Raw genomic sequence first — 115343 nt, forward strand, 5'->3', positions numbered from 1 at the left:
AATTACAGAAATCTTTGAGAAATTTAATTATGTTGCTTGTCCGCATACGGCGATTGCTTATTTAGCTACTAAAGCTTACGCTGAAGAAAATCCTACAGATGAAAGTGCAAAAGTGTTTTTGTCTACAGCTCATGCTTGTAAGTTCCCAGAAGTTTTTTCGGCAGAAATGACAGCTAAAATTGAATTACCTGAACAAGTGAAATCGCTTAAAAACAACCCAGAGGTATATGACGAATTGGGTAAGGATTTTGAAGGATTTAAAGAGTATTTGTTAAAGAAATAAAGAAAATTTTTCATTCCTAGCCTGCGAAGAATTTAGTTATTGAATTAGATTCTTCGCTAGCTCTAAATGACAAAACTAAAATACGGCTTGCGCTATTCTTTTAGTTGGTTCTGGATTGCTCATGGTATAGAAATGCAATACAGGGGCTCCAATGTTAACCAATTCTTTGCATTGAGCAATCATAAATTCGATACCTACTTCTTTGACCTCAGCCTCACTTTTGCAAGCATGAATAGCTTCACTCAAATCTTCAGGTAAATCGATATGGAATACTTTTGGTAAACTGATTAATTGTTTAGAGGACGTGATTGGTTTTAAACCAGGGATAATGGGTACATTAATTCCATTTTCTCTACATTTCTTTACAAAATCAACGTATTTAGAATTATCAAAAAACATTTGAGTAACGATAAACTCGGCACCCATATCTACTTTCTTTTTTAAATATTTGAAATCAGTTTTAAGGTTGGGCGCTTCAAAATGTTTCTCAGGATATCCAGCAACGCCGACACAAAAATCTGTTTTAAAAGCATCATGATCTTCGTGTAAATAGCGACCACTATTCATGTTCATTACTTGCTCCAAAAGGTCTGTTGCATACGAATGACCACCAGGAGTTGGAATAAAGCTTGAATCTGCATGACGGGCATCTCCACGTAAAACCAATACATTATCGATCCCTAAAAACTGCAAATCTATTAATGCATTTTCAGTTTCTTCTTTAGTAAAACCACCGCAAATTAAATGTGGAACAGCATCTACTTTATATTTATTGATAATTGCTGCGCAAATAGCAACTGTACCAGGTCTTTTTCTGTACGATATTTTCTCTAATAAACCAGTTTCATGTTGTTTATAAATATAATCCTCTCTATGATAAGTTACATCAATAAAAGGTGGATTAAACTCCATTAATGGATCAATAGCATTGTAAATAGCCTGAATACTTTTACCTTTTACTGGTGGCAAAAGTTCAAATGAGAATAAGGTTTTACCCTTTGCGTTTTTTATATGGTCTGTAATCTTCATAGTGGTTGATTAGTTGTTTGGTCGTTGGTTTTTTGGATAGTTGAGCTAATGTATCCTAGTATGCCAAATTCGGGCTTAACCATCTTTCAGTTTCTTCTAAATCCATTGCTTTTCTATTTGAGTAATCTTCTACTTGGTCTTTGGTAATTTTTCCTAATCCGAAATAGCGAGCATCAGGATGAGAGAAATAAAACCCACTAACAGCTGCAGTTGGGTACATTGCATAACTTTCTGTAATCTTTAAACCAATCTTTTCTTCTGCATCTAGTAGCGCAAATAAGGTCCCTTTTTCGGTGTGCTCTGGACAAGCTGGATATCCTGGTGCTGGACGAATACCTTCATATTGTTCCTTAATTAACTGTTCATTGGTAAATGCTTCATCTTTTGCATAACCCCAATAATCCTTGCGTACCAATTCATGCAGTTTTTCTGCAAAAGCCTCTGCTAGTCTATCAGCCAATGCTTTGACCATGATGCTATTGTAATCATCATAGTTCTTCTCAAATTCAGCTACCAATTCATCGCAGCCTATACCTGTGGTAACGGCAAAGCCACCAAAATAATCTTGTACTCCACTATCTTTATCGGCAATGAAGTCTGATAAAGCATAGTAAGGCTGTCCGTCTACTTTTTCAGCTTGTTGGCGTAAAGTATGAATTCTTACTTTTTCAGCTTTGCCATTTTTCAGCTTTTCATCTGCTTTAAGGTTACTGCTTTCTACAGCCAGCTCTATATCATCGCCTATGGCATGAGCAGGCCAAAAACCAAATACTGCTTTGGCGGTTAACAGCTTCTCATTCACAATTTTATTTAAAAGTACTTGGGCGTCATCAAACAATTTTTTTGCCTCATTGCCAACAAATTTGTCATCGAAAATTTTCGGATAGCTACCGCGAAGTTCCCAAGTATGGAAAAATGGTGTCCAATCAATATAGGGAACAAGCTCTGCTAAAGGATAATCGTCCAATATCTTAGTACCAGTAAAACTTGGTGCAGGCGCAACCTTTTTAAGGTCTAATTTAAATTTATTAGCCCTTGCCTCTTCTATAGTTTTAAATCTTTTATCAGAACGTTTATTTAAATGTGCTTCACGAGCTTTATCGTATTCAGCTCTTATGCCAGCAACATATTCATCTTTTGTTTCTGGATTCATCAACGTACTACACACTGTAACACTTCTCGATGCATCTAAAACGTGAATTGCTGGTCCAGAATAATTCGGAGCAACTTTTACAGCCGCGTGAATACGTGAAGTTGTAGCCCCACCAATAATTAATGGAATAGTAAATCCTTCACGTTCCATTTCTTTGGCAAAGTGAACCATTTCATCTAAGGATGGCGTGATCAAACCACTTAAACCAATAATATCGGCATTAATCTCTTTGGCTTTTTTAATGATGTCTTGCGCAGGAACCATTACACCCATATCTACAATTTCGAAGTTATTACAGGCTAAAACTACACCTACAATATTTTTTCCAATATCGTGTACATCGCCTTTTACGGTTGCCATTAACACTTTTCCGGCAGATGAATTTTGATCTTGATCTGGATTATCTAATTTTTCTTGCTCAATAAAAGGTAGGAGATAAGCAACGGCTTTTTTCATTACCCTTGCCGATTTTACTACCTGTGGTAAGAACATTTTTCCAGCACCAAATAAATCTCCAACAATATTCATCCCATCCATTAACGGACCTTCAATTACCTGAATTGGACGAGGATATTTTTGTCGAGCTTCCTCTACATCGTCATCTAAATATTCTACAATTCCTTTAACTAGCGAATGAGATAATCGTTCTTCAACTGTTCCTTTGCGCCATTCTTCATCGCGAACTATTTCTTTTCCTTTACTTTTAATGGTATCGGCGTATTCTACCAAACGTTCAGTTGCATCATCTCTACGGTTCAATAGTACATCTTCTACACGTTCTAATAATTCTGGCGGAATTTCTTGATACACTTCTAGCATACCTGCATTCACAATTCCCATATCTAAACCAGCCTGAATAGCATGGTATAAAAATGCAGAGTGCATCGCTTCACGAACTGTATTATTTCCTCTAAATGAGAATGAAATATTAGAAACGCCACCACTTACTTTAGCGTAAGGTAAGTTTTGTTTAATCCATCGTGTGGCATTAATAAAATCGACAGCGTAATTGTTGTGTTCTTCTAATCCTGTTGCTACGGTTAAAATATTAGGGTCGAAAATAATATCTTGAGGGGGAAAGCCAAGTTCATTTACCAAAATATCATAACTTCTTTTGCAAATTTCAATTCTACGGTCATAATTATCGGCCTGACCTTTTTCGTCAAAAGCCATAACTACAACTGCAGCACCGTATTTCATAATTTTACGAGCGCTTTCTCTAAACTTTTCTTCTCCTTCTTTTAAGGATATAGAGTTTACAATTCCTTTTCCTTGCAAACATTTTAAGCCATTTTCTATGACCGACCATTTAGATGAATCGACCATGATAGGTAGTTTAGCAATATCAGGTTCTGATGCAATTAAATTCAGGAATTTGGTCATTGCCGCTTCCGAATCAATCATACCCTCATCCATATTTACATCGATGATTTGCGCACCGCCCTCTACCTGTTGTAGCGCAACAGCAAGAGCAGCTTCGTAATCGCCACCTAAAATTAATTTAGAAAACTTTGGAGATCCTGTGATATTGGTTCTTTCACCAATATTTACAAATATGCTTTCGGGAGTGATGGTAACGGGTTCTAATCCGCTTAAGCGCAGGTAAGGCTCAACGGTAGGAATTTTTCTTGGACTTGCTTTTTTTGCTTTTTCGGCAATACAGCCGATGTGTTCTGGGGTAGTGCCACAACAACCACCCACAATATTTACAAAGCCAGAGGCGATAAAATCATCCACCAGGTGTGCAGTTTCATGAGGTAACTCATCGTAAGCGCCGAACTCATTCGGTAAGCCTGCATTTGGATAAGCAGAAATATAACAACCTGCTTTTTCTGATAATTCTTCAATGTGCGGACGCATTTCTTTAGCTCCCAATGCACAATTAAACCCGATACTTAATGGATTTGCATGAATCACAGAGTTTAAAAAAGCTTCGGCTGTTTGTCCAGATAATGTTCTTCCAGAAGCATCGGTAATCGTTCCAGAAATCATGATTTCTAGTTTTCTGCCAATTACTTCTTCATATTTTTTAATCGCAACAATTGCTGCTTTACAATTTAGGGTGTCAAAAATGGTTTCTATTAATAATACATCAGATCCACCATCTACTAAACCACGAACTTGTTCATAATAAGCGGCTTCTAATTCATCGAAATAAATAGCTCTAAAACCTGGATCATTTACATCTGGCGACATAGATAACGTTCTGTTTGTTGGGCCAACTGCACCAGCTACAAAACATTTCCTGTCGGGATTTGCTGCCATAAATTCGGTTACTGCTTCTTTAGCAACTTTAGCTCCTTCAAAACTTAACTCGTACGACAACTCTTCCATTTGATAATCGGCCATGGAAATACGTTGTGTACTAAAGGTGTTGGTTTCTATAATATCAGCGCCAGCTTTTAAATATTCTAAGTGAATTTCCTTAATAATATCAGGACGTGTAATATTGAGCAAATCGTTATTGCCTTTTACATCGCATGGATGATTCTTAAATCGCTCTCCTCTGAAATCTTCTTCAGTTAATGTATAGCGTTGAATCATGGTACCCATTGCACCATCTATAATTAAAATACGTTTCTCTAATTCTTCTCTAATATCCATACTAGTATTTAGTAGTTACTATATAGGATCAAGACATTTGACACACCATAAAACTACATTTAGACCTAATCATATTATTTAGCACTTATCATCTAAATACTAAGTACTATAAGCTAGGTACTTTAAAAAAATGCTTCTAAAAAGTCTGGATTCTCTTTTCTCCTTAAACTTATCTTCTCTCGCCACTGCTGAGATTAGAAATTAGCACCTTGTTGGCACAGGTTGCTAAGACTTCGTTGGGTCTAGTCCCTCCGTCTTTCTTAATAAGCAATACAAAGGTGCAACAAAGCATTATCAATTCCAAAAAATTGGCTGCTAATGCCAAATAAAATTACAAAGGCCACGCAAATCTGCGCAGCCTTCGATATAATATTCTGAAAATGTTTTGTTTTTACTTTCTGCTTCCGAAAATGCGGAGTAATGAAAGAAATAAATTAAGGAAAGTAATGTAAAGAGACAAAGCGCCAATGAGTGCAAGTTTTTTAGAATCCTCTATAGTTGCGTCATCTGCATTATCAAGACCTTCGCCTATTCTTTTAATAGCCTGAACTTGAAAAGCAGTTAGTGCCGTAAAAATAGCCACTCCAACAAATCCTAAGAAATAGTATAATGATTCGCTCCCAATGAACATATTTATAACGCTGATTATAATTAATCCAATAATTCCAGCACTTAAGATTGGACCAAATTTACTTAGGTCAACATTGGTTGTGTAACCCATAATAGCCATGACAGCAAATATTGAAGCTGCTGCAGCAAAACAGATATATATTGATGTTAAAACATATATAGCAAGTATAAAACTTAAGAAAAAGCCAGTCAACACTGAATAAAGAATAAATATGCCTGCCAATGTACCATAGGAAAATCTACGCATACCTGCATTCATTAACATTATTAATCCAAAAGGCGCAAATATTGCAATTAATCCTAATATGTTAGGGCCAAGTTTTCCAGTTTCGGGATTTTGTGTTGTTAGAATACTGATTACTGAAGGATTGTATGAAATGTAAAAAGCTGTTAGTGTAGAAATTGATAACGCCACAAACATCCACAAGAAAACATTTGCAAAGAATTTTTTAGAAACAGAGCGTTCTTGTACAAAAACACTGTCATTTTGATATTGATAATTTTGTTCTGCCATTTTGATTGATAAATAATTCTAGGTTAAAAATAAGCGTTTAATTTAATCTTTTTGTCAAGAGTTCTTCAACTTTTTTAAAGAACTGTCGCGGTTTTAGTTTTCGCCAATGCAAATCATCTAGTTCTCCACCAAAGTTGATGTAATAATCGATGCTATTATCGCGAAACTCGCGAATAACGTGTTCGTTGAAATTAACTCCTGCAATCCAACCATCTTCCACATCTTGAAACCACTCTTCGTAATAACTATCATCAGATGCATGGAAATTCAATACGTTTTCTCCTACTAGGATAAACTTATTAATCCCTTCATCAATCATCAGTTCTAAGATTTCTCTTTTAAGCATCATGATATCGTTGTTAATGGCATCATTCCATTCACCCATCAACTCTATGATTGCATATTGCTTATCATAATCTACAAACAATACTTTAATGTAAAGGGTATTTGAACCAAACGTATCCCATTGGGGATGAATTAGAAAATTATAGAGTTGTTTGTCGTAGTAAAATTCAGAATACTCGGTATCGAAAAATGGCGAACGCTCATCTTCTGCAGCAATATAATCATCTCTCCAAAGATAAAAAGGTTCAATTTCGTGCATGAGTGGGTTGCGAGTTGTGGGTTGCGTGTTACGGGGCTGGGCGTTTAAAAGTTAAGTTGAAAAATTGTGGCTACTCAACTTGTAACCTGCAACTCGCAACTTTTAACCTTTACTGGCTTCAACAGCTTTGCGCACACTTCCATATTTTTGTAGTAAATCTGCTGCTTGGTCATGGTCAATATGTAGCTCATCCATTACCATTTGCGTGCCGCGATCTACCAATTTATGATTAGTTAATTGCATATCTACCATTTTATTCCCTTTCACGCGGCCCATTCTAATCATAACTGTAGTGCTTAACATATTCAACACTAATTTCTGAGCAGTTCCAGATTTCATTCGGGTTGAACCAGTTAAGAATTCTGGACCTACCACTACTTCTACTGGAAAATCAGATTCAGCAACAATTGGCCCACCTTCATTACAAACAATGCATCCAGTTAAAACGCCATGTTTACGAGCAGTATTTAAACCCCCAATCACATATGGAGTAGTTCCAGAAGCAGCTAAGCCAACTAAACAATCTTTCTCATTAATTTGGTATTCCTGTAAATCTTCCCAAGCTTGTGTTATGTTGTCTTCTGCAAATTCAACTGCTTTACGTATTGCTGTATCGCCACCTGCAATAATACCAACAACCGTATCGAAAGAAACGCCAAATGTAGGAGGACATTCAGAAGCATCAACTACACCTAAACGACCGCTTGTGCCTGCACCAATGTAAAACAATCTTCCGCCTTTAATCATTCTTTCGGCAATGGCCGATGCTAATTTTTCGATTTGTGGTAAAGCATGCTCAACAGCCAACGGTACAGTCTTGTCTTCGTTATTAATGCCTGTCAAAATTTCTAGAACAGACATTTTATCTATATCATGGTAGTTAGATTCTTGCTCGGTAACTCTATTCATGGATTTCATTAAAAGTTAAAGTTCGTTAATTTATCAATTAACAGGAAATATTATGCATAAAACCCTGCAATTTTAGAGAGAAGATTATTCCCTTGCAAATATTTGCTTCAAAAAAATCAAAAAACTAAAATGTTTTACCCTTGTTATTTAATAACAGGCTTATTCTCATCTGTTTGTAATTTGATTTTTTTATTTGCAATGAGGCGCCCATGTTTTTGATATTCATATAGTTATGAGCTTGATAAAATCACTGGGGTTTCATAACTTTGTAGTATCCCATCCCTAATGAAAAAAAGTACGAGATTTAACCTTCTTCTTGCCTTAACCTATTCCATAACTTTAATAGGTGGAATGTATTTGGGTTTTAAATTTTTAAAAGATCAAGGATTTAAAATCGAGAAAAGTACTCGCTATGCTGATAACAATCAAAAAGTAGAAGATATTATCCATATCATTAATAAGAACTACGTTGATGATGTGAATGCAGATAGCCTTCATCATTTGCCAATAGACAGTTTATTGCATCAATTAGATCCGCATAGCATGTATTTGCCAGCGACTAAAGCATTTGAATTGGCAGAAAATTTAGAAGGTAATTTTGAAGGGATAGGTGTAGAATATTATATCCTTAACGATACATTGCTGGTTACTAATGTGTTAAAAGATGGCCCTGCTTTTTTAGCTGGTGTTAAGCAAGGTGATAAAATATTAAAAGTAGACAGTGCCAATGTAAGTGGGAGAGGATTGCCTCGTTCTGAAATGATTGGCAAAATTAGAGGTAGAAAAGGTACGCCAGTACAACTTACCTTGTTACATTATGGAGCTGTTTCGCCTGCAGTTTTAACTATAAAAAGAGGCAGGGTAGAAGTGAGCAGTATTGACGCCGCCTACATGCTGAATACAGAAACAGCTTACATTCGAATTAGTAAGTTTGGGGCAAACACCGATGAAGATTTTGTAAACGCTGTAAAATCCCTTAAAACCAAAGGGATGAAAAAGCTAGTGCTTGATCTCCGAGATAATGGAGGCGGCTATCTGAATGCGGCGACAGGCTTAGCTAATCAGTTTTTGCCTGAGAATAAATTAATCGTGTATACGCAAGGGAAACACGAACCACGTACAGATTATTTTGCAACTGGGGGTGGTGAATTTGAGCAAGGAAAACTAGCTGTATTGATTAACGAGAATTCGGCCTCTGCTAGTGAGATCTTTGCAGGAGCAATACAAGATTTAGATAGAGGTATTATTATAGGAAGACGTTCTTTTGGGAAAGGATTGGTGCAAGAGCAGTTTGCATTTGAAGACGGTTCTGCTTTAAACTTAACCATTGCAAGATATTATACACCACTTGGTAGAAGCATACAGAAATCCTACAAGAAGGGTTATGCAGCCTATCAACATGAGTTGGAAGATCGTTTAAATGATGGTGAATTGACAGCTAAAAATGTAAAAGCAAAAGACAGTTTGCAAAAGACTGCTGCATTTGTCACACAAAGTGGGAAAAAGGTTTTTGGCGGTGGTGGCATTCAGCCAGATGTGTACGTGAAGCTAGATACTACGGGTTACACAAAGTTATATGCTACGCTGATTAATAAAAAGATATTAATTGATTTTGTATTCGATGTATTGGCTGATCGATATACACCAACTTATTTATCACAAACGTTAAATACGTTTAGCATTAACGATACCGATTATAAAGATTTATTGAAATACATTCAGTCTAAAAATGTTGCAATTGATGCGAAACAACTCATGGTATCAAAATCTATTATTTATAACGATTTAAAAGTGATGTTGTGTAAATATCATTTAGGCGATGCGGGATATTATAAAGCACATAATTTAACCGATAATGTGGTTAAACAAGCATTAGCCAGTTTGCAATAACCGATTGTTCATCCTTTCTATTGAGCACAGTGAGGCTAATAATCTGTTGTTGATCAAATGACTAATGAACCAATGACTGATGAACTAGGTAACTTCTATCTCAAAAAGATTTAAGCTAATACCTTCATAATGTTTAGGTAAGCCGCTATTCGGAGCAATTTTAATCATACCTACATGATTAAAACCACAACCTGTGTAATAAGTCAATAGTTTTTCATTATCTGCCCAAGTATCCATACGAATAAACTGAATAGCATTGTTTTTTGCATGTGCTTTGGCCCAATCAATAATTACATTTACAAATCCATACCCTCTAAAATCAGGATGCGTAACGATGCGATGAATGTAAATAGCAGAATCTGCATTTCTTTCCTCCCAAATTTGAGGATCGCTAAAGGTAACCGCAAAAATGCAGGCAATTTGTCCATCAACAAGAATTTTGTATTGCCTATTTTCTTCAATTTCTTGAGTAATCAAATCTATGCTAAAGCCTTGCCAATGGTGATGAAAAACCTTTTTTTGGTGCGCAATAGCCATATCATAAAACTCAAAAATGTTATCGATATCAGCTAATGTACTTGATAAAACTTGTATTGATTTTTGCATGTATGAGATCAAATTAATGGAACAATTGTGAGGCTGAAATTATCGATTTCTTGCCATTCAAAGGTTGAATACTTACAGTTAAATTGTTGCCCCCACCGCTATCATAGTACCATAAACCAACTTTATGATATCCTTTTTTAAGCGCAATCGTTCCACTGGGTTGAGGTTTGCCTTTAGCGGCATCATTTTCCGCAACTTCTTCATCCGCTACCCAAAGTTTACTTCCATCGTCAGAATCTAGATAAAAAGTATAAAGATCATCTTTATCTACATACACATATCCCGTAAAACGGAAAGCAAACTTATCTTTTCTTTCTTTTTTGTCAATGGATAAAGTAGGAGCAATTCCTTTAGTTTTAATCGCTGTTTTGGTTACCTTTTCCATATTAATTTTACCTTCTGGTTCAAGGTATTCATAACTTATTCCTTGTCTTGCAGCTATTTTGGCAGGAGCTTTCCATTGATAAACAGCCACTTCTTTAACACTTACATTACTTTCTAAAGCCCCATCTTGCAGTGCGATAGCTTTAATCGTACTTTTTGAAGTCACCTTAAAAGGTTTGCTATACTTTATAGATTTGATACTTGGCTCGCTTCCATCCACTGTATAATAAACCGCAGTTGCATTGCTTTTTAGTTGGACTGTAGTTTGCAAAGTCTTGTTGTTTTGAACCACATCAATTTCTGGTTTATACGCAAATTGACCAAATCCTGCAATTTTTAGTACATACGCATAAGGCACTTTAAATACATTTGGATCGTACTCAGGTAAATCAATTTCCGTTGCATTATTTTGCACATGCCAAGCTACTTTTGTGGTACTACCTAACAAACTCAGTGAAGCAGTTTTAGGCAACATGATATTTTTTAGCGTGATTTTTTTGTTGGAAGGATATTTTGGCAAAATAGCATACAACGTATTTGTGGTAGGATTATACGTGTAAAAAACCTCCTTCACTGCAAAGCCAGGGTCTGGATCAACTGTGATTTTCGTCATGTAATCGTTCGTGGTTTTCCAGTCTCCTTCAACTTTTTTAGATTCATAATGCTGATTTCCTTCACTCCATTGAAATGCATTCTTCCATCTAACGGTATTGTAAATTGCCTCTCCATTAAGCGTTAACCAGTCGCCCATTTGCAACAAACGCTCTTGCATAATTGGTGGTATTTTGCCATGTTCATCTGGACCTATATCCAACAAAAAATTACCTCCGCGACTTACTTTATCTACTAAGGAAATAATAAGCGATTGCGTTGTATTGTAATCCCAAGCATCTTCTGCACGATTGTATCCATAAGAATAGCCCATTCCTCTGCTTTCTTCCCAAGCATGATCTTCAAAATCTAAATCAGGTTGATATTCTGGAGTGTACACCTGTCCGTGATTAAACCGAACTCCGCTGCCCCACCTATCATACGTTACTACAGAATTTTTAACTGGACTTGAGTTATATAACCATGCTAAAAATTCTTGCGAACGCCAAGTTTCCGCAGGCAAATCCCAATCGCCATCCGTCCAAAAAACATCAGGTTTATAGGTATTAATTAAATCTAACATTTGTGGATACATATGGTTATCCACGTAGCTTTTCTTATCCTTTTTATACAAGGGATTAAACCATTCGTACAACGAATAATACATGCCAGGCTTTACGCTGGTTTTACGCAAGGCAGTAAATAACTCCCCTAATAAATCTCTATGTGGCCCTGTGGTAACTGAATTCCATGGAAATCCCCAGGTCTTATCAGTTTCTTTGCTAGGCCAAATGGCATATCCATCGTGATGTTTAGAGGTCAATACGACATATTTTGCGCCTGATTTTTCAATGAGTTTAGCCCACTCATCTGGGTTATATAATTCAGCTTTAAAATCTTTGGCCAAATCATAATAGCTACGATCACCAAAACGCTTTTTTTGATAGGCAATACGAGCCGTATCATTACCATTTAATCCATTTTGATACCATTCTGCATAATTACCTTTTGTACTCCATCCTGGAACCGAGTATACTCCCCAATGAATAAATATGCCAAATTTTGCTTGTCCAAACCATGTGGGAATAGGTCTGGTATCTAAACTTTCCCAATTCGCTTGGTAATTTTGTGCATTAATTGAAGTTGATAAACTGAGTACTAATGCTAGAATAAGTAGGGGTTTTAAAAGCATATCACATCTATTTGTGGTCATTACAAATAAACAACATTAAGACTAATAAAGAAAATTATATCATTCAGCGATGAGGTCATCCTCTTAGATTCTCCAGATGTTCTTTTCTCCCTCCGCTGAAAATCACAAGCATTGTTGCCTAGTGTCACTTAGTTTAGAATTTAAAGAGGCTTTACACTAAAATATGGTATATTTAAAAACCATCCCATTTACAACGATTTTCCGTTACAAGCCCCACTAATTTCTTAATGCTTTCCGCGACACTACCGCGACCTTATGGCGACCTTACCGCGACTTATGTCCTAGAAGAGTTCTTGTTTAGCTCTGCATTAGTTTAGGTTATCTGTTAGTTTTGGTGTACGCAGTTCTTTAAAATTGGCCATTTTCTAGAACAAGACTCGGACTAATCACAAGCAAGTGTGAGTGAAGTAAATTTATGTGCTGATTTTAAAATAGCTAATGAGATAATTTAGTAAAGCAAAAAAGGCTGCTAACGCATAGTTAAGCAGCCTTTTTTTAATTTAATAATCGTAGCCCGTAGGGGAATCGAACCCCTGTTTCCAGAATGAAAATCTGGCGTCCTCACCCCTAGACGAACGGGCCGTTAAATAAGAAGTGTCATTTCAACTTCTTTGGTAGCGGGGACCAGACTCGAACTGATGACCTTCGGGTTATGAGCCCGACGAGCTACCAACTGCTCCACCCCGCACGCTATACAATTTGAGGTTTTCGTTAAATCCTTAACTCTTCCCCCGAATTGGAATGCAAAGATATAATTCGTTTCTTTGCATTACAAATTTATTTTAAAAAATATTTTTATGTCGCATAAAGCAGGTTTTGTAAGCATCATCGGTAAGCCCAATGTGGGTAAATCAACTCTCATGAATGCCCTAGTGGGTGAAAAACTTTCTATCATTACGCCTAAAGCGCAAACCACACGTCATCGTATTTTAGGAATTGTGAACGAAGATGAGTTTCAAATTGTATTTTCAGATACACCTGGCATCATAAAACCGCTTTACGGACTACAAGATTCGATGATGAGTGCAGTGAACGGAGCATTAAGTGATGCAGACTTAATTCTCTTTGTTACAGATATTCATGAGAAGCATGATGAAAATGATGTTTTAGAAAAAATTACGAATACGACCATCCCTTTGGTTGTGCTTTTAAATAAAATAGATAATGCTACGCAAGAGCAAGTAGATGAGAAGTTTGCCTATTGGCAGGAGAAATTAAATCCTAAACATATCTTCGCAATTTCTGCGCTGCATCAATATAATTTGGAAGGCATTTTGCCAATGATTTTGGATCATATTCCAGAACATCCAGCATATTATGATAAAGAAGAACTAACAGATCGTAGTCAGCGATTTTTTGTTTCGGAAATTATTCGTGAAAAAATATTCTTTAATTACAAAAAGGAAATTCCTTATAGTACAGAAGTAATTGTAACTGCATTTAAAGAAGAAGAAAGTAAAGGCGGCCCTATGGTTCGTATTACTGCAGAAATTATTGTAGAAAGAGATTCACAAAAGAACATACTGATCGGTACAGGCGGCGCAATGCTTAAAAAAGTTGGTATGGAAGCTAGAAAAGACATCGAGAAATTTTTAGATAGCAAAGTATTTTTAGAAACCTTTGTTAAAGTTTTGCCAGACTGGAGAAGCAAAAAGAATTACTTAAAAAGCTTTGGATACGATAGTTAGTTTTTTGGCTATTTGGCTGATCAGTTGTCTGGGAAAAAGAAACCTAAGATTGATACTTAACTAAACAACCTTTCTCTAAGTCGATAAAAAATCGTACTTTTGCACTCCCTTAGAAATTTAATTTCTTTGAAACTTAGAACGTTAGCAGAAAAATGGCTTTTCAACTGGCGGTTAAAACATCAACCTTAACCCAACCAACGAACTAACCAACTTACTAACAAACCATAATAAAATGAGTAACATTATCGCAATTGTCGGAAGACCAAACGTAGGCAAATCTACCCTTTTTAACCGCTTAACAGAAAGTCGCAAAGCTATTGTAGATGATTTTAGTGGTGTAACTCGTGATAGACATTACGGTAAAGCCGAATGGACCAATAGAGAATTTACGGTTATTGATACTGGCGGTTATGTTGCCAATTCTGAAGATGTTTTTGAAGCTGCAATCCGCGAGCAAGTAGTGATCGCTATTGAAGAAGCTACAGTGTTGGTATTCATGGTGGATGTAACTACAGGGATTACTGATTTAGATGATGAAATTGCACAATTACTTCGTCGTAGTAAAAAACCCGTATTTGTTGTAGTAAACAAAGTTGATAACCATCAACTAGAAAATGATGCAACAGTATTTTATGGTTTTGGTTTAGGCGAAATCTACACGATTTCTTCTATGACAGGTTCTGGAACTGGAGAATTATTAGATCAAGTAATTACTCACTTTGAAGATGTTGTTGAGGAAGAAAATGCATTGCCTAAAATTACCATCGTAGGTCGCCCGAACGTTGGTAAATCTTCATTAATTAATGCGTTAATTGGTAAAGATCGTAATATTGTAACCCCAATTGCAGGTACTACTCGTGATTCAATTCATATTCACTATAATCAATTTGGTCATGAGTTTATGTTTATTGATACCGCTGGTTTGCGTAAAAAGACCAAGGTAAAAGAGAACATCGAATTTTATTCGGTAATGCGTACAATTAAGGCGCTAGAGGAAGCTGATGTGGTCATGTTAATGATTGATGCAGAAGATGGTTTAGAGTCTCAAGATGTAAACATTTTCCACTTAGCGGAGAAAAACAAAAAAGGTATTGTGATTTTAGTTAACAAATGGGATTTAATTGAGAAAAACAATAAAACCATTAAAGAGTTCGAAGATCAAATTCGCACAAAATTGCAACCGTTTACTGATGTGCCAATTGTGTTTATCTCGGTATTAAACAAGCAACGTATTTTCAAAACAATTGAAACAGCTTTAGAAGTTCATAAAAACCGTAGCAAGAAAATTCCTACCTCAAAATTGAACGATGTGATGTTGCCAATTATCGAAAACTATCCACCGCCTGCATTAAAAGGAAAATACATTAAAGTAAAATACGTGACGCAAATCAATGCTACCTCACCTATGTTTGCCTTTTTCTGTAATTTGCCACAGTACATTAAAGAGCCTTATAAGCGTTTTATAGAAAATAAATTACGTGAGAATTTCGATTTTTCAGGAGTTCCAATACAAATTTATTTTAGACAGAAATAAGGGAGTCAGAAAAGTCCGAAGACAAATCGTATTAAAACATATCGCTAAGAAGTTATGAACGACTTCTGATATTGTAGTGGGCTTTTCCCTGTGATACTTTTAAAGTATTGATGAAAGCTGGCGAAGTTATAAAAGCCACTATCGTAACACACTTCTTTTACATTCACCTTGCCATCCATTAAGAGTTTACAGGCATGGCTTACTCTAATCTCATTAATAAACCTTGAATAGGTTTTCTTACTTCGTGATTTAAAGTATTTACAAAAAGAATTTGGACTAATTTTAGCTACTTCGGCTATGGTTTTTAAATCAATTTTCTCCTTGAAGTTAGAGATGGTGTAATTATAAATAGAATGCATTCGATCTTTTTCTAATTCTTGAAAATGATACTTAAAGCCCATAGAAACTAAATGTTTTACCTCTTTAGTTGCTGCAATAGAAAGCAAGGCTTCCATTAGGTTTATAATTTTCCGACTACCATTTGTTTCAATTACATTGGTAATTAACTTGGCAACTTCCTTTCTAGCAGCACCTATAATTTGTACCCCTAATTGTGATTGCTTCAACAGGTCTTTTAATTCTTTATTCTCTGGAATATCTAAAAAGTCTGCTCCCCAAAAATTTTCATTGAAGTGAATTACCCTTACATCCACATCGTGGTCATCTTCTGTTATACTATCAAAACGCCAATAATGCGGCACATTACTACCTACTAAAATTACATCTCCAGAATTAAAGCTTTCAATGCTATCTCCAATAAATTGTATTCCACTTCCTTTAGCAAAATAAATCAGCTCAACCTCTGGATGATAATGCCAATGGCTATTAATGTCTGGAACAACGTCTTTTCTAGCACTAAAAGAATGAATTAAATCTGTCGATACTTTTAAAAGTTGAGGTTTCATAGTCTCGTTTAGTAAGTAATAATTCAGCGTAATTGTTAAATTTTAACTAAAAATAATTAAAATTACATCATATCGCTTACTATTAGTGAAAATTAAGACTCAAGACATGACTTTGGTTTTTAATATCTTTGCCTATAGAATGTAGTGCAAAATGAAACATATCCTAGATAATCCTATTTATAATTCTTTAAAAACTGCTCATCATAGTTTTGCTAATGGAACAGAAAATGTAAGATATTATGCTAGTGATGTTGCCCCATTTGCGGGATTAAAAGATAATTCTGACGAAGACTTTAAATTGTTGTACGAGAATAGCGCTACGGAAAGTACGTTTGTTGTTTTTACGCCAGTAGCCTATGCTATTCCTAGTCAATGGAAATTGCTCCATCAAATTAACATGTTTCAAATGGTTTATGATTCTAAACAACTTCCAACAGGAGATGATTTGGACTTTGCAGATTTGAATGCATCCCATGTTAAAGATATGTTAGCGCTTGTTAAGCTAACCGAACCTGGGCCATTTCGTTCGCGGACAATAGAACTTGGAAATTATACAGGAGTACTAAATAACGATGAATTAGTGGCAATGGCTGGTCATCGCTTTAATCCAACACCTTATGTAGAAATTAGCGCAGTGTGTACACACCCAGATCATTCAGGTAAAGGATATGCTTTCAGACTTATTAGAGAACAAATCAAAAGAATACTAGAGAAATCAGAAATCCCTTTTCTACATGTTAGAAATGATAATGATGGTGCAGTGAAGTTGTATCAAAAGTTAGGGTTTCATATTCGGACTGAAATGATCGCTTATGTTGTTCAAAAAGTAGTGAAATAGTAAGCTATTTATTCCTAAAAGTCTTAAAAATTATCATCCCATTAGAAAAATGGAGCTTAAAAAAGGAAGTACTTTTTATTAGAGGATAGATCTTATTGCTAATTATTAGTTGATATTTCCTTCAATTACACAGGTTTTTACTCTTAAATTGTTTATTTCTGTTCTATTTTAAGCGATTTATATTTTTTTTCAAATTTATTTAATGTGCTTGAAGCGTATTAGCTAAAAACCCTTCAAGTGCGTCACAGCAATGTTACGGTGCGATTTTATAGTATTTGTATTGTGATTTAAGCGTATCAAAATATTTATAACTACCTAATTATTAGTTATTTATGTTATTTTTTATTTTGCTATTCTATAATTTTTAAAATAGATTTACGGTTACAAACTATTCTAACCAAATGTAACATGAGAAAAAAAATTACCCTACTTATTAGTATGGTCCTTTTCACCTATGTATTCTGTTTCGCACAGGATGTCACGATTAAAGGTAGTATAAAGGACAAAAATGGAGCTCCGCTACCAGGAGTTTCAGTAACAGTTAAAAACTCAAAATCTGGAGTTTCTTCAAATGGCGATGGAGAATATTCAATTTCCGCCCCTGGCAATTCTACCTTAGTATTTTCGATGATTGGCTATAAAATGCAAGAGGTTGCCGTGAATAATCGGACACAACTAAACATCGAATTACTTGAATCTGTAAATGAACTTTCAGATGTTGTTGTGGTGGGTTACGGAACGGCACTTAAGAAAGATGTAACAGGAGCAATCTCTAGCGTAAAAGCCACGCAATTAGAAAACGAAAATCCACAAAGTGTTGCCGATATTCTTAAAGGAAACATTGCTGGTTTATCAGTTGGGATGAATACCAGTGCTAAAGGTGGTGGTGATTTATTAGTGAGAGGAAAAACAACCTTAACAGCTAGTACATCACCATTAATTGTTTTAGATGGAGTGATTTACATCGGACAACTTTCAGATATCAATCCTAATGATATTGAAACAATAGATGTATTAAAAGATGCGAGTTCGCTTGCCGTTTATGGATCTAAAGCTGCAACTGGTGTGGTAGCAATTACAACAAAAAAAGGTAAATCAAGTGCGCCAACAATTAACTTCAATACAAATTTCGGTATTGCTACACTCTCAAAAGATCAACCAGTTTATGATGGACCAGGTTTTTTAGCTTGGCGTGGTGATGTTTTAAGAAGTGCAGGAACAAGCCCTGCTTATATTTATAATGATCCAGATAACTTGCCTGCAGGTGTTACGTTAACGCAATGGCTTAATGGACAAACTACTACCAATCCAAAGGATCTTTGGCTAACTAGATTAGGTTTACTTACCAACGAGAAGAATAATTACTTTGCTGGTAATACTATAGATTGGTATGATTTATTATTCCGTACTGGTCAACGCCAAGATCATACGCTAAGCATTGCTGGTAGAAAAGACGAAGTTAATTATTACATGTCTTTAGGCTATTTAAAAAATGAAAATCTAATTGAAGGCGGCCAATTTAGTACCGTTAGAACTAGAGTAAATTTAGATGCAAGAGCGGCTAAATTTTTAAATGTTGGTATTAATTTTCAATATGCAGATCGTGATGAAGGTTCAATAGAAGCAGATTGGAGTCAGTTAACAAGTTTATCACCTTATGGCGATTATTACAATGCAGATGGTTCATTAAGAAGAATTCCAACTGATGACAATGGATTGAATGCAAGAAATCCTTTCTTAAACCCAACGTATAACAGCAGAATGGTAAGATTAAATACTTTATTTGGAAGTATTTATGCGAAAGCAACTTTACCTTTTGGAATTACTTATCAATTGAATTTTAGTCCTGGTATTGATATGTATCGCACATTTAATGCATCTTCTTCATTAAATCCAAACGTTACTACACCAGGAGGTTCTGCCACAAGAGCACAAGAAACAAGATACAATTGGCAAGTAGATAATTTGTTGAAATGGAATAAAACGATTGGCAAAATCCACAATTTTGATGCTACTTTCTTAGTAAATGGTGAGAAATATCAATCATGGTATACCTTATCAGGAAATGAAGGCTTTATTCCAAGCGATATTCTTGGGTACCATAACTTAGGTAGCGGTATTAAAGCAAGTGTTAGTAGCGATGATCAAGCATATAAAGGAGACGCTTTAATGGGCAGAATCAATTACTCATTAATGAGCCGCTACAATCTTTCTTACACCATACGACGTGATGGTTTCTCTGGATTTGGTGCTAATAATAAAAGAGCAACTTTCCAGTCTGCAGCTGTTGCTTGGACATTTACTGAAGAAAGTTTCCTAAAAGATCTCAAATGGCTTAATTATGGAAAGCTGAGAGTTTCTTACGGTGAAAATGGAAATAGGGTTGTAGATCAATATTCTAGTTTATCTGCTGAAGATCTTGTGAAGTATCAATATGTAAACTCAAGTGGAGTACCGTCAGAAGTAAATGGTTTAGTTGGTGGTGCTAGAATTGGAAACCCAGAGTTGAGATGGGAAAAAACGAAATCATTAAATATTGGTTTAGATTTCGGAATAATAAATAATAGAATTAATGGCGCATTAGAGTTTTATGATAAAAAAACATCAGATTTACTAATTAGCCAAACCTTATCCAGCGTATCGGGAGCTTCTAATGTAATTTCTAATATTGGTGCAGTTAACAATAAAGGTTTTGAGCTTTCTATTAGTAGTAAAAATATCACCTCTGGTAATATTTTATGGAACTCTAACGTGATCTTCTCATTAAATAGAAATAAAATCATTCGCCTAGCCACACCAAATAATGATCCAGGGAATGGCTGGTTTATTGGAAAAGACATCGACGTAATATGGGATTATAAAATTTTGGGAGTATGGCAAACTGATGAAGTTGCTGAAGCTAACAAATTTAACAAAGGGATAAAACCAGGCGATTACAAATTACAAGATGTTGATGGCAACTATGTTTATAATGACTTAGATAAACAGTTTTTGGGATATCGTAATCCTCGTTTTACTTGGGCGTTTAGAAATGAGCTTAATATTTATAAAAGCTTCGATCTTTCGTTCCAATTGATCTCAAATTGGGGGCAAAAAGGACAAGATAACCAAGGTCTTAATCAGCCAGGTAGTGTTGGTTTTGGTAGAACTAGTTCTTATGTTGTTCCTTACTGGACTGTTGATAATCCAACTAATGAGTATGCTCGTTTAAGTTCTGGCTTAAGTGGAACCAGTTTTAACGTGTACAGAAAGAGTTCATTTATTAGATTAAATACGGTGGCACTTTCTTATACATTGCCAACAAGTTTAATCAGTAAGGTGAAATTACAAAGTGCAAAAGTATATTTCAACATTAATAATGCAGCACTTTACGCACCAGATTGGAATACATGGGATCCGCAAAATAATGGTCCAACACCAAGATATTATACACTAGGACTAAATATTTCATTATAGAACTTATAGACATGAAAATTTTAAATAAAAAATTAATTACAGCACTGGTCATGTTTATGATTATGGCTAATAGTTGCAAGAAGGCTGATCTTGACTCAGAGTTTCTATCGAAATTTGAACCAGAGGTAGCTTTAAGTAATGTTGCTGGTATGAAGGCTGCATTAGCAGGATTAGGGTTAAATGTTAGACAGGAGTTTTTTGGAGATATGGCTCCAATAGTTACAGAGTCTATCTTTTCTGATGTTGCAGTAGATGGTACAACTGATAAAAGTACTCAAGCTCAGGATATGAATACGAGAGTAACACCTGATGCAGAGTTAAATAACCCAGATTTCAATAGAATTGGTTTTTATTGGATTGAAGGGTTTAAAGGCGTTAGATATGCCAATACAATTATCAATAACATTGATAAAGTTACCTTTAAAAACGATGCTGAAAAAAACGCAATCTTAGGATCAGCATTATTTTACCGTGCGTATTATTACTATAGATTAGTTCATCAATTTGGAGATGTACCTCTAATTTTGAAAGATTTAACAGAACCGAAACTCGATTATTACTCTACAAAGCGTGAAGTTATCCTTAAAAAGATGAAGAGTGATTTATTGTTTGCTGAGCTTTGGGTATTAGATAATGTTGATAGAGGAGAAGTAACAAAAGGTGCAGTAAGTCATTTATTAACAAAGGTGAATTTAGCGTTGGGCGATTTTGATGATGCAATTACATCTGCAAATAATGTTATTAATGGTGGGAAATATGCATTAATGAGAAATCGTTTTGGAAGTACTGCAGGAGATGCAACAAAGAACGTGGTTTGGGATTTACATAGAATGGATAATAAAGCAATTGCAGCGAATAAAGAAACTATCTTTTTAGCAATTGATAGAGAAACACTAGCTGGTGCAACTGCTTTTGGTTCTCAGGTAATGCGTAATTGCGTGCCAGCATGGCATTTTGCAAATTTAAGAACTCCGTCAGGGCTAAACCCAGCTATTGTAGATGGTGTTACGGTAGAAATTCCTTTAACGTTAATGTATGGTAGAGGAATTGGTAGATACCGCGGAACGCCATATAGTACCAAATATATCTGGACAGACAATACGGATTATCGCCATGCGCCAGGCATGTGGGTAAACATGACTGATCTAGTGTATAACAATCCAGCGTTAAAAAACTCTTCTAATGCAACAGAAAAAGCATTATATGGCAAGCCATTAGTTGATGCAACACCTGCAAATATTAACAATATGTTTTTAAATAAAGGTTTAGATACCATTCGTCACTTTTTTGGTTGGCCACACTATAAAACGTTTATCAATTCGACAAATGCTTTGGCAGTTGATAAATATTGGTCGCCACCTAGAGGAACAAATACAGATTGGTATATCTTCAGATTAGCAGAAACGTATTTGCTAAGAGCTGAAGCTTACTATTGGAAAGGTCAATTAGGTTTAGCAATGGATGATATCAATCAAGTAAGATCAAGGGCAAATGCAGCATTGCTTACCGATGCAACAAAGATAACCATCGGAACAATATTAGACGAGAGAGCGAGAGAATTGTATTATGAAGAGCCACGTAAAACGGAATTAACACGTATAGCATATATTTTCGCAACTACTGGTAAAGTTGCTTATAATGGAAAAACGTACAACTTGGCAAGTTTCTCAGACAATAACTTTTTCTATGATCGAATAATGGAAAAAAATGATTTTTATAAAAACCAGGTGCCAACAGTTTCTGGTGTAAATTTCAAAATTTCTCCTTACCACGTATTATGGCCAGTTCCAGGAAGCGCACAACGCTTTAATACAAATGGTCGTATTAATCAGAATAAAGGATATACTGGTTACGAGAATAATGTCCCACCATTGGACAAAATACCATAAGTAATTATAATTGGTAGTTTATAATCTGAAGAGGCAGTACTTGAAAAAGGCTGTCTCTTTTTATTGAGATGATTTATTGTTAATGTCTAATCTTTTTTTTAAATCCAATTTAGGGATTTTAACAATTAAGAAAAGTGCAACAGATGTGATCACAATTTGCAAAATAACCAAACTAATTGCAAACGTATTGAACTGTGGAGATGTCTCTAAATTAAATAAACGATGGATGTTTTTGGCTATTAAGATAATTAAAAGATATTTTGCCCAGGTAAAACGCCTTTTTATTAAAAAAACTGAAAAGTACCTTAAGCATAAAAAAATACCTGAAATAAGAATATCTCCCCAATCCTCAAGCCCACGTATAAATACAATTACAAGTCCAATTATAAAGCTGCATAAAACAAGATTGGAAGAAATTGTATAGTTCTTACTAAATTTATTCATCTGAGATCATCAATACCGATACCCTCAAATATCGATAATTCTTTTTTTACGCCCTAATATTTTAAGTAATTTCTCTGTTTAAATACATTTAATTCTCACATTATGAGCAATTAACAAAAGCTTCACCTCAATTATTAAATAATTTGACATATTTGATTCGTATTAATAATTCGGTTATGGAAGATATCAAGCTAGATTTAAATGATAAAGGCCGCGGAGCTTTTTTTATCATGGATGGGGAAGAGCAGTTAGCTGAAATGGCATTGGCTATTTCTGATGGAGATTTAATTGTATACCACACTGAGGTAGCCCCAAAGGCAGAAGGTAAAGGATTAGCAAAAAGCTTACTGAATGCAATGGTAAGTTATGCTCGCAAACATGAACTTAAAGTAGTTCCATTATGTCCTTATGTTCATGCTCAATTCAAAAGGCATCCCGAAGAATTCGAAGATATTTGGAAGAAATCCAAAGAAGATGTATAGCCAAACCATTTTAATTCAAAAGAATTAAAAATAAACTTCATAAATGAATGAATATTCATTTATATTTGTGCCATGAGAACTAGAGACGAAGACAAAGTCAGTTTAGTTAAAAAAATGGCCATTAAAAGTATTGTAAAAGAAGGCTTTGAAGGTTTTAGTATGAATAAGCTTGCTAAAGCCTGTGGAATTTCTGTAGCAACGCTTTATATATACTACAAAGACAAAGACGATTTAATTATCAGTATTGCAAAGGAAGAAGGAGATGCCATGGGCGATGCGATGATTAAAAACTTTAACCCGACAGTTTCTTTTGAAGAAGGAATGCGAGTACAATGGCAAAATCGTTACGCCTATATGCTTGAACATCCATTCTCTGTTGCATTTTTTGAGCAATTGCGAACTTCTACTTATCAAAGTCGTTTTTTGGATAATTTCATGAAGAAATTCAAAGAAGTTATAGGGCAGTTTATGGATAATGTAGTTAAAAACGGCGAAATTAATCCAATGCCATTAGAAGTATTTTGGTCTGTTGCCTACGCACCGCTTTACTCTTTAGTACGCTTTGATAATGAAGGGCAAAGCGTTGGTGGAAAGCCTTTTAAAATGACAGATGAGGTGTTGTGGCAAACTTTTGATCTAGTTATCAAAGCATTAAAAAATTAATTCCTTATGGAAAATTTTGATCATATCTTATTATTTAAAACCGACATTAAAAGCGAAGAATGCAAAGCAAAATTGCAATCTATTTTAAATGCTTATGATGGTATTGAGCAGTGGAATGTTGCGTTAGATGATCAAGATTGTGTGTTAAGGATAGTATCATACACCTTAAATCACCAACAAATTATAGAACTTATTACTAATCATGGTCACTATTGCTGTGAATTAACTTAATCCAATGAAACAAGAAATTATTCCTTTCACAGGCTATCAAAAAGTAGTGATTTTCCTCTTAGCTGTTACACAATTTACGGTAATATTAGATTTTATGGTGATGTCGCCATTGGGTGATATTTTAATGAAATCAATGTCATTGCAACCAAAAGCATTTGGTTTTGCTGTTTCTGCTTACGCCTTTAGTGCAGGTATTTCTGGTTTGCTTACTGCAGGTTTTGCCGATCGTTTTGATCGAAAAAAACTGCTAATGTTCTTTTATTTTGGCTTTATTGCTGGCACATTTTTTTGTGGTTTAGCGCATACTTATGCTGAGCTGGTTGCTGCCAGAATTATCACAGGATTATTTGGAGGTGTAATTGGTTCCATTTCTATGGCAATTATCACGGATTTATTTAGCTTACAACAACGTGGACGAGTAATGGGTTTTGTGCAGATGGGCTTCGGCGCAAGTCAAGTTTTAGGTGTGCCAATAGGACTTTATCTAGCAACTTTTTGGGGCTGGGAAGCACCTTTTTTAATGGTAGCTTCGTTAGCAGTTCTAATTGCTATCCTTATTTTATTTCAATTAAAACCAATTACAGCTCATTTAGCCATTCAAAAAGACAAATCTGCACTATTGCATTTATGGCATACCATTAAAAAACGTAAGCATCGTATTGGCTTTACTTCTACTGCATTATTATCTATAGGCGGTTTTATGATGATGCCATTTGGTAGTGCTTTTGCCATTAATAACTTAAAGATTTCTAATGATCAGTTGGTTATGTTATTTACCATTTCTGGTTTAAGCTCATTAGTAATTATGCCAATTGTTGGTCGCTTGAGTGATAAGATTAGTAAGTTTAAAATATTTGCTATTGCTACCGTTTGGATGATGGGAATGTGTGTGCTCTATACAAACCTTTCTGTTACACCATTTTGGATAGTGGTTATTTTTAATATTTTAATGATGATGGGGGTGATGAGTAGAATGATTCCTTCATCGGCTTTAACAAGTGCAATACCAGAAATGGAAGATCGGGGTGCTTTTATGAGCATCAATGCATCTTTACAGCAAATAGCTGGCGGTGTTGCTGCAGCAGTTGCCGGAATGATCGTAGTACAAAGAACTACGTCAAGTCCATTAGAAAACTATAATATTGTAGGTTATGTAATTGTAGTAATTTCTATCATCAGTATTTTCTTGCTGTCTAGAGTAAGTAAAATGGTAACAGAAAAAACGGTTAAATCTAATCCTACAGTTGCAGAAGAGTTGTTATAGTTAGTAATCATTTCGATTATAACAGTAGCTTACAATCATTAACAAAAAAGCAATTTAAACAGCCACTACAAATCCACTACTCAAACCGAAAATTAATTGGTTTTAAGTGAGTAGGCAAACCTTTGCGTAAAATTATCAGCTTACAGATAGCTTAGCTATTGGTTTGTGCTTTTAAAATGAGGAAATTGCAATTCGTTTATCGAACCAAATTCTAGATACAAATGAACAAATCCAAACAAATCATTTTATTAGCTGCTTTAACTTTTACTACTGTGTCATCTTTTGCACAGCAAAAAGCAAAAACTTCTTTTTCAACCAAAAAGGTAATTGTGTATTCAACTGTAAAAGGTTCTGATAAACCAATGGAAGAAACAGGAACGCTAACTTTTAAAACCTTAAAACAACCTGTAGAAACACAAACATTGGTTTTTGTAGACCCTACTAAAACTTTTCAAACCTTTATAGGAATTGGAGGAGCGATTACTGATGCTTCTGCAGAAGTTTTTGCGAAACTACCAAAGGCAGCGCAACAAGAATTTTTAACCGCCTATTACGATAAAAAGAAAGGGATAGGTTACACCATTGCTCGTACCAATATAAACAGTTGCGATTTTTCTAGCGATAGCTATACCTATGTTGCAGAGCATGATAAAGCATTAAAAACGTTTAACATTGAACATGATCGTAAGTTTAAAATTCCATTAATAAAACAAGCTACAGCAGCAGCTGGGGGAAAGATTAATTTATTTGTAAGTCCTTGGAGCCCTCCAGCGTGGATGAAAACTAATAACAGCATGTTAAAAGGTGGTTCTCTATTACCAGCTTATAACCAATCTTGGGCTAATTATTACGTGAAATTTATTCAAGCTTACGAAAAAGAAGGTATGCCTATTTGGGGTTTAACCGTTCAAAATGAACCAATGGCAACTCAAAGATGGGAATCGTGTTTATACACAGCAGAAGAAGAAAGAGATTTTATCAAAAACTTTTTAGGACCAACCTTGCAAAAAAATAACATGGCAAGTAAAAAGCTAATTGGTTGGGATCATAATCGTGATTTAATTTATCAAAGAGCTTCAACGTTGTTAAATGACCCACAAACTGCTAAATACTTATGGGGAATTGGTTTCCATTGGTATGAAACTTGGACAGGAAGCACTCAAAATTTCGAAAATTTAAAGAGAGTGCACGAGGCTTTCCCTACAAAGCAATTAATTTTTACAGAAGGATGTGTAGAGAAATTTAGTTTAGATAGAATTAACGATTGGTCGTTAGGTGAGCGTTATGGATTTTCTATGATTAACGATTTTAATGCAGGTACAGCAGCATGGACAGATTGGAATGTCCTTTTAGATGAAAATGGAGGACCTAATCATGTAGGTAACTTCTGTTTTGCACCAATTCATGCAAATGTTCAAACAGGGAAATTAATGTATACCAATTCGTATTACTACATTGGTCATTTTTCTAAATTTATTAAGCCAGGGGCGAAAAGAATTATTAGTTCCCCAAGTCGTTCAATGCTAATAAGCACAGCATTCCAAAATCCTGATGGCTCTGTTGTTGTGGTTGTAATGAATAACACAGACCAGAAATTGCCTTATCAATTATGGATACAAGGAAATGCAGCAGAAACAGAAAGTTTACCGCATTCAATAAGTACATTAATTATTAAGTAAATTGTGTAGTAAGCAACTACGGTCAGCGTAGTTGCTTACTCTTTCAGAAAGACTGGTAGATCGGGAAACAGCATAAGCAACTCCCCCAGTAGAAATTTGATATCCAGTAGAAACTGTATAAACTAATTTTTCAGCAATTAAGCCCGTACTGTTTTCTAGAATATACGTTCCGTTAGAATTGCTATTTAGCAAAGGAGTAACTATAGTACTACTAAATTTTATAACAGTGTTTTTTTGGTTAATGTCTTCAATCCAAAACTTTGTCACTAATTTCTGTTTGTAAATTTTAACAGAGTCAGTCCAAGTGTAGCCTTTTTTATAGGTGCTATTAACGTTTATATCTGCTAATAGACCTAATAAAGTTCCTTTTTCAAATGTTTCCATTTGTAGTCCTGCAAATGAAACCAATGTATCTGTGGCTAATTCACTTTTATATTCTGTTGAAGATAAAATAACTCCATATTTATCAATGGCAACATCAACAGGTTTATTAAGCATAAAGTTTAATGCTTTTTCAATTCTAGAAGTACTATCTCCTTTACCTTCCGAATTGTAATGGAATTGCTTACCTAAAGCATCAATTAGATTATCCATTTTTTTAATGGTTACGTTTAAATCATAACCTTTATCACTGGCGTTTACTACTTTATATGATTTAGTAAGAGAAGAAGTGGTATTTACAGTTAATGTTTGATTTCCGCGTTGAACTACTGCTTTTGAGTTTGATAGAATCTCTTTTTGAAATTCATTACCTACTTTAAGTGTAAAAACACGATGCTTCTCTTGTGCCTGTACAGTAAAAGACATCAAAAGAAATGAAAAGAGTAGTGCAATTCTTAAAATTGACTTATGATCATTATTCATAGAGCTAGCGTTAATAGTTGCCTTAAGGATTAATTAATCTTAATTCCGGAAGCGGTGGAATTGGTGGAACTGGCGGTAAAATTGGAAGTGATGGTAATGTAATAACAGTCGCAGTAACAGGGGCAGCAGCTGCTGCTGCGGTTGCTGCAGGAGTTGGAGCCGGTGGAGCCGCAGGCGTTGCTGGAATAGCAGGGACAACTGCATTTGCTGCTGGTGTATTTACTGGAATTCCTGGCAAAGCTGGCATTGTTGGCGTCGCTGGCACAGTAATAGGTGCGGCAGTTGGCGTTGCAGTAGGTGTAGAATTCGGTATTGAAGGTGCCGGCAATGGCACTTTCCAATCTGAGTTGTTATTTACACCATTTTGCGCATTTGCATTTTTTACACTAAAGGCTGCTACAATTAACAGCAAAATAAAAATTAGCTTTTTCATTAGTTTATGTGTTTATATTGTTTTTTTATTTAAAGAAATTGGATAAGATAATGTTCCTAGGATAGACGGTTTGTCGCCTGAATATTTGGTTAAATTATAAACTCCTAAGCCAAGTGTAAGTGCAGAATTTTTAATCGGTCTAATCCCTGTAGAGAAACCTAAATTTAACCCTGACCATTCAGCATTGATATTTATTTGTCTAAGTACTTCAAAAGAAACGTTTGCAAAAACTCCAGTGCCATATTTACCTTTACCTGATGCTATATCATAAGGACTCTTGTATAAAAAACGTCCTGTTCCAAAGCCAATAGTATAGCCTAAAGCAGAATAACCAGCGGTTTTAGAGCGCACTGTTTGCACAGCATGGCTAAAAGCAATATAATACGTACCGTCTGGAGAATCTGATACAGAAGAATTGGCAAAGAGTTGAACTCCACCTACAGAAATACTACTTGCCTTAAATATTTGTCTGTTTACAACTAAGTTAACTGAAAGGTCACGTAATTCGGTCACCCTTGTAATGTTTACACTAGCTGAAACATTGACACTTTTTGAAGGATTACCAAATGTAACACCCACTGCAGATATTAAGTCTGCTTTCTTGCTATATGCCGAAGGATGTACACCGCCTATTACACCAAATAAATAGGTGCCAGTGCTACCCCAAGCTGAAGGTGTCATAAGACTTTGTACTCCATTGTTTGGAAGCATAGTTTGACCAATTAATAATGGACCTTTTTCTTTAATTAAAGAATCCATCTTCTTTTTTAGTTCGATTTCAAAACTATTTTGGGCATATGTAACTTTAGGGGAAAGCATATAAACTAGCGCAAAAAGAAAACCGATTTTAAATAGGTAATTTATTCTAATTGCCTTATTCATGAATTTTGAGCATTACTGTAGTGATTTGAGCATTTAATTTACAAAGTAAATAAAAGTTATAACAAATAATGATTTTTTAACAACAAAAATTATTTAAGTGTTTAGATGACAAATATTTGAACAAGTAAATTCTCTTTTAAATTGACTTTCTTATTAAATAATATTCTCTTTTTGATTCTTATATTAATCCTTATTTAATTTTCGTTGTCATAGCATTGTAATTGCCATTGATATGAAAAAAAATATTCACAGTTTTTATGTATGCAGCATAGCATTTATTAGTGCCTTGGTGCTTTCTTCTTTTGTAAGAGTTTCACAGCAAAAAGAACAAATTTTCTTGCCGTATAAAAAAGCAGGCTTAACAGAGCAACAAGCAGCAGCACATTTGCTAAGTCGTTTTACCTACGGAGCAAAAGAAGGTGATGTAGAATTGGTAACAAAAATGGGTTTAGAAAAATGGCTGAAGCAACAGTTAGATGGAAATCTAGAAGACACAGCTTTAAACCGAATGCTTGATAAGTTTGATGCTATAAATTTAACCAATACAGAAGTAGAAAATGTTTTTCCACGAAATGCCCAAGTAGTTAGGTTTGCTGTTAGAGATGGATATATTCATAAAGATTCGGTAAACAAAGCCAATAGTAAAGAATACAGAGCAACATTGGCTAACTATATGAAAGAAAAGGGTATTAAACCTCAACAAGAATTATATAGACAGTTTATCAACCAAAAAATACTAAGGGCGGCTTATACACATAATCAATTAAAAGAATTAATGACCGATTTCTGGTTCAACCATTTTAATGTGGCCTTAAGCAAAAACCAATGTGCATCGTATATACCAGCTTACGAACGCGATGTGATACGCCCTAATGTTTTTGGAGATTTTGAAAACTTAGTGTTAAGCACAGCTAAATCTCCAGCAATGCTCACATATCTAGATAATTTTAGTAGTACGGGAACTAATATTCCTGTAAATGAATATGGAGAAGATATGATGATGGGTGGCCAACAAAAACGTAAAGGACAATTTGCGGCAAAAGTGGCTAAAGCTAAAATCCCTCAAAACAAAAATAAAAAAGCGGGCTTAAATGAAAACTATGCCCGTGAAGTAATGGAATTACATACGCTAGGTGTTGATGGTGGTTATACACAAAGTGATGTTACCCAAGCGGCTAGAATATTAACTGGTTGGACAATAGCACCAATGGGAGAAAATGGCTACGGCGCACCAATGAAAAAAATAATAGAAAATGTTGGTGATGATAACCTTAAAAAAAGAGGCTTTGTACACGAAGGAGATTTCCTTTTTGTAATAACTCGTCACGATAATGGAGAAAAAACAGTTTTGGGAAAAAAATTCCCTGCAGGTGGTGGTTATGAAGAAGGTGTAGCTTTATTACAAATGCTGGCTCACCATACCTCTACAGCTAAGTTCATTTCTAAAAAAATTGCAACTCGTTTTGTAAGTGATAATCCACCGCAAAGCTTAATCGATAAAATGGCAAAAACATTTTTAAGTAGTAATGGCAATATAAAAAGTGTATTGATCACCATGGTTAGTGCGCCAGAATTTTGGTCGACAAATGCACTAAGAGAAAAAACAAAATCTCCATTTGAACTTGCCATAAGCGCAGTGAGAAGCTTAGATGCAAAAATAAATCAGCCTTACCAATTATATACTTGGATTAACAAAATGGGTCAGCAAATGTATTATTACCAAGCACCAACTGGTTTTCCAGATAGAGGTCAATATTGGATAAATACAGGTTCATTATTAAATCGAATGAATTTTGGTTTGGCACTAGCTTCACAACGTATTCCTGGTGTAACCTTTAATCTGGCAGCAATGAATAATAACCACGAGCCAGAAAGTGCAGAAGCTGCATTAGTAATTTATAGTAAAAAGATGATGCCAGAACGCAAGTTAGATGAAACGATTGCACGCTTAAAACCTATGTTAAACGATCCAAATTTAGAAGGTAATGTGGCAAAGGCGGCATCGCAAACTGCACCACCTCAACAAATGAATACAATGGCAAATGAAGATGCCAATATGATGGAGCAAAGTACTGATAAAGGAAAATTAAAAGGGAAAAATGCGCTATTCAACGCCTCGCCTGCACAAAAAGCGGGTACAAATACAATGCTTGCTCAAGTTGTAGGAGTTATTATCGGATCACCAGAATTTCAACGTAAATAAATTTATCATGACATCAAGAAGAGGATTTATCAAAGCTGGGGGCTTAGCCTTATTTGGAATAAGCTTAGGAGGTATACCAGGATTTTTAGCTGATGCTGTTGCGGGAACTGTTGCACCAGGGTTATTTAAAAAGAAAAAAATAATGGTTTGCATCTTTCAAAGAGGTGCAATGGATGGTTTAATGGCAGTAACACCTTTTACCGATCAATATTTAAAAGCAGTTCGGCCAAACCTATTTATGTCTGCAGCGCAAGGCGGAAAAGAAAAATCATTAATTGATTTAGATGGTAAATTTGGTTTACATCCATCAATGAGTGCTTTTGAACCTATGTTTCGCGAAAAAAGATTGGGAATTGTACATGGTATTGGGTCGCCAAATAATACGCGTTCTCACTTTGATGCTCAAGATTTCATGGAGTCTGGAACACCATTTAATAAAGGTACAGCAAGTGGTTGGTTAAATCGTGCGGTAGGTTTATTAGGTCATGAAGCAGCAACTCCTCTTCAAGCGGTAAGTTTAACCTCCTCTTTACCAAGATCATTTTATGGTGATAATCCAGCAGTTGCCATTAGTAATTTAGCTGATTTCAATATTCAATTGAGAGGAAACCAAGCTGGTGCGAATATGGCTTCTAAAAGCTTCGAAGATTTGTACGATCAAACTTCATCTGGCTTACTAAAAAATACAGGTAAGGAAAGTTTCGATGCAATTAAATTATTGCAAAAAACAAATGTTAAAGATTACAAACCAGAATATAACGCCGTTTATCCAGCTACTGCATTAGGTAATTCATTAAAACAAATTGCCCAATTAATTAAAATGGATGTAGGTATGGAAGTTGCTTTTGCAGAATCAGGCGGTTGGGATACACACTTTAACCAAGGTACAGATACTGGAATTTTTGCTCGTAATGTAAACGATTTAAGCAATAGTATCATGGCTTTTTGGACAGATATGGGAAAATATCAAGATGAGGTTACCGTAATGACAATGACAGAATTTGGACGTACGGTTGCTCAAAATGGAACAGGTGGGACAGATCATGGTCGTGGTTCATGTAATTTCATTCTAGGAAATAGTGTGAACGGAGGTATGGTTCATGGATTAATGAATCCATTAGCTAAAGAAAACTTAGAAGATGGTAGAGACTTAGCAGTAACAACTGATTTTAGGGCTGTATTTAGTGAAGTAGCCGATAAACACTTAGGTATTCATAACGATAAAGTGCTATTCCCAGATTGGTCTGGAAAACAGATTGGTGTGATGAGAGGAGTATAATAAGCTTAATATAATCGCAGATGGCTCGTGTTTCACGAGCCTTTTTTTTGTCATTCCAAGGTACGAAGTAACCGAACGTAGATAGTTAACGAACACCAAAAACAATAATATAAATCTGAGTAATCTTAAAGCTTTAGCAAATTGTTTTTAACAACTTTTGGTAACTTTTGGTAAATTTTGGTGTTTTTGACAACTTTTGACAACTTTTGGAAGGATTTATAGAGCTTCGCAAAATTCATATATGCCTTAATATAGGTAAAAAAGCAGTTTCCACTAATTTATCATCAGCAATAATCCCAATTGTACCGCATACAATGGTCATTGTACCGCATACAATGACGTATGTTTAGTATACAATGGTCAATGTATCTCATACAATGACTAAAATATAGCATACAATGGCGTATGTTTGGCATACAATGGTCAATGTATCGCATACAATGACTAACATATAGCGTACAATTGGCTTTGTATCGAATGCAATTGACTTTGTATTGCATGCAATGTTTAACACTTTACTAACCGTACATCCTGTAACTTATTTGATGATTGTTGCTTAAAACTCTAGCAATTCTTATCTTTCAATCAGGAAATAAACTAACAAAACTTATAAGAATGAAAACAACCCAAAAATCACGATTGCTATTATTTGTTGCGACCATGTTAAGCAGTAGCTTGGCTTTTGCACAAACAAAAGACGCATTTGTAGCAAACGTTACTAAAGAAGCAACTGAAAACTCACAATTAGAAAAATTAGCTCACGAACTTTTTGACGTTGTAGGCCCGAGATTGGTTGGGACACCACAAATGAAACAAGCAGGGGATTGGGCTGTAAAAAAATATACGGACTGGGGAATTTCTGCTAAAACTGAAAAATGGGGCGAGTGGCGTGGCTGGGAAAGAGGAATTACTCACATTGATTTAACAAGTCCAAGATTAAGAACATTAGAAGGGACTCAATTAGCGTGGAGCCCATCAACAGTTAAAGGAAAACCAATTAATGCCGAAGCAATTGTATTGCCATTAGTAACAGATTCAATGGCTTTTGTAAACTGGTTGCCAAAAGTAAAAGGCAAATTGGTATTAATTTCTCAAGCTCAAATTTCTGGTAGACCAGATAAAAACTTTGAAGATTTCTCAACAAAAGATGGTTTAGCAAAATTCAAAAAAGATAAAGAAGAATCAGCAAAAGCATGGAGAGATAGATTAGCTAAAACTGGCTTAAACGCTAAAAATTTAGCGTTAGCAATAGAGAAAGCAGGTGCTGCTGGTATTATCATTAATAACTGGAGTGCAGGTTGGGGAGTAGATAAAGTATTCGGAGCAAACACAACTAAAATACCAACGGTAGATTTATCTGTAGAGGATTATGGCTTAGTGTTTCGTTTAGCAGAAAGCGGCAATAAACCAATGCTTAGAATAGAATCTGAATCTAAAGAATTAGGTGTAGTACCAACTTTTAATACCATAGCAGAAATAAAAGGCACAGAAAAACCAAATGAGTATGTAATGCTATCTGCCCACTTTGATTCATGGGATGCTTCTAGCGGTGCAACAGATAACGGAACTGGAACTATCATGATGATGGAAGCGATGCGTTTATTGAAAAAATTCTATCCAAATCCTAAAAGAACAATTTTAGTTGGACATTGGAGTAGCGAGGAGCAAGGCTTAAATGGTTCAAGAGCTTTTGTAGAAGATCATCCAGAAATTGTAAATAACTTACAAGCATTATTTAATCAAGATAACGGAACTGGAAGAGTAGTAAATATTTCTGGTCAAGGTTTTGCAAAAGCAAAAGACTTTTTACCAAGATGGTTGGCTGCAGTTCCTGATACTATTAAAAATCAAATCAAAACAAGTTTCCCAGGTTCACCAAGTGGTGGCGGTTCTGATAACGCATCATTTGTTGCAGCTGGCGCATTGGGAATTTCTTTAGGAGCGTTACCTTGGGATTATTTCAGCTATACGTGGCATACCAATCGCGATACTTATGATAAAGTTGTATTTGATGAGGTTAGAAGTAATGCAATTTTAGCTGCAATTTTAGTGTACATGGCTAGCGAAGATCCAGAAAAAACATCTACAGAGAAAGCTCCTATGCCAGTTAACCAACGTACTGGACAACCAGGAACTTGGCCTGCACCAGTTAAGGCTAACCGTAAAGGCGGTTTAAACTAAACATAATTTAATTTTTGTCATTCCGAGGAAACGAGGAATTTATCTAATAGATTCTTCCTTCGTCAGAATGACAAATTTGTTTTAGCAGTATTCATTATCAATCAGGCCCATGCTTAAAAAATATCTACTCCTTGTTTCATTAACTTTAATCTGCTTTCAGCTTTGCATAGCTCAAAAAAATGATGACTTAAAAAATCAACCACAAAAACCTATTCGAGAATTTAGAGCGGCTTGGATTGCAACAGTAGCGAATATCAATTGGCCTAGTAAACCAGGCTTAACTACTGCCGAACAGCAAAAAGAAGCCCTCGTATTGTTAGATTTATTGAAGAGTTTGAATTTCAATGCCGCTATTTTACAAATCAGACCTCAGGCAGATGCCTTATACAAAAGCGACTTAGAACCTTGGTCTTATTTTTTAACAGGCGAACAAGGTAAGGCCCCAGAGCCTTATTACGATCCGTTGCAATTTTGGGTGGAAGCAGCACATGATCGCGGATTAGAATTGCATGTGTGGTTAAATCCTTATCGTGCTCATCATTTATCTGGTGGTGAAGAAAGTGCAACTTCAGTTGTAAAATCAAAACCAGAGTTAGTGGTTAAATTAAAAGATGGACAATATTGGATGGATCCATCTAAAAAAGAAGTACAAGATCATTCGGCTGCGGTGGTAAGAGATATTGTAAAACGATACGATATAGATGGCGTTCACATTGATGATTATTTTTATCCGTATGATTCATACAATGGAGGTGCAGATTTTCCTGATGACCAAAGCTGGGCTGCTTATCAACAAAGTGGAGGTAAATTATCAAGAAGCGATTGGAGAAGAGAAAGTGTAAATACGTTTATAGAACGTATTTACAAAGAAATTAAAGGCGAAAAGAAATACGTTAAGTTTGGCATTAGTCCATTTGGTATTTGGCGACCAGGTTATCCTGAATCTATTGAAGGACTTGACCAATATGATAAACTATATGCAGATGCCAAATTATGGTTAAATAAAGGCTGGCTAGATTATTTCAGTCCACAATTGTATTGGAAAGTAAATGATATTGCACATAGTTTGCCTGTTTTATTAGGTTGGTGGCAATCTGAAAACACAAAAGGCAGACATTTATGGCCAGGTTTAAACGTTGGTTTAGGTGGTGATGATAAAAATGTAGATGAAGTTATTAATCAAATAATGATTACCAGAGGGATGGTGCCAGCAAGTAAGGGTGCGTTACATTGGAGCATTGCAGGTTTAGTAAAACATGAGAAACTAAGACAAGGATTAATAGATGGTCCGTATAAAAAAGAAGCCATTGTGCCAGCTAGTGAATGGCTAGATAAAAAAGCACCTGAAATGCCTATTGTGACGGTTACTCCCAAAGATTCATTATGGCAAATTAGATGGAATCATCCTGAAAAGAGTGACGTATTTAGATGGGTAGTGTATTATAAATATGGCGACAAATGGAACTATCGCATTATGAATAGAAACGATAAAAGTTTGGATGTACTAGTCGCCATCAGTAGAACACCAACAAGTAAAGATAAATTAATGCTCACCGCATTTGGCGTAACAGCTATTGATAGAACCGGAAATGAAAGTGAGTTTCATGAATATACAATAGGACAAGGGTTTTAAAATGAAAAAACATTCGAGAGAACAAATTGAAGCAACAGCGAATTCAATTATGGAACATTTCATTCCAAAAGATGCAACGGAACAAAAGTTGAGTTTTCATTTTACTATACCACCTGCTTCTAATTATAAAGTAACTTATGAGAAAGACGGCAAAGGGAATTGGAACTTTACAGCGTATGAGGTAGATGAGGGGAAATAAGGGTTGTAAAGCGGTCGTCTTTGCGAGGTACGAAGCAATCCTACAACGTCAGAAAGAGATATATGATCTATCGCTTTAAGATTGCTTCGTACCTCGCAATGACGTGTTGTTACTCTTATTTGTGATGTAACCAATTAAGCAGTTATTCCTTCTTTTTTAAGGATATACTCGAAAATCCCTTCAATAGGTTTTTGTAATATTTTACCAACTTTAATAGCGTTCTCTGCAAAAACAGCTCTCAATTCATCTTGGTAATAAAAAGCAATAGAACCCACAAAATTACACTCTAATGTTTTGTACGCTTTGTAATCTTTAACATTAGTATCTATAAATTCCTGAAAGCCATCTTTTAATATTTGCTGAATAAAAGAATGCTCTTTATGATCTGCCATAAATCGACTGAAAGCTGCTAAATAAGAATTAGGGAATGGCTTTTGGTAAATATTCGTGATTACACTTTCTTTATCTACATTAAAAGTTTTTGCAAAAGCCTTGCTTAACTCTTCGGGCATTCTTTTATAGAGGTAAGAAACTAATACTTTTCTGCCAAAATAAGTTCCAGAACCTTCATCACCTAATACATACCCTAAACCATGATTACCAGCATGTACGCTCGTGCCATCGTAATAAGATATATTAGAGCCCGTACCTAAAATGCAGGTTAATCCTTTTTTGTCACCACAGGTAGCATAAGCAGAACCAATCAAATCATGATCTACACTAATAAATGCATTTGGAAAAAAGGTTGATAATCCGTTAGAAATGATTTCATGTTTATCGGGAGATGAACAACCAGCACCAAAAAAATATACTTCCTTCATCATGTTTGCATAAGCAGAAATATCTTTGTTCTTAGCTAGGATTTTAACTACATCTTGTGCATTCACAAAATATGGATTTATTCCCTGTGTACTAAACTTAATGGTATGGTTTGGGCTATAGGCCATCCAGTCTGTTTTGGACGAACCGCTATCTGCAACTAAAATCATGCACTAAAAATAGCAATTTATTGAATATTTAAAGTGCCGCTTAGCTCTTTTAGTGCAATTTCTGCCAATTTAGCCTGATATTGTATTTCTAAATACCTGCTATTTGCATCTAAAGCATTTCTTTGAGCTTCTCTCAATTCCAATGGAGCAATACTTCCTAAACGATATTTTTCTAAGGTGATATCTAAATTCTGTCTGGCAATATCAACATTTCCTCGCTCTAGCTTCACCAATTCTAAATACGTATTGTAATTCTGATAAGCTGAAGTTAGTTGAGCAATAATATCTTGTTTAGTTTTAGTTAACGTCAATTCCGATGAACTAATTTCAATCTTCGCATTGCGCTCATTTTGACGTTGCAAAAAGCCGTTAAATATGTTTATGCTTGCCGTTAAGCCATACGTTAATCCATTGGCTCTAAGACTGGTATTAAACCCTGTTGGCGTGGTACTACGATTAAATTCATAACCACTATTTAAACTTACTTGAGGATATCTTCCTGCTTTAACTTGCTTTAAATTGAGCTCGGCAATTTTTTTATTGATGAACGCATTTTGTAAATCCGGATTTAATTGTTCCGTTTGATTAACTAATTCAGTGTAGTTTAAACTTTTATCGATGTCTATCTGATCATTAACCGAAAACCTAATATTTACATCTCTAGCTAGTAATTGATTTAAAGTTACCATGTACGTCACCAACAGATTTTTTTGCTGTAAATAAGTGGAGGTATCTGTATTGTAATCAACTTTTGCAGAAAGTACATCTAATTTAGAACCACGACCAAGCTCTAATTTATTGTTTGCTATTTTTAAACGGAGATTAGAAACATCCATTGCACTATCTGATGCCATTACTAATTGCTGCTGTTTTGCTAAATTATAATAACCTGTAATGACATTAGAAATGGTAGTTAAAAGTTGCGCTTTAAGATTAATTTGCCCTTGTTGCTCTAATGCTTTTAATCTATCGTAATTCGCAAACATTCTAAAACCATCAAAAACAGTCCAATCTAACCCAACACCATAAGACATATTCGTGCTACGAGCACCATCTGTTCTTCTTTGTGTACCAGTAGACTGAGTTTGAACTGTGTTTTGTCTACTTCCACCAGTACTAAAACTACCCACTGCAACGGGCAATATGCCCGCATTACCTAAATTCACATTGTTTTTAGCAATGGCAACATCGTTGTTTACTAATTTAATATCGTAGTTGTTTTGCAATGCAATGGTAATTGCATCTTGAAGGCTTAATTTTTCTTGGGCAAACAACTGTTGATTAGCGCTTGCAACCCATATGGCAATAAAAAATATAAAGTGCTTCATCTTCATCTTAGTCGTTTAATTTTTTTGCTGCAGCTTCATCAGCCAATGCTGATTTTAATGAATCTGTTAAATCTTTATTCTCTTTATGTTCTTTAGACCAATAAGAATAGATCGCTGGAATTACAAATAATGTTAAAACCAACGAGAACAATGTTCCACCTACAATTACAATACCCATACTCATACGACTTTTTGCCGCAGCACCCAAGGCCATCGCAATAGGTAATGCTCCAATAGCAATGGCTAAACTTGTCATTAAAATTGGTCTTAATCGAGAAACAGCTCCTTCTCTAATGGCATCGTGTACAGATTTGCCTTGTTCTTTTAACTGATTGGCAAACTCTACAATTAAAATACCGTTTTTAGTTACCAAACCGATGAGCATAATGGTACCAATCTGACTAAAGATATTCCAACTCTGACCACATAACCAAAGGGATAAAAAGGCACCCGCAACTGCCATTGGTACAGTTAAAATAATAATAATCGGATCTTTAAAACTTTCAAATTGTGCCGAGAGAATTAAATAAACCAAAACTAAAGCTAAACCAAAAGCAAACATTGTGTTGGATGAACTTTCTTGAAAATCTCTTGATTCTCCACTTAAATCTGTAGTAAATGATTCATCCAATACTTTTGCCGCGATATCATCCATAGCTTTAATACCATCGCCAATACTCTTTCCTGGTGCTAAACCAGCAGATACAGTTGCTGATATTAAGCGGTTATTTCTATACAATTGCGGCGGACTACTTTCTTCTTTCGCAGTTACCAAATTATCTAACTGAATCAGTTGTCCTTTGTCATTTCTTACATATACCGAGCTTAAATCTAAAGGATCTTTACGGTCACTTATATCAAACTGTCCAATTACTTGGTATTGTTTTCCATTCATAAAGAAATAAGAAAAACGCTGACCACTTAACCCCAGTTGAAGTGTTTGCGCAATGTCTACAATAGAAACGCCTAAATTTTTTGCCTTCGCTCTATCAATGGTTAAATTAATTTCTGGTTTATTAAATTTCAAGTTCACATCAGAAGTAGAAAATGTAGGGTCTTTAGAAACTTCATCCATAAACAAAGGCACTTTCTCACGTAATTTCTCGAAGTTCTGTGCTTGTAAAATATAACTGATTGGTAAGCCACCACGTCTGCCCACAGAAATAGTAGGTTGTTGGTTTACCGTTACCTTACCTTCTGAGTATTTTTTGGTGATTTTAGTTAGCTTATCAGCAATTTCTTTCTGACTCCTTGTTCTTTCCGAAGGATCAACTAAGCCCATTCTCATAAAACCAGAGTTGGTAGCACCAGCCCCACCAAAACCTGGAGATGTAATGGTAATGTTTACTTTTTTCTCTGGAATAGAATCCATTACCATTTGGTTCAGCTTAGAAATAAATTTATCGGTGTAAGCAAATGAAGAACCTTCTGGTGTAGAGACGTTTACATTGATAGCACTTCTATCATCGTATGGTGCAGTTTCTTTAGGGAGTAAATTCCAAAAAAGAACAATTAAACCCGTACATACTACAATAATTGGAATGGCTAACCATCTTCTATCTAAAAACGCATTTAAATTAGATTTATAACTCTCATTCAGTTTTACAAAATAAGGTTCAGTAATGGTGTAAAATTTAGATGGTGTATGCCCGCCTTTTTTCATTAGGTAAGCGTTTAACATTGGAGTTAACGTTAACGATACAAATGCCGAGATTAATACCGCGGCACCAATTACCACCCCAAACTCCCTAAACAGTCGCCCCACAAAACCTTGTAAGAAAATTACGGGTAAAAATACCGCAGCCAATGTTATCGAAATGGAGATAACTGCAAAGAAAATCTCATTAGAACCTTTAATTGCAGCTTCAATAGGCGAGTAGCCTTCTTCTATCTTTTTAAAGATATTTTCTGTTACTACAATACCATCATCTACCACCAAACCTGTAGCCAATACAATAGCAAGTAAACTCAGTACATTTATCGAATACCCAAAAATGTACATGATAAAGAAGGTAGCTATCAAGGATACTGGAATATCAATTAAAGGCCTAAAAGCAATTGCCCAATCTCTAAAGAATAGGTAGATAATTAAAATTACAAGTACTAACGATATTAAAATAGTTTCGGCAACTTCAGTAACAGATTTTTTAATAAAAATAGTACTGTCTTGCGAAACGTTTAATTTAATATCGCTTGGCATATCTGCCTTTAGTTTATCGTAACGGTTATAAAACTCTTTGCTAATATCTAAATAGTTTGCCCCAGGTTGAGGGATAATGGCAACAGCAACCATTGGTTTTCCCGATTCGCGAAGTACGGTTTCTTCGTTCTCAGAACCTAGTTCTACTAAAGCAATATCTTGCAGTTTAACTACATTATTGCTATCGCTCTTAATAATTAAGTTATTAAATTCTTCGGCAGTAGTTAACTTACCTAAAGTTTTTACAGTTAGTTCGGTTGTTGCACCTGTTAATTTTCCTGAAGGTAATTCAACATTTTCTTTATCAAGCGCAGCTACAATATCTTGTGAGGTTAAACCATATGAAGCTAACCGATTTGGATCTATACGCACACGCATGGCATATTTACGTTGCCCTTGAATTTGCACACTACTTACACCCGGTATAGTTTGAATTCTATCGGCAATTACATTTTCTGCAAAATCACTTAAATCAGTTACACTTCTCTTGTCACTTTGTATGGTCATAGAGAGAATATTGTCTGAATTTGCATCGGCTTTGCTCACTACAGGTAAACCATCAATATCTTTTGGTAAGCTACGTGCAGCTTGAGAAACTTTATCGCGAACATCGTTTGCTGCTTCTTCAATGTTTTTACCTAAATCAAATTCTATGGTAATATTACTTGTTCCTTGGTTACTTGAAGACGAAATATTTCTGATCCCATCAATAGAGTTGATTGATTTTTCTAGAGGCTCTGTAATTTGAGATTCGATAATATCTGAATTGGCACCAGGATAGGAGGTACGTACCGAAACAACCGTTGGATCAATAGATGGGTATTCACGAACCCCTAAAAAGTTGTAACCAATTACCCCAAACAGGAGAATTAGTAAGTTCATTACAATAGCAAGAACGGGTCGCTTTATACTTGTGGTTGATATACTCATTTTTTAATTGTTGTAATGTTTTAAAGTTTTAATGTTAAAATGTTTTGGGACCTTACTTGAATCCAGAACTTTCAATATTTCAACGTTCTAACTTTTAACCTTTTGGCTTTGCACCTTTTTCTTTGCTTCCTGCTATTTTAACTTTAACTGCTGCATCTGGTTTTAAAGACATAGCACCAGTAGTCAGCACGGTATCGCCAACGTTTAAACCAGAAGTAATTACAATGTTATCTGCAGTACGTGTACCAGCTTCTACGTTAACTTGCTTTGCTTTTCCATCTTTGCTGATGTACACCATTTTTCCATTTAAAACTGGAATAATAGCTTGTGTTGGAACTAAAATTACATTTTCTTGTGTAGCTAAAGCGAGTTTAACCTTTGCAAATGAACCGGGTAATAGTTCATTATTCGGATTTGGCGCTAAAGCTTTAATTTGTAACGTACGTGTTTGCTGATTGATGCCAGGTTCTATGGCAAATACTTTTCCAGAAAAACGTTTGTTAGATCCGTCTGTAGTAAACGTAATTTCTGAGTTTAATTTAATCTGACCAATGTATTTTTCTGGTACCGAGAAATTAATCTTAACAGGATTTGTACTTAACAAATTGGCAATTACGGTAGATGGAGTTAAATATTCGCCAACAGAGATAGAACGTAATCCTACTTTTCCGCTAAAAGGAGCTACAATAGTAGTTTTAGCTAATTGTGCTCGTACTATTTGGGCTTGTGCTTTTAATGACCTTAAGTTCGCAAGAGCTATATCGTATTCTTCCTGACTTATAGCGCCTTTTTGCAGCAATTGTTTTGCTCTGTTTTCGCTTGTAGCCGATAAGTTTTGTTTTGTTAATGCATCTTGTAACTGCGCCTGAATATCTTTATCGTTAATTTTTAATAAAGTAGCACCTTTGCTTACATTGCTTCCTTCTTTAAAATAAATACCTGTTACCAAACCAGAAACCTCACTCCGTAACACAACAGATTCATTGGCTTCTATGGTACCTGTAATTTCTAAATCGTTGGTAAAAGAACTTGCTTTAGCTACAATACCATCAACTGATAAAGAACCACCTGCTCCACCGGGACCACCTTTTGCGCCTTTTCCACCTTTTGGTGCACCGCCACCATCAATTTTTTTATTTTCAGAAATTCTATAGTAAACTAGGTAAGCTAACCCTAAGGCGAGAATAGTGTAAATGATATATCTAATCTTCATATGTGTTTTATGATTTGGATAACGCACAAAAATATTTAATTGTTTCCTTTATCGAACGATGTACTAAGTATGTTACAGCTTATTAACTAATTTAGCTTCGTAAAAAAGCAAGAAGTTATATTTTTGCGTTAAAAGATTTCAACTATGTTTATAAAAAAATCAATTTTCGGATTAATTGTATTCCTATCCATAACTATGGCGGCAAAATCACAAGTTAAAACAGCCTTTCAGGTAAGCTTCACAGAACCACAAGCACACTATGCAGAAGTAGAGATGAACATGACTGGCTTAACTGCTAAAAGTTATGTAGATGTAAAAATGCCAGTATGGACTCCGGGTTCTTATTTGGTGCGTGAATTTGCTAAAAGTGTAGAAGGTTTTGGAGCTACAGTTGCTGGTAAAGCTGTTAAAGCAGAAAAGGTAAATAAAAATACCTGGAGAGTGTACAATGCTAAAGCAAACGCTGTAAAAATTAACTACCGTGTTTATGCTTTCGAAATTTCTGTTCGTACCGCATTTATCGATGCTTCTCATGCATTCTTATCGTCGGCAAATATTTTTATGTACCCTGCCGGGATGATAAAAACACCAAGTACGGTGAAGATTATTCCATTTAAAGGATGGGATAAAGTAAGTACAGGCTTAGAGCCAGTAGCTGGACAACAATTCACTTATACTGCTCCTGATTTTGATATTTTATACGATAGTCCATTGGAAGTAGGTAATCAAGAGGTATTTGAGTTTACAGCTGCGGGTGTTAAACATGAAGTAGCCATGTATGGTGGTGGCAACTACGATAAAGAACGTTTAAAAGTTGACATGGCTAAAATAGTTGAACAAGAAACAGCTGTTTTTGGCGAAAACCCTAACAAACATTATACATTCATTGTACATAACTATGCACAAGGTGGTGGTGGTTTAGAACATTTAAACTCTACTGTTTTAGGCGCAAGCAGAAATGCATACGCTAGTGAAAGAGGATACCAAGGTTTCTTAGGTTTAGTTGCACATGAATACTTTCATTTGTGGAATGTGAAAAGATTGCGCCCAATTGCTTTAGGCCCATTTGATTACGATAACGAAAATTATACGACAAACCTTTGGATTGCAGAAGGCTTCACTTCTTATTATCCAAATAAAGTGATGTTAAGAGCTGGACTTATTACTCCAGAGGGTTTCATAAATGCTAATTTAGGTGGTATTGGTACAGTAATGAATACACCAGGCGCTAAAGTTAATTCAGCTGCAGAATCTAGTTTTGATGCATGGATTAACCCAGCGTATCGTCCATCAGAAAATGCGAATAACACTTTTATCTCTTATTATTCAAAAGGCCAAGTAATTGGTAATTTAATGGATTTAGAAATTATCAATGCTACTAAAGGGGCTAAAAGTTTAGATGATGTAATGAAAGCAATGTATATACAATGCAAAACTTTAAAACGTGGCTATACTGATGCAGAATTTAAAGCAATGGTAGAGAAAGTAAGCGGAATCAGTTTTACTAATTTCTGGAATAAATATGTAACCGGTACAGTAGATGTTGAATTTGCTAAGTATTTCGGTTACGCAGGTATTGATGTAGTAAATGAAAATGAAGGCAAAAGTGTACCTTATTTAGGTGCTAATGCAGGTAGAGCTTCAATGGGATCTGGTAAAGTTATTGTTGGTAGTGTAGCTCGTGGATCTGGTGCTTGGAACGGTGGTTTAAACGTAAACGATGAAGTTGTTTCGGTTGACGGTGTTCCTGCTGAGATGAGTTTAGAAAGAATGAGCCAAATAACCAGCAAAAAAGTTGGCGATGTAGTGAAGATTAGCATTGTTAGAGATGGTCTTAAAAAAGATTTGGATATCACATTAACAGCAAACCCAGCAGTAAGATTAAAAGCAACTGTTAAAGAAGATGCAACACCATTACAATTGGCTGTTCGCAAAAAATGGATGGGTAATTAAGTATAAACTACTTTCATTAAGATTCCCATCCGATAGCTATCGGATCAAGTTGGGAATGACGAACACAAAAAAATCCCGTTAGGTTTGCCTAACGGGATTTTTTATAACTATATATTGTTATTTGAATATGTATCTAAAGCCAATTTGAAATCTTGCGGCATTAAAATCATTTCCACCATCAAAGAATTGCCATGCTGGTCTCCAATCTAAAGATACACCAAGTGGTGCACCACTAATTTTATAATCTAAACCAGCATTAGGTCTAATTAAAAAGTTAGTATTATTGTTTCCAATCGCAACACCAGGTCCAACACCTAAATCCCATCTTAATCCTGGAGCGCCAGAAATATCACCATGGTATAAATATAGTGCTTGAATAAAAGTTACATGATTTGCAAATAGAACATCTCCTTCAATTGCTCCGTTCGCATTAAAGAAGTGTTTAATATGCGGTCCAACAAGTGTAGATCCATCACCAAAGTCGATGGCTAAACCACCTGCAGTTTTGTAATCTTGAGCTTTGGCATTAGATATGCCTAGTGTAAAAAGTGCTGCACCCGCAATAAAAGTAAAAAGTAGCTTTTTCATAATTTAAAGATTAAGTATTTAAATAGTTTTCATCAACATAACAAGATTTGTGCCGTTTGTATTTAATTAATGAAGATTATTTGATTTTTAAATTACTTAGAAGTTATAACTGAGCTACAATAGCGATTAGCACTAGCAATCTTCAGTATACTTATAGTTTATTGTAGGGTATAAATTGTCTATTGTTAATGAACATTTACATTTTGTTCATTAACATTGGCTCTTTGTTGATGAACACTAATGTATTGCTGATGAACAATTGCATTTTGTTGATGAACAATTACTCATTGCTAATGAACATTTGCTTTTTGTTGTTGAGCAATTACCTTTTGTTGATGAACAATTGCTTTTTGTTGTTGAACAATGCTTCAATGTTAATGAACATTTAGCTTTTGTTGATGTACAATTATCTTTTGTTGATGTACAATGCTTCAAAGTTAATGAACAATGCTTCAATGTTAATCTACAATTTAACTTATTAGTAAGTTGTATTCAAAGCTTGATGTATTTCTGCAAAAAGTAATCCGCTACCACCACCATAATGTTTAACAAGAGGTAATTCAGGTTTGTGCTTAACTAAATAATTTTTTAATTCAAGCTCTTGTTCTTCCACAATACCGCCACCAATAAGTACTAGCTTAAAATCTTGTTGTAAACACATCGCTAGCGCATCCTCAAAAGAGAAAGCAATAGTAGCTTGCCATAGTCCATCTTTATCAATTAATCTAGCAATGGTTTCCATAATTGGTTTATTGGTGCCTATGATTAATATTTTTACTTTTTCCATCTTTTTATACTGACAGCTACTATTGAATTAATAACCACTAAACCATTTAATTAAAACTCCATTGGAACTTCCATTAACAAAAATTCTGCATCGGCTGTTGCTTTTAGTTCTACAGAATTTGTATCCCAAATACCCATCCCATCTCTTGTATCTAATGCTTCACCGTTTACTTCTACTTTTCCTTTCAAAACAAAAACATACAAGCCATTTCCTTCTTTATGAAATGAATAGGTTTTTGCAGTGCTTGCTGTGAAATTTGCTAAATTAAACCAAGCATCTTGATAAATCCATACACCTGCATCATCTTTATTTGGCGACAAAACTTGTACAAACTCATTTTGAAGGTTTGTATTATTTAATACAATTTGATCATATCGTGGAGTTACATTTCTTTTGTTAGGGAATAACCAAATCTGTAAAAATTTAGCAGGTTTTGTTGCATCAGCATTGTATTCAGAATGATAAATTCCTGTTCCAGCACTCATTACTTGTATTTCTCCAGCTTTAATGGTCGCTGTATTTCCCATGCTATCTTTATGTTGTAATTCTCCCTCCAATGGGATAGAAATAATCTCCATATTATCATGGGGATGTTCTCCAAAACCCATGCCTCCAGTTACAATATCATCATTCAGAACTCTTAGTGCACCAAAATTAATTCGCTCTGGGTTGTAATATCCAGCAAAGCTGAAACTTTGATAACTTTTTAACCAACCATGATCTGCCACCCCTCGGGTGTTAGCTTTGTGTATTACTGTTTGTGCCATATCTGTTATAAATTAGTAATACAAAGATAAGCTCACTTATAAATTTGGTTCTTGATGTAGGATAAGAAATGTTTGCTACATATTGCTTGAACAATAATCCATGTAATAAATAAATAAAAAGTCGATAAAATGTAAACAGTCGATTAAAAATTAGAACTGCAAATGGAAAAACATAACTTAGTGAAATGGTAAACCGAGCAACATACCAAGCAGCTAAATTAGTGGCTTCGAAAATAGAAGTACATTTTGCAAAACATTTAGCTGAAGCTAATGCTAAAGGCGAACAAGATTTAGCACCACAACCACCTGCACGAGTTATCGAAGCAATATTAGATGCTGCTTTTTGGTCGAGCTTGCGTAAAGAAGAAGGACACTCTCCTAAAATATCGATTGCTTTTTTACCACCAGAACAAGCTGGTAAACCTTTGCTTTTTAACCACAAATTACCATTAAATCCAAATGTATTAACCAAATTAGCACCAGGTGTAGAACGAGGTGGTATTCACATTGGCGTTTGGCACGATGGATATAATTTACATATTTGGGGTACTACCTTAAATATTCCTAATTACTGTTTTGTAGTCGATGTTTCAGAACCAGCATTATTGGTTATTAAACACCGTAGAATTTATGGCTTCGGTAAATACACCAACGTAGCGGTGTTAAAAGGCGATCAAATAAAAATTGTAGAGGATAAAAGTGCAGGTAGTCCAGACTGCCCTTCCATATTATTATCATTATTAGATTTAACAGCACATTCGTATTGGAATGATTCTGCAAATATTTTAATTCAATTAGCAGTTTCTATGCGAGCGCATGGAAGAGGTGGAGCATTGTTGGTTGTCCCACAAGGTACAAAGGATTGGGAAAGTTCGGTTATTCAACCAATTAGTTATGCATTAAACCCTTCATTTAAAGGATTGGCTGATTTAGTGCATAAAGATAGACCTGATGCGAGTGAAATATTTTGGCAAAGTGCCTTAAAAAGAGAAGTAGATCATTTAGCCGGATTGACTGCAATTGATGGTGTAACTATTATTACAGATGAATACCAATTGCTTGCTTTTGGTGCTAAAACGGGCAGAGCGAATAGTAGTGCTCATATTCAAGAATTATCTTTCTCTGAACCAATTGCAGGTGGCGAAGCTGTAGTTGTTCATCCTGCAAAAATTGGTGGAACTCGACATCTTTCTGCTGCTCAATTTGTGTTCGACCAAAGAAATGCACAAGCTTTAGTAGCTTCACAAGACGGACATTTTACCGTGTACAGCTGGTCGCCAACTTTAAATATGGTGCAAGCACATCGAATTGATACCTTATTGCTATAAATCTTTTTAATTAAGATAAAATAACAGCAGCAGCAATTGCGATTAGGTAGGAAATACAAATAGCTAAACGATCGGCTTTAACTCTATCCCTTATCGTTAAAGGGCTAGTTACTTTTACAACTTTATGTCTGGCATAAAGAATAGTTGGTAGGGGTAATTTAATAATCATGGGATGATGTTTTTATAGGTTATTTTTTTTATTACAAAACTTAAGCCAATGATTACTAAGTTGTTTGATTTTTTGAAAATCTAGCTATACGATTGGTATTCGCACTTTTTAAATTTCATTTTTTCCCTCCTTACATCACATGTATGTTTTCTTAAACAGGTCATTTTATACAGTGTTCTTTTTTCTATATAGCAATTAAACTGTATTCATTATCGTGTGATTGTTGACTAAAACAAGTGTACATTTAATACTGATTTTTATTAAAATCTATCTATTTTATTGAACAATGTAGTTTTTATAAAAAGTAAATTGAAAATTATTATGCTGATTATCAATAAATTAAAGTGTTTTATAAAATATTTATAGTACTATGTATTGCATAATACTATATGAAACATATATCTTTGTTTTATGATAGCAGAAAATACGCAAACACAAATGCGAAAAGGCATAATTGAATATTGTGTGCTTTTAATTATATCGAGAGGAGAGATTTACGCTTCAGATATTATCGCCGAATTAAAGCAGGCAAAACTACTCGTAGTTGAAGGAACATTATATCCTTTACTTACCCGCTTAAAAAACAACGGATTGTTGAGTTACAACTGGGTTGAATCTACATCTGGTCCACCACGTAAATATTATGTGCTTACCGAAGATGGCAAACAGATTTTAAAACAATTGGACACCACATGGGAAGAATTGGCTTATGCCATAACTACCTCTCAGCATGGTGCAACTAAACCAACAGACGCTCAAAATTAAACACAGCAAACATGAAAAAGACACTTATTATAAATATTGGTAACTCTATCATTCACATTGAAGAGGATGCCTACGAGATATTAACTACTTACCTTAACGAGATTAAACAACATTTTGCTAAAAATGCTGATGATTTTGAAATTGTAACGGATATAGAAAACCGAATTGCTGAAATGTTTTCGGAAATTTTGCAAGCTGCACAAAAGCAAGTAATTGAATTAGCAGATGTTCAGAGTGTAATTGCACAAATGGGTCGTGTTCAAGATTTTCAAACAGAAGACGAAGAAGAAGCTCCGCAAGGAAATACGTATACCAACTATACCAGTAGTAAAAAACTATACCGCAAACTATACCGCGATACAGATGAAGGCGTAATCGCAGGCGTTTGTGCAGGTTTAGGTCATTACTTAAACATCGAAGCACGTTGGGTAAGATTAATCGCTTTCTTGTCTATCTTTTTGGGTGGATCTGGAATATTAGCCTATTTCATTTTATGGTTTGCAATGCCAAGAGCAGTTTCTAGATCAGAAAAAATGTCGATGAAAGGTGAAGCAACTAATTTATACGGTTATCAAAGAAGTTTTGACGAAGAGCTTGCTGCCTTTAAAGAAAACATGAAATCTGCAAATGCACACCTCGGACCAATGGTTAAACGTTCAGGAAATTTTATTACTGAAATGATAGAGGTTTTAGGCAGATTTTTAAATGGTACTGGTAAAGTAATTATGAAAATTATTGCAGGCTCATTTATTATTTGCGGTTTTGGAATGATGATCTCCTTAATTATCTGCTTAGCTGCATTTTTAGGTTTCTGGGATTCGAATGCTTATGATTATTTCCCTTTATCAATTATTAACCAAGGTTTTAGAAGTGAAATTGTATTAGGTGCTTTTGTTACCTTGTTTATTCCGGTATTGGCCTTGGTTTTATTTGCGATAAGAGTAGCTTTTAATAGAATGGCCATCCATAAAACAGTTTCTTTTGCTTTATTAATTATCTGGTTAATCGGCGTTTCATCTACTGTTTATTATGTTGCTAAAATTTCATCGGAGTTTCAAGAACATGCAGAATTGGTACAAACTACAGAGTTAAAAACTTATCCAACTTATGTAGTTGATGTAGATAAAAGCATGGTGTTAAGTAAAGACGATAGTGTAGCGTATAGAATTAGTGAAATGGATTTTGGCAAACGTATCATTGTTGATGATTCTGATGATCATCCTTTTAGAGTTCCACGTAATGTACGTATAGAAATCGTTAAAAGTGATAATGCTAAAACTACCATGGTTCAAACTTACGAATCGCAAGGAAAAACCTTTCAAGTTGCCTTGCAAAATGCGCAAAACATTAACTACAAATACACACAAAAGGATTCATTGCTAACACTTAGTCCGAGATTAGAGTTAAAGAGAGAAAGTATTTGGAGAAATCAAGAAGTACACATTACATTAAAAGTACCAGTTGGAACACATTTATTCTTAAACGATAATATATATAACTACTTACAATTTTACTATTACTCTTGCAATACAGATGATCAAAAAGATAGTGAATACAGAGAATGGGTAATGACTGAAGAAGGTTTGAAATGTAAAAGTGAACTAGATCATCCACAAGACGAAATTCATCCTTAACTAATTTGTTTACATGAGTGATTGGAGCGCATTCTCCTTTCACTCAGACAAACAAAAGAACAGAGAAATCATGAAAAATTTACTAGTGCTATTCACATGCCTTTTGGTGTGCGGGGCTTCTTTTGCCCAAAAATTAAATAAGATTTCTGGTAAGATAACCAACGAGAAGTCTGAAAATGTACCTTATGCCATTGTTAAATTAGTGCACTTGCCTGATAGTAGTTTAGTTAAAAGTGCGTCGGTAGATTTGGATGGTGGTTTTGCTTTTGAAGAAATTAAAGCAGGGGAGTATTTACTTTCTATTAATATGGTTGGTTATAAATCGTTAACAACACCAAAATTTATGGTTAACCAAGATGTAGCACTTGCAGTAATTAAAATAGAAAGTGCTACTAAACAATTAAAGGAAGTTACCATACAAGGTAAAAAACCATATATCGAACGTAAAATAGATAAAACCGTACTAAATGTAGAGGGAAGTATTGTTTCATCGGGTAATAGTGCGCTAGAACTTTTAGAAAAAGCACCAGGCGTTACAGTTGATCGACAAAACGATGAAATTAAACTAAATAATAAATCGGGTATTACAGTAATGATTGATGGAAAGACTAACTTTTTATCGGGTGCAGATGTAACTACGTTGCTAAGTAATATGAGCAGCGATCAAATTGCAACGATAGAATTAATTACTAATCCATCTTCAAAATACGACGCTGCGGGTGCTGCGGGGATTATAAATATCAAGCTGAAACGTAATAAAGCTTTTGGTACAAATGGAAGTTTATCATTAAATACTGGTCAAGGTTTTCAGCCGAATTTCCCAAAAGATATGTATCGTGTTGGTTTAAGTTTAACACTTAATCATCGCGTAAATAAGTGGAATGTATATGGAACTGGAGCATTTAATAGAAAGGTTGGCTTTAACAACATCAACGTTTTACGAAATACTTTCACGAAAAACTTAGCAAGTTCTTTTAACCAGAATTTTGAAAGAAATACGACAGGAGTTGCATACATGGGTAAATTGGGCGCAGATTATTACGTATCCGACAAAACGGTTATTGGTGTAATGGTTGATGCAAATACCATAAACTCTGATTTAAATAATGTAAGTCAAACACACATTAGTGAAATGCAAAGCAGCATTGCAACTTCTAATACAGTAGATCAGTTGGCACTTTCAGATTCTCCAGTTGGAAATTTAACGGCGAATTTCAACATCAAACATGATTTTGATAAAGAAGGAACTAATTTAGCTTTTGATGTAGATTACTCTGGATTTAGCAATAAAAAGAACGATAAGTTTAATGCACAATATTTAGACAATACTGGGACTTTAACTAAAACCACTGCATTAAGAAACTTTACTGATGCACAAATAAATGTAGTAGCAGCTAAATCAGATTTTACATGGGCTGTAAATAAAACGGTAAAAGTAGAAGCAGGTTTAAAAAGCAGTTATGTCGTTACACATAATGATTTAATTTCTGAAAACTATTTAGCTGGAACTTGGCAAAATGATGCTGGAAAATCTAATAGTTTCATTTACAAAGAAAACATAAATGCAGCATACACTAATTTTGCGAAGGAATGGAAAAAATGGCAAATTCAATTAGGATTAAGAGCGGAATACACACATTCTAATGGTAATTCGGTAACGAGTAATAAAGTAGTGGATAGAAATTATTTATCACTATTTCCGACCTTCTTTGTAAATCAAACCTTAAATAAAGACAACAGCATTAATTATTCTTTTAGTAGAAGGGTTGATAGACCAAATTATCAGCAATTAAATCCTTTTGTGTTTTACATGGACCCTTATGCTTTGGATGAAGGAAATCCATATTTAAAACCTCAATTTACCTATAACTATGAAGTAGGATATACGTATAAAGAAATTTCATTTTCTTTGAATTATGCAGATACAAAAGATATGATTACTCAAATTAGTCAGCAAAATGAAGAGACAAGGATTATCAATGTAATTCGTAAAAATTTAGGAAGGGCCCAAACCTATTCTGCTAATTTATATTTTCCAATTAAGGTGGCTAAATTTTGGAGAATGCAAAATAACATAAGTATGTTTTTCTTAAAGTTTGATGATGGAAATTTAGAAGGGGCAGCATACACTGCCAATAAAATAGCCTATAATTTTAATACAAATCACTCCTTTACCTTACCTCAAGATTTTTCGTTAGAACTTAATTTTTGGTTAAATACACCAAGTTTAAGAGGGGTGGAGCAAACTACAATTACACAATACGCTTTAAATGCTGGTATTCAAAAAAGCTTAATGAATAAGAAACTTAAAATTAGGTTGAGCATGGATGATATCTTTTTAACCAATCATTGGGAAGGGAAATTGCAGTATCAAAATGTAAACTTAAATGTCGTTAATCGATATTTAAGTAGACGAGGAGCATTTACAATTAATTATGCTTTTGGAAATCAAAATGTAAAATCAGCCAGGAATAGAAATACTGCAACTGATGATATTAAAGGTAGAGCAGGAAGTAATTAATAACTTAAAAATAATAACATGAAAAATAAACACTATTTATTCGCAATTATATGCTGCCTAGTATTTGGATGTAATTTAAATCAGTCCAACCAATCTATCAGCGTTAAAAAAACAGAAGGAGCGTATAATTTCGAAGCTTCTTATCCCGAAAGGAAAACAGCAAAAGTAATTGCATATATAGAAAGTACATTAAAAGAAGATGACCTTTTTTCAACTGTAAAAAGCAAGCACAACTCGGAAGTTGTTTTGAAAGATAACACTCGATTTTATTTAAAAGCTGAGCCAGGTTTTATCATTATTGATGTTAAGAAGCAAAAAAATTCGTTGACTTCTTATCAAAAAATGGAAAAACTATGCATGGGCATTAAAGATGTAATTAGCGAAAACTAAAAAAAGCTGATGTTTTCATCAGCCTTAAGGTAAAATTTAGGTGCGGCGGAAACGCTGCACTTTTATATTATAATTATTTATTTAACAGTGTAACGATAAACTGTTCTGCCTACATTTCCATTTTTATCAATACCTTCTACAACGGCACGATAAGATCCTTTGCCATCAGCATTAAAAAACTCAAAACTTACATTGCCTTTATCGTCAGTAATTAATTTAGGATTCCAGTAAATGGTTGTACGTAAATCACTGTTTGGATATATAACTGATGGAAGGTATTTTGGTGAATAAAACTCACGCTCTTTGCTATATCCCATTGGACTAAACGTAATGATGTTTGTTTTTGGTAACATGTCCATCAATTCTTGTTTACTTATTTTTTTGCCAACAGGTGCCTTTTTAGTATTAATTACCAATACACCTTTCGTTCCGTACGCTCTATCAACAGTACCTAAATCATCTTTTAGGAAAACCTCAACAGATTCTACTTCGGCAGGATTTACATTGTTAACGTCTCTAGTATCTACTGGATTTCCATTGATGAAAACTTGAACTGGAGTTCTGCCGCCTTGATTGTAATCTCTTGAAACATAGAAATTCTCAATGTCAAAAGTCATTCCTGTAGCCATCGTTTTTAAGCAGTTTAAAAATTGACCACAACCAGTTGAAAGACGATCACCAGTAATTAAATGATCTGGTACCATACTTAAACCGGACAATGTACTGTGGTCTGCATGACTTGGTTTTTTAACAGCTGCGCCTTTAATTTCAACAGTTTTAAGTGTGCGCAAGTATCTGTATTGCTTTTGACTATTGCTTAAATAAGCAGAAAGTACGGTGTCAATGTTAGTTACTTCATCGGCATTATTAATATTTTTTGCAGCACCAGCTGTAGGAGTTCCATCAAGCATAATCATTAAATTTGCTGCATTCGGATTGTATTTAGCACTAACCACTACTTGAGAAGAATCTGGGAAAGTTAAATTCTGAAAATTAAATACGCCCATATTACTGGTGACTGTTTCTGAAGAAATTGGTTTTCCGGTAACCATTAAACGCATGGCACCTTTTCTTATTGGCATACCCGTACGGTCTCTTAATGTACCTGTAATGTTAATTCCCTGCTCTGGCAAATAGGTAACAACAGGATAACGTCCAGCTAAAATATCTTTATAAGCAAATCTGCGATATCCTTGAGTGAGCATTAATTTATCTAGATCACCAAGTTTTTTATCGTCAGTTTTAGTGAAGTAATAATTAGGTTTTTCAATATATCCTTTTAAGTCTGATGTAAGTAACAACGAGCTTAAAATTGTGGTTTCACTGTTTTCATCTACAGGTACTTTTTGTTCATCGATAACCGATACAGAAAAATCTCCTGCAGTTGGCAAACCAGCACTTTTGGCATCTAATGTCATTTTTACTTTTTGACGAGGCTTGTAGACGGGTAAATCTGTTTTAACAGTTAAATTCATTGCATCTGGATGCAAAACAAAAGTTAATCGCTCACTTAAAGGTTCATTATTTGCGTTAAACAAAGTAATTTGAACTACTCCGGATGGAAAATTCTTTTTAGGAATTTTAGTCATAATGACTTGATTTTTTAAACTGGCTTTAGCAGCATAATAAATCACATTAGCATTTTGTGCAACAACAAAAAGAGATTTATCTGTATTCGCTTCATAAAAGGATGTGTTAGCTAATATTTTAAGATTAATAAATTCTGCATTAGAATTGACTATTTGTAATGTAATACCAGAAGCAATTGCTTTAGGCAAATCAAAAGTTTTTATGGTGCCATCCTTAAATGTAACCTTAGCCTTATAGTTTTTGCCATTTTCTGGAGTAACGTAAAACGAACCCATGCCTGCGTAAGAAGATGTAAAAGCAGTTACTTCGTTGTTTTGATCATCAATAATAACACCTTTTGCATCAATGCCTAAACCTGAAACTTTAATTGCCTTAAAACCTATTTGATTAGGTATGCCACTAATCAATTGCCCTCCTTCGGGAAAAAACTGAAAATCTACATTGCTTACGGTTTGTTTTAGGTTAAAGCTCGCACTTGCAACCTCTTTATCTGCAATGTTGATATCAGTTATTAAAGTTCCTTTTGTAATAAGCTCTTCAGCTTTGCTATTTACCGTGACTGTTAAAATACCATTTTGATCTGTTGTCCCTTTTCCTTTTAACACCACATCGTAATTAGAAATAACTTTCCAGTTTACTGTTTTATTGGCATAGGGTTTCTTGGCAATATCTTTAAATTGAATTTTAGCTGTAGTTTTTAAATTCTTATCGTTTTGCTCGTTACTATATGAAATATTAGTGATTAACTTTTTGTCTATTGCCTCGCCAAGTGGAATGGTTTTAGTAAAGAAATAATCATTGCTAAAGTTGAGCATCCATAATGTATACGCTCTTACATAATAATTACCCTGTTTGTAGTTTTGCATATTAAGCGGAATATTGCCATAAGCAACTCCATTTTTAAGAGGTAATTTTACAGTTTGCATTAAAAAATCTTGAGCATTCCAAACTTCTACGTACACTATTTTACTTAAGGGCGAAGGCAAGTTTTGATCAATAGTTGCATAGGCCTTAAACCACATCGTATCGGCAACAGCATAATAAGGCTTGTCAAAATGTAGGTAAACTTTTTCTACTGGTTGTTCGTCAGCTAATCTTTTAGTTTTTGTAATGATGTTATTCAATGCAATGCTATCCTGTTGTGCAAAAGCAGCTGAATTCAGAATAAATATAAAAGCGACTAACGTAAAGAGAATTTTTGGAAATTTCATCTAATTGGATTAAGCTTTGGAATGTTTGCTAATATATTGATTATTGATTGATGGATACGCATTGTAACTAATCTTTAACATATTTTTACAATTCAAAAGTGCATAAAAAAACGGATGCCTTTTTGCAAAGCATCCGTGTATAGCTAATGTGTTTTTTACTTGAATTCGATAATGAATTCTGATTTTGGTTGACGTACTTTTTTTAATCCTACTAACCAATCGCCAGTTTCATCACGATATCCTAAAGGCATAATTGCAACACTTTTTAGTCCTTTTTCTGTCAATCCTAAAATTTTATCGTATTCGGCATTGTCGAATCCTTCCATTGGTGTAGCATCTACTTTTTGAATAGCTGCTTCGGCTAATGCCATCCCAAAACCTATATATGCCTGACGAGCTGCGTGATTAAAATTCACATCTTCACTTCTAGGTACATAACTATTAATCAACATTTTTTGATAATCTGTTGTGCTTTCTGGTGGAGTGCCACGTTCGTTATGTGTATGTGTAAACACACCATTAATTCTATCTTCTGTATAGGTATCCCAAGCAGCAAAAACCAAAAGATGAGAAGAGTCTATAATTTGAGATTGATTAAATGAATGTGGTAAAAGTGTTTGTTTTAAATCTGGATTAGAAATTACGATAACTTTATAAGGTTGTAAGCCAGAAGAAGTTGGTGCTAAACGAGCAGCTTCTAAAATCAAATCTACTTTTTCTTGCGGAACAGCTTTGCCGTTCATTTTTTTAGTGGCATAACGCCAATTTAGTGCTTCTATTAAACTCATTTTATATATCAATTTTATGGTACAAAAGTGATTAATATAAACCGATCTCCTCTTGATGTATGATAAGTAAATTGTCATTTTGGGTGTAATGACAATCGGGTGTTAAAAGAAAAGCTGAACATTTGCCCAGCTTTTCATTGATGTTCTTAAAATTAATTTTTCAGCTTTGCTCTAAATAATTTTTCTAGCTTTTCCATTTTAGGTAAAATCACCAATCGGCAATAAGGAAGCTCGCCATTTTTAATAAAATAATCTTGATGGTAATTTTCTGCTACATAAAAAGGCTCAGCTTTTACAATTGTAGTTACCACAGGTTTGCCAAAAGCATTATCTTTATTTAATGCTGCTTTATATTTCTCTGCAATTTCCTTTTGTTCATCGTTATGATAAAATATAACTGAGCGATATTGTGTGCCAACATCTGCGCCTTGTCTATTTAATGTAGTAGGGTCGTGGCTTTTCCAGAAAACCTCTAACAATTCATCGTAACTAATTTTTGCAGGATCATAAGTTACTTCAATAACTTCTGCATGATTTGTAGTTCCGGTGCAAACTTCTTCATAGGTAGGGTTAGGAACATCACCACCTTCATATCCAGATTTAACGTTACTTACGCCATTTAAGCGTTGAAACAAAGCTTCTGTGCACCAAAAACAACCCATTCCAAAGGTTGCTTTTTGTAGTTTCTGTTTTTGAGCTTCAGCATCTTGCATAGATAAAAGAATTAAAACCATAATTGTGATATATTTCATCTTGATATTTACTTAAGTAATAATACGTAAAACAAAATAGGATAGTTTTTTAAAGTTAAAAAGGGACTTAACCTTGACAAATTGTATTTTTAATTGTGAATTCAGCTAATTTGTTAATAACTTAACTTTTTGTTGTTTAGTTTGTTAAATAACAAAAAATAGAAGGGTTAAGATTTATTAACATATCTTTTCTAATTTTAATGTTCATTAAATAAAATATTATGTCTACACCGTATATCCCCTGCCTTGATTTAGGTACGTATATTAATGGAAATGAAGAACAACGTAAAAAGTTTTCTGACGAATTAGGAAGAGCTTTTAACGATTCTGGTTTTGTAACCATCACTAATCATGGCGTAAGTCAAGAATTGATTGATAAATTATATAAAAATATTAAAGGCGTTTTTGCTTTGCCTGTAGAAACGAAACGTAAATACGAAAAACCAGAGTTAGCTGGACAACGTGGCTATACAAGTGCTGGCAAAGAAACTGCAAAAGGCGCTAAAACGGCAGATTTAAAAGAGTTTTGGCAAATTGGTCAGGAAGTAAGTGATGGAGATCCGATAAAAAATGAATATCCTGATAACGAGGTATTAGAAGAAATTCCAGAATTTAATCCGGTAACAAGAGAAATTTATAAAAAACTGGAAGAGAATGGTAAGCATCTATTACGTGCTATTGCTACTTATTTAGAATTACCAATTAATTATTTTGATGAACATGTACACAATGGAAATTCTATTTTAAGAGGGATTCATTATTTTCCAATAGAAAATCCTGAAGAATTGCCTGATGATGCTGTACGTGCAGGAGCGCATGAGGACATTAACCTAATTACCTTATTAATTGGTGCAAGCGCCGATGGTTTAGAAGTTTTAACTCGAAGTAATGAGTGGTTAGCGATTAAAGCAGAACATACAGACATTGTAGTAAATGTTGGCGATATGTTGCAACGTTTAACCAATAACAAATTAAAATCTACTACACACAGAGTGGTAAATCCACCACGTGAATTAATGAAAACTTCACGTTTTTCTGTTCCATTTTTTTTGCACCCGCGTAGCGATATGGATTTAACCTCGTTGAGTTCTTGCATTGATGCAGAACATCCAAAAGCATATAGCGATATGACAGCTGGAGAATATTTAGATGAAAGATTAAGAGAGATTGGCTTGAAGAAATAAGCTTACAAAAACAAAAACGGGTTTCATATTTGGAACCCGTTTTTGTTTAAACCTTTTTAGAACATTATTTTAAACTATTTCTTTCCTTTATCTATTGCTCTGTTAATTGCATCTTGTATTCTAGGGCGGATATTCATTCTTCCAAGTTGCTCACTTACAGTTGGATTCACACGATTTGATAAAAAGATGTAAACCAATCCTCTAGATGAATCTACCCAAACACCAATACCAGTATAACCCGTATGTCCAAACGTTTGAGGAGAAGCCAATTCTGATGGATATTTTTTAGTCAAATCTGGATCCCAACGATCAAAACCTAACCCTCTTCTGCTCACATTAGATTGCTTACTGGTAAATGTTTCTACTGTTTGTGGCTTAAAATATTGTTCACCACCATACGTGCCCTTATTTAACATAAGTTGGTAATAAATAGCTAAGTCATTAGCACTCCCAAATAACCCTGCGTGACCAGCAACACCACCTTTTAATGCTGCACCTTGATCGTGTACGTAACCTTCTAACAAAGTTTTTCTGAACACTTGATCGTCCTCTGTAGGTACGATTTGATCTTTACTGAAACGATTACGTGGCAAATAGCCTGCAGTTTGCATCCCTAAAGGCGTATAAAAATTATCTAATACATATTGCTCTTCGTGTTTTTCTGTAATGTGCTCTACAATATCTTGCATTACATACATACTGATATCACTATAAACATATGTTCCGCGAGTTTTAATTGGAGAGTTTAGCATTTTTGGCCACATGAAATCACTAAAAAATCCTTTTTTAATGTAATATCTATCCGCAACTTTTGTTGGATAAGCAGCTGATGAATCACGACTATAATCTCCTTCTTTAATATAATTATGAAAAGGAATATAGGGAATAAATCCAGCTTGATGCAGCATTACCTCGCGAACATTAATCGCATTCATTGGTGTATTTCTTGCTCTGGGAATGTAGTAGCCAATGTTCGTATCCAATTTTAATTTTCCTTCCTCCACCAAACGCATTACAGTTGGCGTTGTTGCGGTAACTTTGGTAACCGAGGCTAAATCGAAAATATCGGTTACTTTATCTGGCATTACGTTATCGTAAGTGTGGTAACCAAAAGCCTTATTGTAAATTACTTTACCATCTTTAGCAACTAAAACCACCATTCCTGGCGATGCTTTTCCTGCAATTCCCTCGGCAACAATTTTATCAATTTCATTTAAATCCTCAGTATTTACACCCGCATCTTCAGGAACTGAATATTTTAAACGAGTAACTGTAGTTTTAAAACCAGAACCTGCAGTATACTTTGCAGAAAATCCTTTAGTTAAGGTTTGTTGTGCGGCTATTCCTCCAAAAATAAGCTGCGGAACCACCATTGCTGCTTCATTGTTATTTTGAGGGCTCCAAACAATAGGAGCACTTAAATTATCAAATGAACTTAGACTTTTTCCATCACCAAAAACAGCTAAAACTACATCTTTGTGTTTGGCTACATCGCTAATAAAATTTAAAAAACGACCGTTGTTTGCCATTTTATCTGTAATACTAATAATTACAGTGCTGTAATATTTCAAATCATCTGCTAAGTCATTTAGCGTAGCTGAATCACGATATTTTTCGGCACTTAAAGATTTTACTTCAGCATATTTATTTAATAAACTATCAAATGAAGATTGATATTCGAAACCTAAATTAATGGAAACAAATTTTTTATCCGCCAGTTTAGTAACAGGAATAAAGCCTTGCTGGTTGTTTAATAGAACTGAACTATTGGCAATGGTATTTATATTTTTTAATCGGTTTTCATTCTGTCTGTGATCTTGAGCACAAGCACTCATTGTGAAAACTATAGTTAAACAAGTGGCAATTATGCTAATTAATTTATTTTGCTTCATATACTTTTTCTCCATTTAGATAGGTTTTTAATACTTTATTTTGTAATATTTGTTGGTGACTCGCTTTCATGATATCATTTTCTAGGATGACGAAATCTGCAAACTTGCCAACTTCTAAACTTCCCTTTTCTTTTTCTTCAAAATTTGCTTTTGCTGCCCATATGGTCATTCCTCTTAAGGCCTGCTCTGGCGTTAATGCATTTTCCATCTGAAATCCGCCTTTTGGGAAATCCTTAGCATCTTCTCTAACGGTTGCAGCATAAAAAGTAAGCATCGGATTTATTTGTTCTACTGGGAAATCAGTTCCTAAAGGTATCCAACCATTTTGATCTAACAATTGTTTGTAGGCATACGCACCTTTTACTCTTTCCTTGCCTAAACGATCTGCTGCCCAATACATATCTGATGTGGCATGTGTAGGTTGTACAGAAGGCACGATGCTGGCACTGCCAAACAGATTAAAATCGCTTTGCGCTATCACTTGCGCATGTTCTATTCGCCAACGTTTATCATTTTTCCCTCCTAAAACCTGATTGTAAATTTTTAAGATGGTACGATTAGCCGAATCTCCAATGGCATGTGTGCACATTTGAAAACCGTGTTCGTTAATTTTTTTTGATACTTCTTCAAAGTGTTTACGATCACTTAATAGGAAACCAGATTTAGTTGGCATATCGGTATATGGATGTAATAAACAAGCTCCGCGAGAACCCAAAGCGCCATCAGCATATACTTTAAATGAACGAACATTTAGTCGGTCTGTTTTTATTTTCCCTCGTTTAAATAAGTAATCGTAATTTTTTTCGGCATCCGAAAGCATCACATACATCCGCATCTTTAGCGATTTGTTGTTATGCATTTTTTCTATAAATTCTACCGCATCAAAATTTAAACCGCAATCATCAATCGTAGTTAAACCTGCAGCAAAACAATTTTTCTGTGCATCTAATAGAATTTTTGTTGCTTTTTTCTCATCTGGCGGAGGGATTTTATTTGAAACTAATTCCACTGCGTTATCAACAAGTAAACCAGTTAACTTTCCATCTTTTTCTACAATATCACCTCCAGTCAATGCAAATGATTTTGTAATTCCAGCTGCATTTAAAGCGCTTTGATTAGCTATAGACGCATGTCCGTCAATTCTTTCTAATAAAACTGGTCTGTTTGGGAATAATTTGTCTAATTTTTCTTTACTTGGAAACTGTTTGTCCTGCCAATCATTTTGATCCCAACCCCTTCCAGTTAACCAACCATCGGGATGCGATTTTGCAAATTCTGTGAGACGGTTTAACACATCTTCCCAGCTCGTTGTTCCAGTTAAATCGGCACTTTGTAGGCTCTCGCCATAGCCGAAAAAGTGCGCATGTGCATCAATAAAACCTGGAAAAATTGCTTTTCCATTTGCATCTACTTCTTCTGTTGCACTGTATTGTTTACGCATATCAGCACTGCTACCAACGGCTAAAATTTTACCGTCCTTAACAGCAATCGCTTCTGCTATATCAAATTTGTCATTAACCGTATAAATTTTTGCATTATATATTAGTAAATCTGCTTTTGGTTTGCTGCATCCAACTAAAATTAGGAGCACAGCAAATAATGGGAGAATTCTTTTCATATTTTAAAGATATAAAATCAGTATGGAGTTTTTGAGTAACAAAATTAAGATAGCTGCAGATGCGTAGATTTTATTATTTATAATCTAGTATTTGATCTGCATATATGTGGCATAAATAATAGCAATTTGACAATTAAACAATCAATTTTTGTAACCTAGATTAGCCTTATTTTAGTTAAATTAGCAGCCTTACTAAAGAATATAGATGTCTGATATTATACAACTTTTACCCGATAGTGTTGCCAATCAAATTGCAGCAGGAGAGGTGGTGCAAAGACCTGCATCAGCGGTAAAAGAATTACTAGAAAACGCCATAGATGCAGGTGCGGATAAAATACAATTGATTGTTAAGGATGCTGGAAAAGCCTTAATACAAGTTATAGACAACGGTTGTGGCATGACAATTACTGATGCCAGAATGTGCTTTGAGCGTCATGCAACTTCTAAAGTTCGCAAAGCGGAAGATTTGTTTGCTATACGCACCATGGGTTTTAGAGGTGAAGCAATGGCATCAATTGCTGCAATTGCACAAGTAGAAATGAAAACCAAACGTCATGAGGATGAATTAGGTACATTGATACAAATTGAAGGCGCTTCTTTTATTAAACAAGAACCTGTTGCCACAGCAAATGGCACCAGCATTTCTATAAAAAATCTGTTTTACAATACACCTGCTCGACGAAATTTTTTAAAGAGTAATCCAGCAGAAATGCGTCATATTATTGATGAATTTCAACGCGTTGCCTTAGCAAAACCACACATCGCTTTTAGCTTACACCACGATGGATTAGAAGTTTATCGCTTGCCAGCATCTGCTATGAAACAACGTATTGTGCATTTGTTTGGCAATAATTACAATGAACGATTGATTCCAGTAGAAGAAGAAACTACGATTATTAACCTAAAAGGATTTATTGGAAAGCCAGAATTTGCCAAGAAAACTAGAGGTGAACAATTCTTTTTTGTGAACGATCGTTTTATAAAAGATGCCTATTTGAATCACGCTGTAAATAAAGCATATCAAGAATTATTACCTGATGATAATTTTCCATTGTACGTGTTATTTATTGACATTGATCCTGCAAAAATCGATGTAAATGTGCATCCAACAAAAACAGAAATTAAATACTTGGATGAAAAATCAATCTATGCGATTATTCATTCAGCAGTAAAAAGATCTTTAGGTCGATTTAACATTAGCCCAACTATAGATTTTAATCAAGAAACTGGTTTTAGCAGTATGATAAGTCATAAAGCACCAGAAGATATTGTGCCACCGAGTATTGCTTTTAATCCAGATTTTAATCCTTTTAGTGCAACAAGCACTGAGACAAAGCAAACTACTTTTTCTAGAAATGAGAGCAAAGGAAGCATAGCACCAAGTAAAAACTGGGGGTCTTTGTATGAGATAAGTAATCATCATGTTCCAGAACAAGTGTCTATTGATTTAGGAAATCAGAAGGATGATCAATTTGAACCTGTACAAAAGCAATTTATGCAGATACATCATCGTTATATTGTTTCTCAAATTAAATCTGGAGTGATGATTATTGATCAACAAGCTGCTCACGAACGAATTTTGTACGAACGATTTTTACTGCATTTGGATGATAGAAAAGGAGCATCGCAACAAAGCTTATTCCCTCAAACTGTTACGCTAAGTCCAAATGATTATGAATTAGCCAAAAGTTTGCTAGACGATATTAAAAGTTTGGGTTTCGAAGTAAGAGAGTTTGGTAAAAATACCTTGGTTATTGAAGGTATTCCTGTCGATTTAGGAAGTGCAAACATCAATGAAACTCAATTGTTTGAACATTTAATAGAAGGATTTAAAAACTCACAACAAGAACTTAAATTAGATAGAAGAGATGCGTTAGCCAGAAGTATGGCAAAAAATAGTGCAATAAAAGGTGGAACGGCTTTAAGTCAACAAGAAATGAATACCCTAATTGAAGAACTTTTTGCCTGTAAAACTCCTAATTTTAGCATTAGTGGGAAACCAGTTATACAAACTATTGCATTAACGGAAATCGCTCAGAAATTTGATAAATAAATATGAATAACATAGATATACCACCAGTTGTAAAGAATTTGCTCATCATTAATGTGATTTTCTTTGTTGCAACTTGGGTTTTCAAACAACAAGGAATTGATTTAGCTGAAATTTTAGGGGCTCATTATTTTGATTCACCCAAATTTGGTATTTGGCAACCAATTACCTATATGTTTATGCATGCCGATATCACACATATATTTTTCAATATGTTTGGTCTTTTCATGTTTGGCGGAATTTTAGAAAGTCGTTGGGGAGCTAAGCGATTTATTAATTTTTATTTAATTACAGGTTTAGGCGCTTTAGCTTTACAATGGGGCGTTCAAGCTTTTGAGCTGTATCAAGTAACTGGGTCGGTAATTAATCATGGTAATTTGCCATTAGATTTATTAGCGATGGATCGTTACAATCCACAACTTTTTTCCGAGGCGAATTCAGTAAAAATTGCTTCAATCTATTTTGGAACAATGGTTGGTGCTTCAGGTGCAGTTTTTGGAATAATGACGGCCTTTGCGATGTTGTATCCAAATGTAGAATTATATCTAATGTTTATACCGGTTCCCGTAAAAGCTAAATACTTTATTCCAATTTATATTGTTATAGAATTGTTTTTAGGTGTAGCACGCATTCAGGGAGATTCTGTTGCACACTTTGCCCATTTAGGTGGAGCTTTAATTGGCTTTATTTTAGTGAAACTTTGGAAAGATAAAAACACCTTTTACGATTATTATGAATAACAGTTTGTGGAACGATTTTAAGCTTAAATTTTTTAAATCTGGAAATCCGGTTTTTCTTTACATAGGCATTAGTATTCTTATTTTTGTAGGTGTATCATTAGCTTCGGTAATTGTTTTCTTTGCCGGTTATCAAGGGTTGGTTAATAATTTAATAGATAATTATTTAGCTTTTCCATCAGTTCCAGAATTATGGTTAAGCCACTTTTATACCGTTTTAACCTATCAGTTTTTTCATGCCGATTTCTTTCATATTTTATTCAATATGCTCTGGTTATATTGGATGGGACAACTCCTTTTGGATTTTGTGAAGCCACGTCAATTTCATGTATTATATATAGGTGGAGGGATTTTAGGCGCAGTTTTTTATGCTTTAATTTTTAATATAGTTCCTGTTTTTAAAACCGCAGAGAATATTCCATTAATAGGTGCATCGGCAAGTGTAATGGCTATTTTTACAGCTTTAGTAACCTTAGTTCCAGATTATAGCATTCGTTTAGTATTTATTGGTGAAATAAAAATTAAATACCTTTTATTGGTTTATATCTTATTAGATTTAATTGGAACAATGTCACCAAATGTAGGTGGAAGTTTAGCTCATTTAGGCGGTGTATTATTTGGATTTATATACATTAAACTGCTACAAAATGGAACAGATTTGAGTACCATTTTCAAGAAAAAACCTAAACTGAAAGTAGTTCGAAATGAAAATGTAAAAAAACAAGGAAGCGTTGTTAATCAAAAGGAAATAGATGCGATATTAGATAAAATTTCTAAAAACGGATATGATAAATTAAGCAAAGAGGAAAAAGAGACTTTGTTTAAGGCAAGCAAGAATTAATGAAGAAAAGTAAATTAACCTTTTTCGATAAACTGATCATTTTTATAGCAATATTAGTCGCTATAGGTTTAGTATGTGGAATGCTTGCGGGTAACAATGATCCTCGTCAACATATCATTCTCGCATTTTTCGGATTGGCCTATCCATTTTTTCTATTGGCAAATGTAATTTTACTGTTTTGGTGGATCTTACGTAAAAAATGGATTTTTTTCTTGTTAACGATTATCGTTATTGGTATTGGTTGGCATTCTTTAATTGCTACGTTTGGTCTTTTAGGTACTGCTGGAAAAAATGAAAAAGCAGAAGCTAGTTTAGTCAGAGTGATGACTTACAATGTTCATAATTTTAAACCTTACGGTGAAGAAATAACAGAGAAAGTAAAAGAGAAAATGTTGGGAATTGTGAAAACGCAAAATCCAGATGTTATTTGCTTTCAGGAGTTTTATAGCCGTTATAAAGGCCCATATGACACGGTAGATAGTTTAATGAAACTATTAAATACAAAATATTATTATTTCCAACCTACAATGGAAAGCCGATCTGAAGCAATTGGTTTAGCTATTTTCTCCAAATATCCCATACAAAATAAAGGAAATATAGTGTTCGGACCTGATGCAGGAAATGGGAGTATTTTTGTGGATTTAGATATTAATGGGCAATCTTTAAGAGTATATAATGTTCATTTACAATCCATTTCATTTGGTAGTGAAGATTACTCCTATTTAGAAAAGGTAACAAAAGAAATGGATGCCGAGATGAATTCTTCTAAAAGAATTTTACGGATGCTGAAAAATGCGTTTAAAAAACGTAGCGAACAAGTTGATTTAGTGAAAGCACACATGAAAACTTGTACAACATCATATTTAGTTGCCGGCGATTTTAATGATACACCCGCATCTTATGCGGTAACTAAAATTACCGATTCACTTAATAATGCTTTTATCAAACAAGGCCGGGGATTGGGAAGAACTTATAATGGTAAATTTCCTAATTTTCAGATCGATTATATTGCCACCACTAAAGATATTGAAGTTACAAATTATCATATTATCCAAGCTAAATTATCTGATCATTTCCCTTTGCGTAGCGACTTACGTTTAAAAACAACCAAGCGCTAATGCTAGCTTCATCCCTCTATTAATCTCTTTTTATTTACATTTGTAGCATGAAACAAGATCTTCAATTATACAATACCATTACACGAAAAAAGGAATTATTTAAACCATTAAATGCCCCACATGTAGGTATGTATGTATGTGGTCCAACAGTTTATAGTGATGTGCATTTGGGTAATTGTCGCACTTTTATTTCATTCGATTTAATCTTTAGATACTTAAAATATAGTGGGTATAAAGTTCGCTATGTAAGAAATATAACCGATGCTGGCCACTTAGAGGGAGACCGAGATGAAGGTGATGATAAATTTGCTAAAAGAGCGAAATTGGAACAATTGGAACCAATGGAGATTGTTCAGAAATACACCTTAGGTTTTCACGATGTGATGCGAGTATTTAACACCTTGCCACCAAGTATAGAACCAACAGCAACTGGGCATATTATCGAGCAAATCGAAATGATTAAAAAAATTATCGATAATGGGTATGCGTATGAAGTAGATGGAACAATATATTTCGATGTAGAAAAATATAGTCAAAAATATAATTATACCATTTTAACCAACCGTAATTTAGAAGATATGCTGGCAAACACCAGGGAGTTGGGCGGACAAGATGATAAACATGGTAGACTCGATTTTGCGCTTTGGATTAAAGCCAAACCAGAGACATTAATGCAATGGACTTCTCCATGGGGAATGGGTTTTCCTGGTTGGCATATTGAGTGTTCGGCAATGAGCGCTAAATATTTAGGGCAGGAATTTGATATACACGGTGGTGGAATGGATTTAGCGGCAACGCACCATACCAATGAAATTGCACAATCAGAAGCATGTAGCCATCATCAGCCTGCTAAATACTGGATGCATACAAATATGTTGACGGTAAATGGTACTCGTATGTCTAAATCGGCAGGTAATGGTTTCTTGCCAGGAGAATTGTTTACAGGAAATCATCCGCTGTTGCGTAAAGGATATAGCCCAATGACGGTTAAGTTTTTTATGCTACAAGCACATTACCGTAGCACGCTTGATTTTTCTAACGATGCTTTAGATGCATCTGAAAAAGGTTTTAGAAGATTAATGAATGCGGTTAGCTTATTGCCTAAACTTGTTGCGAGCGAAATTGGTGAGGTAGAAATTGATCCACTACGTGAGAATTGCGAAAATGCAATGAACGACGATTTTAACAGCCCTGTTGTGATTGCTGAATTATTTGAAGCGGTTAGAATTGTAAATACAGTTTACGATGGTACATTAAAAATTTCTGCAACAGAATTGGATAAATTGACAATCTTAATGCATGATTTTATCTTTGAAGTTTTTGGTTTGAAAGATGAAGATACCAGTAATACTGAATTAAATGAGGTGTTAGATATGGTCATCGCTCTGCGAAAAGATGCCAAAGAAAATAAAGATTACGCAACTTCTGATATGATCCGTGTAGGCTTGCAGAATATTGGTATCCAATTAAAAGATAGCAAAGACGGAACGACTTGGAGTAAATCTTAAATAGTACCAAATGATAAATAGAAAATTTTTAATCATTGCTCTGGTAGCAACATTCACTTTTCAGGCGTGTACATCTGATAAAAAAGAAACGAAAGAAGAAACTGAACAGGTTGTAAAACTAACTTCCCCAGATTTTAATCCAGACAGCGCTTTTGCCTATACTAAAGCTCAAGTAGATTTTGGCCCTCGAATTCCATCAACTGAAGCGCATGCTAATTGTGCTAAATATTTAGTAAATAAATTTAAATCTTTTGGTGGTGAAGTGTTTGTACAAGAAGCACCTTCAAAAACTTATGATGGAAAAAGTCACCGATTAAAAAATATTATTGTAGCCTTTAATCCTGAAAAAACACAACGAGTTTTAATAACTGCCCATTGGGATGCCCGTCCGTTTTCAGATCAGGATCCTGATGTGAATATGCATGATAAGCCTTTTGATGCGGCAAACGATGGTGCAAGTGGGGTAGCTGTAATGTTAGAAATGGCTCGTCAAATTCAACAAAAGCAACCTAATGTTGGGGTAGATTTTATTTTGTGGGACATTGAAGATTATGGAAAATCAAAAGATGAATCCCAAAACGAAACCACATGGTGCATTGGCTCACAATATTGGGCCAAAAATCCGCCAGTAAAAGGATATAAACCTTTATATGCCATCAACTTAGATATGGTTGGCGGTGGAAATGCACAATTTGCTCAGGATGAAATTTCTAGAAAATACGCTCCTGCGATTGTGAAAAAAGTTTGGGATATTGGAAATGAAATCGGCTATTCTGCCTATTTTATAAATGTAACGTCAGGTAGCTTAATTGATGATCATTTTTGGGTAAATCAAGCTGGAATTCCTTGCATCGACATTATTCATTACACAGATGCTGCTGGTTTTTATATGAATTGGCATACACAATTAGATAATTTAAATAATATCGACAAAAATACATTGAAAGCAGTAGGTCAAACGGTATTAGAAGCTATTTATAGAGAAAAACCATCCGCTTAATGTGTAATTGTTAATTACTTTTTAGGAAGTCTTACAGTTCAAATCCTATATTCGCAACACTATTTTACTTATCATGATGAAAAAGATTATTTATTCAGTTTTAGTTGCTACAATTAGTGTAAGTGCATTTGCGCAAAAATCAGATGGCACTACAAAGTCTTTAGTTAATGCAGAAAAAGCATTTGCAGAAGAAGCAGTAAAAGATGGAACAAAAGCTGCTTTTAATAAATATGCAGCATCTGATGCATTGGTTTTCAGACCAAATCCTATAAATGCCAAAACTTTCTATGCAACGGCGCCAGATATGAAAAATTTAAACTGGACACCAACTTACGCAAGAGTATCTAGAAGCGGAAACTGGGGTATTACAAGTGGAAATTATATAGTTAATGGTGAGAAAAAAGCGTACGGGCACTATCTTTCAGTTTGGAGAGTAGAAAATGGGAACTGGAAATTCATTTTAGATTTAGGTGCAGAGACCAATAAACCTTTAAACAAAGTGACCACTAATTTTGTAGAACCTAAAGATCATTTTATTCCAAAATATACCACAGACAAGGAACTAAAAGCAGGTAGAGAAGTTATTTTAACTACAGAAAAAACATTAAATACTACCTTAAAATCATATGGTGCAAGTGCTTTTGCTGGTTTTTTAAATAAAGATGCGCAATTGATGTTTCCGGGAACTGAAACAATTGTTGGAAAAGAAAATATTCAAGCATTTAATAATAGAATGATTGATAAGATTAGTTTAAAAACTACTTCAGCAGATAAGGCTTTGGGAGGGGATTTAGCCTATACATTTGGTGTAGCTACAATAGATTATAAAACTGATTTACGTGAAAGCTTCCATTATGTATTTATCTGGGAACGTCAATCTGATGGAAACTGGAATATTATGAGCCAAATTTTTACCTTGGCAGAACGCTAACCTTCCCGATAGCTATCGGAACTACCAAATATAAATCTTAAGGATTTCGGCTATGCTGAAATCCTTTTTTGTTTATAGGTGTTTTAGATTGATTAGATACGCATAAATAGTAATCTTTGGCGTTATTATTGAAGACAATTCAGGCATGAAAAAACACCTACTATTAGTTTCATTATTAAGTATTTCTTTAAGCGTATTAGCTCAACAAAAGTTCGATGTACAAGGCCATCGTGGTGCTAGAGGAATAATGCCAGAAAATACAATTCCTGCAATGATAAAAGGATTGCAATTAGGTGCTACAACTTTGGAAATGGATATTGTAATTTCTAAAGATCGACAAGCAGTTGTATCTCAAGAACCTTATTTTAATCACGAATTTAGTTTAACACCAGACGGAAAATCAATCTCATTAAAGGATGAAAAAAAGTATAACATCTTTAAAATGGAGTATGACGAAGTAAAGAAATTCGATGTAGGCAGTAAAGTTCATCCTCGTTTTCCTGGTCAACAAAAAATTAAAGCTTATAAACCTTTGTTGGGAGAATTAATAGATTCAGTTGAAACCTATGTGAAGCTGAATAAATTGGCAAAACCTGATTATAACATCGAAACTAAACTAATCCGAAAAGGCGACGTAGAATTTCAACCAAGCCCAGAAGAATTCGTAGACATCGTAATGGAAATTGTGAAAAAGAAAAAGCTAGAAAAAAGAGTAATTATTCAATCCTTTGATATGCGTACGTTGCAATATCTCCATAAAAAATATCCTAAAATACGGACCTCCTTAGGCATCGATGAAAAGGAAGACTTCGAAAATAACATTAAGGATTTAGGATTTAACCCAACTATTTATAGCCCGTATTCTGTTTTAGTAGGGAAGAATTTAGTGGATAAATGTCATGCGGCAGGAGTTAAAATTATTCCATGGACGGTAAACTCAATAAAAGATATTGAATACATGATGAACCTTGGTGTGGATGGAATTATAACAGATTATCCCAATTTAATGGGACAGTTGAAATAAGCTTAAAACAAATCTTTTATAATCTGCTCGATAGCTAAACCTTCAGCTTCTGCTCTGTAATTACGCACAATTCTATGGCGTAAAATAGGTTCAGCAACCGCTTGAACATCTTCAATATCTGGGGCATATTTGCCAGAAATGGCGGCATGACATTTAGCGCCCAACACTAAAAACTGAGATGCTCTTGGGCCAGCACCCCAAGAGACATAATCATTAATAGTTTCTGATGCTAATGCAGTATTTGGACGAGTTTTAGCAGCTAGTTTAACAGCATATTCCAATACATTATCAGTAACTGGAATATTTCTAATCAACTTCTGGAAATATTGAATTTCCTTAGCATTTATAATTTTCTCCAACTTAACTTCTCTATTACTCGTTGTGTTTTTTACAATTGTCAATTCATCAGCAAATGCTGGATAATTTAACTGAATATTGAACATGAAACGATCTAACTGAGCTTCTGGAAGAGGGTATGTGCCTTCTTGTTCAATAGGGTTTTGAGTAGCTAAAACGAAAAAAGGTTGAGGTAAAATATGAGTATGACCGGCTGCGGTAACCGCTTTTTCTTGCATCGCTTCTAATAAAGCGGCTTGCGTTTTTGGCGGTGTACGATTAATCTCATCTGCCAAAATAATATTAGAAAATATTGGGCCTTTTATAAACTTAAAGTGACGATCTTCTCCTAAAATTTCTGCCCCAATTATATCGCTAGGCATTAAATCTGGTGTAAATTGTATGCGATTAAAATCGAGGTCTAAAACATTTGCTACCGTTTGAACTAATAACGTTTTTGCCAAACCAGGAACGCCAACCAATAAACAATGTCCATTGCTAAAAATTGCAATAAGAACAGATTTTATAATTTCATCCTGCCCAATAACAACTTTACCAATTTCGGCTTTAATGTTTTTAAAAGACTGGTGCAGGGCGTCTACGGCTTCGACCTCGTTAGTAAACTGCATTCTTTATTTTTTATCCTTATTAACCCAAAGTTTCATCTCATCACAGGTTGCAAACTCATCATCAACTCTAATATAAGTAGTTTCTTTACGTTTTTGAAACCATTCACTCATTACACGAGCTTGTTTTTCGCTTTGCGCTCTTTCTTTAAATTTAGGATAATCTTGCTCTAAATTACCTTTATGAGGAGGTATTTTAGATTTTAATAAGAAAATTTTATAACCTTCTTTTCCATCTTGTGGATTGTTAAATGCAACTGGTTTAGAGATATTACCAACTTTCATGGTGTCAATTACTACAAACACAGCAGGATCTAATTTCTCTACTGGAATAAAAGTTGTTCTTGCAGTTTGGTTATCTGCATACAACATCATACCACCATTGTATTGAGTTTCTTTGTTGTCTGAATAGGTAGAAGCAGCCGTAAAGAAAGGTAATTTTTTATCAGTAATGTCTTTGTAAATACTATCTGCTTTTAACTTAACTCGCTCTAAACTTGCAGGTGTAGTTTGTGGGCGAATTAATATATGTCTTGCATGTACTTGCTCGCCACGGCGCTCAATTACTTGTAAAATATGATAACCGTTTTCAGTTTCGAAAACTGGAGACATTTCGCCCGCTTTTAGTTTAAATGCCATAGCTGTAAACTCCTTAACCATTTGACTTCTGTCAAAAAAACCTAAATCACCACCTTCAGATGCAGAACCTGGATCTTCAGAATACGTTTTAGCTAAGAAACTAAAGTCTTCACCGCTTTTAATACGCAACCTAATTGCATCAAGTTTATCGTAATATTTTTGCTTTTCGGCTTTAGTTAATTTTGGATATAAAGCAATTTCACCAATTTCAACTTCAGTACCAATATCTGGTAAACTGTCTTTTTTATATGTTTCGAAATACTTTTTAACTTCTAATGGAGTAACGTTAGTATTCTCGGTAATTTTAGCTTGCATTTTTTGAGCAATCAAACCTTCTTTGATATCTGGTCTCATCTCATCTTTGTACTGCAATACAGATTTTTGAAGAAATTGCTCTAAGCGCTCTTGTCCACCCATACGTTGTATTTGGTAACGCATACGTTTATCAAGTTCATCATCAACTTGGCTGTCATCTACCATAATTGAATCTATTTCGGCTTGTTGTTTTAATAATTTTTGAACCAACATTTGTTGCAAAAAATAACATTTAGCCTTTTCATCTGCTGGATTACCTTGATTTAAATAAATAGCATATTGTTGATTTAAATCAGATAAGAGGATAATATTACTTCCTACTACCGCAACAACTTTATCGAGGTTTGTTTTTTGTGCTTGTACATTTAAAAACAGACACATTAAACCGCCTGCTATTAATAAAAATTTCTTCATTCTATTTTTGTTCAATTGTATTTCTAGTGCAAAGTTAATATTATTCGCTTTATAAGCTGGTTAAGGCTTGGCAAGCTTTCTTAATTCGTCTTCGTTAATCTTTACTGTATATTTTGCTCTTAAGGTTTTAATCCATGCGTTTTCTAAGCTTTGTTGATAATCTGCCGTAACTTGTCCACGTACTTCATCGTAACTTTTACCCTGATAAGCATTTATGTTTTTGTTGTAAAAATCTTCAATTGCAGCTTCGCTATCTTGTAGTTTACTCCAAATCTTTTTTTCAGATACATTAAACATCAAAACGCCTTCTCTATATTCATTCATAATAAAATTATACTCGATATTTTTCGGAGAAGTCTTTTTTTGAGCTTTTAACGCATTTTCGTACCCGTTAATTTCCTTTTTATAAGCAGTATCAGCATCTAAATTCATTGCTTTTGCCTCAGCCACCTTTAATTTGAAATTTAAGTAAAGATCTAAGTAAGATGCTAAATCCTGATAAGAAGCAGTTGCAATACCCGCATGATTTTTTTTATAAACCCACATAAACTCCTTACTGCTAATTGATTTTCCATTAACAGAAGCGACATTTTGTGCAAATGTAACGCAGGTAAAAAAACATAAAATAAAAATGCAACAGACTTTTCTCACAAAAGACAACAGCTATATAATTTTAATGGATAAAAGTAACAATTTAAGGCGCTATAATAAGATATTTAACTAATTTTAACAGAAAATAATTTTCATTAAAAAGATAAGATGGATAACCAACTAACAAGTAACGCTGAAGCCTTACGTTTATTTTTTACCGATGATATTTATTTGGTAAAAGATGATGTGCAAAATGCTTTTGCAGAGCCAGTTAAGCTAAGTCCATATATCGCTCCACAAGAAACTCTTTCTAAGCCAATAATAGAGATAAATGCAGTTGAAGATTTGCCGTTAATTGTTGAGGAGCCAAAACCAATTCTAAAAAAGGAATTTAACTTCGAGTTTTTAGGTAAAAATCAAAAAGGTATCTTGATTTTGGTAAATGACAGTGTGAATAAAGTGAGTTCTGAGCAAGGTACTGAGTTATTACGGAAATTGGTGAAAGCCATCGAGTTAACAAATAACGATTTTGCACTGGTTAATTATGCCAAGTATAATGGCGTAACTTTTGAAGATTTAAGCGGATTTTTTAATTGCCAGTTGGTGTTGTCTTTTGGAGTTGAAACTCAACAATTAGGTTTGCCTGCACAAACTTTACATCAATTATGCAAATTAGGTAATACACGATTAATTTTCACATCGAATCTACATGATTTAGATAGCGATCAGGCAAGTAAAAAAATACTGTGGACAAACTTACAGCAGCTAAAAAATGGCTAATCAATTAGTTTTTGCGACCAATAATACCCATAAAACCCTTGAAGTTAGGGAATTGTTAGCGCCTAAATATGAGATTTTAAATTTGACAGGTATTGGTTGTGATGTAGATATTCCAGAAACTGGAAGTACGTTTGCTGAAAACGCAACTTTAAAAAGTACATATGTTGTAGAAAATTATCATATCGATTGTTTTGCAGATGATAGCGGCTTGGAAGTTGAGGCTTTAAATAATGAACCTGGAATTTATTCTGCAAGATATAGCGGTGCTAGAGGTGATGCGGAAAACATGAAATTCTTACTCCAGAAAATGGAAGGCATAACCAATCGTAATGCCCAATTTAAAACTGTTATTTCTTTAATCCAAAATGGGAAAAATCATCTTTTTGAAGGGGTAATTTACGGCAAATTGAGAACGACACCAGTAGGAGAAAAAGGTTTTGGCTACGATCCAATATTTGAGCCAAATGGCTATTCTATCACTTTTGCCGAAATGGAAATGGAGCAAAAGAATAAAATTAGCCACAGAGCATTAGCCATGCAAAAACTAATCGCTTTTTTACAAGAAAGCTAAATCCACTTAATTTACAGATTGAATTTTCTTTTTAATAGTATCAACTTTTACAGGAGGAACAACGGCAGGTTTAATGGGCGTTGTTTTACTTTTGTTTAGATCTGCTGCTGGCTTTTTGGTTGGTAAAATCGGTTTTATACCAGACGCATCATTCCCTATAACTTTTACGGCTGGTTTTGTTGTTGTGTTTTTGGAAGTTGACTTAGCAACGGGTTTACCTTTAATAATATCAGCTTTGCTTACAGGCCTTAATTCGGGCTTCCAAATGAAACCTGTTAAAGTTGTTTCCTTTGGCAATTTATTCATTGGATTTGTTGCTCCCTCAGCTTCTTTAATGTATAAAATGTCTGTTAGCTCTTTATCTTTAAATAAAAATTTAATCCGACTACTCACAGATTGGTTCATTTTGTCATAATTACCTTTGTCATCTTTCGAATAGTAAATGCTTTCGGCATTGCCATCCACATACATATTTCTTAATTCCCCTTCTCTAAAAAAGCCTGTAATTTTTTTCCCTTTTACCTGATTAAATTTGGTAGAATCTGTTTCTACATTCACTAAAAATCCATTTTGTAAAACTTGAAAACTATGAATTTTGTCGTTCTTGAAAAAAACATGAATGGTGTCTCCTGTTTGCTGTGTTCCTTCCGACCATAAAATCGGATTTTTATACCAACGCAGAGTAGAATCAGCGGCGGTATAAAACAAAGAATCTGCTTTTGCTTGCATATTAGATTTATAAACCCTTACGTTGTGAAATGCCTTAATAACTCGGGTCCTTACTGTATCAGCAGGGTTAAAAACAGCTACACTATCCTTTTTAAGCAGATTAGCACTTGAAGTTTTTGGTTTTACATTTGTCGTATTCGAAATCGCCTTTTTATAGTCTGATTTTAGTGCAATTTTTTTATCAGCTTGAACGGAATCTTTTTTGCTTGATGCTATCGTTTTATTTTGAGTAGTTAATGGCAGTATCTTTTTTAAACTATCTGTTTTTATACTGTCAACATTAACCTTTGGACTATCCAATAATTTAGGTGGTGGCGGATTATTTTTTAAATCTTTAGCCTTTTCTTCCGCTAGTTTTTTTTCTTTTTTGCTCAGTTTTTTCGTTTCAAGATTTATGACAGCTGGTTTTTTTACGGCTTGTGCAGCGGCAGCAGCTTTTCTAGCTTCAGCTTTTTCCTTCTCTTTTTCTTCCTTCGCTTTGTCATCTTCAGCACCTACCTCATTATCTTTTTGAATAACCGGTTTATTCAGCAATTTCAAGGTATGTTGTAAAACTTTTTGCGTTTGTAAAGTATCTGCACCAAGCCATAATGTATCTGGTATCTTCTTTTTATTGACCGTAATGGAATCTTTAGTTGCCATACCGAAATATGCATTTTTTGTTACAACTACACGTTCATCCGCTTTGTAATATTCACCTAATTGCCCCCTTAAAAGTGTTCTGTCAGAAGTATCAATAAATACAATATTCTTTACTGCTCTACCATATCCCGTTTTACCGTAATAGTATAAACTATCACCTTTTAATGATTTTGTATTTTGTGTATAAAGATTTTTTTTACCGAAATACGCATTTTCACTTTTGGTGTTATAAGCACCATTTTCAGTATATAAATTATCATCTTTCCCTTTAATATTCGTCGGGCCGTAAAAGTAAGTCCAATTGGTAAAGGTGTTATAACGTAATGTATCTGATTTAATAGTGCTTTGTGGTGTAACAACTACAACATTATACCTAAAATAAGCATCTTTAGTATTGGCAAAATAATAGCCTCTTTTACTGGTTAATATGACATCTTTATTTACAATTTTCCCTCCGGTACTGTATTCCCCAATTTTAGTGGCCATATTGTAATCCAAAATGTTGGTAGTCAATGTAGAAGTTGGATCAATCATTTTTACATTATTTGATAAATGCGCTTTTTTTGCATTTCCATCATAATTTAAAAAATCAGAGTAAATATTTACTGTATCGCCTTGGTTAATATGAACGTTTTTAAAAGCTTCAAAGTAATTACGATCTTTATAAAATACCGCACTATCAGATCTTAATGTAGCATTATCTTGCCTAAAAACGGGATTTATAACATAGTTTACATTTGTTTTAGTGTCCACAGTCAAACGATCAGAAGAAACTAATTCAACTTTAGTTCGCTGTTGCGCAAACAAAATGCTGGGAAAGAGTAACAAAAGAAAGAAAAAGCGTAATTTCTGCACTTTACAAAGTTATGTTTTATTTTTTTTTAATGATGTAAGCTTATCACGGTTAAATTAAATATTTTTGAAACATGTTACCGCTACAGCAGTTTACTGATTATATCAAAAAAAATGCCCTTTTCTCTAAACTAGATAAAATCTTGTTGGCTGTAAGTGGAGGCAAGGATTCGGCTTTGATGGTTCAGCTATTTAAACTCGCAGGCTTTCAGTTTAGTATAGCGCACTGTAATTTTAATTTGCGAGGCGATGAATCTCAACGCGATGAGGCTTTTGTGAAATTACTCGCAACAACTTTAGGAGTATCATATCACGTAGTACATTTTGATGCGAAAGCTTATGCGAATGGACATCACCTGTCTATTCAAATGGCTGCAAGAGATTTGCGTTATCAATGGTTTGAAACGCTAAGGCAAGAAAATGGCTACAATTTTATTGCCTTAGCGCATCACCAAAATGATTCTATTGAAACGCTATTGCTCAACTTAACACGTGGTACAGGCATAAGTGGTATGCATGGTATTTTGCCGAAAAGAGATAAATTAATCAGGCCATTGTTGTTTTTATCACGACACCAAATTGATGAGTTGGTGAAAGAAAATGACATCAACTTTGTTGAGGATAGTTCAAACGAAAGCACAAAATATGCTCGTAACAAAATACGTTTAGCTGTTATTCCGCAACTGCGGGAAATTAATCCAAATTTAGAACACACTTTTGCCCAAAATATAACTCGATTTGCACAAACTGAAGAGGTTTTACAGAATGTAATTACACAAACTCGTAAAGAAATTGTAAGAGAAATAAATGGTGAATTTTATTTTTCAATCGAAAAAATAAAGGAGTTAAAACCTCAAAAATTGCTCTTTTTCGAATTGTTAAAACCCTATCACTTTACTAATAAGTTAGTTGATGAAATTTTAGAATCGTTAACAAAGCAAAGCGGAACTTCATTTTATAGCCATACACATCGTGCAACTATTAATCGAAATGAGGTAATGATATCGGCTCTGTCTAAAGAACAAATGCATAAAAATCAGTTTATCCACCCAAAAGATGAGCGAATTTTAGTAGAAAATCAGCAAATTTTAATTGCATACACTACTTCAAACGCAGTTGAAAATACTAGAAATAAAGCATTTATAGATGCAGATAAATTGATATTTCCTCTTGTCGTTCGTTTTAAACAAGATGGCGATCGATTTATGCCATTAGGAATGAAACAGTATAAAAAGTTAAGCGATTTTTTAATTGATAGTAAAGTGCCATTACCGCAAAAGGAAAAAATTCCGTTGATTATTAATGGAAATGGAGAAATAATTTGGGTTGTAGGTTTACGACAAGACAATAGATATAAAGTAACTGCAACAACAAAAAAAGTTGCTATATTCGAACTGTTAAATTCATAATGGATCATAAAAATATCTATATCGAAAAACAATACATCGGCCGCGATTATATCCGAATTTGTATTAGGCTTGTAATGGCGGCTTTTTGTTTTGCCGCCTATGTTTATGAGCGTGATCGAGATAATACTGTAGATCTTTTTTTAGTGGTTGGCTTTGGTATTATAGGTGTTTCTATTATTCTTTTATTCCTAATTCAATATAAAATACGCATCGAGAATAAAAGTGTAGTGATAGATGGATTGTGGACTGCTAAGAAAGTTAAAATAGATTTAAACAGTATTGTAAAAGTGCGTAAAGCGACATACAGCAATTATATGTTTAATAATCCGGTTTATAATCTACATAAAAAGGGGAGCATTCGCTTTTATTCTTCTGGCAAAGATGCCATTGTTTTAACCGATAGAGATGGTTTAGAATATTTTATTGGCACTCAACGCCCTAACGAAATGTATTTAGTGATTCAAGAAGAAATGAGAAGTTAATTTTCTTTCATTAAATCAATTTGCTTAAACATCAATTTTATTACCAATAGATAACACAAATTAAATAAGATATAGGTTAATTTGCTTTTGTAAAACCTACGGTTTACATTTTATAAAAAAATGATGAAAATAGGAATTGTTTGTTACCCTACTTTTGGTGGAAGCGGTGTTGTTGCTACTGAATTAGGTAAAGCTCTCGCAAATGAAGGCCATCAGGTTCATTTTATCACGTATAGCCAGCCTGCTAGATTAGATTTTTTCTCAGCCAATTTGTTTTATCACGAAGTTTCGGTAAGAGATTATCCATTATTTGATTATGCCCCTTATGAATCTGCTTTAGCAAGTAAATTGGTAGATGTAGTTCGATTTGAGCAATTGGATATTTTACACGTACATTATGCTATTCCTCATGCTTCTGCAGCGTTTATGGCTAAACAGATATTAGCAACTTATGGCATTAATATTCCTTTTGTTACAACGTTGCATGGTACAGATATCACCTTGGTAGGTAAGGATGCAACCTATAAACCAGTGGTAACTTTTTCAATTAATCAGAGTGATGGTGTGACGACAGTTTCTCAAGATTTAAAAGAAGATACCTACAAGCATTTCGATATTCAAAAGGACATTAAAGTAATCCCGAATTTTATAGATTTTAACCGATTTAGTTTACAGCCAAAAGATCACTTTAAAAAGGCTATTGCTCCAAATAACGAACGTATTTTAATTCATACATCTAATTTTAGAAAAGTAAAACGTACTGAAGATGTGATTAAAATGTTTCAAAAGGTGCAGGAAAGAATTCCTTCTAAATTGCTAATGGTAGGAGATGGGCCTGAACGTACATCGAATGAGCAATTATGCCGTGAACTTAATATTTGTGAAAATGTAAGGTTTTTAGGTAAACAAGATGCCGTTGAAGAAATTTTATCAGTTTCAGATTTGTTTATTATGCCTTCAGAATCTGAAAGTTTTGGTTTAGCAGCATTAGAAGCAATGGCTTGCAAAGTTCCTGTAATTACATCTAACGCTGGTGGTTTACCAGAATTAAATATCGACGATTATTGCGGCTACATGTGCGAAGTTGGCGATATAGAAGATATGGCGAATAAAGCAATTACTATTTTAAGCAATGAAGATACGTTGAGCTACTTCAAAGAAAACGCATTAAAAAGAGCTCAAGATTTTGATTTAAAGAAGATATTACCAATTTATATTAACTACTATAAGGAAGTAATAGAAAAATCTTTAGTAGCAAATTAGATTTTGCTGAATATCAAGCAAACAGGAACGCCCACACTAATTCTTTTACCACTATCTTTTAAAGTGCCATTAATTTTGTTTCTATTGAAAATTACAACTTCATTAGTGTATTGATGTGCTACTAACACATGATTTCCACTTGGATCTATCGAGAAATTTCTAGGACCTTTACCCAATGTGCCTACTCGTTCTACAAATTTTAACATACCAGTAGGAAAAATTGAAAATACAGAAATTGTATTTGCATCACCACGATTGGTTTCATATATAAATTTCCCATCAGGAGAGACATGAATATCTGCGCCATCTATTTTTCCAGTAAAATCTTTTGGAGCAGTTGCTATTTCTTGAATTTTTTTCAAAACCCCGTTTATATAGCGAAATGCAGTGATACTTCCGTTAAATTCATGGGCTAAATACGCAAATTTCCCGTTCGGACTAAAAGTTAAATGTCTTGGGCCAGTTCCTGCATTTGTTTTAATAACTGATTTTATGGTTAATATTTTATCAGAACTTGCAGGGTTGTAGTTATAAATGTAAATAAAATCTTCTCCCAAATCATTGCTGATTAAATATTTATGATCTGGTGTAAATTGAACCTGATGGACATGAGCACTTTCTTGCCTTTTTTTAGGATCTATACTTTTACCGGTATGTTGAATGATTTGTTTAGCATCGGTTAAAGAGCCATCTGCATTACGACCAAAAATTGAAATTGTACCTCCACTATAGTTTGCCAAAATCACATTTTTATCATCAACAGCAATAAAACAAGGGTCAGCGCCTTCAGAGTATTTTTTATTTAGGAAAGATAAATCTCCACTTTGAGGATTAAAACTAAATGCACTTACAGCACTATTTTTACCATCTTCATTTACACTATAAATGAATTTTTTATTACCACTAATAGCTAAATAACTTGGATTAACAACGTTTTTAGCAATGCTTTTTAAGTTGGTTTCTGCAGTTAAACTATTGTAATTATAAACGTAAATTCCTTCACTGTTACCTTTATTGGTATAGGTTCCAATTAGCAAATTATAGTTTTGTCCGTGAGATTGAAAAGTTAAAAAAAAGGCTAATAAAATGAAGAAATATTTTTTCATAATAATGGATTTCAATTTAAATGCAAAGTACACAAAGAAAAAATACCTAAAGAAAAATTTTGGATTTAGCTAAAAAACACAAAAGTCGCTAGTACTAAACTAACGACTTTTAAGAATTCTGCTTTGCGGTTATATTATTTTATCAAATGCTTAATTTGAATTAATTCATGTTCTTCTAAGAAACGCCATCTGCCTCGTGGCAAATCTTTCTTCGTCAAATTGCCATAAACTACACGATCAAGTTTAACCACATCATAGCCTAAATGTTCAAATATTCTACGAACAATACGATTTTTACCGCTGTGAATTTGAATACCAACTTCACGTTTTGATGCTCCAGCAACATAAGAAACATTATCTGGTTTAATTAAACCATCTTCTAATTCTAAACCAAATTGAATTTTGTTAAAATCACCTTGGCTTAAACTTTTGTTTAATTCTACATGATAAATTTTAGTGATGCCATTTTTAGGGTGCGATAATTTATCTGCTAATTCCCCATCATTGGTCATTAAAATTAATCCCGTAGTATTTCTATCTAAGCGGCCAACTGGATAAATACGCTCACGACTCGCTTTTTCTACCAATTGCATTACCGTTCTACGCTCTTGAGGATCATCGGTAGTAGTGATATAATCTTTAGGTTTGTTTAGTAAAACGTAAACTTTCTTTTCACGTTTTAGCAATTCGCCATTGTAACGTACTTCGTCTTTGTAAGGATCAATTTTATGACCTAATTCAGAAATTGGGGATCCATTTACCGAAATCACGCCTGCTTCGATTAATTCATCTGCCTTGCGACGTGAACAAATACCTGAGTTTGCGATATAGCGATTTAAACGAATTAAACCATCATCTTTCGGTTCTGCAGTTTTTCTTGCTCTAGTTGCAGGAGCTATTCTTTCTCCACGATCTTCTTTTCCTTTGAAACCACCTTCTTCGCGTTTTCTGTATGGTCGGCTATCTGTACTTCTAGATGCGCCACTTTTTTTATCAGCAAACTTAGATTTATCGCCATCAGTTATGAAATTATCTTTTTTAATGTAGCTGCGTTTGCCTTCGGCAGATTCTTCTCTTGAGCTACCTTCTTTATATGCTTTTGGTTTGTATCCAGAATTACCACTTTCTTTCTTTTCCCAAGGCTTAAAACCACCTTTGCTGTCGGTTTTAGGCTTATATTCTTTTGGCTCGTCTCTATCAGTTCGTGGTTTGAAATCCCTTCCACCAGATGCTGGTCTCGGAGAATAGGGCTTAGAATCTTTTCCAGAAGATGATGATCTTGATGAATAAGGTTTAGTATCTCCGTCTCTTGATGTTCTTGGCTTGTAATCTCTTGATGAATTGTCTCTATCAGTTTTAGGTTTGAAATCTTTTCCTGCTGCTGTTCTTAGAGTATATGGCTTCGAATCGCCATCTCGAGATGTTCTTGGTTTATAAGCAGGTTTATCACCCGTTGCAAAACCAGGTTTGCGTTTGTCTTTATCGTCTTTGTCAGAAAAATCTTTTCCGTCTTTGTCACTATATCTTCCTTTGGGTTTATCGGTTCCAGCAGGTCTCCTGCTTTTACTTCCTTCGCCCGCCTTGGACTTGTCATCGCGACTGTTCCTGTTATTGTTTTTTATCATGATACGCTTTTAGCCACATAAAATATGCGGGTGCAAATTTAATAAAAATGTATCAATCTATTTCGTAAAAATTGAGCTAAAATCACAAAAAAGAAATATGCGTTTAAGCAGCTTTAAACCTTGATTTTGGTAGAAAAATACGTAACTATTTGATAATTAGCTAAATGTATTGTACCTTTGCCGATACAAATATATTTGTTCACCAAAAAAAGGAGGAAGATGATAAAGAAACACCTCATTCCATGTACGGTAATTTTAACATTACTGGTTATGGCAAAAGTGTTTGCTTATAAGCTGCCAGAAGTAAAAACAAGTCTAAAGAAAGACAACAATACCACCATAAAAAAAGAAGCTGAAGAGCCAGCATTTACATTAGCTCAACTAGAATTTGCAAATGAAAATTTGCCCTCGGGCGATGCAAGGATTAACGGTAAAATGAAGAAAATTTTAGCTTCTTATGCCTACCAAAATTTGCAAACCAATCGTTTACACCGCAAAGCGGCAGAATGGTTCCCAATTATTGAACCAATTTTAGCAGCTTATGGCATCCCTAACGATTTTAAATACATGCCTTTAGTAGAATCTGGTTTACAAGGCGGTACGTCTCCAAAAGGCGCATCGGGTTATTGGCAATTTATGCCAGGAACTGCTCGTACTTACGGATTAAAGGTTAATGGAAATGTAGATGAGCGTCAGAACTTAAGAAAATCTACAATTGCAGCTTGTAAATACATTAAAGAATTATATAGCATTTTTGATAGCTGGACTTTGGTTGCAGCAGCTTATAATGTTGGAGATGTGCATATGAAAAGACAAATCAACAAGCAAAATCAAGACAATTATTTTAAAATGAAATTGAATCGTGAAACAGGTGGATATGTTTACAAACTCATTTCAATGAAAGAAATTCTTGAAAATCCAGCTCGTAACGGTTACACGAGTCAGAAAGCATTAATTGCTTATACTCAATCTCAACCTACTACAATAGAATAAGGTTTAGTATTAAAAATTTATAAAGCCATTCGCATGCAGCGGATGGCTTTTTTGATTCTCTTTCGCCGCAGATGCGCAGATTTCCTTAGATAAGTTCGGATTACAAATCTGCGCATCTGCGGCTTACTATTCTTTTCTGGGAAATAGAATTACTATTTTAGTTGCATGTCGTTGCAAAAACTCCGAGTTATTTCTGTAATTAAGCAAGCTAACGAAGTTTTAACTATAAATTTCGAAACCATAAGTGGTGAAATGTTGAACTATAAAGCAGGTCAGTTTTTGTCTCTGGTTTTTCAAGTTAATGGTAAAGAATTACGACGTTCTTATTCTTTTTTTAGTTCACCAGATGTTGATGAACCTATCTCTATAGCTGTTAAATTAGTAGAGAACGGAGAAATTTCAAGGTTTATTCATCATCAAATAGCTATTGGAGATATAGTAGAAATAGCAAAACCAAATGGACAGTTCATCTATCATCCCGATAGTGAAGTTAAAAGAACAGTTTTTCTATTTGCAGCTGGAGTTGGAATTACACCACTTTTATCTATTCTAAAAACAGCACTAGTGACCGAAACAAATTCTAAAATTGTATTAATTTATAGCAGCCGCTCCCCAGAAGATACGTTGTTTATAGAAGAAATTGCAAAATGGCAAGTAGGATATTCGGCTAGATTAAAGGTTATTCATTTGTTTAGCAATTCAAAGAATTTATTTAAAGCACGATTGAATGGTTTTTTGATCAATCAATTGGTGAGAGAAAATATGGTGTTTGATGCTAAAGATGCATTGTTTTATACTTGTGGACCAGTTGATTATATGGATGTTTGTCGTATTACATTGTTGGGTGCAGGCTTTAAACCAGAGCAGGTTAAGCGTGAAACCTTTGTTTTGCCAGAACATGAGGCAGATGAAGATGATGCAACAGAGAAAGTTGTGGACAAGAATACATACTCTGTAAATTTACATTTTAAAGGCGAAATACATCATTTGTTAATTCCTTGGCCCAAAAGGATTTTAGAAGTTGCGCTAGAAAATAAAATCAATTTACCCTATAGTTGTAGCGGTGGGGTTTGTAGTACATGTGCAGCAACTTGTATTTCTGGTGTTGTGAGGATGGATTACAATGAAGTTTTAACAGATGATGAAGTTGCAAAAGGTAGAGTTTTAGTGTGTACGGGGCATCCTACAGTAAATGAAACGACAATAACTTGGGAGTGAACGCATAGAAAAATAGTTAATAGAGAAGAAAGCAGACAGTAATGTGCGCCAATATTTCTATAAGTTATATTCTTCTTTCTGGTAATGGTACAAAATCTGTTTCTCCTGGAACTGGTGGGTATTCTTGATTTAACCATTTCGTTTTAGCTTGTTCAATTAATTCTTTGCTCGATGCTACAAAATTCCAATAAATAAAACGTTCTTCAGGAAAGGGTTCGCCACCAAAAATATAGATGGTGGTGTTTTCTTGCATGGTAAATTCACATAATGAACTTTCTTTTGCAACTAATAATTGTTTTGGTTCGAAAGTATTGCCATCGTTTTCAATAGCGCCTTCTAAAATATAGATTCCGCTTTCGCCAAAAAGTTCATCGCCAATTTTAACTGTTGTACGAGCGGTACTTTTCAGTTCTAATAAATACAAAGGACTATAAACTGGAATTGGAGATTTATGCCCTAAAACTTCCCCAGCAATTAATTTATATTGAACTCCGTTATTTTCCCATATTGGAATTTCTTCCGCCTCTGCGTGGAAAAACTCTGGCTCCATTTGCTCCAAATCTTTTGGTAGAGCTACCCAAATTTGTAAACCATGCAAAGATTTTGTCGAATGACGAAGATATTCTGGAGTTCTTTCTGAATGAACAATTCCTTTTCCAGCTGTCATCCAGTTTACTTGACCAGCTTTAATTTCTACTTCAGTTCCTAAACCATCTTTATGCATTACATTACCTTCAAAAAGGTAGGTGAGGGTAGATAACCCGATATGTGGATGTGGTGGAATGTCTAAATTTTTATGATCGCTCATTACAGTTGGCCCCATATGATCGATAAAAGAGAAAGGACCGACCATTCTTTTTTCTCTGAATGGCAACAACCTACCAACCATAAAATTGCCAATGTCACTTGGTCTTTCTTCAATAATGAGCTTAATATTCGACATATTATTTTTATTTAAAGGTAATAATTTGGATTGTAAAAATCTATATCGTAATATTGCAATATTAAAATATAAAAATAATGGGCGCATCGAAAACGGAATACTTTACACAAAAGCAAAATGAAATTGCCGCATTAATGAAGGCGCTTGGCCATCCAGCTAGAGTTGCTATTATTGATTATTTGTTAACGGTTGATACTTGTATTTGCGGAGATATTGTAAATGAATTGCCTTTGGCGCAACCAACAGTTTCTCAGCATTTAAAAGAGTTGAAAAACGCTGGATTAATTAAAGGCAATATTGAAGGAAATGCGATCTGTTATTGCATTGACGAAGAAACGTTTGCTAAGTTTCAGCATTTCCTGTCGGAAGTTTTTGGAAAAATTAAAGTACAAAAGAATAACTGTTGTTAATTTAAACGCTATAAAATGAAATTATCAGAAATTAAAACAATGTTAGCTACAGCCGAGGCTGTGAATTTTATATTAGAAGATGGTACATCTGTACCTGAACATTTTCATGTGACCGAAATAGGTGTGGTGAGTAAACACTTTATAGATTGTGGTGGAACAGTTCGTACAGAGAAAAAAGCTAATTTTCAATTGTGGGATGCTAATGATTTTGAACATCGCTTAAAGCCTGGTAAGCTATTAAACATTATTGGCCTATCTGAAAAGGTTTTAGGAATGGAAGATTTGGAGATAGAAGTTGAATACCAAAGTGATACCATTGGTAAATACGAATTGGATTTTAATGGGAAAGATTTTGTATTGATGAGTACTCGAACTGCTTGTCTAGCTAAAGATGCTTGTGGTGTTCCGGCAGAACAGCAAAAAATAAATCTGGTTCAATTACCAACTGCAAATGCTTGCATACCAGGTGGCAGTTGTTGCTAAATGAAGAAAAAAATAATTAAATACAAAAAGCCAATTGTAATTACTACTGCTGTAATTGCTTTACAATTAATTTTTGGTTGGGATGCTAAATTTTGCATCATCAATATTATTTGGCTTTTTGTTTAACTAAATAGAATGAAGAAAATATTAGTGCTTTGTACAGGGAATAGTTGTCGAAGTCAACTAGCAGAAGGTTATTTAAGGTATTTTGCAAAGGGAAGTGCAGCAGTTTATAGCGCAGGTATTGAAACACATGGTGTAAATCCGAAAGCTATTGCTACTATGGCCGCAGATGCAGTTGATATTTCTGGCCATACTTCTAATAACATTGATGAATATAAAAATATAGATTTCGATTATGTGATCACAGTTTGTGATAATGCAAAAGAAAATTGTCCATTTTTTCCTAGCGAAGCGAAGAAGTTTCATTACAATTTTCCAGATCCTGCAAAGGCGAGGGGAACTGAAGAAGAAATTGTAGCAGAGTTTAATCGGGTTAGGGATTTAATTAAAGGTTATTGCCATCGCTTTATAAAAGAAAACCTCATCCAAAATTAATTGAATGAGGTTTTATATTAAAGGTTATACTTTTTATTCTTCTTCTTTAGCTTCTACTAAACCAGGTACATCTACCATTTCATTTACATCAGCTTGATAATTAACTCCAGCTACATCAAAGCCAAATAAGTTTAAGAAATCCGTTTTGTAGCCTGCTAAATCACCTATGGCCGGTAAATTTTCGGTAGTCGCTTCTTTCCATAAAGTAGCTACTTGAGCTTGCACGTCATCACGCATTTCCCAATCGTCAATTCTGATACGACCTTCTTCATCTACAGGAACGGTGCTTCCAGTATATAATCTGTCTTTAAATAATCTACCGATTTGCTCAATACATCCTTCATGAATGCCTTCTTCTTTCATTATTTTATACAATAACGAAATGTATAAAGGAATTACAGGAATTGCTGAACTTGCTTGTGTAACTAAGGCTTTGTTTACCGAAACATAAGCTTTTCCGTTAAGTTCTGCTAGTTTATCAGTAATGGTAAATGCAGTCGCTTCTAAGTGGTTTTTTGCCATGCCAATTGTTCCTTTGCGGTAAACTGCTTCGGTTACGGCTGGACCGATGTACGAATAGGCTACTGTTGTAAAACCATCGGCTAATAGGTTTTCTGCTTTTAAAGCATCGATCCACATTGCCCAATCTTCGCCACCCATTACGGCTATCGTATTTTCAATTTCTTCTTCGTTTGCTGGTTCGATTGATACTTCCGAAACTATGCCTGTATGGAAATCAACTGTTTTATTGGTAAATGAACCACCAATTGGTTTTAACACTGAACGGTGTGTAATGCCTGTATTTGGGTTTGTTCTAACTGGCGATGCCAAGCTGTAGATAATTAAATCGATTTGACCTAAATCTGCTTTAATTAAATCAATAGTTTGTTGTTTAACTTCGTTTGAGAAGGCATCTCCATTAATGCTTTTTGCATATAAACCTGCTTTTTGGGCTTCGGTTTCGAACGCTGCGGTGTTGTACCAACCTGGTGATGCAGTTTTGCCTTCTTTTGGTGGTTTCTCGAAATAAACTCCTATTGTTGAGGCGCCTGAGCCAAATGCACTTGTAATTCTGGATGCTAAACCGAAGCCTGTTGATGCACCAATTACCAGTACTTTTTTTGGTCCATTGATGGGGCCTTGAGATTTAATATAGTTAATTTGATTAATTATGTTTTGCTCACAACCTTTTGGGTGTGCGGTTAAACATATAAATCCTCGCATTCTAGGTTCAATAATCATAATTTTTTAAAGCTATTACTTAAAAATTAACGCTGGTTTAAGTTGACAGCGTTCTATTCTTCAAAACTATCCTTAATTTCTTTCCATTCCAAATATATAGTTCATTTGTTTCCTCACCCCAGCCTCTCTCCGAAGGATAGGGGAGCTCAGGATGGAATTATGAACTTATAACTTTCTTGCGTTTGCTAGGTTTCTTTTTTACAGGGCTAGGTTTCTTCTTGACAAGGCTAGGTTTCTTTTTTACAAAGCTGGGTTTCTTCTTGACAAGGCTAGGTTTCTTTTTTACAGGGCTAGGTTTCTTCTTGACAAGGCTAGGTTTCTTTTTTACAAAGCTGGGTTTCTTTTTTACAGGACTAAATTTCTTCTTGACGAGGCTAGGTTTCTTTTTTACAGGGCTAGGTTTCTCCTTGACAGGGCTAGGTTTCTTTTTTACAAGGCTTGGTTTCCTTTTTACAGGGCTTGGTTTCTCCTTGACAAGTATAGGTTTCCTTTTTACAAGGCCAAGTTTCTTTTTTACAGGGCTAGGTTTCTTTTTAACAGGGCTAGATTTCTTCATGCCAAGGCTAGGTTTCTTTTTATAGGTGTTAGTTTGTTGCACTGTTTTGAGTTTATTAAACCCGATTGGAGTGGAAATACTTTTTGTGTGCTTCATCTTATGTTGAATTGCACTGTTTAAAGGTTTTTCGGCTGCGCTCTAAATGACGGAAGACGTTGATACAAAAAAATTGTAATGGAAAGCGGGGTATGGGGAGCGAAGGATTGCTGGCGCTGTTTTACAAAGTTTTAACCACCTAAGAAACCTTAAAGCACCTTAGGGTTTTGGTTTTGTAATTTTCTTAGGTGTTTAAGGAGGTCCTTCGACTACGCTCAGGATGAGAAATAAATGACGAGAGGAATTGACAAAAAACTGTGTTTTAACTAGTGAAGATCAATAGCTTTTGTGCTTAAAATTCGTTATTTTTGCAGGCTGTTTTTTACTACCGAGAATTACAAAATTTATGAGCAAAAAGAACATTGACCTAGGTGAGCAAAAAGATGTTGAAGTGTATGGTGCTAGGGTACATAATCTTAAAAATATTGATGTTAGTTTCCCAAGAAATAAACTGGTTGTGATAACTGGTTTGAGTGGTAGCGGTAAATCATCATTGGCTTTTGATACCATTTATGCTGAGGGACAACGCCGTTATATGGAAACATTTAGTGCGTATTCTCGTCAGTTTATGGGTGGGATGGAACGCCCTGATGTGGATAAGGTTTCGGGGTTAAGTCCGGTTATTGCAATTGAACAAAAAACGACGAGTAAAAACCCGCGTTCGACAGTAGGTACGATTACCGAAATTTACGATTTTATGCGCTTGCTTTACGCTCGTGTTGCTGATGCTTTTTCTTATAATACGGGTGAGAAAATGGAGCGGATGAGTGAAGATCAAATCCTTAAAAATATTTACAAAAAGTTTAATACAATGCCGGTAAATATTCTTGCACCTGTGGTGAAGGGTAGGAAAGGTCATTACCGTGAATTGTTTGAGCAAATTCGTAAACAAGGTTATGTAAAGGTTCGTGTTGATGGAGAAATAATGGATTTAACAGCTAAAATGCAGGTTGACCGTTATAAAATACATGATATTGAGATTGTTGTTGATCGCTTGATTATTGATGAAAAGGATCATAAAAGGTTATTAGATAGTATTCAAACGGCTATGCGTTTGGGTAAAGGAATTATTAAAATAAGTGATAAGGATAATAATGTAGCGCATTTTAGTAAGTTCTTAATGTGTCCTACTACTGGAATCTCTTACGACGAACCACAGCCAAACAGTTTTTCTTTTAATTCGCCTTATGGTGCTTGTGACCGTTGCGATGGATTGGGCTATATTTTTGTAGTTGATAAGGAATCGGTAATGCCTAACATGAAACTGAGCATTATAAATGGTGGTTTGGCGCCATTGGGCGAATATCGTGATGTGTGGATGTTTCAGGTATTGAAAGCTTTGGCGAAAAAATATAATTTCTCACTTTCTACTCCGCTAGAAAAGTTGGGCGATGAAAATATTGATCTTATATTGAATGGTACGCATGAGTTATTGAGTGTTGCGGTTGAGTATAATAAATGGAATGTTCAGAATTACCAGATCACTTTTGATGGTATTATTAAGTTGTTGGAAGAGCAACAGGAAAAAAGAAGTGATACCGCAAATGCGGATGATATGGATGCTTTTCGCAAATTAAAAACTTGTCCGGAATGCCATGGAGCTCGTTTGAAAAAGGAAAGTCTGCATTTTAAAGTAGATGGTAAAAACATTTTTGAGCTTGCTGAAATGGATATTTTTAGCTTGAAAACATGGTTTACGGATGTTGAAACTCGTTTAAATGAGCGTCAGAATACAATTGCGAAAGAAATTTTGAAAGAGATTAGGGCAAGGATTGGTTTCTTAACGGATGTTGGTTTAAATTATTTATCGTTGGATAGAACGGCTAGAACGCTTTCTGGTGGTGAGGCACAACGTATTCGTTTGGCTACGCAAATTGGTTCGCAATTGATGAATGTAATGTACATTTTAGATGAACCGAGTATTGGTTTGCATCAACGTGATAATGAGCGTTTAATTGGTGCCTTGAAAAATCTACGTGATTTAGGGAATACGGTTTTAGTGGTAGAACACGATAAAGACATGATTTTAGAAGCTGACCATGTGATTGATATTGGTCCGGCGGCGGGTGTGCATGGGGGCGAAGTTGTTGCTCAGGGAACACCAGCTCAGATTTTAAAATCGGGTACGTTGACGGCTGCTTATTTGAATGGAAAGAAAGGAATTGAAGTCCCGAAAAAGCGTAGAAAGGGTAATGGGCATAAGTTATCTATTATTAAAGCTACTGGCCATAATTTAAAAGAGGTTTCGGTTGATTTCCCTTTGGGTAAATTTATTGCGGTTACTGGTGTTTCGGGTAGTGGTAAGTCGAGCTTAATTACGGAGACGTTGTATCCGATTTTAAATCACCACTTTTTTAGGGCGAAAAAACATCCGCTTCCTTACGAGAAAATTAATGGCTTAAAGGAAATTGATAAGGTAATTGAGATAGACCAAGCACCAATTGGCCGTACGCCAAGATCTAATCCATCTACCTATACTGGCGTTTTTTCTGATATTAGAAACTTGTTTGTATTGTTGCCAGAAGCGAAAATTCGTGGCTATAAACCTGGTCGTTTTTCGTTTAACGTAAAAGGCGGTCGTTGTGAAACTTGCCAAGGTGCAGGAATGAAGGTTATTGAGATGAATTTCTTGCCAGATGTTTCGGTTCCTTGTGAGGAATGTGGTGGAAGACGATACAATCGTGAAACGTTAGAGGTTCGTTATCGTGGAAAATCGATTAGTGATGTATTGGATATGAGCATTGAAGAGGCTTGTGCTTTTTTTGATCAGATGCCTGCGATTTATCGTAAAATAAAAACGTTGAATGATGTTGGTTTGGGGTATATCAGGCTGGGTCAATCGTCTACTACGCTATCTGGTGGTGAGGCGCAACGTGTTAAATTGGCTACTGAACTTTCTAAAAAAGATACCGGAAAGACCTTTTATATTTTAGATGAGCCGACTACTGGTTTGCACTTTGAGGACATTAATGTTTTATTGGGCGTATTAAATGAATTAGTAGAAAAAGGGAATACTGTTTTAGTGATTGAACATAATTTAGATGTTGTAAAGGTTGCCGATTGGGTGATTGATTTAGGTGAAGAGGGTGGCGCTGGTGGTGGTCGGATTATTTTTGAAGGTACGCCTGAGGGATTAATTCAAAACCCAATTAGTTTGACTGGAAAGTTTTTGAAGAAGGAGATGGAAGGGTCGTTTTAGTAGGTCGTCTTTGCGAGGAACGAAGCAATCTTAAAGCGATAGATATTTTACTTACTAATATTAGAAAAGCAAATACAGAAGCCCGATTATTGTTAGTCGGGCTTTTTGCTGCAATCTTTTTGTGCTTCGACAAGCTCAGCATAGCAAAAAGGATTTTCGCTTCAATCCCGTTTAGATAATTTAGGTTTGTGCTAAGTAGGCATGGCAAGTTGTGGATTTTACTAATGTTTTAAGATTGCTTCGTTCCTCGCAATGACGAGTGAAACAACAGCTAAGTATTCCCCATGATGGCTAATAGAAGCTAAATGACTTTCTCCATTATTTTTGTCTATCAAATTTGGAATTCCATTTTTATCCTTTTCTAAAAAGTAGTCAGCGGATTTTGCATTGAAATCCGAGAGATAATTACTCATATTTTTTAGATAGGTAGTTTGTATATTATTAAGATTTTCGCTTGTTGAGGATGCAATTGTATGAATGAAATTTTGGTTGATTACACTTTTAGTGTTCATTATTTTGCCTTCAAAGTCAACAAAGTTATTATACTTACTTAAAGTGCAAATAAACTCTTTTGGGCTGTAAAATCTTTCAGAAGATTCTCTATTGATGATTTTATAAGCTGCTTCCTTCATGCTCCACAATAACCAAAGTGTAGTTTCTGGATGATTTGACGCCAGAATTTGTTGCTGCTCTTGGGTAGTGAACACTTTGTTTAGATATCCTTTTCGACGCCAATTACTTTCTGAACCTGCTTTTTGTAAGTCTACAATGTCATTACCCAGCATTTTCTGCTAGTTTTTCTTCTATTACAGCAATAGTAGCCTTTACAGTTAACATTTTATTCATAGAGGCATCGTCAATCGTTATTCCAAATTTTTCTTCTATATCTAATACAATATCAACCAAATTAGCAGAATTGATTTTTAGATCTGTTAGAAAATCAGTGTTCTCCGAAATATTTTCTAATGCGGTTTTATCATCAACATAGGGTGTGATAATTTCTTTGAGATCGTTTATTATGGACATTTTATTATTTTTTAAATTTTTTAAAGATAACACAGGCATTTACATCGCCAAAACCAAAATTGGCTTTTGCTAAAATAGTAAGTTCTTTGTTTACTAATTTAGTAGGAATGCAAGCTGGATCAATTATATTTTTTATTTCTGGATGTATGTCTTCACAATTGATATTTGGAAATATAAAATCATCAGCTATTTGCAAAACCGAGGCCACGCATTCCATACTTCCAGCTGCGCTTAATGGGTGACCTATCATTCCTTTTAGAGAGTTAATATAAGGAAAATCTTTACCAGACCGGTTAAGTGCCTTTGACCAGTTTTCAATTTCTAGCGAATCTTTCGAAGTTGCTGTTAAATGGCCGTTAATGCTATCAATATCTTTTGGTGTTATACCAGCATTTTTTATTGCATCTGTAATGCATCTTTGAACAGCTACCGGATTTGGAGCAGTCATTGTTCCTAATCCGCGTTGACCTCCAGAATTTACATTTCCACCTAAAACTTCGGCATAAATTTTAGCTCCTCTTTTCAAAGCGCTTTCTAAAGATTCAAGTACTAAAGCACCAGCACCGCTAGAGGGTGCAAACCCACTTGCAGAAGCGCTCATCGGTCTACTTCCTTTTTCTGGTTCGTGGTTGTGCTTAGTAGTACATACTCTCATGGCATCAAAACCTCCCCAAATATACGGGCCGCTATCAGTTGAACTTCCAGCTAACATTCTTGCGGCTTGTCCTGATTTTATTCGTTCGTACGCCATTAATACACTTTCAGTTCCCGTTGTGCAGGCAGATGAATTAGTGGTTATTTGATTTCCTAATCCTAGTTTGCCACCTACAAAAGCACTTACGCCACTAGCCATAGTTTGCGCTACGGCAGTACTGCCCAATCTTCTAACCTGTAAATCATCAACTTTATAAATTGAGGTCCTAATTTTATCTATTCCACAGGTGCCTGTTCCGAAGATAGTACCACTTTCCCAATCTGGATTTTCATTATTTTCTATTGATAAGCCAGCATCTTTCCAGGCTTCCAGTGCTGCAATCACACCATATAATATTGCTGTGCTTTCTAAAGATTTGAGTTCAAGTTCTGTAAACGCAGCTTGAATAATTTCATCGGTTAATTCGGGTTTTCCAGAAATCTGACAAGAAAACTTTAAAGCTTCTAACTGTTCGTCGTGGCGAATGCCAGAAACACCACTTTTTATTGCTTCTTTAAATTGCTGAAGATTGATACCATTTGGCGATACTATGCCTAAACCTGTTATTACTACTCTATTATTCATGTGGTTTTTCAGTAATCATTCCAGCAATATTTCCTTTGCAAACAATTTCCCCGGCCTCGTTTTCCATCTTCACATTGCAGCTTAATTTATTGAAACGAAAATAAACTTTTTCACTGGTTACTGTTACTTTTTCGTTTGGAAAAACGGGCTTTAAAAAATCTATGGTATTTGAAGTTAGTGCTACCGCAGCTTTTGTTTGCGTAGTATCATGTCCTAAAAGATAAATGCCAAGGCAAACCAAGCCAATTTGAGCCATTGTTTCGGTAAGGATTACGCCAGGTGTAACTGGAAAATCTTTAAAATGACCTTTGTAAAAGTCTAAATCTTTGGTGTATGTAAAGTTCCCTTTTGCTCCATTTTCATCGATGTGTAACAATTCATCAACAAAGAGAAATGGTTTACTGTATGGAAGTTTAGCTAAAATTTGTTGTGCATTCATATTACCACTGCAATATAATTCTTTGCGCTGAAAATCCCGGTCCAAAACTTAACATTAAACCTTTTTCTCCTGATTTTGGATGAGTATCCATAAAACGTTCGAGTACATATAGGACAGTAGCGCTCGACATATTGCCATACAATCGTAATATTTCTTTGGTTTCATCTATGTTTTTTCCGAGTTCTCCGAAAAGAGATTCGACAATCTGTACAATTTTTTTTCCTCCGGGATGGAAGATTAAATGGTCAATATCTTTAATTTCTAATTCGTGTTTAGCTAAAAAAGGATGAATAATGTTTGGGAAATGTTCGGTAATTGTGTTTGGAACAGCTACATCGAGTACCATCTGTAAGCCAGTATTACTGAGTTTAAAGCCCATCATATCTTCGGCATCGTAAAAATGGTACATTTCTTCTGCTAGCATTTCTGGTCCATTATCAGCTGGATTAGAACTTAACAAAGCACAAGCTGCGCCATCTCCAAAAATAGCTGCGCTTACAATGTTTGCCATTGAAAAATCGTTAAGCTGAAAAGTTGCGGTTGGAGATTCAACAGCAATAACTGCGGCTCTTTTACCTGGATTTGCTTTTAAAAAATTCTTGGCGTAAATCATGCCAGAAACCCCAGCGGCGCAACCCATTTCAGTTACGGGAAGTCTAACAATATCTTGTCGAAGTTTTAATATATTGATGAGATACGCATCAAGAGAGGGAATCATAATGCCTGTGCAACTCACAGTGATAATGTAATCTAAATCTTGAGGTTGCCAGTTTGCTTTTTCCAATGCAGTTTGTAAACATTTTGCGCCTAGCTTAATTCCTTCTCTGCAATAAATATCGTTTCTTTCTTCAAAACTCAAATTGCTAAAAACTTCTTCGGGCGACATGATCGAATAGCGTCTATCTACTGCAGCATTTTCGAATATTTTTTTAACTTTCCTAACAAAGCGTTCCTCTTTCCCTTTTAGCCAATTCTCTAAAAAAGGCATAATTTCACTCGTTGCTCTGGAATAATTTGGTAGGGCTTTACTTACGGCTTTTATTTTTACGCTCATGCTGTTTTTATTATCCATTGGTAGCGGAATGCCCATTTCCAGTTAATAGAACAAAATTTTAAATTTAGTTGTTTTGAATATCGTTGTAAGTCAGCTTTTTTAAATCCTCTTAATATGGAAACTAAACCATCTTCTCTCGACATATCATTTAATCGAAAAACAAAACAAAGCGCATTGAACAAATAATAGGCGATTGCACTGCGATGTAAATCATTAATTACGATACCAAGCTGTGCAAAGCGTTTAAAATTTTGAAGTAGCTTGATGATATCTTGATCTGTAAAATGATGCAGTGTTAAGGTACACAACATAATATCACATTCGTTAGTCTTGTCTAAATCTTCAAAAATATTTTTGCATTCGTAGCTGATATTTTGAAAGTTAACCGATAAACTTCGAGCATGTTCTACCGTGAAATTATTTGCATCAATTCCTATTAATTCAAAATTTAAATTCTTGCTTTTGCCATAATCAGCCAGAGCTCTTAACATATCGCCATTTCCACATCCTATGTCTAAAATACGTATAAGTTGATGTTTTGGTTTGCTACGGATTAATTCTTTAACACCATCTAATGTGACTTTGTTCCCACCTAATAATCTGTTTATGCTGGCAATTTTATCCAGTGCATCCCTTAATATTTCACCCTCTAATTCAAAATCGTCCATTATTTCTGGAGCGGAGCTTCTGCAACTTGTATCTATCATTATTTACTAATTAGAGGTTTACCATGCGTTTTTTTAATAATTTGCTGAAGAATGAAAGGCATTTTTATGGCTCCAGTCAACAATATATCCGTCAACTTATCTTTTCTTAAAATTGAAGATAAAATACTTCCCATTTTGAGGCGAGATCGAAATTGTTCATTCCATGACGATGTGTATTTCCTTTCTAGTTCAACTCTTGAAGTTATTATTCCATCAAAAAATTGGAGTAGTAATTCTGAGCAGATTTTGGCGCTGTGAATTGCCATTGCCATACCGTTCCCGCAAAGCGGATGGATAAGTCCAGCAGTATCACCAATACATAAAATATGGTTGCTAACTGCAGTTTTAGCTCCAAATGCTAATTGACTAATGGTTAACGGAGCATCGAATACCATTTCACTATTTTCAAAAATATCAGCTAAATATTTATTTTGATATAGAACTTTTTTCTGGTATGTCTCTATGTTTTTATGTGCCTTGAACGTTGCATAATCTGCCAAATAGCAAATGTTAAGGTGTTGATTTTCTACTTGAGAAACTCCACAATAACCACCATTGAAATTATGCACTGCAACCAAATCATTTGGAAAATCGCCTTTATAATGGGCTTTAACTGCTAAATAAGGAGATTTCTCTTTAATAAATGGCCGATTTAATTTAACATCAATCGTAGATCGTTTTCCATATGCACCAATAACTTGCTTAGCCGTAAATTCTTTTCCAGCTAAAGTATGTACAACGAAAATATCATTGTCAAAAGCGATTTCATTTACTGTGTCTTCAATAACCTCAATTCCTTTTTCCAACAGATGCTGATAGAGAAAATTGTCTAATTCATATCTGCTAACCCCAAAACCGCCTAAAGGTAAATCAACATGTATGCTTTTTCCTGAAGTCGTAGTGAGCTGTAATCGATTAATATGACTTGGGTATAATTTATTGATATCAATATTTAGCCATTCGAGATAAGGAAGAACTTCATTTGAAACATATTCACCACAAACTTTATGATGTGGATAGCTATTTTTTTCGATTAGGATAATTTTTAAACCTGTTTTATGGAGATGTAACGCTGCCGCTAAACCTGCTAAACCACCACCAACTATTAAAACATCTGTTTGAAAGAGCATAAATTAAAACAACATCATTTATAAAAATATAACATATTAAGCAGGTATTTGTTATTGATGAAATTAAAAGCCAAATCACAAATTATCTTTTATCAATTTACGCTAACTTTAAACTATGCAAACTTTATTAAACGCCGCTCAAATGCGAATTGCTGATGCTTATACCATAAAGAATCAGCCTATTTCTAGTATTAATTTAATGGAAAAAGCTGCAAAAGCATTTGTAAAAGTTTTTAAAAAGGAAGTTTCAGATAAAGAGTCTAGAATCTCCATTTTATGTGGGCAAGGAAATAATGGTGGAGATGGTTTAGCAATTGCAAGACTTTTAGCTAGTGAAAACTATAAAAATATTGCTGTTTACTTGATTGATTTTTCTACAAACCAGAGTGAGGATAATAAGAAAAACATAAAACGATTGCTCAAGCTAAAAGTTCCAGTAACTATTATTAAGGAAGCTGAAAAAGTAAAGGATTTACAAGCAGATGTACTAATTGATGCAATTCTTGGATCGGGCTTAAATAAGCCTTTGCAAGGAGATTATGCAACTATAGCATCTTTTATTAATGATTTAAAAACCAAAGTTGTTTCAGTCGATGTACCGACTGGATTTAACAGCGAAGGTGGAATAGCAGAAAAATATAATGGCATTAAAGCAGATTTAACCATCTGTTTTCAACGACCAAAAATCAATTTTTTCTTTCCTGAATCTGTAAAGGCATTGACAAAATTTAAGGTTGTAGATATTGGTTTAGATGAAGATTTTATTGAAAACCAAAAAAGTGAATGGAAATTAACTACGGAATCGGAAATAAAACAACTACTAAAACCAAAAAAGAATTTTAGTCATAAAGACACATATGGACATGCATTACTCGTTGCAGGGAATAATGCTACAATGGGTGCTGCTTTATTATCAGCTAGTTCTTGTTTGCATACTGGGGCAGGTTTAACCACGGTTTGCCTTCCACAAAGTGGATTAATCGCTTTGAATACATCTTTACCAGAAGTAATGGCTTTACCAAGAAATCAGTATTTGGCAACGGAAGCTTTTGACAGATTTTCAGCTATTGCAGTCGGTCCGGGTTTGGGTGTAGAAGAAGAAAACGAAGAGTTATTAGAGAAATTAGTTTACCTAAGAAAGCCTTTGGTATTAGATGCAGATGCGCTTACTCTTTTAAGTCAAAGAGGAGATTTACTTCATGAATTACCAGCTGGAAGTATTTTAACTCCACACATGAAAGAATTTGATAGGCTATTTGGCGAACATAAAAACTGGTGGAAGCGAGTTGAAACAGCAAGGAGAGAAGCGATGGAAAGGAATTTAATTTTTGTACTAAAAAATCAATATACGTTTGTCTGTTTGCCAGATGGAAATGTTCATATTAATTCAACTGGTAATCCGGCAATGGCTTCTGGTGGTATGGGCGATGTTTTAACAGGAATAATTATCTCTTTACTGGCACAATCTTATTCTTCGGCCGATGCCGCAATTTTAGGAACATATTTACATGGTAAAGCTGGCGACGAATTAGCGAAAAAGAGATTTACGGTAAGTGCTTCACAATTGGCTTTGCAAATTCCTAAAACAATGAAGAGAATACTTAAATAGTTGCGCCGCCCATTACTACCATTTTCTCCATGGTTGGGTTTTGGCTTCCGCCCATTGGCTCAATTGTAACTGCAAAGGCCTGTGCTTTTTCAATAGTTTCCATTTGTTTTACAGCTTCTTTAGCATTTTCGCCAAATACACCTAAACTTACAGGTTTACCATCCACTAAAGCCCATAGTTGATATTCGTGAGATTGATCTGTCTTAGGCAAATCCATCGCTGCGTAGTTAATTAAGATATTTTTATTGGTCTTATTCCAGTATACTAACATTTTAGCTTTTGGTGAATTTTTAACACCAGCTAATTTAACTGTAGCCCACTCATCAGTTTCAGTCATGGCTATTCTGTTTTCCATGCCTGCTTTATTGAATTCCAATTTAGAAACTGTACTTGCAAATTGATCTCTTTGTGTACTTAAGCTTGCAATTTGATCGTGTGCCGAATTTAATTTATTGTAAACTGAAATTAATGCAGCAATGCTAATCACTAATAATGCCACACATGCCACTAAAGCAAAACGTAAAGCTTTAATTTTTCCATCATTTGCACCTTCGTATAAAGGAACAATTTTAGGTTCAACCTTATCAATTTTAGTAGGATTTAATTGTGCTAAAATTTTATTTTCAAGATCAATAGATGGAGTAATTGCATTTTCTACGGCGTAAGATTCCATCGCAAGTTCGATTGCCAAAATTTCTGCCTTAATTTCAGCATGTTTGGCAGCCATAGCTTCAACTTCATTACATTCTTGAGCAGATAATTGCCCTAAAACGTAAAGTTCAAGTATGCCAGATTCGATATATGCTTTTACTTCTTCCACCTCAATTAAATTTTTTCCTCAATTCTAATATAGCCATTCGCACACGAGTTTTTACAGTGCCTAAAGGTAAATTTAGTTCTTCGGCCGTTTCAACATGCGTATAACCTTTAAAATAGACCATATCTAACACGTCTTTAAAATCAGGTTTAAGTGTTGTCACCATTTCTTTTAAACCTAAAGTATCCGCATTAAAACTAACCTTTTTTTGTTGGTCAATGAAATCTACGTTATTTTCTATGTCTTGGTTTTTATTGGAATTTTTAAAATCTTTTGATCGCAATTTATCAATGGATAAGTTACGAGCAACATTCATCATCCAGGTAAATAATCGGCCTTTTGATGAGTCGTAACTGCCTGCAGAATTCCATATTTTCACGAAAGTCTCTTGTAAAACATCTTCGGCAATTTCAGTTTGTTGTATAATACGAGAAATTACGCCGAACAAAGCACCAGAATACATATCGTACAATGCTTTAATTGCGATAGTATCCTGCCTTTTTAAAGCATTAACCAACTCTTCTTCAGAAAGGGATATTTTTTTTGCTGTTGCCAAGATTGCTAATATACAGAAACTATAACAGCGAAATCAACAAATTGTTTATTCACAACCTATAGCTCTAAAAATCGAATAAATGTTTTTCGGCGTGATAAGATGAGCGCACCAAAGGACCGCTTTCTACATATCGTAAACCTTTTGCCAACCCTATTTCTTTATATTTCGCAAATTGATCTGGATGTATCCAATCTACCACAGGGTGATGACTTTTTGTGGGTTGCAAATACTGTCCTAATGTTAAAATATGTACACCGTTTGCAACTAAATCATCCATTGCTTCTAAAACATCATCTTCCGTTTCGCCTAAACCTAGCATAATCCCAGTTTTAGTCCTTAATCCAAATTCAGATATTCTTCTTAGAGCTTCTAAACTTCTGTCGTATTTAGCCTGGATACGAACTTGCTTGGTTAAACGTCTTACGGTTTCCACATTGTGCGACATTACTTCTGGTCTTTCTTCTAAAACACGGTATAAATTATCCCACTGTCCTTTAAAATCTGGAATTAAAGTTTCTAATGTAGTTTCTGGACTTTCACGTCTGATTGCTTGTAATGTTTCTGCCCAAATAATTGAACCACCATCTTTTAAATCATCACGATCTACCGAAGTAATAACGCAATGTTTTACTTTCATCAGTTTTACAGAATTAGCAACTCGAGCAGGTTCATCTGTGTCAACAGCTAGCGGCCTACCGGTAGCCACAGCACAAAACGAACAAGAACGTGTACAAATGTTACCTAGAATCATAAAGGTAGCCGTACCAGCGCCCCAGCATTCGCCCATGTTCGGACAATTACCACTTTCACAAATGGTGTGTAGTTTATGCGTATCCACAAGACTTCGCACTTGCGCATATTCCTTACCAACAGGCAATTTAACTCGTAACCAATCTGGTTTACGTGGTTTTTCTGTTGCAACAGGAACTACAGGAAGTTCAATCATAGTACAAAGTTAAACAATCTTGCCGAAATGTTGTAGCAATGAAATGTTTAAGGGTTGTAATTTTGCAGGATATATTGAGCTTTAAATTTCAATTTCGAAAATCTTTTGTTGTTTGTTCTGAGAAAAACCAATGTTTTCATAAAATTTATGACTTTCAGTTCGAATAATATTACACCGAACTCGAATTTTCTTTATGCCTAAAGAAATGCTCCAGTCTTTTACTGCTTCAACTAAGCTTTTTCCAATATGTTGTTTTTGCTGTTTACGATCAACCACTAAACCGGCAATTTCTACAAATAATGGAGATTCTATTCTAACAGCTCGAAATCCATGAATCCAACCCACAATATTTCCATCAAGTTTAGCTACGAATATGCAGTCGTTCTTGCTTTTCAGAATTTCTTTAGTTCTATCTAAAAGATCTTCAATCTCATTTTCATAGCCAAGTTGAGTAGATAATGATGTTATTTCTTCAGCATCTTTTAACGTAATTGCTAAAAGCTGTGTTATTATCTTTTCCAATTGAATTTTTTTAAGCTAAGATAAAAAATAGCACTATAAATATTCATTTCAATCTCAAATTGATGGGTTTATGCTTTTCTATTTCTTCAAAATCAGTAAATTTGTGGTTCAAAATCACAAAAATGGCTACTTCAAAAATTACGTATACTGGCGATTTAAGAACTTCATCTATCCATTTAAAATCTGGCAATGAAATTATAACCGATGCACCTGTAGATAATCAGGGTAAAGGAGAAGCTTTTTCGCCAACGGATTTACTAGCAACCTCTTTAGGAAATTGTATGCTTACCATTGTCGGTATTACTGCAAAAACACATCATTTTAATATTGACGGAACAACTGCTGAGATCACTAAAGTTATGGGAGAAAATCCACGCCGTGTAACAGAAATTAATGTAAATCTAAAGTTCCCTTCGAATACCTATACGGAAAAAGAAAAATCGATTATTGAGCATGCAGCTAAAACTTGCCCGGTTTCGTATAGCCTTCATCCGGATATTAAACAAAATATAACTTTTAATTATTAGCATAAAATGACTTTTATTGGCATTAATTATGCTTTGTAAATTCAAACCCCTTTGGGTTTAATTTGAGAAATGAGTAGAAAAAAAAAGACGGTTGTTGAAACCGACGCAGATGTAATTTTAATTGGTGCAGGTATAATGAGCGCCACACTAGGGTTGCTTTTAAAAGAATTGGAACCTAATTTAAGCATAGAAATTTACGAACGTTTAGATATCGCGGCGGCAGAAAGTTCTGATGCTTGGAATAACGCAGGAACTGGTCATTCGGCATTTTGCGAATTAAACTACACCCCTCAAAAAGAAGATGGTTCTGTAGATATTAAAAAGGCAATACAAATTGCCGAATCTTATGAGATTTCTAAACAATTTTGGGCTTATTTGGTCGAAAAAAATATTCTCTCAGACCCACATTTATTCATTAGAAATATTCCACATTTAAGTTTTGTTTGGGGTAAAGACAATGTTGATTTCTTAAAAACTCGTTATACTAATTTACAAAAGTGTAATCTATTTGAAGACATGCAATATAGTGAGGACCCAAAAGTTATACAAGAATGGGTTCCGCTAATTATGGATGGTAGAAATAAAAAGGAGAAAGTTGCAGCGACCAAAATGGATTTAGGAACTGATGTGAATTTTGGCTCCTTAACTCGTGAAATGTTTAGCTATTTGGGTAAACAAGCAAATGTGAAGTTGCATTTTCATCACGAAATACGTGAATTAGATAAAACAGCTGAAGGGAATTGGAGAGTTAAAGTTAAGAATCTAAAGTCTGGTAAAAAAGATATCCGATTGGCGAAGTTCGTTTTTATTGGTGCTGGTGGAGGTTCTTTACCACTGTTAGAAAAATCTGATATTCCAGAAGGAAAAGGATTTGGTGGTTTTCCAGTAAGCGGACAATGGTTAAAATGTACAAATGAAGAAGTGATTGCAAAACACCATGCAAAGGTGTATGGGAAAGCTGCTGTTGGTGCGCCGCCAATGTCGGTTCCACATTTAGATACTCGCATTATTAATGGAAAACAAGCTTTATTATTTGGTCCTTATGCTGGGTTTTCGACTAAATTTTTAAAACACGGATCATTCTTAGATTTACCTTTGTCTATAAAGCTTGATAACATTAGACCGATGGTTTCTGCAGGATTGAAAAATCTCGATCTAACAAAATACCTAATTGAGCAAGTACGCCAATCTCCTGAAGATAGATTTGAGGCTTTAAAAGAATATCTTCCAAATGCAGAATTTAAAGATTGGGAATTGGAATATGCTGGACAACGAGTGCAGGTAATTAAAAAGAAAGCAAATGGTGGTGGAATATTAGAGTTTGGAACAGAAGTAGTTAGTGCTGCTGATGGGTCAATTGCTGCCTTATTAGGTGCGTCACCAGGCGCTTCAACCGCAGTTTCTATTATGCTTGATTTATTAAATCGTTGTTTTAAAACCAAATTGAAAAGTGAAGAATGGCAAACGAAAATTAAAGCTATGATTCCTACTTATGGAGAGAAGCTGGCTAATAATACATCACTTTGTAAAGAAACTAGATTGCGTACTTCTGCTGTATTGAAGTTGAATGATGTGAGTGCATAAATGTATCCTACTGAATTGATTTCGGCATCTTTCTACCAAAGATACTGAAGTAAATTCAGAGTGACGTTTAACAAAGAATGACTTAAGTTGTAATCTGCTCTGCAATTTCTTCAGCAGAAATGTCACTATGTGATAAATCTAAAATACATTCGCCATCTTTGATTAATAACACTTGTGGAGATTCGTGATGAACCTGAAACGTTTCAGCAATTAATGCGGAAATATCTCTATGTGCAATTAAATCTAAAAAATAAAGAGTTGTATTTTCAGGAATAGCACTCCAATCTAATTCGAAATTTCTTTTAGCCATTAAACTAATAGAACAACGTGTACTGTGTTTAAAAATCACACTGTATCCGATGTTTTCTTTTATTAATTTGACTTGTTCTTGGTTGTTAAGACTTATCCACTGCATTTTATCTTCTTCTTTTTCCTTCCGGATAAGAACTATAAGCAGGACACAAACGAGAAGAGCAAGATTCTAATACGGCTATTGCGCAAAATAAAAATATTAATAGAATAGCAATCTTTTTCATCGATTTGTGTTTTAAATTTTCCTTGATTAAAGTTCTAAATTACAAATTTTTATGAATATCAAGCAAGCTTGTTAAATTGTTGCAGAAAAGTGCGCCATTTTCAAAGCAGTAATGGCAGCTTCATCTCCTTTATTGCCATGTTTGCCACCAGCTCTGTCTAATGCTTGTTGCTCATCGTTGGTAGTTAAAACGCCAAAAATTACAGGTTTACTGTGTTTAATGCCAACATTTGTAATTCCGTTCGCAACAGCATCGCAAATAAAATCGAAATGCTTAGTGTCACCTTGTATTACACAACCTAAACAAATTACCGCATCTAAACCAACATTTTTAGTTAATAAAATTTCTGCTGCCCCTGTTAATTCAAAACTTCCTGGTACTGGCATAGAAATGATATTTTCTTCTTTTACACCATGCTCTACCAACGTATCAAAAGCACCTTGATACAATGCGCCTGTAATTTTAGCATTCCATTCTGCTACAACGATAGCAATTTTAAAATCTGCGCCATTTGGAATGGTTGTATGAGAAAAATCGGAAAGGTTCTTAAGATGTGTTGCCATGCTACAAAGGTAAATTTATTGTTTAAATGTTAAAAGACTATAAAGTTGTACTGTTGTCATAAAACAAAAAAGACCCTGCATATACAGAGTCTTTTCAATCCGCAATGCGGAAAATTATTTTAATGAAGCTTGTACACGAGCAATGTACTCATCAATCATAGCAGCCTCTTGGCTATCTGGATATTGAGTTTTGATTTTTGTGTATGCTTCTTCAGCACTTTTTAAATCTTTTAGCGTTTCATAAACCAACCCTAATTTTTTAAGAAACATTGGCGATGTAAATTTATTACTCGCTTTATCAGCTGCTTTTTGATAGTAAGTTGCGGCTTGTTTGTAATCTTTTAATTCGCTATATGCATCGCCTAATAAACCTAAAGCTAATGGATCTGCAACTGGACTACCAGTAGCTGTATATTTTCCTAAAGCTTCAGTAGCTTTTTTGTATTCACCTTTACGCAAATAAATACCACCCAAATACAAGTTAGCTAAATTTGCAGATTTGGTATTGTCATACTCTTCAGCAATTTTTTCAAGACCAGGATAACCGCCTTCGCCATTAATAGCTTTGTTAGCTAACGAATCAATGCCAACATACTGTTCTGCTTTATACATTTCACCAGCAGCTTTTTCTGCTCTATTTGGCAAGTATGAGTAAAAATAATAAGCAGCAATTGCTCCTAAAGCTAAAATTGCAACACCTATAAATAAAAAACTTTTACCATTCTCTTCTAAAAAACCACCTTTTCTAACTGGTTGACTTACTGTTTTATCTGTTGTAGACATTTATTTAAAAAAATTAAGGATTGCAAAAATACGTTTTTCAATGAAAGTATCAAGTTCTTTTTAACTATTTAATTAAACTTTAGTCGATTAGCATTGGTAAAAAAGGTAAATTGCAGCCTAATTTATGTGGTTAAAAAATATTACACTTCTTAATTTTAAAAATTATTCATCTGCTGAGCTTCGCTTTTCAAAAACTGTAAATGCGTTTGTAGGCAATAATGGCGCTGGTAAAACCAATTTATTAGATGCAATACATTATTTATGTCTGTGCAAAAGTTATTTCAATCCTATAGATAGTCAGCAAATTAAATCCAATGAAGATCTTTTTTTAATACAAGGAGATTTTGAGCGAAAAGAGAAAAATGAAAAAATCACTTGCGGTTTAAAACGGAATCAGAAAAAGCAGTTTAAAAGAAATAAAAAAGAGTACGATAAGTTGGCAAACCATATTGGGCTTTTCCCTTTGGTAATGATTTCTCCTTACGATGTGAATTTAATTATGGATGGGAGTGAGGAGCGACGTCGGTTTATCGATAACGTAATTTCTCAAACTGATGCGAATTATTTAGATGAACTGATTACGTACAATAAACATCTTTTAAATCGCAATGCGTTATTAAAACAAGTTGCAGCTACCCGAAAATTAGATGTGACTTTATTGCAGATTTTAGATGAACAATTAATCTTATCGGGAAATAAGATTTTTGAGAAAAGGAAAGAATTTTTAACTGATTTTATTCCATTATTTAACAAGCATTACACCTACATTTCTGATCAGGCCGAAGTAGTAGCTTTAAGTTATCAATCGCAATTAAATGAGCAGGGTTTTGAAGAATTACTCGCTCAATCAATAGAAAAAGATAGAATTTTAGAACGGACCACAACAGGTATTCATAAAGATGAATTGTTATTTACGATTGGTGATATGCCCTTAAAAAAGTTTGGATCACAAGGACAACAAAAATCTTTTTTAATCGCCTTAAAACTGGCACAGTATAGTTATTTGCAGAAGTTTAAAGGTTTTAAACCTTTACTCTTATTGGATGATATTTTTGATAAATTAGATGATCTAAGAGTACGTAAATTAATGGAAATGGTTTCTCATCACGATTTTGGACAGCTATTTATTACTGATACAGGAAAAGAAAGAGTAGTTTCTGTTTTTAATGAGATTAAAGTTGATGTAACTTTGTTTGAAGTAGCGAACGGAGTAATTGAACATGCGTAAACCAAACGACATATCCTTAAAAGATGCCATTACTAAAATGCTTTCGGTTTATCGATTGCGTGGAAAGTATGATGAAACTGGCGTTGTTGTACATTGGCCAGAATTGATGGGTACTGCGGTGGCAAATCGTACTACACAAATTTATGTGAGCAATAAAAAGCTTTTCGTCAGAATAGAATCCTCAGTTATTAAAAACGAATTACTGATGGTTAGAACCGGCATTATTCAAAAGCTAAATGAAAGAGCCGGCTCAGAAGTAATTACTGAAATTGTCTTTTTATAAAAAAATCAGTGCAACATGAATTGCACTGATTTTAATTTCTATTGCCAAATACTTTAGAGATTATCCAAATAATTAAAGCCAAAACGATTACTACAACAATTATTGCAGTCCAAAATCCTGCTTTAAAAATTCCTTCAACTAATTCGCAACTGCTCAAAGTTGTCGCTAATAAGGCAATAAGAGCTAATGGGGTGTATTTTTTCATTGTCATCTGATTTATTTTTAAATTAAACATACCAAATCACAATTAGTTTGATTTTAATTACTCACCAACTTTAATCAATTCTATTTCGAATATTAAAGTGCTAAATGGTGGAATACTTCCATCTGGAGTTTCTCTACCTCCATAAGCCAAATTATAAGGGATAAAGAAACGATATTTCGATCCTGTTTCCATTAATTGAACACCTTCCGTCCAGCCACTAATTACTTGATTTAGACCAAATGTTGCAGGCTCTCCTCTTTTATAAGAACTATCAAATTCAAACCCATTAAGTAATGTGCCTTTATAATTTACAGTAACTACATCTGTTGCTGTAGGTTTAACTCCAGTTCCTTGTACAATGACTTCGTACTGCAAACCGCTAGCAGTAGTTTTAATACCAGGCTTGGTTTTATTTTGCGCTAAAAAAGCAGCGCCAGCATTTACATTAGCTGAGTATTTTTGTTTATCAGCGTTCTCTTTTTGTTTGTTAAAACTAGTAAAAAGGTTATTGATAACAGTTTGACATTGTTCTTGGGTTAAGGTTGGATTAGCTTTTGCAAAAACATCCTTAATGCCTTTGTTAAACAATTCGTAATTAATAGTATTTAAACCGCCATTTTTAAAACTACTGGCTACATTTATGCCTAATGCATAACTAGCAGAATCTAATGTGTTTTTAAAAAGTGGAGCTTTGTTAGGTACTATTTTACTAGCAGTTACTGGTTTTTTGACTGGTGTGTTTTTTTTTGCAACTGTTTGAGCATTTGCGCTAAGTCCAACTAAGGTAACTAGCGATGCAAGCATTATTTTCTTCATAGATTATTTTTAAGGTCGAAATATAGAAAAAAAAATAAGCACCCTAACTAAATAAAGTGCTTATTAATAATTTATTGTGATTTAATTAGAAGCGCTCTGCAGCGGTAAAAAAGAAATCTCCTTCAATTTTTGCATTTTCATCAGAATCAGATCCATGAACAGCGTTTGCATCAATAGATTTTGCATATTTCTGACGGATTGTTCCTTCTGCAGCTTCAGCTGGATTAGTAGCGCCAATTAACGTTCTAAAATCTTCAATTGCATTCTCTTTTTCTAAAATAGCTGCAACGATAGGTCCAGAAGACATAAAGCTCACTAAATCATTGTAAAATGGACGTGCTTTATGTACCGCATAAAATTCACCAGCAGTTTCTGGAGTTAATTTCGTGTATTTTAAAGCAATGATTTTAAAACCTGCGCTTGTAATATCATTTATGATTGCGCCAATATGCCCGTTTGCAACTGCATCAGGCTTAATCATGGTAAATGTTCTATTTGTACTCATTGTATATTTAATTCAAATTTTTTGCAAAAATACAATTCTTTACCTTAATATTAAAGCTATTGAATAAAAGCTATCAATTAAATCTAAAATTATTAGCTTTGCAGGCGAAAATTTATGATATCAATTTCAGAATTAAAAACAGTACTGGCAACGCCACAAAAGATTGTCATCACAACACATCATAAACCTGATGGCGATGCAATGGGTTCTTCTTTAGGATTATATGCTTATTTAATTCAGAAAGGGCATCACGTTAGTGTAATTACACCTACAGATTATCCTGATTTCTTGCATTGGTTACCTAATAATTCTGATGTAATTATATATACAGAGGCTGAGGAAAAGTCTATAGAGTTAGTTAATCAAGCTGACTTAATTTTTTGCTGCGACTTTAATACCTTAAGCAGGATAAACGAATTAGGCGAGCATATTCGTCAAGCTTCAGGTTTAAAATTGATGATTGACCATCACTTAGAGCCAGAAGACTTTGATGATTATCGTCATTGGAATATTAATGCATGTGCAGCAGCTCAGTTAGTTTACGATTTTATATTAAATGAACTAAATGACGGCGAACTCATCAATAAGGATGTAGCAACTTGTTTGTATACTGGTATTATGACGGATTCTGGTTCTTTTCGTTTCCCTTCAGCAACTTCAGCTGTATATAGAATTGCAGCAGATTTAATCGATTTAGGAGCAGAACATTGGCGCATTCACCAACTGGTATACGATAATGCTTCAGAAAATCGTTTACGTTTCTTGGGTCATTGTTTATCAAACAAATTAGAGGTGATTAGAGAATTTAATACCGCTATAATTACAGTTACTGCAGAAGAGTTGAAAAGTTATAACATTGCCACAGGCGATACAGAGGGGATTGTGAATTATGCGCTTTCAATTAACGGCATAAAACTAGCTGCATTTATTATAGAAAGAACTGATAAAGTTAAATTATCTTTACGCTCTACTGGAGATTTCCCTGCAAACGAAATATGTAAAAAGTATTTTAATGGTGGTGGGCACAGAAATGCTGCTGGTGGTGCTTCTGATAAGAATTTAGTAGATACAATAGCAGAGTTTAAATCAATTTTACCTGAGTATAAAACACAATTATTACAATAATATAAAATCAAAAGAGTAAGCACTCTAAATCAATCTAAAAAAATAGAAAATATAATGAAAAAAAGTTTAGTAATTCTTTTTGCAGCTACATTAGGCTTAGCTGCTTGTAACACAGAAAAAAAAGGTCCAGGAGGTTTGTTGTATACTATTCACCATTCAGAGGGAAAAGAGAAAATTAAAGAAGGTGATATTATTAAAATGAACTTTATTATTAAAAATGATAAGGATTCAGTTTTTTATAGCTCATTTGAAAATGGAGTTCCTCAAGTATTCCAAGCACAAAAGAAAATGTATGCTGGTGATCAGCAAGATGCATTAACATTGATAGGAGAAGGTGATAGCGCAACTTTTAAAATCAATTTAGATACCTTAGCTTTCTACACTAAACAGCCTAAAGGCGAGCAATTTAAAAACGATAAATACCAAACGTTTGTAGTTAAAATTGAAAAAGTATTTAAAAAGAATGCTAACGAAGGCAGATTCTACTTTCCAAAAAAGAGCTGGGGAATTTTTCCAAGCAGATTATAAAGCTACTATGGATAAAATTAAAAACGGTGAACCTGCAAAAATCAAATCTTATATCGCAGATAATAGCTTAAAAACTAAAACTACAGCAAGTGGCTTAAATTATATAATTTCTGCACCTGGTAATGCTGATAGAGCAGTAATGGGCGATACAGTTGAAGTAAACTATACTGGTAAGTTAACCAAAAAAGATAAAGATGGTAAATACAAAGTATTTGATACTAGCGATCAGAAAATAGGAAAAGAGTGGAAATTAGATCGTCCAGGAAAAGTTTTTGGTCCAACTAAAATGGTAATGGGTGGTACAGTACCAGGTTTTACAGAAGCTTTAACTATGATTGGTAAAGGCGGTAAAATAATGATTGTTATTCCTTCTAACTTAGGTTGGGGAGAACAAGGTGCACCACAAGCAGGCATTGGTCCATATGCTCCAGTAGTATTTGATGTTGAAATTGTAAACATTATCAAAGGTAAGCCAGCTGCAGCTGCTCCACCTGTACCGGTTCCAACAACAAAATAATAGTAAGTAGATTATAAAATATATAACCCCATTCATTTATTTGAATGGGGTTTTTTTATGAATATATTTCAGCATTGCTGGAAATAAAAATACCTTTGTATATGTTGTTAACCGATACTCATACCCATTTTTATTACGAAACAGATGTAGTTAACCAGGCCTTAATGATGGAGCGTTGCTTAGCTAATGATGTAAAACGTCTTTTTTTGCCAAATGTGGATGTTGCTTCCATTAAAATGATAGATGATTTGGTTAATCGATATCCTGAAAATTGTTTTGCTATGGCTGGTTTGCATCCTTGCGACGTGAAAGAAGAGTATCAAACACAATTAGCTACTATTCATCAAAGTATAACAGGTAGAAAGATTTATGCGATAGGAGAAATAGGCATTGATTTATATTGGGATAAAACAACTTTAGCCATTCAACAAGATGCTTTTAAGCAGCAAATTAAGTGGGCAAAAGAATTAAGTTTGCCAATAGTTATTCACTGTCGTGAAGCTTTTGATGAAGTTTTCGAAGTTTTAGAAGAGCTGAACGATGATAAATTAAGAGGGATTTTCCATTGCTTTACAGGTAATTTGGAGCAAGCAAAGAGAGCAATAGCATTAGGATTTTATTTAGGTATTGGTGGCGTAGTGACCTATAAAAAAGCAGGGCTAGATTTAACACTTGCGGAAATTTCGCTTAATGATATCGTTTTAGAAACGGATTCTCCTTATTTAGCACCAGTACCATATCGTGGTAAACCAAACGAAAGCAGTTATTTAATTCATGTTGCACAAAAAGTAGCAGATATTTATAACATCAGCTTAAACGAAGTAGCCGAGGTAACTACAGAAAACTCAAAGAAAATATTTGGGGTGTAGTTTATGGTTTTTTACCATTAAGAAGTTAAGGAAAACGATGACTTAATAATCTTAATGCCTTAATGTTAAATTTTTATATTTGTTCCCAATGACAAAAATCCTCATCATTTATACTGGTGGAACAATTGGAATGGTAAACGATGCTAAA

The 115343-nt window shown here is 34.5% G+C and carries 105 protein-coding genes, 2 tRNA genes and 1 riboswitch (2 of these 108 cut by a window edge); of the genes, 54 read left to right on the plus strand and 53 right to left on the minus strand.

What is annotated here, in order from left to right:
* Nucleotides 1–283, plus strand: partial view of a threonine synthase gene (gene thrC / locus ACHMWN_RS07185; protein ID WP_397299040.1) — the final stretch only. The gene continues 1025 nt to the left of window position 1, outside the view; only the last 283 of its 1308 coding nucleotides appear in the window; its start codon lies off the left edge, out of view; its stop codon occupies nucleotides 281–283.
* 75 nt (nucleotides 284–358) lie between these two features.
* Here the strand turns inward: thrC and metF are convergent, their stop codons facing one another.
* From metF to murQ, 5 genes are all read right to left on the minus strand, one after another.
* Entirely contained in the window at nucleotides 359–1312 is a 954-nt protein-coding gene (metF, locus tag ACHMWN_RS07190) for a methylenetetrahydrofolate reductase [NAD(P)H] (protein WP_397299043.1), read from the minus strand.
* Nucleotides 1313–1367: 55 nt separating this feature from the next.
* A complete protein-coding gene (gene metH / locus ACHMWN_RS07195) occupies nucleotides 1368–5069 on the minus strand; it encodes a methionine synthase (protein ID WP_397299046.1) in 3702 nt (1233 codons plus the stop codon).
* 166 nt (nucleotides 5070–5235) lie between these two features.
* Nucleotides 5236–5339, minus strand: a riboswitch (SAM riboswitch).
* A 121-nt stretch (nucleotides 5340–5460) separates the two neighbouring features.
* A complete protein-coding gene (locus ACHMWN_RS07200; protein ID WP_397299047.1) occupies nucleotides 5461–6213 on the minus strand; it encodes a Bax inhibitor-1 family protein in 753 nt (250 codons plus the stop codon).
* Between the two features lie 37 nt (nucleotides 6214–6250).
* Entirely contained in the window at nucleotides 6251–6817 is a 567-nt protein-coding gene (locus ACHMWN_RS07205) for a hypothetical protein (RefSeq protein ID WP_397299049.1), read from the minus strand.
* A gap of 102 nt (nucleotides 6818–6919) precedes the next feature.
* Entirely contained in the window at nucleotides 6920–7726 is an 807-nt protein-coding gene (murQ, locus tag ACHMWN_RS07210; RefSeq protein ID WP_397299052.1) for an N-acetylmuramic acid 6-phosphate etherase, read from the minus strand.
* Nucleotides 7727–8011: 285 nt separating this feature from the next.
* Between murQ and ACHMWN_RS07215 the strand changes: the two genes are divergently transcribed.
* A complete protein-coding gene (locus ACHMWN_RS07215) occupies nucleotides 8012–9616 on the plus strand; it encodes a S41 family peptidase (protein WP_397299055.1) in 1605 nt (534 codons plus the stop codon).
* Between the two features lie 84 nt (nucleotides 9617–9700).
* Here ACHMWN_RS07215 and ACHMWN_RS07220 read toward each other — a convergent pair whose 3' ends face one another.
* The 4 genes from ACHMWN_RS07220 to ACHMWN_RS07235 form a co-directional block, all read right to left on the minus strand.
* Nucleotides 9701–10222 carry a GNAT family N-acetyltransferase gene (locus tag ACHMWN_RS07220; protein WP_397299058.1) on the minus strand — a complete coding sequence of 174 codons (522 nt, stop codon included), beginning with the start codon at nucleotides 10220–10222 and terminating at the stop codon, nucleotides 9701–9703.
* Between the two features lie 13 nt (nucleotides 10223–10235).
* Nucleotides 10236–12389 (minus strand): alpha-L-fucosidase, encoded by a 2154-nt coding sequence (locus tag ACHMWN_RS07225; protein WP_397299060.1) that lies wholly within the window; start codon nucleotides 12387–12389, stop codon nucleotides 10236–10238.
* A 531-nt stretch (nucleotides 12390–12920) separates the two neighbouring features.
* Nucleotides 12921–12992 (minus strand) — tRNA-Glu (locus ACHMWN_RS07230).
* A gap of 30 nt (nucleotides 12993–13022) precedes the next feature.
* Nucleotides 13023–13098, minus strand: a tRNA-Met gene (locus ACHMWN_RS07235).
* Between the two features lie 109 nt (nucleotides 13099–13207).
* Here ACHMWN_RS07235 and era point away from each other — a divergent pair.
* Both era and der read left to right on the plus strand, forming a co-directional pair.
* Entirely contained in the window at nucleotides 13208–14098 is an 891-nt protein-coding gene (era, locus tag ACHMWN_RS07240; RefSeq protein WP_397299062.1) for a GTPase Era, read from the plus strand.
* Nucleotides 14099–14330: 232 nt separating this feature from the next.
* On the plus strand, nucleotides 14331–15632 hold the full coding sequence (gene der / locus ACHMWN_RS07245) for a ribosome biogenesis GTPase Der (RefSeq protein WP_397299064.1): 1302 nt from the start codon (nucleotides 14331–14333) through the stop codon (nucleotides 15630–15632).
* Nucleotides 15633–15676: 44 nt separating this feature from the next.
* Here the strand turns inward: der and ACHMWN_RS07250 are convergent, their stop codons facing one another.
* Nucleotides 15677–16537, minus strand: coding sequence for an AraC family transcriptional regulator (locus tag ACHMWN_RS07250; RefSeq protein ID WP_397299067.1), 861 nt, complete (start codon nucleotides 16535–16537; stop codon nucleotides 15677–15679).
* A 151-nt stretch (nucleotides 16538–16688) separates the two neighbouring features.
* On the opposite strand from ACHMWN_RS07250, the gene ACHMWN_RS07255 reads away from it, so the two are divergent.
* From ACHMWN_RS07255 to ACHMWN_RS07265, 3 genes are all read left to right on the plus strand, one after another.
* Complete coding sequence (locus tag ACHMWN_RS07255) at nucleotides 16689–17375, plus strand: GNAT family N-acetyltransferase (RefSeq protein WP_397299070.1); 687 nt, start codon at nucleotides 16689–16691, stop codon at nucleotides 17373–17375.
* Nucleotides 17376–17783: 408 nt separating this feature from the next.
* Nucleotides 17784–20831: a SusC/RagA family TonB-linked outer membrane protein gene (locus ACHMWN_RS07260; RefSeq protein ID WP_397299072.1), complete on the plus strand. Its 3048-nt coding sequence runs from the start codon at nucleotides 17784–17786 to the stop codon at nucleotides 20829–20831.
* A gap of 11 nt (nucleotides 20832–20842) precedes the next feature.
* The gene (locus ACHMWN_RS07265; protein WP_397299075.1) at nucleotides 20843–22720 is read left to right on the plus strand and encodes a RagB/SusD family nutrient uptake outer membrane protein; all 1878 of its coding nucleotides are present in this window, start codon (nucleotides 20843–20845) and stop codon (nucleotides 22718–22720) included.
* Between the two features lie 60 nt (nucleotides 22721–22780).
* On the opposite strand, the gene ACHMWN_RS07270 is transcribed toward ACHMWN_RS07265, so the two are convergent.
* On the minus strand, nucleotides 22781–23164 hold the full coding sequence (locus ACHMWN_RS07270; protein ID WP_397299078.1) for a hypothetical protein: 384 nt from the start codon (nucleotides 23162–23164) through the stop codon (nucleotides 22781–22783).
* A 176-nt stretch (nucleotides 23165–23340) separates the two neighbouring features.
* Here ACHMWN_RS07270 and ACHMWN_RS07275 point away from each other — a divergent pair, with 176 nt between their 5' ends.
* The 5 genes from ACHMWN_RS07275 (at nucleotide 23341) to ACHMWN_RS07295 (ending at nucleotide 27483) form a co-directional block, all read left to right on the plus strand.
* A complete protein-coding gene (locus tag ACHMWN_RS07275) occupies nucleotides 23341–23646 on the plus strand; it encodes a GNAT family N-acetyltransferase (protein ID WP_397299080.1) in 306 nt (101 codons plus the stop codon).
* 72 nt (nucleotides 23647–23718) lie between these two features.
* Entirely contained in the window at nucleotides 23719–24309 is a 591-nt protein-coding gene (locus tag ACHMWN_RS07280) for a TetR/AcrR family transcriptional regulator (RefSeq protein WP_397299083.1), read from the plus strand.
* A 6-nt stretch (nucleotides 24310–24315) separates the two neighbouring features.
* The gene (locus tag ACHMWN_RS07285) at nucleotides 24316–24540 is read left to right on the plus strand and encodes a hypothetical protein (RefSeq protein WP_397299085.1); all 225 of its coding nucleotides are present in this window, start codon (nucleotides 24316–24318) and stop codon (nucleotides 24538–24540) included.
* Nucleotides 24541–24544: 4 nt separating this feature from the next.
* Nucleotides 24545–25804 carry an MFS transporter gene (locus ACHMWN_RS07290; RefSeq protein ID WP_397299088.1) on the plus strand — a complete coding sequence of 420 codons (1260 nt, stop codon included), beginning with the start codon at nucleotides 24545–24547 and terminating at the stop codon, nucleotides 25802–25804.
* 221 nt (nucleotides 25805–26025) lie between these two features.
* A complete protein-coding gene (locus ACHMWN_RS07295; RefSeq protein WP_397299091.1) occupies nucleotides 26026–27483 on the plus strand; it encodes a glycoside hydrolase family 30 beta sandwich domain-containing protein in 1458 nt (485 codons plus the stop codon).
* On the opposite strand, the gene ACHMWN_RS07300 is transcribed toward ACHMWN_RS07295, so the two are convergent.
* The 3 genes from ACHMWN_RS07300 to ACHMWN_RS07310 are packed head-to-tail and all read right to left on the minus strand — an operon-like array spanning nucleotide 27469 to nucleotide 29662.
* Nucleotides 27469–28347: a DUF6263 family protein gene (locus ACHMWN_RS07300; protein WP_397299094.1), complete on the minus strand. Its 879-nt coding sequence runs from the start codon at nucleotides 28345–28347 to the stop codon at nucleotides 27469–27471. The genes ACHMWN_RS07295 and ACHMWN_RS07300 overlap by 15 nt on opposite strands.
* Nucleotides 28348–28369: 22 nt before the next feature.
* Nucleotides 28370–28780: a hypothetical protein gene (locus tag ACHMWN_RS07305; protein WP_397299096.1), complete on the minus strand. Its 411-nt coding sequence runs from the start codon at nucleotides 28778–28780 to the stop codon at nucleotides 28370–28372.
* Nucleotides 28781–28792: 12 nt separating this feature from the next.
* The gene (locus ACHMWN_RS07310; protein ID WP_397299098.1) at nucleotides 28793–29662 is read right to left on the minus strand and encodes a hypothetical protein; all 870 of its coding nucleotides are present in this window, start codon (nucleotides 29660–29662) and stop codon (nucleotides 28793–28795) included.
* Between the two features lie 232 nt (nucleotides 29663–29894).
* Here ACHMWN_RS07310 and ACHMWN_RS07315 point away from each other — a divergent pair, with 232 nt between their 5' ends.
* The 5 genes from ACHMWN_RS07315 (at nucleotide 29895) to ACHMWN_RS07335 (ending at nucleotide 37157) form a co-directional block, all read left to right on the plus strand.
* Nucleotides 29895–31865: a DUF1800 domain-containing protein gene (locus tag ACHMWN_RS07315; RefSeq protein WP_397299101.1), complete on the plus strand. Its 1971-nt coding sequence runs from the start codon at nucleotides 29895–29897 to the stop codon at nucleotides 31863–31865.
* Nucleotides 31866–31872: 7 nt separating this feature from the next.
* Nucleotides 31873–33144, plus strand: coding sequence for a DUF1501 domain-containing protein (locus ACHMWN_RS07320; protein WP_397299104.1), 1272 nt, complete (start codon nucleotides 31873–31875; stop codon nucleotides 33142–33144).
* A 615-nt stretch (nucleotides 33145–33759) separates the two neighbouring features.
* Nucleotides 33760–35325, plus strand: coding sequence for a M20/M25/M40 family metallo-hydrolase (locus ACHMWN_RS07325; protein WP_397299107.1), 1566 nt, complete (start codon nucleotides 33760–33762; stop codon nucleotides 35323–35325).
* A gap of 109 nt (nucleotides 35326–35434) precedes the next feature.
* Nucleotides 35435–36958 carry a glycoside hydrolase family 10 protein gene (locus ACHMWN_RS07330; protein WP_397299110.1) on the plus strand — a complete coding sequence of 508 codons (1524 nt, stop codon included), beginning with the start codon at nucleotides 35435–35437 and terminating at the stop codon, nucleotides 36956–36958.
* Between the two features lies 1 nt (nucleotide 36959).
* Nucleotides 36960–37157, plus strand: coding sequence for a hypothetical protein (locus tag ACHMWN_RS07335; RefSeq protein WP_397299112.1), 198 nt, complete (start codon nucleotides 36960–36962; stop codon nucleotides 37155–37157).
* 134 nt (nucleotides 37158–37291) lie between these two features.
* Here the strand turns inward: ACHMWN_RS07335 and ACHMWN_RS07340 are convergent, their stop codons facing one another.
* The 4 genes from ACHMWN_RS07340 to ACHMWN_RS07355 all read right to left on the minus strand — a co-directional run bounded on the left by ACHMWN_RS07340 (nucleotide 37292) and on the right by ACHMWN_RS07355 (nucleotide 43817).
* On the minus strand, nucleotides 37292–38146 hold the full coding sequence (locus ACHMWN_RS07340) for an N-acetylglucosamine kinase (RefSeq protein WP_397299115.1): 855 nt from the start codon (nucleotides 38144–38146) through the stop codon (nucleotides 37292–37294).
* A 17-nt stretch (nucleotides 38147–38163) separates the two neighbouring features.
* Nucleotides 38164–39474 (minus strand): TolC family protein, encoded by a 1311-nt coding sequence (locus ACHMWN_RS07345; protein WP_397299117.1) that lies wholly within the window; start codon nucleotides 39472–39474, stop codon nucleotides 38164–38166.
* 7 nt (nucleotides 39475–39481) lie between these two features.
* Nucleotides 39482–42604: an efflux RND transporter permease subunit gene (locus ACHMWN_RS07350; RefSeq protein ID WP_397299118.1), complete on the minus strand. Its 3123-nt coding sequence runs from the start codon at nucleotides 42602–42604 to the stop codon at nucleotides 39482–39484.
* Between the two features lie 94 nt (nucleotides 42605–42698).
* Nucleotides 42699–43817 carry an efflux RND transporter periplasmic adaptor subunit gene (locus tag ACHMWN_RS07355; protein WP_397299121.1) on the minus strand — a complete coding sequence of 373 codons (1119 nt, stop codon included), beginning with the start codon at nucleotides 43815–43817 and terminating at the stop codon, nucleotides 42699–42701.
* Between the two features lie 144 nt (nucleotides 43818–43961).
* On the opposite strand from ACHMWN_RS07355, the gene ACHMWN_RS07360 reads away from it, so the two are divergent.
* The gene (locus tag ACHMWN_RS07360; protein WP_397299124.1) at nucleotides 43962–45770 is read left to right on the plus strand and encodes a M61 family metallopeptidase; all 1809 of its coding nucleotides are present in this window, start codon (nucleotides 43962–43964) and stop codon (nucleotides 45768–45770) included.
* Between the two features lie 117 nt (nucleotides 45771–45887).
* On the opposite strand, the gene ACHMWN_RS07365 is transcribed toward ACHMWN_RS07360, so the two are convergent.
* The 3 genes from ACHMWN_RS07365 to ACHMWN_RS07375 form a co-directional block, all read right to left on the minus strand.
* Nucleotides 45888–46358: a hypothetical protein gene (locus tag ACHMWN_RS07365; RefSeq protein ID WP_397299127.1), complete on the minus strand. Its 471-nt coding sequence runs from the start codon at nucleotides 46356–46358 to the stop codon at nucleotides 45888–45890.
* Nucleotides 46359–46836: 478 nt separating this feature from the next.
* Nucleotides 46837–47145: a hypothetical protein gene (locus ACHMWN_RS07370; RefSeq protein WP_397299129.1), complete on the minus strand. Its 309-nt coding sequence runs from the start codon at nucleotides 47143–47145 to the stop codon at nucleotides 46837–46839.
* Between the two features lie 50 nt (nucleotides 47146–47195).
* Entirely contained in the window at nucleotides 47196–47912 is a 717-nt protein-coding gene (locus ACHMWN_RS07375; RefSeq protein ID WP_397299132.1) for a pirin family protein, read from the minus strand.
* Between the two features lie 185 nt (nucleotides 47913–48097).
* On the opposite strand from ACHMWN_RS07375, the gene ACHMWN_RS07380 reads away from it, so the two are divergent.
* Complete coding sequence (locus tag ACHMWN_RS07380; RefSeq protein ID WP_397299134.1) at nucleotides 48098–49240, plus strand: putative sensor domain DACNV-containing protein; 1143 nt, start codon at nucleotides 48098–48100, stop codon at nucleotides 49238–49240.
* Between the two features lie 10 nt (nucleotides 49241–49250).
* Here ACHMWN_RS07380 and ACHMWN_RS07385 read toward each other — a convergent pair whose 3' ends face one another.
* Complete coding sequence (locus ACHMWN_RS07385) at nucleotides 49251–49409, minus strand: hypothetical protein (protein WP_397299137.1); 159 nt, start codon at nucleotides 49407–49409, stop codon at nucleotides 49251–49253.
* Between the two features lie 411 nt (nucleotides 49410–49820).
* Between ACHMWN_RS07385 and ACHMWN_RS07390 the strand changes: the two genes are divergently transcribed.
* The 4 genes from ACHMWN_RS07390 to ACHMWN_RS07405 all read left to right on the plus strand — a co-directional run bounded on the left by ACHMWN_RS07390 (nucleotide 49821) and on the right by ACHMWN_RS07405 (nucleotide 54719).
* Nucleotides 49821–50174: a PadR family transcriptional regulator gene (locus tag ACHMWN_RS07390; RefSeq protein WP_397299139.1), complete on the plus strand. Its 354-nt coding sequence runs from the start codon at nucleotides 49821–49823 to the stop codon at nucleotides 50172–50174.
* Nucleotides 50175–50185: 11 nt separating this feature from the next.
* The gene (locus tag ACHMWN_RS07395; protein WP_397299142.1) at nucleotides 50186–51808 is read left to right on the plus strand and encodes a PspC domain-containing protein; all 1623 of its coding nucleotides are present in this window, start codon (nucleotides 50186–50188) and stop codon (nucleotides 51806–51808) included.
* 70 nt (nucleotides 51809–51878) lie between these two features.
* On the plus strand, nucleotides 51879–54329 hold the full coding sequence (locus ACHMWN_RS07400; protein ID WP_397299145.1) for a TonB-dependent receptor domain-containing protein: 2451 nt from the start codon (nucleotides 51879–51881) through the stop codon (nucleotides 54327–54329).
* An 18-nt stretch (nucleotides 54330–54347) separates the two neighbouring features.
* Nucleotides 54348–54719: a hypothetical protein gene (locus tag ACHMWN_RS07405; protein ID WP_397299148.1), complete on the plus strand. Its 372-nt coding sequence runs from the start codon at nucleotides 54348–54350 to the stop codon at nucleotides 54717–54719.
* A gap of 77 nt (nucleotides 54720–54796) precedes the next feature.
* Here the strand turns inward: ACHMWN_RS07405 and ACHMWN_RS07410 are convergent, their stop codons facing one another.
* The 3 genes from ACHMWN_RS07410 to msrA form a co-directional block, all read right to left on the minus strand.
* The gene (locus ACHMWN_RS07410; RefSeq protein WP_397299150.1) at nucleotides 54797–57520 is read right to left on the minus strand and encodes a carboxypeptidase regulatory-like domain-containing protein; all 2724 of its coding nucleotides are present in this window, start codon (nucleotides 57518–57520) and stop codon (nucleotides 54797–54799) included.
* Between the two features lie 155 nt (nucleotides 57521–57675).
* Nucleotides 57676–58308 (minus strand): NAD(P)H-dependent oxidoreductase, encoded by a 633-nt coding sequence (locus tag ACHMWN_RS07415; RefSeq protein WP_397299153.1) that lies wholly within the window; start codon nucleotides 58306–58308, stop codon nucleotides 57676–57678.
* A gap of 152 nt (nucleotides 58309–58460) precedes the next feature.
* Complete coding sequence (msrA, locus tag ACHMWN_RS07420; RefSeq protein WP_397299155.1) at nucleotides 58461–59060, minus strand: peptide-methionine (S)-S-oxide reductase MsrA; 600 nt, start codon at nucleotides 59058–59060, stop codon at nucleotides 58461–58463.
* Between the two features lie 221 nt (nucleotides 59061–59281).
* On the opposite strand from msrA, the gene ACHMWN_RS07425 reads away from it, so the two are divergent.
* Entirely contained in the window at nucleotides 59282–60244 is a 963-nt protein-coding gene (locus tag ACHMWN_RS07425; RefSeq protein ID WP_397299157.1) for an isopenicillin N synthase family dioxygenase, read from the plus strand.
* Between the two features lie 74 nt (nucleotides 60245–60318).
* Here the strand turns inward: ACHMWN_RS07425 and ACHMWN_RS07430 are convergent, their stop codons facing one another.
* Nucleotides 60319–62151, minus strand: a complete 1833-nt coding sequence (locus ACHMWN_RS07430) for a serine hydrolase domain-containing protein (RefSeq protein ID WP_397299160.1) — start codon at nucleotides 62149–62151, stop codon at nucleotides 60319–60321.
* A complete protein-coding gene (locus ACHMWN_RS07435) occupies nucleotides 62123–63754 on the minus strand; it encodes an amidohydrolase (protein WP_397299162.1) in 1632 nt (543 codons plus the stop codon). Before ACHMWN_RS07435 ends, ACHMWN_RS07430 begins: the two co-directional genes overlap by 29 nt.
* A 205-nt stretch (nucleotides 63755–63959) precedes the next feature.
* Here ACHMWN_RS07435 and mutL point away from each other — a divergent pair, with 205 nt between their 5' ends.
* The 8 genes from mutL (at nucleotide 63960) to ACHMWN_RS07475 (ending at nucleotide 72963) form a co-directional block, all read left to right on the plus strand.
* Complete coding sequence (gene mutL, locus ACHMWN_RS07440; RefSeq protein WP_397299165.1) at nucleotides 63960–65807, plus strand: DNA mismatch repair endonuclease MutL; 1848 nt, start codon at nucleotides 63960–63962, stop codon at nucleotides 65805–65807.
* A gap of 2 nt (nucleotides 65808–65809) precedes the next feature.
* Complete coding sequence (locus tag ACHMWN_RS07445; RefSeq protein ID WP_397299168.1) at nucleotides 65810–66544, plus strand: rhomboid family intramembrane serine protease; 735 nt, start codon at nucleotides 65810–65812, stop codon at nucleotides 66542–66544.
* Nucleotides 66537–67382 (plus strand): rhomboid family intramembrane serine protease, encoded by an 846-nt coding sequence (locus ACHMWN_RS07450; protein WP_397299170.1) that lies wholly within the window; start codon nucleotides 66537–66539, stop codon nucleotides 67380–67382. The genes ACHMWN_RS07445 and ACHMWN_RS07450 overlap by 8 nt, the downstream gene beginning before the upstream one ends.
* Nucleotides 67382–68500 carry an endonuclease/exonuclease/phosphatase family protein gene (locus ACHMWN_RS07455; RefSeq protein ID WP_397299172.1) on the plus strand — a complete coding sequence of 373 codons (1119 nt, stop codon included), beginning with the start codon at nucleotides 67382–67384 and terminating at the stop codon, nucleotides 68498–68500. Before ACHMWN_RS07450 ends, ACHMWN_RS07455 begins: the two co-directional genes overlap by 1 nt.
* 47 nt (nucleotides 68501–68547) lie before the next feature.
* The gene (gene cysS, locus ACHMWN_RS07460) at nucleotides 68548–70008 is read left to right on the plus strand and encodes a cysteine--tRNA ligase (protein WP_397299175.1); all 1461 of its coding nucleotides are present in this window, start codon (nucleotides 68548–68550) and stop codon (nucleotides 70006–70008) included.
* Nucleotides 70009–70018: 10 nt separating this feature from the next.
* A complete protein-coding gene (locus tag ACHMWN_RS07465) occupies nucleotides 70019–71008 on the plus strand; it encodes a M28 family peptidase (RefSeq protein ID WP_397299178.1) in 990 nt (329 codons plus the stop codon).
* A gap of 76 nt (nucleotides 71009–71084) precedes the next feature.
* Complete coding sequence (locus tag ACHMWN_RS07470; protein WP_397299181.1) at nucleotides 71085–71939, plus strand: nuclear transport factor 2 family protein; 855 nt, start codon at nucleotides 71085–71087, stop codon at nucleotides 71937–71939.
* A gap of 145 nt (nucleotides 71940–72084) precedes the next feature.
* Nucleotides 72085–72963, plus strand: a complete 879-nt coding sequence (locus ACHMWN_RS07475) for a glycerophosphodiester phosphodiesterase (RefSeq protein ID WP_397299183.1) — start codon at nucleotides 72085–72087, stop codon at nucleotides 72961–72963.
* Nucleotides 72964–72965: 2 nt separating this feature from the next.
* Here the strand turns inward: ACHMWN_RS07475 and ACHMWN_RS07480 are convergent, their stop codons facing one another.
* From ACHMWN_RS07480 to ACHMWN_RS07490, 3 genes are read right to left on the minus strand one after another with little or no spacing between them, the layout of a single operon-like run.
* Complete coding sequence (locus ACHMWN_RS07480) at nucleotides 72966–73928, minus strand: AAA family ATPase (RefSeq protein WP_397299186.1); 963 nt, start codon at nucleotides 73926–73928, stop codon at nucleotides 72966–72968.
* Nucleotides 73929–73931: 3 nt separating this feature from the next.
* A complete protein-coding gene (locus tag ACHMWN_RS07485; protein WP_397299188.1) occupies nucleotides 73932–75293 on the minus strand; it encodes a peptidylprolyl isomerase in 1362 nt (453 codons plus the stop codon).
* A 60-nt stretch (nucleotides 75294–75353) separates the two neighbouring features.
* A complete protein-coding gene (locus ACHMWN_RS07490; RefSeq protein ID WP_397299189.1) occupies nucleotides 75354–75839 on the minus strand; it encodes a hypothetical protein in 486 nt (161 codons plus the stop codon).
* Nucleotides 75840–76052: 213 nt separating this feature from the next.
* On the opposite strand from ACHMWN_RS07490, the gene ACHMWN_RS07495 reads away from it, so the two are divergent.
* Both ACHMWN_RS07495 and rdgB read left to right on the plus strand, forming a co-directional pair.
* The gene (locus tag ACHMWN_RS07495; protein ID WP_397299192.1) at nucleotides 76053–76664 is read left to right on the plus strand and encodes a hypothetical protein; all 612 of its coding nucleotides are present in this window, start codon (nucleotides 76053–76055) and stop codon (nucleotides 76662–76664) included.
* Nucleotides 76657–77235: an RdgB/HAM1 family non-canonical purine NTP pyrophosphatase gene (rdgB, locus tag ACHMWN_RS07500; RefSeq protein WP_397299195.1), complete on the plus strand. Its 579-nt coding sequence runs from the start codon at nucleotides 76657–76659 to the stop codon at nucleotides 77233–77235. Before ACHMWN_RS07495 ends, rdgB begins: the two co-directional genes overlap by 8 nt.
* Nucleotides 77236–77241: 6 nt before the next feature.
* Here the strand turns inward: rdgB and ACHMWN_RS07505 are convergent, their stop codons facing one another.
* A complete protein-coding gene (locus tag ACHMWN_RS07505; protein WP_397299197.1) occupies nucleotides 77242–79461 on the minus strand; it encodes an OstA-like protein in 2220 nt (739 codons plus the stop codon).
* A gap of 71 nt (nucleotides 79462–79532) precedes the next feature.
* Between ACHMWN_RS07505 and tilS the strand changes: the two genes are divergently transcribed.
* From tilS to bshA, 3 genes are all read left to right on the plus strand, one after another.
* Complete coding sequence (tilS, locus tag ACHMWN_RS07510) at nucleotides 79533–80867, plus strand: tRNA lysidine(34) synthetase TilS (protein ID WP_397299200.1); 1335 nt, start codon at nucleotides 79533–79535, stop codon at nucleotides 80865–80867.
* The gene (locus ACHMWN_RS07515; protein ID WP_372817105.1) at nucleotides 80867–81349 is read left to right on the plus strand and encodes a hypothetical protein; all 483 of its coding nucleotides are present in this window, start codon (nucleotides 80867–80869) and stop codon (nucleotides 81347–81349) included. The genes tilS and ACHMWN_RS07515 overlap by 1 nt, the downstream gene beginning before the upstream one ends.
* Before the next feature lie 123 nt (nucleotides 81350–81472).
* Entirely contained in the window at nucleotides 81473–82612 is a 1140-nt protein-coding gene (bshA, locus tag ACHMWN_RS07520) for an N-acetyl-alpha-D-glucosaminyl L-malate synthase BshA (protein WP_397299202.1), read from the plus strand.
* Here bshA and ACHMWN_RS07525 read toward each other — a convergent pair.
* Both ACHMWN_RS07525 and ACHMWN_RS07530 read right to left on the minus strand, forming a co-directional pair.
* Complete coding sequence (locus tag ACHMWN_RS07525) at nucleotides 82609–83718, minus strand: lactonase family protein (RefSeq protein WP_397299205.1); 1110 nt, start codon at nucleotides 83716–83718, stop codon at nucleotides 82609–82611. The two genes, bshA and ACHMWN_RS07525, sit on opposite strands and share 4 nt — an antisense overlap.
* A 134-nt stretch (nucleotides 83719–83852) precedes the next feature.
* Nucleotides 83853–85343, minus strand: a complete 1491-nt coding sequence (locus ACHMWN_RS07530; protein ID WP_397299208.1) for a pseudouridine synthase — start codon at nucleotides 85341–85343, stop codon at nucleotides 83853–83855.
* A 219-nt stretch (nucleotides 85344–85562) separates the two neighbouring features.
* Between ACHMWN_RS07530 and ACHMWN_RS07535 the strand changes: the two genes are divergently transcribed.
* Complete coding sequence (locus ACHMWN_RS07535; RefSeq protein WP_397299211.1) at nucleotides 85563–86336, plus strand: lytic transglycosylase domain-containing protein; 774 nt, start codon at nucleotides 85563–85565, stop codon at nucleotides 86334–86336.
* Between the two features lie 165 nt (nucleotides 86337–86501).
* A complete protein-coding gene (locus tag ACHMWN_RS07540) occupies nucleotides 86502–87554 on the plus strand; it encodes an FAD-binding oxidoreductase (protein ID WP_397299214.1) in 1053 nt (350 codons plus the stop codon).
* Nucleotides 87555–87618: 64 nt separating this feature from the next.
* Here the strand turns inward: ACHMWN_RS07540 and ACHMWN_RS07545 are convergent, their stop codons facing one another.
* Nucleotides 87619–88497, minus strand: a complete 879-nt coding sequence (locus tag ACHMWN_RS07545; protein WP_397299215.1) for a pirin family protein — start codon at nucleotides 88495–88497, stop codon at nucleotides 87619–87621.
* A gap of 77 nt (nucleotides 88498–88574) precedes the next feature.
* Between ACHMWN_RS07545 and ACHMWN_RS07550 the strand changes: the two genes are divergently transcribed.
* The 4 genes from ACHMWN_RS07550 to ACHMWN_RS07565 are packed head-to-tail and all read left to right on the plus strand — an operon-like array spanning nucleotide 88575 to nucleotide 89948.
* Nucleotides 88575–88907: an ArsR/SmtB family transcription factor gene (locus ACHMWN_RS07550; RefSeq protein WP_397299218.1), complete on the plus strand. Its 333-nt coding sequence runs from the start codon at nucleotides 88575–88577 to the stop codon at nucleotides 88905–88907.
* A 15-nt stretch (nucleotides 88908–88922) separates the two neighbouring features.
* Nucleotides 88923–89390, plus strand: a complete 468-nt coding sequence (locus ACHMWN_RS07555; protein ID WP_397299221.1) for a DUF6428 family protein — start codon at nucleotides 88923–88925, stop codon at nucleotides 89388–89390.
* Nucleotides 89391–89516: a hypothetical protein gene (locus ACHMWN_RS07560; protein WP_397299224.1), complete on the plus strand. Its 126-nt coding sequence runs from the start codon at nucleotides 89391–89393 to the stop codon at nucleotides 89514–89516.
* Nucleotides 89517–89525: 9 nt separating this feature from the next.
* On the plus strand, nucleotides 89526–89948 hold the full coding sequence (locus ACHMWN_RS07565; RefSeq protein ID WP_397299227.1) for an arsenate reductase ArsC: 423 nt from the start codon (nucleotides 89526–89528) through the stop codon (nucleotides 89946–89948).
* A gap of 33 nt (nucleotides 89949–89981) precedes the next feature.
* Here the strand turns inward: ACHMWN_RS07565 and fabV are convergent, their stop codons facing one another.
* Nucleotides 89982–91190, minus strand: coding sequence for an enoyl-ACP reductase FabV (gene fabV / locus ACHMWN_RS07570; RefSeq protein ID WP_397299230.1), 1209 nt, complete (start codon nucleotides 91188–91190; stop codon nucleotides 89982–89984).
* Nucleotides 91191–91347: 157 nt separating this feature from the next.
* Nucleotides 91348–91842 carry a hypothetical protein gene (locus tag ACHMWN_RS07575; RefSeq protein ID WP_397299233.1) on the minus strand — a complete coding sequence of 165 codons (495 nt, stop codon included), beginning with the start codon at nucleotides 91840–91842 and terminating at the stop codon, nucleotides 91348–91350.
* A gap of 346 nt (nucleotides 91843–92188) precedes the next feature.
* Here ACHMWN_RS07575 and uvrA point away from each other — a divergent pair, with 346 nt between their 5' ends.
* Nucleotides 92189–95041 (plus strand): excinuclease ABC subunit UvrA, encoded by a 2853-nt coding sequence (uvrA, locus tag ACHMWN_RS07580; protein WP_397299235.1) that lies wholly within the window; start codon nucleotides 92189–92191, stop codon nucleotides 95039–95041.
* A 221-nt stretch (nucleotides 95042–95262) separates the two neighbouring features.
* Here the strand turns inward: uvrA and ACHMWN_RS07585 are convergent, their stop codons facing one another.
* Genes ACHMWN_RS07585 through ACHMWN_RS07615 form a run of 7 tightly spaced genes read right to left on the minus strand, consistent with a single transcriptional unit; the run spans nucleotide 95263 to nucleotide 100676 of the window.
* Nucleotides 95263–95826, minus strand: a complete 564-nt coding sequence (locus ACHMWN_RS07585) for a 4'-phosphopantetheinyl transferase superfamily protein (protein WP_397299238.1) — start codon at nucleotides 95824–95826, stop codon at nucleotides 95263–95265.
* A complete protein-coding gene (locus ACHMWN_RS07590) occupies nucleotides 95816–96067 on the minus strand; it encodes an acyl carrier protein (RefSeq protein ID WP_397299240.1) in 252 nt (83 codons plus the stop codon). The genes ACHMWN_RS07585 and ACHMWN_RS07590 overlap by 11 nt, the downstream gene beginning before the upstream one ends.
* A gap of 4 nt (nucleotides 96068–96071) precedes the next feature.
* On the minus strand, nucleotides 96072–97346 hold the full coding sequence (locus ACHMWN_RS07595; protein WP_397299243.1) for a beta-ketoacyl-[acyl-carrier-protein] synthase family protein: 1275 nt from the start codon (nucleotides 97344–97346) through the stop codon (nucleotides 96072–96074).
* Entirely contained in the window at nucleotides 97339–97785 is a 447-nt protein-coding gene (locus tag ACHMWN_RS07600; protein ID WP_397299246.1) for a 3-hydroxyacyl-ACP dehydratase FabZ family protein, read from the minus strand. The genes ACHMWN_RS07595 and ACHMWN_RS07600 overlap by 8 nt, the downstream gene beginning before the upstream one ends.
* Nucleotide 97786: 1 nt before the next feature.
* Nucleotides 97787–98875, minus strand: coding sequence for a type III polyketide synthase (locus tag ACHMWN_RS07605; RefSeq protein WP_397299249.1), 1089 nt, complete (start codon nucleotides 98873–98875; stop codon nucleotides 97787–97789).
* Entirely contained in the window at nucleotides 98836–99546 is a 711-nt protein-coding gene (locus ACHMWN_RS07610; RefSeq protein WP_397299252.1) for a methyltransferase domain-containing protein, read from the minus strand. Before ACHMWN_RS07610 ends, ACHMWN_RS07605 begins: the two co-directional genes overlap by 40 nt.
* Nucleotides 99546–100676 carry an NAD(P)/FAD-dependent oxidoreductase gene (locus tag ACHMWN_RS07615; RefSeq protein WP_397299254.1) on the minus strand — a complete coding sequence of 377 codons (1131 nt, stop codon included), beginning with the start codon at nucleotides 100674–100676 and terminating at the stop codon, nucleotides 99546–99548. The genes ACHMWN_RS07610 and ACHMWN_RS07615 overlap by 1 nt, the downstream gene beginning before the upstream one ends.
* 115 nt (nucleotides 100677–100791) lie before the next feature.
* Between ACHMWN_RS07615 and ACHMWN_RS07620 the strand changes: the two genes are divergently transcribed.
* A complete protein-coding gene (locus ACHMWN_RS07620) occupies nucleotides 100792–102285 on the plus strand; it encodes an NAD(P)H-hydrate dehydratase (RefSeq protein WP_397299257.1) in 1494 nt (497 codons plus the stop codon).
* Here the strand turns inward: ACHMWN_RS07620 and ACHMWN_RS07625 are convergent.
* The 4 genes from ACHMWN_RS07625 to ACHMWN_RS07640 form a co-directional block, all read right to left on the minus strand.
* Nucleotides 102278–103105: an anti-sigma factor domain-containing protein gene (locus tag ACHMWN_RS07625; protein WP_397299259.1), complete on the minus strand. Its 828-nt coding sequence runs from the start codon at nucleotides 103103–103105 to the stop codon at nucleotides 102278–102280. The two genes, ACHMWN_RS07620 and ACHMWN_RS07625, sit on opposite strands and share 8 nt — an antisense overlap.
* A gap of 1 nt (nucleotide 103106) precedes the next feature.
* Nucleotides 103107–103658, minus strand: a complete 552-nt coding sequence (locus ACHMWN_RS07630) for an RNA polymerase sigma factor (RefSeq protein ID WP_397299262.1) — start codon at nucleotides 103656–103658, stop codon at nucleotides 103107–103109.
* 64 nt (nucleotides 103659–103722) lie between these two features.
* Nucleotides 103723–104604 carry a lipoyl synthase gene (gene lipA / locus ACHMWN_RS07635; RefSeq protein ID WP_397299265.1) on the minus strand — a complete coding sequence of 294 codons (882 nt, stop codon included), beginning with the start codon at nucleotides 104602–104604 and terminating at the stop codon, nucleotides 103723–103725.
* Between the two features lie 81 nt (nucleotides 104605–104685).
* Entirely contained in the window at nucleotides 104686–105126 is a 441-nt protein-coding gene (locus tag ACHMWN_RS07640) for a GNAT family N-acetyltransferase (RefSeq protein WP_397299268.1), read from the minus strand.
* Between the two features lie 122 nt (nucleotides 105127–105248).
* Here ACHMWN_RS07640 and ACHMWN_RS07645 point away from each other — a divergent pair, with 122 nt between their 5' ends.
* Together ACHMWN_RS07645 and ACHMWN_RS07650 are read left to right on the plus strand one after the other, a co-directional pair.
* Nucleotides 105249–105653: an OsmC family protein gene (locus ACHMWN_RS07645; RefSeq protein ID WP_397299270.1), complete on the plus strand. Its 405-nt coding sequence runs from the start codon at nucleotides 105249–105251 to the stop codon at nucleotides 105651–105653.
* 69 nt (nucleotides 105654–105722) lie between these two features.
* The gene (locus tag ACHMWN_RS07650) at nucleotides 105723–107237 is read left to right on the plus strand and encodes a malate:quinone oxidoreductase (RefSeq protein ID WP_397299273.1); all 1515 of its coding nucleotides are present in this window, start codon (nucleotides 105723–105725) and stop codon (nucleotides 107235–107237) included.
* An 82-nt stretch (nucleotides 107238–107319) separates the two neighbouring features.
* Here ACHMWN_RS07650 and ytxJ read toward each other — a convergent pair whose 3' ends face one another.
* The 3 genes from ytxJ to ACHMWN_RS07665 form a co-directional block, all read right to left on the minus strand.
* On the minus strand, nucleotides 107320–107652 hold the full coding sequence (gene ytxJ / locus ACHMWN_RS07655) for a bacillithiol system redox-active protein YtxJ (protein ID WP_397299274.1): 333 nt from the start codon (nucleotides 107650–107652) through the stop codon (nucleotides 107320–107322).
* Between the two features lie 192 nt (nucleotides 107653–107844).
* Nucleotides 107845–108336, minus strand: coding sequence for a 6,7-dimethyl-8-ribityllumazine synthase (gene ribH / locus ACHMWN_RS07660; protein WP_397299275.1), 492 nt, complete (start codon nucleotides 108334–108336; stop codon nucleotides 107845–107847).
* 114 nt (nucleotides 108337–108450) lie between these two features.
* Nucleotides 108451–109119, minus strand: coding sequence for a tol-pal system YbgF family protein (locus ACHMWN_RS07665; protein ID WP_397299277.1), 669 nt, complete (start codon nucleotides 109117–109119; stop codon nucleotides 108451–108453).
* A 124-nt stretch (nucleotides 109120–109243) separates the two neighbouring features.
* On the opposite strand from ACHMWN_RS07665, the gene recF reads away from it, so the two are divergent.
* Nucleotides 109244–110347, plus strand: coding sequence for a DNA replication/repair protein RecF (gene recF, locus ACHMWN_RS07670; RefSeq protein WP_397299280.1), 1104 nt, complete (start codon nucleotides 109244–109246; stop codon nucleotides 110345–110347).
* Nucleotides 110340–110630, plus strand: coding sequence for a DUF721 domain-containing protein (locus tag ACHMWN_RS07675; RefSeq protein WP_372817162.1), 291 nt, complete (start codon nucleotides 110340–110342; stop codon nucleotides 110628–110630). The genes recF and ACHMWN_RS07675 overlap by 8 nt, the downstream gene beginning before the upstream one ends.
* Before the next feature lie 31 nt (nucleotides 110631–110661).
* Here ACHMWN_RS07675 and ACHMWN_RS07680 read toward each other — a convergent pair whose 3' ends face one another.
* From ACHMWN_RS07680 to ACHMWN_RS07690, 3 genes are all read right to left on the minus strand, one after another.
* Nucleotides 110662–110835: a hypothetical protein gene (locus ACHMWN_RS07680; protein ID WP_173272734.1), complete on the minus strand. Its 174-nt coding sequence runs from the start codon at nucleotides 110833–110835 to the stop codon at nucleotides 110662–110664.
* A 57-nt stretch (nucleotides 110836–110892) separates the two neighbouring features.
* A complete protein-coding gene (locus ACHMWN_RS07685; RefSeq protein WP_397299282.1) occupies nucleotides 110893–111651 on the minus strand; it encodes an FKBP-type peptidyl-prolyl cis-trans isomerase in 759 nt (252 codons plus the stop codon).
* 85 nt (nucleotides 111652–111736) lie between these two features.
* On the minus strand, nucleotides 111737–112156 hold the full coding sequence (locus tag ACHMWN_RS07690) for a nucleoside-diphosphate kinase (RefSeq protein ID WP_397299285.1): 420 nt from the start codon (nucleotides 112154–112156) through the stop codon (nucleotides 111737–111739).
* A 114-nt stretch (nucleotides 112157–112270) separates the two neighbouring features.
* On the opposite strand from ACHMWN_RS07690, the gene ACHMWN_RS07695 reads away from it, so the two are divergent.
* From ACHMWN_RS07695 to ACHMWN_RS07715, 5 genes are all read left to right on the plus strand, one after another.
* Complete coding sequence (locus ACHMWN_RS07695; protein WP_397299286.1) at nucleotides 112271–113281, plus strand: bifunctional oligoribonuclease/PAP phosphatase NrnA; 1011 nt, start codon at nucleotides 112271–112273, stop codon at nucleotides 113279–113281.
* A gap of 54 nt (nucleotides 113282–113335) precedes the next feature.
* Nucleotides 113336–113809 carry an FKBP-type peptidyl-prolyl cis-trans isomerase gene (locus ACHMWN_RS07700; protein WP_397299289.1) on the plus strand — a complete coding sequence of 158 codons (474 nt, stop codon included), beginning with the start codon at nucleotides 113336–113338 and terminating at the stop codon, nucleotides 113807–113809.
* On the plus strand, nucleotides 113745–114326 hold the full coding sequence (locus ACHMWN_RS07705) for an FKBP-type peptidyl-prolyl cis-trans isomerase (protein WP_397299291.1): 582 nt from the start codon (nucleotides 113745–113747) through the stop codon (nucleotides 114324–114326). The genes ACHMWN_RS07700 and ACHMWN_RS07705 overlap by 65 nt, the downstream gene beginning before the upstream one ends.
* A gap of 101 nt (nucleotides 114327–114427) precedes the next feature.
* The gene (locus ACHMWN_RS07710) at nucleotides 114428–115195 is read left to right on the plus strand and encodes a TatD family hydrolase (protein ID WP_397299294.1); all 768 of its coding nucleotides are present in this window, start codon (nucleotides 114428–114430) and stop codon (nucleotides 115193–115195) included.
* Nucleotides 115196–115283: 88 nt separating this feature from the next.
* Nucleotides 115284–115343 carry the 5' end (the start) of an asparaginase gene (locus tag ACHMWN_RS07715; protein ID WP_397299297.1) on the plus strand. The gene runs 957 nt beyond the window's last position, so the window shows 60 of its 1017 coding nt (coding positions 1–60); the start codon lies at nucleotides 115284–115286; the stop codon falls past the right edge of the window.

The organism is Pedobacter sp. UC225_61, from assembly GCF_044452285.1.
Taxonomy (GTDB): Bacteria; Bacteroidota; Bacteroidia; order Sphingobacteriales; family Sphingobacteriaceae; genus Pedobacter.

What these genes read in the sequence shown, in the direction of transcription:
- ACHMWN_RS07620 (WP_397299257.1), top strand. Translation starts at nt 100,792, where the DNA reads ATGCAAACTTTATTAAACGCCGCTCAAATGCGAATTGCTGATGCTTAT.
- ACHMWN_RS07255 (WP_397299070.1), top strand. Translation starts at nt 16,689, where the DNA reads ATGAAACATATCCTAGATAATCCTATTTATAATTCTTTAAAAACTGCT.
- ACHMWN_RS07675 (WP_372817162.1), top strand. Translation starts at nt 110,340, where the DNA reads ATGCGTAAACCAAACGACATATCCTTAAAAGATGCCATTACTAAAATG.
- ACHMWN_RS07285 (WP_397299085.1), top strand. Translation starts at nt 24,316, where the DNA reads ATGGAAAATTTTGATCATATCTTATTATTTAAAACCGACATTAAAAGC.
- ACHMWN_RS07315 (WP_397299101.1), top strand. Translation starts at nt 29,895, where the DNA reads ATGAAAAAAAATATTCACAGTTTTTATGTATGCAGCATAGCATTTATT.
- ACHMWN_RS07365 (WP_397299127.1), bottom strand. Translation starts at nt 46,358, where the DNA reads ATGAAAAAGCTACTTTTTACTTTTATTGCGGGTGCAGCACTTTTTACA.
- ribH (WP_397299275.1), bottom strand. Translation starts at nt 108,336, where the DNA reads ATGGCAACACATCTTAAGAACCTTTCCGATTTTTCTCATACAACCATT.
- ACHMWN_RS07585 (WP_397299238.1), bottom strand. Translation starts at nt 95,826, where the DNA reads ATGCTGGGTAATGACATTGTAGACTTACAAAAAGCAGGTTCAGAAAGT.
- era (WP_397299062.1), top strand. Translation starts at nt 13,208, where the DNA reads ATGTCGCATAAAGCAGGTTTTGTAAGCATCATCGGTAAGCCCAATGTG.
- lipA (WP_397299265.1), bottom strand. Translation starts at nt 104,604, where the DNA reads ATGATTGAACTTCCTGTAGTTCCTGTTGCAACAGAAAAACCACGTAAA.
- ACHMWN_RS07345 (WP_397299117.1), bottom strand. Translation starts at nt 39,474, where the DNA reads ATGAAGCACTTTATATTTTTTATTGCCATATGGGTTGCAAGCGCTAAT.
- ACHMWN_RS07690 (WP_397299285.1), bottom strand. Translation starts at nt 112,156, where the DNA reads ATGAGTACAAATAGAACATTTACCATGATTAAGCCTGATGCAGTTGCA.
- ACHMWN_RS07415 (WP_397299153.1), bottom strand. Translation starts at nt 58,308, where the DNA reads ATGAGTTTAATAGAAGCACTAAATTGGCGTTATGCCACTAAAAAAATG.
- ACHMWN_RS07600 (WP_397299246.1), bottom strand. Translation starts at nt 97,785, where the DNA reads ATGAATGCACAACAAATTTTAGCTAAACTTCCATACAGTAAACCATTT.
- bshA (WP_397299202.1), top strand. Translation starts at nt 81,473, where the DNA reads ATGAAAATAGGAATTGTTTGTTACCCTACTTTTGGTGGAAGCGGTGTT.
- rdgB (WP_397299195.1), top strand. Translation starts at nt 76,657, where the DNA reads ATGGCTAATCAATTAGTTTTTGCGACCAATAATACCCATAAAACCCTT.
- ACHMWN_RS07350 (WP_397299118.1), bottom strand. Translation starts at nt 42,604, where the DNA reads ATGAGTATATCAACCACAAGTATAAAGCGACCCGTTCTTGCTATTGTA.
- ACHMWN_RS07380 (WP_397299134.1), top strand. Translation starts at nt 48,098, where the DNA reads ATGGTAAACCGAGCAACATACCAAGCAGCTAAATTAGTGGCTTCGAAA.
- ACHMWN_RS07545 (WP_397299215.1), bottom strand. Translation starts at nt 88,497, where the DNA reads ATGTCGAATATTAAGCTCATTATTGAAGAAAGACCAAGTGACATTGGC.
- recF (WP_397299280.1), top strand. Translation starts at nt 109,244, where the DNA reads ATGTGGTTAAAAAATATTACACTTCTTAATTTTAAAAATTATTCATCT.
- ACHMWN_RS07665 (WP_397299277.1), bottom strand. Translation starts at nt 109,119, where the DNA reads ATGTCTACAACAGATAAAACAGTAAGTCAACCAGTTAGAAAAGGTGGT.
- ACHMWN_RS07595 (WP_397299243.1), bottom strand. Translation starts at nt 97,346, where the DNA reads ATGAATAATAGAGTAGTAATAACAGGTTTAGGCATAGTATCGCCAAAT.
- ACHMWN_RS07405 (WP_397299148.1), top strand. Translation starts at nt 54,348, where the DNA reads ATGAAAAATAAACACTATTTATTCGCAATTATATGCTGCCTAGTATTT.
- ACHMWN_RS07650 (WP_397299273.1), top strand. Translation starts at nt 105,723, where the DNA reads ATGAGTAGAAAAAAAAAGACGGTTGTTGAAACCGACGCAGATGTAATT.
- ACHMWN_RS07335 (WP_397299112.1), top strand. Translation starts at nt 36,960, where the DNA reads ATGAAAAAACATTCGAGAGAACAAATTGAAGCAACAGCGAATTCAATT.
- ACHMWN_RS07450 (WP_397299170.1), top strand. Translation starts at nt 66,537, where the DNA reads ATGAATAACAGTTTGTGGAACGATTTTAAGCTTAAATTTTTTAAATCT.
- ACHMWN_RS07430 (WP_397299160.1), bottom strand. Translation starts at nt 62,151, where the DNA reads ATGGAGAAAAAGTATATGAAGCAAAATAAATTAATTAGCATAATTGCC.
- ACHMWN_RS07225 (WP_397299060.1), bottom strand. Translation starts at nt 12,389, where the DNA reads ATGCTTTTAAAACCCCTACTTATTCTAGCATTAGTACTCAGTTTATCA.
- ACHMWN_RS07530 (WP_397299208.1), bottom strand. Translation starts at nt 85,343, where the DNA reads ATGATAAAAAACAATAACAGGAACAGTCGCGATGACAAGTCCAAGGCG.
- ACHMWN_RS07465 (WP_397299178.1), top strand. Translation starts at nt 70,019, where the DNA reads ATGATAAATAGAAAATTTTTAATCATTGCTCTGGTAGCAACATTCACT.
- ACHMWN_RS07410 (WP_397299150.1), bottom strand. Translation starts at nt 57,520, where the DNA reads ATGAAATTTCCAAAAATTCTCTTTACGTTAGTCGCTTTTATATTTATT.
- ACHMWN_RS07215 (WP_397299055.1), top strand. Translation starts at nt 8,012, where the DNA reads ATGAAAAAAAGTACGAGATTTAACCTTCTTCTTGCCTTAACCTATTCC.
- ACHMWN_RS07470 (WP_397299181.1), top strand. Translation starts at nt 71,085, where the DNA reads ATGAAAAAGATTATTTATTCAGTTTTAGTTGCTACAATTAGTGTAAGT.
- ACHMWN_RS07645 (WP_397299270.1), top strand. Translation starts at nt 105,249, where the DNA reads ATGGCTACTTCAAAAATTACGTATACTGGCGATTTAAGAACTTCATCT.
- ACHMWN_RS07370 (WP_397299129.1), bottom strand. Translation starts at nt 47,145, where the DNA reads ATGGAAAAAGTAAAAATATTAATCATAGGCACCAATAAACCAATTATG.
- ACHMWN_RS07390 (WP_397299139.1), top strand. Translation starts at nt 49,821, where the DNA reads ATGATAGCAGAAAATACGCAAACACAAATGCGAAAAGGCATAATTGAA.
- metF (WP_397299043.1), bottom strand. Translation starts at nt 1,312, where the DNA reads ATGAAGATTACAGACCATATAAAAAACGCAAAGGGTAAAACCTTATTC.
- ACHMWN_RS07485 (WP_397299188.1), bottom strand. Translation starts at nt 75,293, where the DNA reads ATGAAGAAATTTTTATTAATAGCAGGCGGTTTAATGTGTCTGTTTTTA.
- ACHMWN_RS07515 (WP_372817105.1), top strand. Translation starts at nt 80,867, where the DNA reads ATGGATCATAAAAATATCTATATCGAAAAACAATACATCGGCCGCGAT.
- metH (WP_397299046.1), bottom strand. Translation starts at nt 5,069, where the DNA reads ATGGATATTAGAGAAGAATTAGAGAAACGTATTTTAATTATAGATGGT.
- ACHMWN_RS07375 (WP_397299132.1), bottom strand. Translation starts at nt 47,912, where the DNA reads ATGGCACAAACAGTAATACACAAAGCTAACACCCGAGGGGTGGCAGAT.
- ACHMWN_RS07270 (WP_397299078.1), bottom strand. Translation starts at nt 23,164, where the DNA reads ATGAATAAATTTAGTAAGAACTATACAATTTCTTCCAATCTTGTTTTA.
- ACHMWN_RS07320 (WP_397299104.1), top strand. Translation starts at nt 31,873, where the DNA reads ATGACATCAAGAAGAGGATTTATCAAAGCTGGGGGCTTAGCCTTATTT.
- ACHMWN_RS07200 (WP_397299047.1), bottom strand. Translation starts at nt 6,213, where the DNA reads ATGGCAGAACAAAATTATCAATATCAAAATGACAGTGTTTTTGTACAA.
- ACHMWN_RS07695 (WP_397299286.1), top strand. Translation starts at nt 112,271, where the DNA reads ATGATATCAATTTCAGAATTAAAAACAGTACTGGCAACGCCACAAAAG.
- ACHMWN_RS07295 (WP_397299091.1), top strand. Translation starts at nt 26,026, where the DNA reads ATGAACAAATCCAAACAAATCATTTTATTAGCTGCTTTAACTTTTACT.
- cysS (WP_397299175.1), top strand. Translation starts at nt 68,548, where the DNA reads ATGAAACAAGATCTTCAATTATACAATACCATTACACGAAAAAAGGAA.
- ACHMWN_RS07685 (WP_397299282.1), bottom strand. Translation starts at nt 111,651, where the DNA reads ATGAAGAAAATAATGCTTGCATCGCTAGTTACCTTAGTTGGACTTAGC.
- der (WP_397299064.1), top strand. Translation starts at nt 14,331, where the DNA reads ATGAGTAACATTATCGCAATTGTCGGAAGACCAAACGTAGGCAAATCT.
- ACHMWN_RS07395 (WP_397299142.1), top strand. Translation starts at nt 50,186, where the DNA reads ATGAAAAAGACACTTATTATAAATATTGGTAACTCTATCATTCACATT.
- ACHMWN_RS07615 (WP_397299254.1), bottom strand. Translation starts at nt 100,676, where the DNA reads ATGCTCTTTCAAACAGATGTTTTAATAGTTGGTGGTGGTTTAGCAGGT.
- ACHMWN_RS07360 (WP_397299124.1), top strand. Translation starts at nt 43,962, where the DNA reads ATGTTTATAAAAAAATCAATTTTCGGATTAATTGTATTCCTATCCATA.
- ACHMWN_RS07525 (WP_397299205.1), bottom strand. Translation starts at nt 83,718, where the DNA reads ATGAAAAAATATTTCTTCATTTTATTAGCCTTTTTTTTAACTTTTCAA.
- ACHMWN_RS07260 (WP_397299072.1), top strand. Translation starts at nt 17,784, where the DNA reads ATGAGAAAAAAAATTACCCTACTTATTAGTATGGTCCTTTTCACCTAT.
- tilS (WP_397299200.1), top strand. Translation starts at nt 79,533, where the DNA reads ATGTTACCGCTACAGCAGTTTACTGATTATATCAAAAAAAATGCCCTT.
- ACHMWN_RS07605 (WP_397299249.1), bottom strand. Translation starts at nt 98,875, where the DNA reads ATGGGCATTCCGCTACCAATGGATAATAAAAACAGCATGAGCGTAAAA.
- ACHMWN_RS07275 (WP_397299080.1), top strand. Translation starts at nt 23,341, where the DNA reads ATGGAAGATATCAAGCTAGATTTAAATGATAAAGGCCGCGGAGCTTTT.
- ACHMWN_RS07425 (WP_397299157.1), top strand. Translation starts at nt 59,282, where the DNA reads ATGTCTACACCGTATATCCCCTGCCTTGATTTAGGTACGTATATTAAT.
- ACHMWN_RS07480 (WP_397299186.1), bottom strand. Translation starts at nt 73,928, where the DNA reads ATGCAGTTTACTAACGAGGTCGAAGCCGTAGACGCCCTGCACCAGTCT.
- ytxJ (WP_397299274.1), bottom strand. Translation starts at nt 107,652, where the DNA reads ATGCAGTGGATAAGTCTTAACAACCAAGAACAAGTCAAATTAATAAAA.
- ACHMWN_RS07280 (WP_397299083.1), top strand. Translation starts at nt 23,719, where the DNA reads ATGAGAACTAGAGACGAAGACAAAGTCAGTTTAGTTAAAAAAATGGCC.
- ACHMWN_RS07205 (WP_397299049.1), bottom strand. Translation starts at nt 6,817, where the DNA reads ATGCACGAAATTGAACCTTTTTATCTTTGGAGAGATGATTATATTGCT.
- ACHMWN_RS07705 (WP_397299291.1), top strand. Translation starts at nt 113,745, where the DNA reads ATGCTAACGAAGGCAGATTCTACTTTCCAAAAAAGAGCTGGGGAATTT.
- ACHMWN_RS07540 (WP_397299214.1), top strand. Translation starts at nt 86,502, where the DNA reads ATGTCGTTGCAAAAACTCCGAGTTATTTCTGTAATTAAGCAAGCTAAC.
- ACHMWN_RS07680 (WP_173272734.1), bottom strand. Translation starts at nt 110,835, where the DNA reads ATGAAAAAATACACCCCATTAGCTCTTATTGCCTTATTAGCGACAACT.
- fabV (WP_397299230.1), bottom strand. Translation starts at nt 91,190, where the DNA reads ATGATTATTGAACCTAGAATGCGAGGATTTATATGTTTAACCGCACAC.
- ACHMWN_RS07455 (WP_397299172.1), top strand. Translation starts at nt 67,382, where the DNA reads ATGAAGAAAAGTAAATTAACCTTTTTCGATAAACTGATCATTTTTATA.
- ACHMWN_RS07290 (WP_397299088.1), top strand. Translation starts at nt 24,545, where the DNA reads ATGAAACAAGAAATTATTCCTTTCACAGGCTATCAAAAAGTAGTGATT.
- ACHMWN_RS07700 (WP_397299289.1), top strand. Translation starts at nt 113,336, where the DNA reads ATGAAAAAAAGTTTAGTAATTCTTTTTGCAGCTACATTAGGCTTAGCT.
- ACHMWN_RS07310 (WP_397299098.1), bottom strand. Translation starts at nt 29,662, where the DNA reads ATGAATAAGGCAATTAGAATAAATTACCTATTTAAAATCGGTTTTCTT.
- ACHMWN_RS07300 (WP_397299094.1), bottom strand. Translation starts at nt 28,347, where the DNA reads ATGAATAATGATCATAAGTCAATTTTAAGAATTGCACTACTCTTTTCA.
- ACHMWN_RS07220 (WP_397299058.1), bottom strand. Translation starts at nt 10,222, where the DNA reads ATGCAAAAATCAATACAAGTTTTATCAAGTACATTAGCTGATATCGAT.
- ACHMWN_RS07340 (WP_397299115.1), bottom strand. Translation starts at nt 38,146, where the DNA reads ATGATTTTAGTTGCAGATAGCGGTTCGTCCAAAACAGACTGGATGGCC.
- ACHMWN_RS07575 (WP_397299233.1), bottom strand. Translation starts at nt 91,842, where the DNA reads ATGAAGCACACAAAAAGTATTTCCACTCCAATCGGGTTTAATAAACTC.
- ACHMWN_RS07555 (WP_397299221.1), top strand. Translation starts at nt 88,923, where the DNA reads ATGAAATTATCAGAAATTAAAACAATGTTAGCTACAGCCGAGGCTGTG.
- ACHMWN_RS07385 (WP_397299137.1), bottom strand. Translation starts at nt 49,409, where the DNA reads ATGATTATTAAATTACCCCTACCAACTATTCTTTATGCCAGACATAAA.
- ACHMWN_RS07330 (WP_397299110.1), top strand. Translation starts at nt 35,435, where the DNA reads ATGCTTAAAAAATATCTACTCCTTGTTTCATTAACTTTAATCTGCTTT.
- ACHMWN_RS07710 (WP_397299294.1), top strand. Translation starts at nt 114,428, where the DNA reads ATGTTGTTAACCGATACTCATACCCATTTTTATTACGAAACAGATGTA.
- ACHMWN_RS07475 (WP_397299183.1), top strand. Translation starts at nt 72,085, where the DNA reads ATGAAAAAACACCTACTATTAGTTTCATTATTAAGTATTTCTTTAAGC.
- mutL (WP_397299165.1), top strand. Translation starts at nt 63,960, where the DNA reads ATGTCTGATATTATACAACTTTTACCCGATAGTGTTGCCAATCAAATT.
- ACHMWN_RS07535 (WP_397299211.1), top strand. Translation starts at nt 85,563, where the DNA reads ATGATAAAGAAACACCTCATTCCATGTACGGTAATTTTAACATTACTG.
- ACHMWN_RS07560 (WP_397299224.1), top strand. Translation starts at nt 89,391, where the DNA reads ATGAAGAAAAAAATAATTAAATACAAAAAGCCAATTGTAATTACTACT.
- ACHMWN_RS07550 (WP_397299218.1), top strand. Translation starts at nt 88,575, where the DNA reads ATGGGCGCATCGAAAACGGAATACTTTACACAAAAGCAAAATGAAATT.
- ACHMWN_RS07435 (WP_397299162.1), bottom strand. Translation starts at nt 63,754, where the DNA reads ATGAAAAGAATTCTCCCATTATTTGCTGTGCTCCTAATTTTAGTTGGA.
- msrA (WP_397299155.1), bottom strand. Translation starts at nt 59,060, where the DNA reads ATGAAATATATCACAATTATGGTTTTAATTCTTTTATCTATGCAAGAT.
- ACHMWN_RS07495 (WP_397299192.1), top strand. Translation starts at nt 76,053, where the DNA reads ATGGATAACCAACTAACAAGTAACGCTGAAGCCTTACGTTTATTTTTT.
- ACHMWN_RS07490 (WP_397299189.1), bottom strand. Translation starts at nt 75,839, where the DNA reads ATGTGGGTTTATAAAAAAAATCATGCGGGTATTGCAACTGCTTCTTAT.
- ACHMWN_RS07265 (WP_397299075.1), top strand. Translation starts at nt 20,843, where the DNA reads ATGAAAATTTTAAATAAAAAATTAATTACAGCACTGGTCATGTTTATG.
- murQ (WP_397299052.1), bottom strand. Translation starts at nt 7,726, where the DNA reads ATGAATAGAGTTACCGAGCAAGAATCTAACTACCATGATATAGATAAA.
- ACHMWN_RS07355 (WP_397299121.1), bottom strand. Translation starts at nt 43,817, where the DNA reads ATGAAGATTAGATATATCATTTACACTATTCTCGCCTTAGGGTTAGCT.
- ACHMWN_RS07250 (WP_397299067.1), bottom strand. Translation starts at nt 16,537, where the DNA reads ATGAAACCTCAACTTTTAAAAGTATCGACAGATTTAATTCATTCTTTT.
- ACHMWN_RS07565 (WP_397299227.1), top strand. Translation starts at nt 89,526, where the DNA reads ATGAAGAAAATATTAGTGCTTTGTACAGGGAATAGTTGTCGAAGTCAA.
- ACHMWN_RS07445 (WP_397299168.1), top strand. Translation starts at nt 65,810, where the DNA reads ATGAATAACATAGATATACCACCAGTTGTAAAGAATTTGCTCATCATT.
- ACHMWN_RS07400 (WP_397299145.1), top strand. Translation starts at nt 51,879, where the DNA reads ATGAAAAATTTACTAGTGCTATTCACATGCCTTTTGGTGTGCGGGGCT.
- uvrA (WP_397299235.1), top strand. Translation starts at nt 92,189, where the DNA reads ATGAGCAAAAAGAACATTGACCTAGGTGAGCAAAAAGATGTTGAAGTG.
- ACHMWN_RS07305 (WP_397299096.1), bottom strand. Translation starts at nt 28,780, where the DNA reads ATGAAAAAGCTAATTTTTATTTTGCTGTTAATTGTAGCAGCCTTTAGT.
- ACHMWN_RS07325 (WP_397299107.1), top strand. Translation starts at nt 33,760, where the DNA reads ATGAAAACAACCCAAAAATCACGATTGCTATTATTTGTTGCGACCATG.
- ACHMWN_RS07610 (WP_397299252.1), bottom strand. Translation starts at nt 99,546, where the DNA reads ATGATAGATACAAGTTGCAGAAGCTCCGCTCCAGAAATAATGGACGAT.
- ACHMWN_RS07590 (WP_397299240.1), bottom strand. Translation starts at nt 96,067, where the DNA reads ATGTCCATAATAAACGATCTCAAAGAAATTATCACACCCTATGTTGAT.